The organism is Micromonospora sp. NPDC005215 (assembly GCF_040607915.1).
In the GTDB taxonomy this organism is placed as follows: Bacteria; Actinomycetota; Actinomycetes; order Mycobacteriales; family Micromonosporaceae; genus Micromonospora.
This window is the reverse complement of the sequence record NZ_JBEXHQ010000031.1, coordinates 1-83,119: the sequence shown is the minus strand read 5'-3', so window position 1 is coordinate 83,119 and position 83,119 is coordinate 1. Positions and strand designations below refer to the sequence as shown.

Annotated in this window: 65 protein-coding genes and 1 pseudogene; 29 read left to right on the top strand and 37 right to left on the bottom strand. The window is 70.9% G+C overall.

The window, feature by feature from the left end; all coding sequences use genetic code 11:
• Nucleotides 1–194: 194 nt before the first annotated feature.
• The 4 genes from ABZU25_RS22655 (at nucleotide 195) to ABZU25_RS22640 (ending at nucleotide 4,199) form a co-directional block, all read left to right on the top strand.
• Nucleotides 195–614 (top strand): VOC family protein, encoded by a 420-nt coding sequence (locus tag ABZU25_RS22655; RefSeq protein ID WP_355031353.1) that lies wholly within the window; start codon nucleotides 195–197, stop codon nucleotides 612–614.
• A 333-nt stretch (nucleotides 615–947) separates the two neighbouring features.
• Nucleotides 948–1,562, top strand: coding sequence for a dihydrofolate reductase family protein (locus ABZU25_RS22650; protein WP_355031351.1), 615 nt, complete (start codon nucleotides 948–950; stop codon nucleotides 1,560–1,562).
• 191 nt (nucleotides 1,563–1,753) lie between these two features.
• A complete protein-coding gene (locus ABZU25_RS22645) occupies nucleotides 1,754–2,647 on the top strand; it encodes an SGNH/GDSL hydrolase family protein (RefSeq protein ID WP_355031350.1) in 894 nt (297 codons plus the stop codon).
• 106 nt (nucleotides 2,648–2,753) lie between these two features.
• Nucleotides 2,754–4,199 carry a protein kinase gene (locus tag ABZU25_RS22640; RefSeq protein ID WP_355031349.1) on the top strand — a complete coding sequence of 482 codons (1,446 nt, stop codon included), beginning with the start codon at nucleotides 2,754–2,756 and terminating at the stop codon, nucleotides 4,197–4,199.
• 62 nt (nucleotides 4,200–4,261) lie between these two features.
• Here the strand turns inward: ABZU25_RS22640 and ABZU25_RS22635 are convergent, their stop codons facing one another.
• From ABZU25_RS22635 to ABZU25_RS22625, 3 genes are all read right to left on the bottom strand, one after another.
• Entirely contained in the window at nucleotides 4,262–5,302 is a 1,041-nt protein-coding gene (locus tag ABZU25_RS22635; RefSeq protein WP_355031348.1) for a glycoside hydrolase family 11 protein, read from the bottom strand.
• Between the two features lie 421 nt (nucleotides 5,303–5,723).
• The gene (locus ABZU25_RS22630; RefSeq protein WP_355031347.1) at nucleotides 5,724–6,866 is read right to left on the bottom strand and encodes a sigma-70 family RNA polymerase sigma factor; all 1,143 of its coding nucleotides are present in this window, start codon (nucleotides 6,864–6,866) and stop codon (nucleotides 5,724–5,726) included.
• The gene (locus tag ABZU25_RS22625) at nucleotides 6,863–7,270 is read right to left on the bottom strand and encodes a YciI family protein (RefSeq protein ID WP_355031352.1); all 408 of its coding nucleotides are present in this window, start codon (nucleotides 7,268–7,270) and stop codon (nucleotides 6,863–6,865) included. The genes ABZU25_RS22630 and ABZU25_RS22625 overlap by 4 nt, the downstream gene beginning before the upstream one ends.
• Nucleotides 7,271–7,466: 196 nt before the next feature.
• Here ABZU25_RS22625 and ABZU25_RS22620 point away from each other — a divergent pair, with 196 nt between their 5' ends.
• From ABZU25_RS22620 to ABZU25_RS22575, 10 genes are all read left to right on the top strand, one after another.
• Nucleotides 7,467–7,922, top strand: coding sequence for a Fur family transcriptional regulator (locus ABZU25_RS22620; RefSeq protein WP_355031346.1), 456 nt, complete (start codon nucleotides 7,467–7,469; stop codon nucleotides 7,920–7,922).
• A complete protein-coding gene (katG, locus tag ABZU25_RS22615) occupies nucleotides 7,919–10,195 on the top strand; it encodes a catalase/peroxidase HPI (protein ID WP_355031345.1) in 2,277 nt (758 codons plus the stop codon). The genes ABZU25_RS22620 and katG overlap by 4 nt, the downstream gene beginning before the upstream one ends.
• 156 nt (nucleotides 10,196–10,351) lie before the next feature.
• Nucleotides 10,352–11,029 (top strand): hypothetical protein, encoded by a 678-nt coding sequence (locus ABZU25_RS22610; protein WP_355031344.1) that lies wholly within the window; start codon nucleotides 10,352–10,354, stop codon nucleotides 11,027–11,029.
• Between the two features lie 173 nt (nucleotides 11,030–11,202).
• A complete protein-coding gene (locus ABZU25_RS22605; protein WP_355031343.1) occupies nucleotides 11,203–12,021 on the top strand; it encodes a basic amino acid ABC transporter substrate-binding protein in 819 nt (272 codons plus the stop codon).
• A 76-nt stretch (nucleotides 12,022–12,097) separates the two neighbouring features.
• Nucleotides 12,098–12,892: an amino acid ABC transporter permease gene (locus tag ABZU25_RS22600; RefSeq protein WP_355031342.1), complete on the top strand. Its 795-nt coding sequence runs from the start codon at nucleotides 12,098–12,100 to the stop codon at nucleotides 12,890–12,892.
• Nucleotides 12,893–12,897: 5 nt separating this feature from the next.
• Nucleotides 12,898–13,737, top strand: coding sequence for an amino acid ABC transporter ATP-binding protein (locus tag ABZU25_RS22595; RefSeq protein WP_355031341.1), 840 nt, complete (start codon nucleotides 12,898–12,900; stop codon nucleotides 13,735–13,737).
• Between the two features lie 373 nt (nucleotides 13,738–14,110).
• Entirely contained in the window at nucleotides 14,111–15,115 is a 1,005-nt protein-coding gene (locus ABZU25_RS22590; RefSeq protein WP_355031340.1) for a multicopper oxidase domain-containing protein, read from the top strand.
• 23 nt (nucleotides 15,116–15,138) lie between these two features.
• Nucleotides 15,139–19,092, top strand: coding sequence for a ThuA domain-containing protein (locus tag ABZU25_RS22585; RefSeq protein ID WP_355031339.1), 3,954 nt, complete (start codon nucleotides 15,139–15,141; stop codon nucleotides 19,090–19,092).
• An 8-nt stretch (nucleotides 19,093–19,100) separates the two neighbouring features.
• Entirely contained in the window at nucleotides 19,101–20,630 is a 1,530-nt protein-coding gene (locus ABZU25_RS22580) for a plastocyanin/azurin family copper-binding protein (protein ID WP_355031338.1), read from the top strand.
• A 32-nt stretch (nucleotides 20,631–20,662) separates the two neighbouring features.
• Nucleotides 20,663–21,640 carry a hypothetical protein gene (locus ABZU25_RS22575; protein WP_355031337.1) on the top strand — a complete coding sequence of 326 codons (978 nt, stop codon included), beginning with the start codon at nucleotides 20,663–20,665 and terminating at the stop codon, nucleotides 21,638–21,640.
• A gap of 225 nt (nucleotides 21,641–21,865) precedes the next feature.
• Here the strand turns inward: ABZU25_RS22575 and ABZU25_RS22570 are convergent, their stop codons facing one another.
• On the bottom strand, nucleotides 21,866–22,573 hold the full coding sequence (locus tag ABZU25_RS22570; protein WP_355031336.1) for an SDR family oxidoreductase: 708 nt from the start codon (nucleotides 22,571–22,573) through the stop codon (nucleotides 21,866–21,868).
• A gap of 113 nt (nucleotides 22,574–22,686) precedes the next feature.
• Here ABZU25_RS22570 and ABZU25_RS22565 point away from each other — a divergent pair, with 113 nt between their 5' ends.
• Both ABZU25_RS22565 and ABZU25_RS22560 read left to right on the top strand, forming a co-directional pair.
• Nucleotides 22,687–23,070, top strand: coding sequence for a MerR family transcriptional regulator (locus tag ABZU25_RS22565; protein ID WP_355031335.1), 384 nt, complete (start codon nucleotides 22,687–22,689; stop codon nucleotides 23,068–23,070).
• A 165-nt stretch (nucleotides 23,071–23,235) separates the two neighbouring features.
• A pseudogene (locus ABZU25_RS22560) lies at nucleotides 23,236–23,400 on the top strand (nucleotidyltransferase domain-containing protein); the annotation flags it as partial.
• 106 nt (nucleotides 23,401–23,506) lie between these two features.
• Here the strand turns inward: ABZU25_RS22560 and ABZU25_RS22555 are convergent.
• Complete coding sequence (locus tag ABZU25_RS22555) at nucleotides 23,507–23,989, bottom strand: GNAT family N-acetyltransferase (protein ID WP_355031334.1); 483 nt, start codon at nucleotides 23,987–23,989, stop codon at nucleotides 23,507–23,509.
• 394 nt (nucleotides 23,990–24,383) lie between these two features.
• On the opposite strand from ABZU25_RS22555, the gene ABZU25_RS22550 reads away from it, so the two are divergent.
• A complete protein-coding gene (locus ABZU25_RS22550; RefSeq protein ID WP_355031333.1) occupies nucleotides 24,384–24,896 on the top strand; it encodes an SRPBCC family protein in 513 nt (170 codons plus the stop codon).
• Nucleotides 24,897–24,927: 31 nt separating this feature from the next.
• Here the strand turns inward: ABZU25_RS22550 and ABZU25_RS22545 are convergent, their stop codons facing one another.
• Entirely contained in the window at nucleotides 24,928–26,022 is a 1,095-nt protein-coding gene (locus ABZU25_RS22545; RefSeq protein WP_355031332.1) for an ROK family protein, read from the bottom strand.
• A gap of 41 nt (nucleotides 26,023–26,063) precedes the next feature.
• On the opposite strand from ABZU25_RS22545, the gene ABZU25_RS22540 reads away from it, so the two are divergent.
• Nucleotides 26,064–27,290: an MFS transporter gene (locus ABZU25_RS22540; RefSeq protein WP_355031331.1), complete on the top strand. Its 1,227-nt coding sequence runs from the start codon at nucleotides 26,064–26,066 to the stop codon at nucleotides 27,288–27,290.
• 27 nt (nucleotides 27,291–27,317) lie between these two features.
• Here ABZU25_RS22540 and ABZU25_RS22535 read toward each other — a convergent pair whose 3' ends face one another.
• Together ABZU25_RS22535 and ABZU25_RS22530 are read right to left on the bottom strand one after the other, a co-directional pair.
• On the bottom strand, nucleotides 27,318–28,646 hold the full coding sequence (locus ABZU25_RS22535; RefSeq protein WP_355031330.1) for an alpha/beta hydrolase: 1,329 nt from the start codon (nucleotides 28,644–28,646) through the stop codon (nucleotides 27,318–27,320).
• A 97-nt stretch (nucleotides 28,647–28,743) separates the two neighbouring features.
• Nucleotides 28,744–30,120, bottom strand: coding sequence for a serine hydrolase domain-containing protein (locus tag ABZU25_RS22530; RefSeq protein ID WP_355031329.1), 1,377 nt, complete (start codon nucleotides 30,118–30,120; stop codon nucleotides 28,744–28,746).
• A gap of 180 nt (nucleotides 30,121–30,300) precedes the next feature.
• Here ABZU25_RS22530 and ABZU25_RS22525 point away from each other — a divergent pair, with 180 nt between their 5' ends.
• Nucleotides 30,301–31,677, top strand: a complete 1,377-nt coding sequence (locus ABZU25_RS22525; RefSeq protein WP_355031328.1) for an FAD-dependent oxidoreductase — start codon at nucleotides 30,301–30,303, stop codon at nucleotides 31,675–31,677.
• On the opposite strand, the gene ABZU25_RS22520 is transcribed toward ABZU25_RS22525, so the two are convergent.
• From ABZU25_RS22520 to ABZU25_RS22495, 6 genes are all read right to left on the bottom strand, one after another.
• A complete protein-coding gene (locus ABZU25_RS22520; RefSeq protein ID WP_355031327.1) occupies nucleotides 31,678–32,154 on the bottom strand; it encodes a heme-degrading domain-containing protein in 477 nt (158 codons plus the stop codon).
• A gap of 30 nt (nucleotides 32,155–32,184) precedes the next feature.
• Nucleotides 32,185–33,645, bottom strand: a complete 1,461-nt coding sequence (locus tag ABZU25_RS22515; protein WP_355031326.1) for an SDR family NAD(P)-dependent oxidoreductase — start codon at nucleotides 33,643–33,645, stop codon at nucleotides 32,185–32,187.
• A 129-nt stretch (nucleotides 33,646–33,774) separates the two neighbouring features.
• On the bottom strand, nucleotides 33,775–34,680 hold the full coding sequence (locus ABZU25_RS22510) for a siderophore-interacting protein (RefSeq protein ID WP_355031325.1): 906 nt from the start codon (nucleotides 34,678–34,680) through the stop codon (nucleotides 33,775–33,777).
• A gap of 27 nt (nucleotides 34,681–34,707) precedes the next feature.
• Complete coding sequence (locus ABZU25_RS22505) at nucleotides 34,708–36,813, bottom strand: iron ABC transporter permease (protein ID WP_355031324.1); 2,106 nt, start codon at nucleotides 36,811–36,813, stop codon at nucleotides 34,708–34,710.
• A gap of 2 nt (nucleotides 36,814–36,815) precedes the next feature.
• A complete protein-coding gene (locus tag ABZU25_RS22500; protein ID WP_355031323.1) occupies nucleotides 36,816–37,799 on the bottom strand; it encodes an iron-siderophore ABC transporter substrate-binding protein in 984 nt (327 codons plus the stop codon).
• Between the two features lie 32 nt (nucleotides 37,800–37,831).
• The gene (locus tag ABZU25_RS22495) at nucleotides 37,832–38,665 is read right to left on the bottom strand and encodes an ABC transporter ATP-binding protein (protein ID WP_355031322.1); all 834 of its coding nucleotides are present in this window, start codon (nucleotides 38,663–38,665) and stop codon (nucleotides 37,832–37,834) included.
• A 112-nt stretch (nucleotides 38,666–38,777) separates the two neighbouring features.
• Here ABZU25_RS22495 and ABZU25_RS22490 point away from each other — a divergent pair, with 112 nt between their 5' ends.
• Nucleotides 38,778–41,957, top strand: a complete 3,180-nt coding sequence (locus tag ABZU25_RS22490; RefSeq protein WP_355031321.1) for a BTAD domain-containing putative transcriptional regulator — start codon at nucleotides 38,778–38,780, stop codon at nucleotides 41,955–41,957.
• Between the two features lies 1 nt (nucleotide 41,958).
• On the opposite strand, the gene ABZU25_RS22485 is transcribed toward ABZU25_RS22490, so the two are convergent.
• From ABZU25_RS22485 to ABZU25_RS22475, 3 genes are all read right to left on the bottom strand, one after another.
• Entirely contained in the window at nucleotides 41,959–42,786 is an 828-nt protein-coding gene (locus ABZU25_RS22485; RefSeq protein ID WP_355031320.1) for an ABC transporter permease, read from the bottom strand.
• Nucleotides 42,783–43,763 (bottom strand): ATP-binding cassette domain-containing protein, encoded by a 981-nt coding sequence (locus ABZU25_RS22480; protein WP_355031319.1) that lies wholly within the window; start codon nucleotides 43,761–43,763, stop codon nucleotides 42,783–42,785. The genes ABZU25_RS22485 and ABZU25_RS22480 overlap by 4 nt, the downstream gene beginning before the upstream one ends.
• Nucleotides 43,764–43,956: 193 nt before the next feature.
• Nucleotides 43,957–44,424 carry a MarR family winged helix-turn-helix transcriptional regulator gene (locus tag ABZU25_RS22475; RefSeq protein WP_355031318.1) on the bottom strand — a complete coding sequence of 156 codons (468 nt, stop codon included), beginning with the start codon at nucleotides 44,422–44,424 and terminating at the stop codon, nucleotides 43,957–43,959.
• Between the two features lie 172 nt (nucleotides 44,425–44,596).
• On the opposite strand from ABZU25_RS22475, the gene ABZU25_RS22470 reads away from it, so the two are divergent.
• The 3 genes from ABZU25_RS22470 to ABZU25_RS22460 all read left to right on the top strand — a co-directional run bounded on the left by ABZU25_RS22470 (nucleotide 44,597) and on the right by ABZU25_RS22460 (nucleotide 46,989).
• On the top strand, nucleotides 44,597–45,139 hold the full coding sequence (locus ABZU25_RS22470; protein ID WP_355031317.1) for a DinB family protein: 543 nt from the start codon (nucleotides 44,597–44,599) through the stop codon (nucleotides 45,137–45,139).
• Between the two features lie 39 nt (nucleotides 45,140–45,178).
• Nucleotides 45,179–45,790, top strand: a complete 612-nt coding sequence (locus tag ABZU25_RS22465) for a dihydrofolate reductase family protein (protein WP_355031316.1) — start codon at nucleotides 45,179–45,181, stop codon at nucleotides 45,788–45,790.
• Between the two features lie 257 nt (nucleotides 45,791–46,047).
• Nucleotides 46,048–46,989: a hypothetical protein gene (locus ABZU25_RS22460; RefSeq protein ID WP_355031315.1), complete on the top strand. Its 942-nt coding sequence runs from the start codon at nucleotides 46,048–46,050 to the stop codon at nucleotides 46,987–46,989.
• 21 nt (nucleotides 46,990–47,010) lie between these two features.
• Here the strand turns inward: ABZU25_RS22460 and ABZU25_RS22455 are convergent, their stop codons facing one another.
• Complete coding sequence (locus tag ABZU25_RS22455; RefSeq protein WP_355031314.1) at nucleotides 47,011–47,748, bottom strand: GntR family transcriptional regulator; 738 nt, start codon at nucleotides 47,746–47,748, stop codon at nucleotides 47,011–47,013.
• Nucleotides 47,749–48,291: 543 nt separating this feature from the next.
• Between ABZU25_RS22455 and ABZU25_RS22450 the strand changes: the two genes are divergently transcribed.
• On the top strand, nucleotides 48,292–48,420 hold the full coding sequence (locus ABZU25_RS22450; RefSeq protein WP_355031354.1) for a hypothetical protein: 129 nt from the start codon (nucleotides 48,292–48,294) through the stop codon (nucleotides 48,418–48,420).
• 250 nt (nucleotides 48,421–48,670) lie between these two features.
• On the opposite strand, the gene ABZU25_RS22445 is transcribed toward ABZU25_RS22450, so the two are convergent.
• From ABZU25_RS22445 to ABZU25_RS22395, 11 genes are all read right to left on the bottom strand, one after another.
• Entirely contained in the window at nucleotides 48,671–49,474 is an 804-nt protein-coding gene (locus tag ABZU25_RS22445; RefSeq protein WP_355031313.1) for a methyltransferase domain-containing protein, read from the bottom strand.
• 52 nt (nucleotides 49,475–49,526) lie between these two features.
• Nucleotides 49,527–50,297, bottom strand: a complete 771-nt coding sequence (locus ABZU25_RS22440) for an ABC transporter ATP-binding protein (protein ID WP_355031312.1) — start codon at nucleotides 50,295–50,297, stop codon at nucleotides 49,527–49,529.
• Complete coding sequence (locus ABZU25_RS22435) at nucleotides 50,297–51,040, bottom strand: ABC transporter ATP-binding protein (protein ID WP_355031311.1); 744 nt, start codon at nucleotides 51,038–51,040, stop codon at nucleotides 50,297–50,299. Before ABZU25_RS22435 ends, ABZU25_RS22440 begins: the two co-directional genes overlap by 1 nt.
• Nucleotides 51,037–52,056, bottom strand: a complete 1,020-nt coding sequence (locus tag ABZU25_RS22430) for a branched-chain amino acid ABC transporter permease (protein WP_355031310.1) — start codon at nucleotides 52,054–52,056, stop codon at nucleotides 51,037–51,039. Before ABZU25_RS22430 ends, ABZU25_RS22435 begins: the two co-directional genes overlap by 4 nt.
• On the bottom strand, nucleotides 52,053–52,949 hold the full coding sequence (locus ABZU25_RS22425) for a branched-chain amino acid ABC transporter permease (RefSeq protein ID WP_355031309.1): 897 nt from the start codon (nucleotides 52,947–52,949) through the stop codon (nucleotides 52,053–52,055). Before ABZU25_RS22425 ends, ABZU25_RS22430 begins: the two co-directional genes overlap by 4 nt.
• Complete coding sequence (locus ABZU25_RS22420; protein ID WP_355031308.1) at nucleotides 52,946–54,139, bottom strand: ABC transporter substrate-binding protein; 1,194 nt, start codon at nucleotides 54,137–54,139, stop codon at nucleotides 52,946–52,948. The genes ABZU25_RS22425 and ABZU25_RS22420 overlap by 4 nt, the downstream gene beginning before the upstream one ends.
• 49 nt (nucleotides 54,140–54,188) lie before the next feature.
• Complete coding sequence (locus ABZU25_RS22415; protein WP_203174378.1) at nucleotides 54,189–54,593, bottom strand: roadblock/LC7 domain-containing protein; 405 nt, start codon at nucleotides 54,591–54,593, stop codon at nucleotides 54,189–54,191.
• A 16-nt stretch (nucleotides 54,594–54,609) separates the two neighbouring features.
• The gene (locus ABZU25_RS22410; RefSeq protein WP_355031307.1) at nucleotides 54,610–56,997 is read right to left on the bottom strand and encodes a nitrate- and nitrite sensing domain-containing protein; all 2,388 of its coding nucleotides are present in this window, start codon (nucleotides 56,995–56,997) and stop codon (nucleotides 54,610–54,612) included.
• Nucleotides 56,998–57,250: 253 nt separating this feature from the next.
• Nucleotides 57,251–57,733, bottom strand: coding sequence for a helix-turn-helix transcriptional regulator (locus ABZU25_RS22405; protein WP_355031306.1), 483 nt, complete (start codon nucleotides 57,731–57,733; stop codon nucleotides 57,251–57,253).
• Between the two features lie 251 nt (nucleotides 57,734–57,984).
• Nucleotides 57,985–59,277: a cytochrome P450 gene (locus ABZU25_RS22400; protein ID WP_355031305.1), complete on the bottom strand. Its 1,293-nt coding sequence runs from the start codon at nucleotides 59,275–59,277 to the stop codon at nucleotides 57,985–57,987.
• Nucleotides 59,278–59,759: 482 nt separating this feature from the next.
• Nucleotides 59,760–62,114: an AbfB domain-containing protein gene (locus tag ABZU25_RS22395; protein ID WP_355031304.1), complete on the bottom strand. Its 2,355-nt coding sequence runs from the start codon at nucleotides 62,112–62,114 to the stop codon at nucleotides 59,760–59,762.
• Between the two features lie 344 nt (nucleotides 62,115–62,458).
• Here ABZU25_RS22395 and ABZU25_RS22390 point away from each other — a divergent pair, with 344 nt between their 5' ends.
• Both ABZU25_RS22390 and pdxY read left to right on the top strand, forming a co-directional pair.
• Nucleotides 62,459–63,253 (top strand): serine protease, encoded by a 795-nt coding sequence (locus ABZU25_RS22390; RefSeq protein ID WP_355031303.1) that lies wholly within the window; start codon nucleotides 62,459–62,461, stop codon nucleotides 63,251–63,253.
• A gap of 140 nt (nucleotides 63,254–63,393) precedes the next feature.
• Nucleotides 63,394–64,245 carry a pyridoxal kinase PdxY gene (gene pdxY, locus ABZU25_RS22385; protein ID WP_355031302.1) on the top strand — a complete coding sequence of 284 codons (852 nt, stop codon included), beginning with the start codon at nucleotides 63,394–63,396 and terminating at the stop codon, nucleotides 64,243–64,245.
• A 154-nt stretch (nucleotides 64,246–64,399) separates the two neighbouring features.
• Here the strand turns inward: pdxY and ABZU25_RS22380 are convergent, their stop codons facing one another.
• The 6 genes from ABZU25_RS22380 to ABZU25_RS22355 form a co-directional block, all read right to left on the bottom strand.
• Nucleotides 64,400–64,732, bottom strand: coding sequence for a putative quinol monooxygenase (locus ABZU25_RS22380; RefSeq protein ID WP_355031301.1), 333 nt, complete (start codon nucleotides 64,730–64,732; stop codon nucleotides 64,400–64,402).
• A 9-nt stretch (nucleotides 64,733–64,741) separates the two neighbouring features.
• Complete coding sequence (locus ABZU25_RS22375; RefSeq protein ID WP_355031300.1) at nucleotides 64,742–68,095, bottom strand: DUF87 domain-containing protein; 3,354 nt, start codon at nucleotides 68,093–68,095, stop codon at nucleotides 64,742–64,744.
• Nucleotides 68,092–68,781: a hypothetical protein gene (locus tag ABZU25_RS22370; protein WP_355031299.1), complete on the bottom strand. Its 690-nt coding sequence runs from the start codon at nucleotides 68,779–68,781 to the stop codon at nucleotides 68,092–68,094. Before ABZU25_RS22370 ends, ABZU25_RS22375 begins: the two co-directional genes overlap by 4 nt.
• Complete coding sequence (locus tag ABZU25_RS22365) at nucleotides 68,778–69,881, bottom strand: DUF559 domain-containing protein (protein WP_355031298.1); 1,104 nt, start codon at nucleotides 69,879–69,881, stop codon at nucleotides 68,778–68,780. Before ABZU25_RS22365 ends, ABZU25_RS22370 begins: the two co-directional genes overlap by 4 nt.
• 74 nt (nucleotides 69,882–69,955) lie before the next feature.
• Nucleotides 69,956–71,374 (bottom strand): PQQ-binding-like beta-propeller repeat protein, encoded by a 1,419-nt coding sequence (locus ABZU25_RS22360; protein WP_355031297.1) that lies wholly within the window; start codon nucleotides 71,372–71,374, stop codon nucleotides 69,956–69,958.
• Nucleotides 71,375–71,515: 141 nt separating this feature from the next.
• Complete coding sequence (locus ABZU25_RS22355) at nucleotides 71,516–72,562, bottom strand: polysaccharide deacetylase family protein (protein WP_355031296.1); 1,047 nt, start codon at nucleotides 72,560–72,562, stop codon at nucleotides 71,516–71,518.
• A gap of 444 nt (nucleotides 72,563–73,006) precedes the next feature.
• On the opposite strand from ABZU25_RS22355, the gene ABZU25_RS22350 reads away from it, so the two are divergent.
• Both ABZU25_RS22350 and ABZU25_RS22345 read left to right on the top strand, forming a co-directional pair.
• Complete coding sequence (locus ABZU25_RS22350; protein WP_355031295.1) at nucleotides 73,007–74,086, top strand: glycoside hydrolase family 19 protein; 1,080 nt, start codon at nucleotides 73,007–73,009, stop codon at nucleotides 74,084–74,086.
• Nucleotides 74,087–74,393: 307 nt separating this feature from the next.
• Nucleotides 74,394–80,009, top strand: coding sequence for a GH92 family glycosyl hydrolase (locus ABZU25_RS22345; protein WP_355031294.1), 5,616 nt, complete (start codon nucleotides 74,394–74,396; stop codon nucleotides 80,007–80,009).
• A 67-nt stretch (nucleotides 80,010–80,076) separates the two neighbouring features.
• On the opposite strand, the gene ABZU25_RS22340 is transcribed toward ABZU25_RS22345, so the two are convergent.
• Nucleotides 80,077–80,739, bottom strand: a complete 663-nt coding sequence (locus tag ABZU25_RS22340) for a TetR family transcriptional regulator (RefSeq protein ID WP_355031293.1) — start codon at nucleotides 80,737–80,739, stop codon at nucleotides 80,077–80,079.
• A gap of 234 nt (nucleotides 80,740–80,973) precedes the next feature.
• Between ABZU25_RS22340 and ABZU25_RS22335 the strand changes: the two genes are divergently transcribed.
• On the top strand, nucleotides 80,974–82,476 hold the full coding sequence (locus ABZU25_RS22335; RefSeq protein ID WP_355031292.1) for an MFS transporter: 1,503 nt from the start codon (nucleotides 80,974–80,976) through the stop codon (nucleotides 82,474–82,476).
• A 68-nt stretch (nucleotides 82,477–82,544) separates the two neighbouring features.
• On the opposite strand, the gene ABZU25_RS22330 is transcribed toward ABZU25_RS22335, so the two are convergent.
• A partial coding sequence (locus tag ABZU25_RS22330) for a histidine phosphatase family protein (protein ID WP_355031291.1) occupies nucleotides 82,545–83,119 on the bottom strand: 575 nt, incomplete at its 5' end.

Below are 83,119 nucleotides of genomic sequence, written 5' to 3'. Positions count from 1 at the left end.
CACCCCTCTCCCCCCCCCCCCCCCCCTCCCTTACTCTTTTAAACCCCGGCGTGCGCGCGCGGGGGGGGGGCCGGCCCACCCCCCCCCCCGCCCACACGTGCGCCGGCCTGGCACCGGCTCGGAGGTTTCAGCCCAATGCTGGCGGGAAGCCCGTCGCCGCCCATGCTGTCGACGCAGGCGACGAAGAGGTGACCATGACCTTGGCCAACCCGGCTCCCGACTATTTCGAGCCCGAAGACGGCATGTTTCTCGCCACCCTGCTGATCGTCCGCGACATAGACCGGTCGCGAGAGTATTACGAGCGGGTCTTCGGGGCGACGTGCGTCCACGACGCGAGCCCGCTGATCATGAAATTCTTCAACAGCTACATCATCATCAACGTCGAGGGTGGGCCGACGGACGACAAGCCGATGGTGCAGGCCAAGGCTCCGGTCGACGCCAACACGTTGAGCTGCGCGATGAATATCCGGGTCCGAGACATCCGGAAGCTCTACACGGAGTGGAAATCCCGTGGTGCGGATTTCATCACCGAACCGAAGGACCACGGCACGGAGATCCGTTGCTATCTCCGCGACCCCGACGGCTATCTGGTGGAGATCGGTCAGGGCCTCTAGACCCTCGCCATCCGCGTTGGCTGCCCGCCATCTCGATGTGCTGTTGAGCGGTATACCTCTGAGGTATGAATATGACTCAGAGGTATATCGCTCACCACCGCATCCGCCCCCACGGAGGTGACCGCCGGCCGCCGGCCGCTGGCCGCTGGCCACAGCCGAGCCAGGTTAGGAATTACTCGTCCAGGTCAGGGGTTCTGAGCGCTACGCAGCGGGTGTCCCGCCCGCCACGAGTGCGAAACGCCGAAGTCTTCCTCGGGGCGGACGCTGGCGGGAGAGTTTGGGATGATGCGCCGGTCCACCTGCGACATCACCTGAGCTGAAGGGATTCCCGCGATGGCAAAGGTCATCTCCACGCTGTTCATCTCGGCCGACGGTGTGGCCGAGATCGGCCCCGACTGGCACTTCCCGTACTTCGACGAGGCCATGGGCCGCGCCGTCGCCGAGGACTATGACACCGCCGACGTGCTGCTCATCGGCCGTGCGACCTACGACAGCTTCGCCGGCGCGTGGCCCGACCGGGAGGCCGCCGGCGGGGAGGAGGCGCCGTTCGCCAAGCAGCTCGGGGACGTCCGCAAGGTCGTCGTCTCGCGCCAACCACTGACGTTCTCCTGGCGCAACTCCGAGCTGATCGCCGGTGATCTCGTCGATGCCGTCACGTCACTCAAGGCCGATGACGGGGTGCGCGGCATCCTCATCCCCGGGTCCATCTCCGTCGTGCAGCAGTTGCTGGCCGCGGGGCTGGTCGACGAGCTGCGCCTGCTTGTGCATCCGGTGGCGGCGCGTAAGGGACGCAAGCTCTTCGACGAGGGTGACACGGCGTACCACCTGCGGATGCTGGCCACCGAGGCGTTTCCGACGGGCGTGCTCCGCGTGATCTACGCGCCGGGTGCGGCACCCGGGAAGGTCGGCTACGACGACGTCAAGGACCAGGTGCCGGCCGGGCAGTAGCCAGCTTCGCGGGGAGCGTCGTAGGCCCGTGTGACCGAGCGACGACGGAGAGGTCTACCTCGGCTACGGCGCCTACCGCGCCATCCCACACCTCGGAACACCATTTAGTGAGGTTCATCGATATTGACGTGCGGCGTCGGCGGCGACAGGATCTCGGCACCACCACCCCCGTGATCCCTCTGGGAGGCGTCATGACCCGTCCCCGCCTGCCCCGCCTGCGGGCAGCCACCCGGTTGGCCGCACTCACAGTGGCCGCCGCCGGCGTGCTGCTCACCGTCGCCACACCCGCCAGCGCCGCCGTCCCCGCCGGCCGGTACGTCGCGCTGGGCGACTCGTACACCGCCGGTCCGCTCATCCCCACCCAGGTCGACCTGAACTGCCTGCGCTCCAACCGCAACTATCCCTCGCTGGTGGCCGCCGCCGCGGGCTCGTCGTCGTTGGCCGACGTGAGCTGCTCCGGCGCCACCACCGACGACATCCTCTACGGTGGCAGCGGCGCGTTGGGCAGCACGCTGCCACCGCAGCTCAGCGCGGTCACGTCCACCACGGCCCTGGTGACGGTGCAGATCGGCGGCAACGACATCGGCTTCTCCGGCATCATCGGCGACTGTGCGCAGGCAAGCCTCAGCAGCCCGCTCGGGTCGCCGTGCAAGAACCGCTACACCGCCGGGGGTGTCGACCAGTTGCAGGCGCGGATCGTCGCCGCCACGCCGAAGGTGACCGCCGTGTTGCAGGCGGTCCGCCGGGCCGCGCCGGGCGCGCGGGTCGTGGTCCTCGGGTACCCGGCGATTCTGCCGGACACCGGTTACGGCTGCTGGCCTGTCGTTCCGATCGCCTACCAGGACGTGCCGTACCTGCGCGGCATCGAAAAGTCGCTAAACGCGATGTTGGCGAGCACCGCGACCGCCAACGGCGCCACCTACGCGGACGTCTACGCACCGTCCGTCGGGCGCGACGCGTGCAGGAGCAGCGGCACCCGGTGGATCGAGGGGCTGGTGCCACAGAACTCGGCCGCCCCCTTCCATCCCAACGCCCGGGGTGAGCAGGGCATGGCCACCGCTCTGCTCGCTCGGCTGAACAGCTGACCATATTCGCGATCGGTTGAGCCGGCCCTGTCCCTGGCGGTGGGGCCGGCTCGCGGGCGGATCGCAGGGTGCTTGAGATCGAGTGGTCCGGGGTACCGAGAGTGTCATGCCGATTGTGGGGGAAGTCGTCGGAGGCCGTTATCGCCTGGTCGAGAGCATCGCCAGCGGTGGAATGGGTGACGTCTGGCGGGCGGTCGACGAAACCCTGGACCGCTGCGTGGCGGTCAAGATGCTGCAACATCGGCTGGTCACCGACGCCGGCTTCGGCGAGCGGTTCCGTCGCGAGGCCCGGGCGATGGCGGCCCTGCGTCACCCGGGTGTCGCCCAGGTTTACGACTACGGCGAGGTGTCCGGGCCCGACGCGCCGGCCCTCGCATACATCGTGATGGAGTGTGTGCAGGGACAGCCCCTGTCGGAGCGGATCGCCGAAATCGGCAGGCTGGACGCGGCCGAGACGATGTCGATCGCCGCGCAGACCGCCAGTGCGCTCCAGGCCGCACACGACGCCGGAGTCGTGCACCGCGACGTCAAGCCCAGCAACCTGATCATCGAGCCGGACGGGCATGTCGTGCTCGTCGACTTCGGCGTCGCGGTGACCCAGGAGGCGGCGAGCCTGACCGGTACGAACCAGGTCGTCGGCACGGCCCTCTACATGGCGCCCGAGCAGGTCGTGCGGAACGAGACCACGCCGGCGATCGACATCTACGCGCTGGGGGCCGTCGTCTACCACTGCCTCGCCGGTAGGCCCCCGCATCAGGGCGAGAACGCTGTCGCGGTGGCGCTGCGGCATCTCGAAGAGGAGCCGCCACCACTGCCCGAGGACGTGCCGGCGGAGGTCCAGCGGCTCGTCGCCACAGCGATGGCCAAGGATCCCGCCCGTCGCTTCCCGACGGCGGCGGCGATGGCAACGGCGGCGCAGACGCTCGGGGATCCGTCCGACCAGTTGCTGCGGACCGCCGTCGCAGCGCCGGTCGGGGCACCGGTCGAGCGTACCGAGGTCCTGCGGTCGGTCGTCGGCCGCGCGGCGAAGCGGTCGGGCGGTCCTGGCCCGAAGGTGCTCGCGGTGCTGCTCGGGTCGCTGGCCGCCGGGGCCGCCGTGCTGGTGTTCGCCGATCCCACCGGGATGATGCCGGGCCGGGCCGGGCAACCGTCGACGCCCCCCACGGTGTCACCAACGCAGCCGGGGCAACGCGAGCCCGGCCCCGGCCCCGGCGTCGGCGGCGGTGAACCGGCCACCGTCAGCTCTGCCGGCCTGCCCGTCAGCGCGACCGGGTCGTCGACCCCGACGCCCAGCGGATCGGCCAGCCCGGCGTCGGTGGGGCAGTCGACGCCGTCCGGCGAGAGCACCGGGGGAGCGCCCGAGCCCACGCCGTCCGAGAGCGCGCCGGCGAACCCGACGACAGCGCCGGCGGGTGGACCGACGGCTGCGCCGACCGAGACCTCCTCCGAGGAACCCGAGGAGGAGTCGGAGGAGCCGGCGGCGGATCCGACCAAGGAGCCGTCGGCCGAGGAGTCGGCGGCGCAGGAGACGGCCGCGCCGCAGGTCCAGTAACGCCACGCTGGCATGGCGGCCTCGGCCGCCATGCCAGCGGTGGGGTCAGGAGTTGGTTGGGCTCAGCCGGTGCGGCAGGTGATCGTCGGCCAGTTCCAGTTGCCGTTGGCCATGATCGTGATCCCGAAGTTGTTGCCGCTGCCGTTCGGTCGCGCGGTGACGGTGCCGCTGCTGCCGCTGACGGAGGCGTTCCAGCTGTTCTGGATGCTCTGGCCGCCGCCGAGGCCGAGGCTGACGACCCAGTTGCTGGCGCCGCTGACCGCGACGTTCAGGTTGAACCGGTCGCCCCACTGCTGGCCCGCCGAGATCGTCGCACTGCAGTTGCCGGTGCCCGGGTTGCCGGTGCCCGGGTTGCTGGTGGTGGGTGCGGAGGTCGGGTTGCTGCCGCCGCCGCCCTCCGAGACGGTGACGTCGGAGCTGCCGCTGCTCTGGTAACCCTCGGTGGCCATGATCTGGTAGGCGTGGTTGCTGCCGAGGTTCAGGCCGGCGCGGGCCCAGGCGTCGAAGTGGTTCGCGGTGGTGATGGTGCCACTCGAACGCTTCGACTGGCGGACGCTCCAGTACTGGTAGAACGTCTGATTGCCGTCGATCGACGGCGCGTTGACCCGCTGGCTGCGCAGGATGTCGTAGGTGCCGCCGTCAGTGGTGACAGTGCCCATCCGCTGGGCGCCGCTGCTCGGGTTGTAGCTGCCGAAGTTCTCCACCACGTAGTACTCGATCAGCGGGTTGCGCGTCCATCCGTACAGGGCGAGGTAGGTGTTGTTGTTGCCCGGGTTGTAGTTGGCCGAGTAGCTGACCGTTCGCCGGGAGCCGGTGGCCCAGCCCTTGCCGCCGACCCAGTTGTTGGTGCTGCGGTCCCAGCTGCTGGAGTATCGACCGTTTTCGCGCAGCGTCATGCTGGCGTTGCCGCCGTCCTTCCAGAAGGAGAAGTAGTAGCCGTTGTGCGTGCCGGTCAGGCTCGAGGTCAGCGTGCGATCCGCCTCGGCGTACGCGTTGGTGGCCGTCATCGTGCCGGTGATCGCCAGAACGGCGGCGCATGCGGTACCGAGGAGCAGCCGCATGCGGCCACGCCTCCTCGGTGTGGTGTGGCTGGTGTCGGTCATGTAACTGTGCCTCCTGGTGACGGCTGGCGGGGGCCAGCAGTGCGGTACGGCCCGCGGGCTGTCGGTGGCCTGGGACGACCATCGGCGTACCGCGTGGTGGTGGCCGGTCGTGCTGCGCGACGACCGGAGGAGTGGGTCGCGGTGACTGGTGCTGACGGCGATTGAGCGCCGTCGATGGCGACCGTATTAACCGGGTCGTCAACTTGTCAACAATTTTCGGAAACACGGCCGCAATCCAGCGGTGACCGACGGTCTGCTGCGGGGCGATGTCTATCCAGGTCAGTAGTCGATCAGGAGCCGTGCCGCACGTGGGGGACCCGCGATGATCGAAGAGGCCGTCAGAAGCAGCGGCCGGAAACTTCCGGATACTTTCCGGACCGCCAGCATCCGAGGATCGAGGGTGCGGGGCAGGTGGGCGCCGTCAGCGCAGGAGGGCGTTGAGCCGCGCGGCCTGGCGGGTCAGGTGGTCGCGCTCGGCCAGGTTGGACGCCTTCCGGGCCGCCTCGGCGTACAGCCGTGCGGCCGTCACCACACTGCCGTCGCGCTCGTGCAGGTACGCCGCGACCGCCGTGAAGCGGGGCAGCGCGTCGTCCAGCGCCGCGAGCGCCGCGAGACCGGCGCGCGGGCCGTCGGCCTCGCCGACCGCGACCGAGCGATTGAGCCGGACGATCGGGCTGTCGGTCAGCCGCGCGAGTTCGTCGTACCACTCGACGATCTGCACCCAGTCGGTCTCCTCGGCGGTGGGCGCGTCGGCGTGCAGTGCCGCGATGGCGGCCTGGGCCTGGAACTCGCCCAGTCGGTCGCGGGCGAGGGCCGCCTGAAGGATCTCGACGCCCTCGGCGATCGACGCGGTGTGCCATCGGCCGCGGTCCTGCTCGGCCAGCGGCACCAGGTTGCCGTCGGGCCCCTTGCGGGCGGCGCGCCGGGCGTGGTGCAGCAGCATGAGGGCGAGCAGCCCCGCCACCTCGGGGTGGTCGATGGCGGCCGCGAGTTGCCGGGTGAGCCGGATGGCCTCGGCGGCGAGGTCGACGTCGCCGGAGTAGCCCTCGTTGAAGACCAGATAGAGGACGCGCAGCACGGTGGCGACGTCACCGGGTTGGTCGAACCGCACTCCGGAGACCGTGCGCTTGGCCCGGCTGATGCGCTGCGCCATTGTCGCCTCCGGTACCAGGTAGGCCTGGGCGATCTGGCGGGTGGTCAGCCCGCCGACGGCGCGCAGCGTGAGCGCGACAGCGGACGACGGCGTCAGCGACGGGTGGGCGCACAGGAAGTAGAGCTGGAGCGTGTCGTCCACCGCGGGCGTGGGGCCGGGCGGCGGCTCCTCGTCGACGCGGTCCTCACGTCGGCGGCGGGCCGCGTCTGCCCGGGTCGCGTCGAGGAACCGACGCCAGGCCACGGCGACCAGCCAGCCCTTCGGGTCCCGTGGCGGGTCGGCGGACCAGACGCGGACCGCCTCGACCAGTGCGTCCTGTACGGCGTCCTCGGCCGCCGCGAAGTCGGCTCCGCGGCGGACGAGGACGCCGAGCACGCTCGGCGTGAGGCTCCGGATCAGCGCCTCGTTCACTCCGTGATGGTGGGTGGCTCGGTCAGGAACGGGCGCAGCTCGAGCCACTCGTGGATCGGCTTCCCGCCCTTGCCGGGGGCGGCGGACAACTCCCCGGCAAGCTCGACGGCGCGTTCGTAGCTGTCGACGTCGATCACCATCCAGCCGGCGATGAGGTCCTTGGTCTCGGCGAACGGGCCGTCGGTGACCGGCGGGCGGCCCTCACCGTCGTACCTGACGAACACCCCGTCGGGGGCGAGTGCCTGACCGTCGACGAACTCGCCGGTCTTCTCGAGCCGTGCCGCGAAGTCGTTCATGTACGCGATGTGCGCCGAGATCTCCTGCGGCGTCCACTGGTCCATGGGTACGTCGTTGACCGCGGCCGGGGCGCCGCGGTAGTGCTTGAGCAGCAGGTACTTCGCCATGGTGTTCTCCTCGGTGCGGGTGCGGCCGTTCGTGGCCACGTTCACCCCGGGGACGGAGCTGGTCGCCGGTTCTCGACATGGCCGCCCAGATTATTTTTACTCTCGCTGCGCGGCGCGCAGGAAACCGGTCGACACGGCGGCGCGGAAACCGGCCGAAACTTGATTCGTTCCAGAAAAGTGAGCTAGTGTTCGCCGGGTGATGTCCGACTTCGAGGCGCAACTGCGGGCCGCCTCGCTGCGCGTGACCCGGCCCCGACTGGCGGTGCTCGCGGCGTTGCGCGACCATCCGCACGTCGGCACCGACGCGGTGATCGCGCTGGTCCGGGCGGATCACCCCGCGGTTTCCCACCAAGCGGTGTACGACGTGCTGCGTGTGCTCACCGACGCTGGTCTGGTGCGGCGTATCCAGCCGGCCGGCGCGACCGCCCGCTACGAGTCCCGGGTCGCGGACAACCACCACCATGTCGTGTGCCGCTGCTGCGGCGCGATCGCCGACGTCGAGTGCGCCGTCGGTCACGCCCCCTGTCTCACCGCCTCGGTCGATCACGGTTTCGTGATCGATGAGGCGGAGGTCGTCTACTGGGGCATCTGTCCCGGCTGCGCGACCGAACGCACGCCCCAGAGATCCGCAAGCTCGGAAGGAAGTACATGAGCGACACGCAGGACAACGGCCCCACCAGTGCGCAGGGCGTGGACCAGAAGGCAGCCTCCGGTTGCCCGGTCGCGCACGACTCGGTGACCGCGCACGGCAGCGAGAGCGAGAACCCGGCGATCGACTCGCCGACCCCGAAGACCGGCGGTCGTCCGCGCACCAACCGGGACTGGTGGCCCAACCAGCTCGACCTCTCGGTGTTGCACGCCCACTCGTCCAAGGGCAACCCGTTGGGGGAGAACTTCAGCTACGCCAAGGAGTTCGCCACACTCGACGTCGAGGCCCTCAAGCGGGACATCGTCGAGGTGCTCACCACCTCGCAGGAGTGGTGGCCGGCCGACTTCGGCCACTACGGCGGCCTGATGATCCGGATGAGCTGGCACGCCGCCGGCACGTACCGCATCGAGGACGGTCGCGGTGGGGCCGGCGACGGCGGTCAGCGTTTCGCGCCGCTCAACAGCTGGCCGGACAACGCCAACCTGGACAAGGCCCGGCGGCTGCTGTGGCCGGTCAAGCAGAAGTACGGCCAGAAGATCTCCTGGGCCGACCTGCTCGTGCTCGCCGGCAACGTGTCCCTGGAGTCGATGGGCTTCAAGACCTTCGGCTTCGGCTTCGGTCGCGAGGACGTCTGGGAGCCCGAGGAGATCTTCTGGGGCCCGGAGGACACCTGGCTCGGCGATGAGCGCTACGCCTCCGAGAAGGAGATGGCGGCCGGCGTCGGGTCGACCGAGATGGGTCTCATCTACGTCAACCCGGAGGGCCCGCGCGGCAACGCGGACCCGGCCGCGGCGGCGCACTTCATCCGCGAGACCTTCGGTCGGATGGCGATGAACGACGAGGAGACCGTCGCCCTCATCGCCGGTGGTCACACCTTCGGCAAGACCCACGGTGCCGGTGTCGCCGACAACCACGTGGGCCCGGAGCCCGAGGGGGCCCCGCTGGAGGCGCAGGGTCTGGGCTGGCTGAGCACCCACGGCAGCGGCAAGGGCGCCGACACGATCACCAGTGGTCTCGAGGTGACGTGGACCGACGTGCCGACGCAGTGGAGCAACCGCTTCTTCGAGATCCTGTTCGGCTACGAGTGGGAGCTCACCACCAGCCCGGGTGGCGCGAAGCAGTGGGTCGCCAAGGACGCCGAGGCGATCATCCCGGACCCGTTCGACCCGGCGAAGAAGTACCGGCCGACGATGCTCACGACCGACCTGTCGCTGCGCGTCGACCCGGCGTACGAGAAGATCTCGCGCCGTTTCCTGGAGAACCCCGACCAGTTCGCGTTGGCCTTCGCCAAGGCGTGGTACAAGCTGCTGCACCGGGACATGGGCCCGATCGAGCGTTTCCTCGGGCCGTGGGTGGCGGAACCGCAGTTGTGGCAGGACCCGGTGCCGGCCGTGGACCACGAGCTCGTGGGTGACGCCGACATCGCCGCCCTCAAGGACAAGGTTCTCCAGTCCGGTCTGACGACCGCCCAGCTGGTCTCCACCGCCTGGGCGTCCGCCGCGACCTTCCGGCACACCGACAAGCGTGGCGGTGCCAACGGGGCGCGGATCCGCCTGGAGCCGCAGCGCAGCTGGGAGGTCAACCAGCCCGAGCAGCTGGCGACCGTCCTGACCGCCCTGGAGGGCATCCAGCGGGAGTTCAACTCGGCGGGTGGGGCGCGCATCTCGCTCGCCGACCTGATCGTGCTGGCCGGGTCGGCCGCCGTCGAGAAGGCGGCGCGTGACGCCGGCGTCGAGGTGACAGTGCCGTTCCGGGCGGGCCGCACCGACGCCACCCAGGAGCAGACCGACACCGAGTCGTTCCGGGTCCTGGAGCCGCGGGCCGACGGTTTCCGCAACTACCTGCGTCCGGGTGAGAAGACCCAGCCGGAGGTGCTCCTCATCGACCGCGCCTACATGCTCAACCTGACCGCGCCGGAGATGACGGTCCTCGTCGGCGGTCTGCGGTCGCTCGGCGCCAACACCGGCGGCAGCCAGCACGGCGTCCTCACCGACCGGCCGGGCGTGCTCACCAACGACTTCTTCGCCAACCTGCTCTCGCCGGGCACCCGGTGGAGCACGTCGAAGTCCGACGAGCACGTGTACGAGATCCGCGACCTGGCCACCGACGAGGTGAAGTGGACCGCCACCGCGGTCGACCTCATCTTCGGCTCCAACTCGCAGCTGCGCGCCCTCGCGGAGGTCTACGCCAGCCAGGACGCCCGCGACAAGTTCGTGGCCGACTTCGTGACCGCCTGGACCAAGGTCATGGAGCTGGACCGGTTCGACATCGCCTGATCAGCGCGACACCGACGAGCCCCGGTCGATCCGGCAACGATCGACCGGGGCTCGTCGGGCTCTGCGGAGCCACCGCGATGCCGGCGGCGCTATCGACGGGCGTCACGTGTGGCGGCTAACCTGTGGCCCCACACACCATCGATGTGAGGAGATGCGATGGCGCGTCGCACCGGCCGGCCTTCCTATCTGTCGGACAAGGCCGATGTACGTCGTCGCCGCATCGCGCGCCTGGTGGCGGTCACCGGGGCGATCGCACTGGTCACCGCCCTGGTGGGCGGGCTGATCGGCTATCAGGTGGGCCGACCGGACGCCACCGAGGCGTCCATCGCGTCCATCAAACAGGCCGAGGTGAAGCGGGACGCTCAGCAGATTCTGGAGCTGACGGAGACGGCCCGCCGGGTCAGCGCCCAGATCACTCCCATCCTCACCGCCCTCAAGGCGGACACGTCAGCCGGCCGAGCGCCGGATCCGGAGCAGGCCCGGCGGTGGCAGGAGAGCCTGCGCCAGGCGGCCGAGCCCTTCGCTGATCCGCCCTCGGGGAGCACCGCCACGAACGTGGCGCGAGGCGGGCTGCGCGGAGCGATCCAGCAGGCGGCCCTGGCCGTCGACGCCTACGCTCTGGCCGCCAGCGTGCCGGCGGCACAGCGCGCGGCACTGCTGGACGTCACCGCCCGGCAGGCGGCCGAGGCCGTCACGAGCTGGTCGGTCGCGGCGACCCAGCTCGACCAGGTCAGCGTCGATGCCGGCCACGGCCACCAACACGTGTTTCTCAGCACAGATCCCGAGGGGGCGGCCTTCACACCGGACGGGGCGGCCGAGGGCACCGGCGGCTGACGCCCCATTGCTGCCTGAGTGTCGGATTCTCCAACGGCCGACGCTGGTCCACCGGTCGAGTGACCCGGCGCGATCTGGGACCTGCTCGCTGAATCAGGTACCGTCGCCTGTCTCAAGTCTCAGCACCAACCTGGCTTCCGGTGACCGGTGAGCCGAACCGGAGGGACACAGCCGTGAGGTTCCAGAGCGCTGTTCGGCAGGCCGGACTCGTCGTGGCGATCGCCGCCCTCGCCGTGACGGCGGGATGCGCCAAGAAGGACGACGGCGAGGTCCAGGCGAGCGGGGTCAAGCTGGTCGAGGCGGGCAAGCTGACCGTCTGCACCCACCTGCCGTACCCGCCGTTCCAGTCCAAGGACGCCAGTGGCAAGGTGACCGGCTTCGACGTCGAGATCATGGACCTGGTGGCCAAGGACCTGGGCGTCCAGCAGACGATCATCGACACCCCGTTCGAGGGGATCAAGTCCGGTCAGGACCTGAACACCGGCAAGTGCGACGCGGCAGCCGCCGGCATGACGATCACCGCCGAGCGGCAGAAGGTGATGAACTTCTCCGACCCGTACTTCGACGCCACCCAGGCGATGCTGGTGAAGACCGGCAAGCCGTACAAGTCGCTCGACGACCTCAGGGGCAAGAAGCTCGGCGTCCAGGCGGCCACGACCGGCCGGGACTACGCCCGGAAGTTCGAGGCGGAGAAGGGTCTGCGACTCGTCGAGTTCGAGGACCTCGCCGCCGAACAGCAGGCCGTCGCCAACGGCCAGATCGAGGCCGCCATCAACGACCTGCCGGTCTGGAGCGAGTACCTCAAGAAGAACCCGGGTGGTTTCCAGGTGGCCGCCGAGTTCGACACCGGCGAGCAGTACGGCTTCTCGGTGAAGAAGGACGGCAACCCGGAACTGCTCAAGAGGATCAACGAGGCGCTGGCCAAGGCCAAGCAGGACGGCACCTACGACACGATCTACGAGAAGTGGATCGGCAAGCGGCCGAGCGCGTGATCGAAGCTCCCAACAGCAGGGCGCGCGTCTCGCGCGCCCTGCGCGTCGGTAACCTCCGGGAAGGCAACGAGCGAACGTGAAGCTGCGACGCCGCCAGCGGGAGCGGTTGTCCCTCGGGCTCCAGTACCTGGTCTTCATCGCCATCATCGCCGCGGTGCTCTTCGCCGCGGACTGGGACAGGTTGGCCGACGCGTTCTTCCGCGTCGACATCATCAAGTCGATGTTCCCGACGATCATCACCGTCGCGCTGCGCAACACGATTCTCTACACGCTTGGCGCGTTCGCCTTCGGTCTCGTGTTCGGCACCATCCTCGCGCTGATGCGGCTGTCCCGGGTGGCGCCGTACCGCTGGCTGGCGACGGCGTACATCGAGCTGTTCCGGGGGCTGCCCGCGCTGCTGGTGCTCTTCCTCGTCGGGTACGGAATTCCCATCGCCTTTCCGGAGCGGGAGATTCCGGGCGGGGTGTTCGGCTCGATCGCGATCGGTCTCGGCCTGACCGCCGCGGCGTACATGGCGGAGACCATCCGGGCCGGCATCCAGGCCGTGCCGAAGGGGCAGATGGAGGCGGCCCGCACCCTCGGCATGTCGCACTTCACCGCCATGCGCACGATCGTCATCCCGCAGGCGTTCCGGATCGTGATCCCGCCGCTGACGAACGAACTCATCCTCCTCACCAAGGACTCGTCGCTGGCGTACGTGCTGGGTGTGACGGCGCAGACCATCGAGGTCACCAAGTTCGGTCGGGACATGCTGAACGACCGGGTGAACGCCACCCCGCTGCTGGTGGCCGGTCTCGCCTACCTGATCATCACCCTGCCCCTGTCCCAGGTGGTACGCCGCCTCGAACTCCGCTACGCCAAGGCCCGGTGACCCGCATGACGAGCACTGCACCCCGCCCGGCCGTCGAGATTCGCGACCTGCACAAGTCCTTCGGGTCCCTTGAGGTGCTCAGGGGCATCGACTTCGAGGTCGGCCAGGGCGAGGTGGTCTGCGTGATCGGGCCGTCCGGGTCCGGTAAGTCGACGTTGCTGCGCTGCGTCGACCTGTTGGAGGAGCCGACGGCTGGCAAAATCTGGGTCAACGGGGTCGAGATGACCGACCCGGACGTCGAGATCGACGCGGTGCGCCGTGGCATCGGCATGGTCTTCCAGGCGTTCAACCTCTTCCCGCACCTGACCGTGCTGAACAACCTCACCATCGCCCAGCGCCGGGTGCTGCGGCGCGGCCGGGCCGAGGCCGAGCGCGTCGCTCGGGCCAACCTGGACCGCGTCGGGCTGTCCGACAAGGCCGACGCGTTCCCGGCGCAGCTCTCCGGTGGGCAGCAGCAGCGGGCGGCGATCGCCCGGTCACTGTCGATGGAGCCGAAGCTGATGCTCTTCGACGAGCCGACCTCCGCGCTCGACCCGGAGTTGGTCGGCGACGTGCTCACCGTCATGCGCAAGCTGGCCGAGGACGGCATGACGATGATGGTGGTGACGCACGAGATGGCGTTCGCCCGTGAGGTCGCCGACCGGGTCGTGTTCATGGACGGGGGCGTGGTGGTCGAGCAGGGGCCGCCGCGGGAGGTGCTCGGCAACCCGACGCACGAACGGACCCGCGCGTTCCTCGCCCGGGTCCTCGACCCGACCCGTGTCGCGCAGCTCGGTCAACCCGACCAGTCGCCGGTCCCGCCGCCGGCGCCGGGACTGCCGGCCGACGACCGCCACCAACTCTGACGATCCCTCCCGTACGTCTGTCCGCCGGGCTGCCTCATCGCTGAGGCAGCCCGGCGTCGTCTGTGCGCCCACCCGCCGGATGGGCGGCCTCCCCGGGCGTGAGTCGGCCCGGAAGACCTGGCCGGACCGGCCGACGGACTGTGTGTCAGGATCATGTCAATCGAAGGACGTCGTGATGTCAAGGTAATCTTTTTGCAATCAGACCTGGACTTTTGTCGATGGACTACATAAGTTGCAGACATCCACCGAAAGCTCTGAGTCTTCCGGAGCAAAGTCCGCGACGAGCCTCACCTCAGTCGTGCTGCCGCCCCGTGCTCGGCGGTCGTTGCACCCTGCCCTCGTCGCGTCTTCGCCCGGTCGGGAACGGAGACCCATGGACGATCACGCCGTTGGCTCCCATCGTCACCTGTCCCGCAGATCCCTGATCGCCACCGGGGCGCTCGCCGCCGGTGCGCTGGGCGCGGCCGCCCCCGCGATCGGCACCGCGTTCGGGGGTAGCCCCGCACAGGCCGCCGCCGGCGTCACGAAGAAGGTCACCATCTACGCCGAGCAGTTGCCCGGCGGCCTGTTCGGCTACGGCCTGGCACCCGGCCAGGCCACCGTGCCGGGTCCGCTCCTGGAGATGTACGAGGGCGACACCCTGGAGATCACCCTGGTCAACACCACGAACCAGCGGCTCTCCATCCATCCGCACGGGGTCGACTACAGCACCGACTCGGACGGCAGCCCGTTGAACGCCTCGTTCAACAATCCCGGCGAGACGCGGACGTACGTCTGGCGCTCGCGGGAGATGTTCGCGGCGGCGGGCCGGCGGTTCATGCCGGGCAGCGCCGGCTACTGGCACTACCACGACCACGCCATGGGCACCGACCACGGCACCGCCGGGGTGGCCAAGGGACTGTACGGCGCGCTGATCGTCCGCCGACGGGGCGACATCCTGCCGGAGAAGCAGTTCACCGTCGTGTTCCACGACATGATGATCAACAACCGGATGGCACCGGAGACGCCCATGTTCGAGGCGAACCTGGGCCAGCGGGTGGAGTGGATCGCCATCGGGCACGGCAACCTGTTCCACACCTTCCACCTGCATGCCCACCGCTGGGCGGACAACCGCACCGGGATGCTGGAGGGACCGAGCGACCCGAGCCTGGTCATCGACAACAAGGACCTCAATCCGGGCAGCTCGTTCGGCTTCCAGGTGCTGGCCGGGGAGGGTGTCGGACCCGGGGCGTGGATGTACCACTGCCACGTGCAGACCCACTCCGACGGCGGCATGGCCGGGATCTTCCTGGTGCGCAACGCCGACGGCAGCATGCCGCCGGGCGCCGAGGAGGCAATCCACCGGTTCCAGGGCCACATCCACACGCACGGAAGCTGACCCAACCGAAAGTGGGGACGGGGATGACCAGACAATCACGACGAGTCCTTGCCGCGATAGCGGCCTTCGCGGCACTGATCCCGGCATCGACGGCGGCAGCCGCACCGGGATCGGCCGCCGCGCCACGAACGACAGTCGCCCCGCAGGCGGCACAGCCACAGCAGACAGCGGTTCTCGTGTTCCACGGCCCGGTGGCCGAGCAGCAGGACCCGGTTTCGCGCGCGGTGGACACCATCAAGCAGCTTGGCGCCGTTCATGACATCGATGTCACGGCCACCACGGATCCGGCTGTGTTCACCACGGCCGGGCTGTCGGCGTACCGCAGCGTGGTCTTTCTCTCCGCGACGGGCGCCGCGCTCAACCGCGACCAGGAGTCGGCGCTGCAGAGCTACATGAAGGCCGGCGGCGGCTTCGTCGGCATCGCCGACGCCGCCCGCGCCCAGGTCGACTCGGCCTGGTTCACCGGCCTGATCGGCACCCGCCCGGCGGGTGCCATCCCGGTGGCAGAGCCGGTGGCCGGGGTGACCGCCAGCGGCGAGAACCCGCCGAACGAGACCAAGGAGAAGCTGACCGACGGCGACGCCAACACCAAGTGGCTGGTTCGCACCCCGACCGCGTGGGTGGCCTACCAACTGGCCGCACCCAAGCGGATCACCGGGTACGCGCTCACGTCGGCGAACGACTCCGCCGGCCGGGACCCGAAGGACTGGACCCTGCAGGGTTCCAACGACGGGCAGAACTGGTCCGATCTGGACCGGCGCACCGGCCAGAGCTTCCCGGACCGGTACCAGACCCGCCGGTTCGACATCGCCACGCCGCAGGAGTTCACCCGCTACCGGCTGAACATCACCGCGAACAGCGGCGAACCGCTGGTCCAGCTCGCCGACCTGCGCCTGTTCACCGGCAACACCACCACTCCCGAGCCGCCCGCGGTGAACCGCGCGGTGGTCGACATCCTGGACCGGAAACATCCGGCCACGGCGTCGCTGCCGCTGACCATCACCCGCTCCGACCGCTGGGAGAACTGGGATCCGAACCCGCTCGGCAGCGTGCACACGCTCGCCCAGGTCGAGGAGCGGCACTACAACCCGGGGCCGGCCGCCAACGGCGCCTTCCACCCGGTGTCCTGGTGCCGGGACTACGAGGGTGGCCGCTCGTTCTACACCGGCATGGGCCACACCGAGGGTAGCTACGGTGAGGAGGCGTTCCGCGCGCACCTCGCCGGGGCGCTCAACTGGACCACCGGTCGCGTACGCGGCGACTGCCAGGCCACGATCGCCGCGAACTACAAGGTGGAGCGGCTCACCGCGGCCAACCAGACCGGGCAGCTGGACCAGATGGGCGAGCCGCACGGGCTGACCATCGCGCCGGACGGCACTGTCTTCTACGTCGGCAAGGCGGCCTGTCCGAGTGGCCCGATCGAGGACTGGAACGACCCGAAGGTCGGCCTGGGCTGCGGCACCATCCACTCCTGGGACCCGCGGACCAAGCAGGTGAAGCTGCTCACCACCCTGGAGGTGATGGGCAACCGGGGCAGCGGCTCCGAGTTGGTGAAGAACGAGGAGGGCCTGCTCGGCATCGTGCCCGACCCCGCCTTCGCCGAGAACGGCTGGCTCTACGTCTACTGGATGCCGCACGAGTCGATCGACCGGGTGCAGCGGGTCGGGCAGCGCACCGTCTCGCGTTTCACCTACGACCGTCAGGCGCAGAGCATCGACCAGGCCACCCGCAAGGACCTGCTGAAGTTCCCGGTGCAGATCCACAGTTGCTGCCACGCCGGCGGCGGCATGGCGTTCGACGCCAAGGGCAACCTCTACGTCGGCTCGGGCGACAACAACTCCTCCGAGGGATCGCAGGGCTACTCCGGCAACAACTGGACCCAGGAGTACCAGGGCACCTCCTTCCAGGACGCCCGCCGCACCGCGGGCAACACCAACGACCTCGCCGGTAAGATCATCCGGATTCACCCGGAGTCGGACGGCACGTACACCATCCCGGAGGGCAACCTCTTCCCGCCCGGCACCGAGAAGACCCGCCCGGAGATCTACGTGATGGGCGTGCGCAACATCGCCCGCCTGCAGATCGACCCGGAGCACCAGTGGCTGACCGCCGGCTGGGTCGGTCCGGACGCCGCGTCGCCCAGCCCCACGCTCGGCCCGGCCAAGTACGAGACCGCCACCATCATCACCTCGGCCGGTAACCAGGGCTGGCCCTACTGCATGGGCAACCGGCAGCCGTACCGGGACCGCAGCAGCACCGACGCGACAGTGCTGACCGGCTGGTACGACTGCGACAACCTGAAGAACGAGTCCCCGCGCAACACCGGGCTGGCGGACATCCCGGCGGCCCGGGACAACATGATCTGGTATTCGCCGGACGGCGGCGGGCCGGTCTTCCCGAAGCGCACCGACGGCAGCGGCCTGCCAACCTACGTCGCGGCCGACGCCACCTACACGCAGCCGTACCTGCGCGGCGGCGGGCAGGCCATCATGTCCGGCCCGACCTACCACCGCGACCGGGTCGACCCGAACAGCACCGTGGCGTGGCCGGCGTACTGGGACGAGAAGTGGTTCATCGGCGACCAGTCGAACGCCGCCAACCGGGTCGCTGTCACTGTCGACCCGGCCGGTGTGCCGACGGCGACCCCGCCGGTCTACGCGGAGTCGCTGCGCGCCATCATCCCGAGCGGCAACGGCGACACCCGGCTACAGAGCTGGATGGACGCCAAGTTCGGCCCGGACGGCGCGCTCTACCTGCTGGACTACGGAGGCGGCTTCTTCAGCCTGCACCCCAACCAGAAGCTCATCCGAATCACCTACACCGGTGGCGCGCCCACCCCGGCACCGGCGGCGAACTCCGTCGCCGTACAGAACAAGCCCCTGACCATCGCCTTCGACGGCGCGCGCTCCGGCGGCGTCAGCCACCGGTGGGAGTTCGGCGACGGCGCCACGTCGACCGAGGCGAACCCCCGGCACACGTACGCCAAGGTCGGCACCTACACCGCGAAACTGACAGTCACGTACGCCGACGGTGAGACGGCGACGGTGCAGACCACCGTCACGGTGGGCTGCGCGGTGCCGGACGACCGGCAGAACGTGTGGCTCGGCGACACGGACACCGGCGTGCCCAGCCGCACTGTCGGGCAGGGCTGCACGGTCAACGACCTGATCGACGACGAGAGCACCTGGGCCGACCACAACAGTTTCGTCCGCCACGTCACCGCGGTGACCCGCGCGCTCCAGGACGACGGTCTGCTCAACGCCCGCGAGAGCGGCACCCTGACCCGGCTGGCCGCCGCGTCCGAGATCGGGCGCAACGGCCACACCGGGTACGAGCCCCTCTTCGACGGCACCGCCGAGTCACTGCTCGGCTGGCAGCAGGCCCCGGCGGGGTCGTTCAGCATCCAGCCGGACGGGGCACTGCGTTCCAGCGGCGGCCTGGGCATGCTCTGGCACACCAAGGAGCTCGCCGACTTCTCGCTGCGGCTCCAGTTCAAGGACATCGCCCCCGGCACCGGGCGGGCCAACACCGGCGTCTTCATCCGATTCCCGGACCTGCGAACCCCCCTGGAGCAGCGACCACCGGACAGCTGCGGCACCGTCGGGTCGGCCCGGACCTCGGCGGCCTGGATGGCGATCTACTGCGGACACGAGATCCAGATCTACGACGGCGAGACCGGTGAGCCGCAGAAGACCGGTTCGGTCTACAACTTCGACCCGGTGCCGCTCGCCCAGGCCGGCGTCACTCCGAAGAACGAGTGGAACGACTACGAGATCCGCGTGGTCGGCCAGCACTACACGATGATCCGCAACGGCGTGGTGATCAACGAGTTCGACAACACGCCGGGCAAACAGTCCTCCCGTGCCGGCGATCCGCCGACCGACCTGCGGCAGTTCCTCCGCGGCTTCATCGGTCTGCAGAACCACGGTGACAACGACCTGGCCGAGTTCCGCAACATCCGCGTGCGGGAACTCTAGGAGAAACGATGACCCGACGACTCACGGCCGCGCTGTCGGCGCTCCTGCTCACGGTGATCCCGTTGGCCGCGAAGCCCGCCTCCGCAGCCCCGCGCGTCGCCGCCGACCAGGTCTTGACCTGGACCGCCGACGACAACATCACCCGCTACAAGTCCGCCCCCGCCCAGGCGGTGGCCGGCGCGGCCACGATCATCTGGGAGAACAGCGCGGCCACCGGCAACACCACCGGGATGCCGCACACGCTCACCTTCGACACCAGCAGCGAGGGTTACAACCACGACGTCACGATCAACATCCTGGCCAGCCCGTTCGACGCCACCGACGGACGCCACCAGGCGACAGTGACCCTGACCCCGGGTCGGTACCGCTACTTCTGCTCGATCCCGGGCCACAGCCAGATGGTCGGCGAACTGGTGGTCACCGACGGCGGAGGTGGCGGCGACACCACGGCGCCGACCGTCGACGCCACCGTCTCGGGTGACCGCGACGGCGACGGCAACTACCTCGGCGCGGCCACTGTGACAGTGACCGCGACCGACGCCGACTCGGGCGTGCAGAGCATCGAGTACCAGGTCGACGACACCAGCTTCCAGCCGTACAGCGAACCGGTGCGGGTGACCGCGATCGGCGACCACTCGGTGCAGTTCCGCGCCACCGACCAGGCCGGCAACACCAGCGCGGTCGGCTCGGTGTCGTTCCGGATCGTCGAGCCGGGGGAGGAGGACACCACCGCGCCGGAGGTCACGGCCGCGCTGGCCGGCGACCGCGACGGCGACGGCAACTACGTCGGTACGGCCACCGCCACGCTGACCGCCACCGACACCGGGTCCGGCGTCGCCACCATCGAGTACGCGCTGGACGGGGGAGCCTTCACCGCCTACGCGAACCCGATCGTCGTGACCACTGTGGGCATGCACATGCTGCACTACCGGGCGACCGACGTCGCCGGGAACACGTCGGCCGAGCAGATGGCCCACTTCACCGTCGTGGAGCCACCGGCCGAGGACACCACCCCACCCACTGTCGCCGCCACGGTGGCGGGTGACCAGAACGACGACGGCGCGTACGTCGGCGGTGCGACCGTCACCGTCACCGCGACCGATGACGGCTCGGGTGTGGCATCGATCGAGTACGCGCTCGACACCGGCGCCTGGACCGCGTACGCCGGCCCGGTCACCGTCCGGACCGTCGGCGCGCACACCCTGCGCTACCGGGCGACCGACACCGCGGGGAACGCCGCCACCGAGCAGTCCACAACGTTCACTGTGGTGGCCGACGGCACCGACGGCTGCCCCGGATCGGACACCCGGGCCACGGTGGTCATCGACGGTGACGACACCGGAGTGGCAAACGTCGACACCGGCGACGGCTGCACCATCAACGATCTGATCGACGAACACGCCGGCTACCCCGGCCACGCCGACTTCGTCCGGCACGTCGAAGCGGTCACCGCCGCGCTCGTGACCGGCGGCACGCTCAACCGGCGGCAGCAGGGCGCCATCGTCCGGGCCGCGGCCCGATCGGACGTCGGCGCATGAGTCCTCGAACCTCATCGACAGGGAGTACAACGATGCCCGGACGTACCGTCGCCAAGCTGGCCACCGTGAGCGCCGTCGTCGCCGCCTCGGTGCTGGCGGTGGCGCCCACCGCACACGCCGACCTGGTCACCCACTGCATCGGCACCGGCGGTGCCGTGACCGTGCCCAACGATTTGCTTGTGCCGGCCGGCGAGTCCTGCGCCCTGACCGGCACCACGATCACGGGCAACGTCACAGTCGCGGCCGGCGCCAACCTGGTGGTTGCCGGTGGCCGGGTCAGCGGTGAGGTACGCGTCGCAGCGGACGGCTACCTCGACGCCACCGAGACGACCATCGACGGTCAGGTGGTGTTGGCCGCAGGCGGGTACGGCGTCTTCCTCAAGGACGCCAGCAGCGGCAACGTGACGGTGCGGCCGAAGGGCACCGCGACCATCGACAGCTTCCTGTTCGTGGAGGAGTCGACGATCGTCGGGACGGTCAACGCGGGCGCGGGTGAGGTCCGGCTCGACCGGGGCACCCAGGTGCAACGCAACCTCAGCAGCACCGGCACCTACTACACCGACGTGCACGACTCGTTCGTCGACGGCACCCTGTCGGTGCTGAACAGCGCCACCGGCAGCGTGGTGTGCGGCAGCGCGGTGCGCGGCAAGGCCACCTTCGCCGGCAACCTGGGTGGAGTGCAGCTCGGCCCGAACGGCGCCCTCGACAGCTGCGCCTCCGGCGGTTACTGGGGCACTGACGTCAGCGTCACCAACACCACCGGCGGTGTCAGCGTCGACGACAACATCATCAACGGTCAGTTGACGGTGACGGGCAACGATCCGGCCGCCCAGGTGGCCGCGAACAACCGGATCCGCGGTGGCGTGACCGGTGACCAGGCGGCGGCGACCACCAACCGGGCCGCCCGGATGGCCGCTCCGGACCGGGAGGACGCCGGCGACCAGCGGGCCGAGACCCGTCGTACCTCGGCGGTGCAGGAGGCCACCGAGGCGGGCGCGGCAAAGCTCTAGACGAGTAGGTGCTGACAGTGGCTGGGGCTGTGGACACGGCCGGTGGTGACCGTCAGTCACCTCCCTCGCGGCGGACGCGGTAGCGAGCGGTATACCTCAGAGTCATATTCATACCTCTGAGGTATACCGCTCAACAGCGATTCGACACGGCGGGCCATCGGGCAGCGGGCGCGTTTCGTCGGCGCCGCGGTCGATGTCGCCGCCGATGCCGGCCACCAGAAGTGGTCACGCGGCTTGTCCGGGCGTGTAGAAGGCGCTCGGGTCGTTGGCCAGGGACGCCTTGGCGTACGCGCTCCACTTGTCGGCGAGGACTTCGATCCGATCGGCCTCGATGCCGTCCAGGGCGGCGCGCACCACGTCGGCGGGGTCCATCTTGTCGCCGTCGTAGCCGGCCGTCATGTCGGTGTCCGCGCTGCCCAGGTGCAGGCCGGTCACGAGAGTCCCCTGGCCGGCCAGCTCCAGCCGTACCCCGTTGGTCAGGCTCCATTCGGCTGCCTTCGCCGCGGCGTAGGCGTTGGCCCCGTCGTAGGAGAACCAGGACAGCGCCGACAGGACGTTGAGGATGCCTCCGCCGCCGTTGGCGCCGAGCACCGGCGCGAACGCCCGCACCATGCCCAGGGTGCCGTAGAAGTGGGTGTCCATCTCGGACCGGATCTTGTTCAGGTCACCGGTGACCAGGTTCGTGTAGGTGGCGATGCCCGCGTTGTTGATCAATAGAGTGACATCGGAGGCGATGGTCGCCGCCTCCTCGACGGATCGCGGGTCGGTGATGTCCAACCGGAGCGTCTCGACCCCGGGGATGTCGATCCGTTCCGGGTCGCGGGCCGTGGCGTACACCTTGGCGGCCCCGCGCTCCAGCAACTGTCCGGCGAAGTGTCGGCCGATGCCACGGTTGGCGCCGGTGACCAGCGCGACGGAATCGGTGATCCGCATGATTGGTTGCCTCCTGGCAGGTCAGGGACGGGCGGTACGCGAGCTACGCTAAAACCTGACGTTGACGTGAGAGACAAGTTTGTGTGACTGGTGTCACCGACGGGGGAGCTGCCATGCGCATCGGTGAACTGGCCACGGGGGCCGGGGTGTCAGTGCGATCCCTGCGCTACTACGAGGAGCAGGGGCTCCTGAAGGCCGCCCGGAGCAGCGGCGGCCAGCGCCATTACCCGGACAGCGCGGTCGACCGGGTGCACCTGATCCAGATGCTGTACGCCGCGGGCCTGACCAGCCGGACGATCCTGGACCTGCTGCCCTGCGTCGACGCGAACGTCAACACCCCGGAGTCGCGAGCCCTGCTGAGAGCCGAACGCTCCCGCATCGATCAGCAGATCGTCCAGCTCCGGCAGGCGAGAGATCGGCTCGACGCGGTCATCGCCCACAGCGAGAGCCCGGGGAGTGGCTGTACCCGGACGGAAGCCGAAGCCCTCGCGTCCTAAGCGTTGTCTCGTGTCCCGTGTCGGTCGCTCTCCGAGAGTGGCTGCGTTCAGGCCGTGAGTGCGATGTTGTAAAGGTGTGCGATGCCAGCGGCGGTGTCGGCCACCGCCGAGAGACCAAGCCGGCCGATTCTGCCCCTTGTCCCTCCTGGGGGGCGGACCTACTGGGTGAGCTCGCCGACGCGGCGGCCACCACCGCGGGCCGCCGTGGCAGCCCGCGCCCTGCCCCGTCCGCTGCTGTTCGCCACCGTCAGCGGCGCGCATCTGTGCGGATTCGCGTCCATGCACTCTGATCTGGATGCGCGGGCGGTGTACCTGCCCGGTAGTCAGCTCGATGCTGCGGGCACGAGTCACGCTCTGACGGAACGCACATGATGCCTATGCGAGCATCCCGGACTTGCTGAGCAGAGGCGTCTGCGTAACGGTTGCTTGATCCGTTCTACGTCACGGCGGTAGTGGCGGGCCTCGAGTAGTTGTACACGATGTAGCCCCGGTAGACGGCGAGCTTGTCGTACAACGCGCGGGCGTCGGCGTCGATCTCGGTGTTCCAGTACAGGCGCGGGGCACCATGCTCATCGCCATCCTTGGCCACCCGCTCGATCATCGCCGTGGCGATACCTCGACGTCGTGCCTGCGGGTCTACGAACAACTCCGCAAGGTAGCACCTCCCGGCACCCCAGACGCTGGCGTGGAACAGGTAATGCGCGATGCCAACCATCTTGCCGTCGAGCCGTGCACAGATGCCACGGACCTGCTGTCCGTTGACCAGACGCTGCCACGTCCGTTTGTAGCCGCCGTCGTCAACGTCAGTCGCGGGCCGACCCGGCCGGCCGGCCCAGTGGGCGTGGAAGCTCCGGGTCAGCCCTTCCCACTCGTCGTGGTCGAGTTCGGTCAATGAGTCAATGGTCAGCACGGTTGCCATCCTCGCATCACCACCAGCGCCCGACGTGCCTAGACCGTTCTGCCGTCACTGCAACCGACGGTGGGTCGGGTATCGATCGAGCTGCTGTCCCGCGGCTAGACGAATATGTCCTCATCCTGGGCGGGGTTGGGGTCGCGGCGAAGGGCGCTGGCCATCTGCTGTGGCTGCCCGCCATGTCGATGTGCTGCTGAGCGGTATACCGCTCACTCCCGCATCGGTCCCCACGGAGGGGACCGACGGTCACCGCCGGCCGTCGGTGGCGCCCCCCGCCCAGCCAGGTCAGGAATTACTCGTCTAGACCGTCTCCGCAGAGGTTCGCAAGCCCACGGGCCGGCCGGGGTGAAGCAGCGGGAGCAGGCTGGGTGGCGCCGGAAGCGGGTGGGCCAGCCGGCCGATGTGCCGTCGGCGACGCGCGGTTTACGGTGTCTGGGTGATCGTGCGGACAGAATGGACAATGCCCCACTCGCCCGACGTGTTGTGGCCGGCGCTTTGTGACTCCCGCCTTGAGCTACAGCCGCGGTGCCCGGTGTTCTACCTGGGCACGCCCCGACCAACGTCGTGCCGCCTGCCCGACGGCCCCGGCGAGGTCGGCGCCACCCGGCAGTGCGTCTCGGAGCAGGGCGTGGTGCGGCAGCGGATCACGCTGTGGGAGCCGCCGACCCGACTGGCGTTCCACATGGAGTCGACGGACCTCCACTTCCACCGTTTCGTCGACCACCTCGGAGACCTGTTCGAGTTGGCGCCGGTGAGCGGCGGCACCCGGGTCATCCGGACCACGACGGTGACGGTCCGAGGGTGGGGTCGCGCCGCGCTGGAGCCGGCGCTCTGGGTCGGGCTGAAGTCGGTACACCGCTTCGTGTTCCGCAACTGGCAGAAGATGGCGTTGTCGCCACCGGCAGCCGTGTGATGCTCCGTCGCCCCGGGGGAGCGGTCGGCCCTCAGTTCGGGGCAAGCTCCGGGATGCCGTAGTGCCTGTCGAGGACCTGCATGGCGGCGCCCGCGGCGATGGCGTCCGCGCCCAGGCTGGACAGGGTCACCCGCGTGGTGAGCCAGTGCGCGCGTCGCGCGTCCGCCTGGACGGCCTCGGTGACGGCCGCGAGATAGGTCTGCGGGTGCCGCAGGAGATCCGCGCCCGCCAGCACCACGTGGGCGAGGTCGAGGGTCTGGAGCAGGTTGACGACGCCCACCGCCACGACGCGGGCGGCTCGTGCCAGGTCGCCGGCCTCGGTGGCGTGCTGGTGCACGATCTCCAGACATCCGTGCCGGCCGCAGACGCAGCGGGGGCCGTCCAGGTCGACGACCGTGTGGCCGAACTCTCCCGCGTTGGTGTGCGCGCCACGGTGGGCCGCGCCGCCCAGCCAGAAACCCCCGCCGATCCCGGACTCGATCATGATGAGCGCCGCGTCGCCGAACGTCGCGCCGTGTCGCCAGGCTTCGGCGGTGATCCCGGCGGTGACGTCCTTGTCGAGGTGGACGGGCAGCCCCAGGTGTTTCTCGGCGATCTCGCGCAGCGGTACGTCGTGCCAGTGCCGCAGGCCGTGGGCACCGCGAACCAGCCCGTGGGCGTGGTCCAGTGGGCCGATCATGCCGATGCCCAGGCCGGTGAGCCGCCCCCGTAGGTCGGTGCTGCTGGTCATCGTGTCGATGCCGGCGCGCAGCGCGTCGAGGAGTTGCTGTGGGGTGAAGTCGCTGGGCAACGGGCTGACCGCCGAGTACCGCACGGTGCCGGCGAGGTCGACAAGGACCAGGCGCAGCGTGCGCCGGGCGACGTGGGCGCCGATCGCGTACCGGCTGTCGGGGACGAGTTCGTAGACGATCGCGGGCTTGCCGACGCCGGGGCGGCGGACGCCTGTGGAACGGATCAGGCCGTCGGCGCTGAGACGGGCGATGACCTTGGAAACCGCCTGTGGGGTCAGGCCGGTGGCCCGGACCACTGTCGCCCGCTCGAACCGTCGAGCGGTACGCCCCACGGCCAGGACCAGTGCCTGGTTGTAGCCGCGGAGGAAGGTGACGTCCGCAGTGACGCGAGTCATCTCACCACCCTATTACGCAACGCTGTTGCTAAATTTTCTCGGTGATCGAGTTGAGCAGCGGACGACGGGTGGCGGCGCTGGTCGCCCTGGCACTGGGTGGCGTCGCGATCGGCCTGACCGAGTTCGTGGCGATGGGCCTGCTGCCCGACATCGCGCGCGATCTGCTCTCCCAGGAGTACGCCCGGTCGTCGTCGGGAGGGGTCGCCCGCGCGGGCTGGATGATCACCGCGTACGCGCTCGGCGTGGTCGTGGGCGCGCCCCTGATCGCCGCGCTGAGCGCGCGCCTGCCCCGCAAGAAGCTCGTCCTCGGACTGCTCGTGCTCTTCGCCGCCGGCACTGTCGCGTCCGCGCTCGCCCCCACCTTCGACCTGGTGCTGGTGGCGCGGTTCGCGGCGGCGCTGCCGCACGGCGCGTACTTCGGAGCGGCCGGCCTGCTCGCGGCGACGCTGATGGGCCCCGGTAACGAGGCACGTGGTTTCGCCATCGTGCTCAGCGGCCTGACCGTGAGCAACGTGGTCGGCGTACCCCTCATCACGCGGCTCGGGCAGACGGCCGGCTGGCGCGCCGCCTACCTGGTCATCGCCGGCGTCTTCGTGCTCACCCTGCTGGCGGTGCTGGCGGTCGTCCCGGAGGTCGCCGCGGCGGTCGACGGCTCGCCGGCCGCCGAGTTGCGGTCGCTGCGAACCTCGCAGGTCTGGCTCGTCGCCGCGACGGGTGCGGTCGGGTTCGCCGGGTTCTTCGCGGTGAACACCTACATCGCGCCGGTCACCACCGACGTGGCCGGGTTCTCCGCCGCGACGGTGCCGTGGGCACTGGTCGCGGTCGGTCTCGGCATGACCGTGGGGAATGCCCTGGGCGGCTGGTTCGCGGACCGCGACCTGCGGCGCAGCATGATCATCGGGTTCGTCGCGATGATCGTGAGCATCGGCGCGTTCAGTCTCGTCGCGTCGTCCCGGGTCGGCCTGTTCGTGGGCGCTTTCCTGGTCGGCGCGACAAGCCTCTACCTCGGCCCGGTCCTACAGGCACGTCTGATCACCGTCGCACCGGGAGCGCAGTTGATGGGGGCGGCGGTCAACCAGTCGGCCATGAACATCGCGAACAGCCTGGGTGCGGCCCTGGGCAGCGTCGCCATTGCCGCCGGGTTCGGTTACCTCGCGCCGGCCCGGGTGGGCATCGCCCTGGGTGTTCTCGGGCTGGCCCTGGGAGTGGTCAGCTTCACCGTCGGGCGACACGTGCCGGAGCGGGTTCCGGCCACCGTCGCGAGGTGAGGTGGCCGGACCGCTCTGGGCAGGCGATCAGAAGTCGTCGACGTTGACAGTCACCCGGTGGGCGCTCGACCTCCAGTTGGGCACGTTGACCACCTCGTAACCGCCGCCGCGTTGACCCACGGTGATCCCGACGAGGCCGAGGTGCGCCGGGGCGGCCGGGATGAACAGGTCCACGCCGGTGATGAAGGTCTGGCTGAAGAACTCCGGCAGCGGTGCGGTCAGTTCGGTCACGCCGTCGCTGCCGTCGTCGAAGGCGAAGATGGCGATCGTCCTCTTGACGCGTGGCGTGTTCGCCGCGTTCAGGACATCCCTGCCGTTGATCCAGAGATGGTCGCCGGCGTCGCCCTGGTCACCCCACCACTCCTTCTGGCGCTGGATCGTCAGCGCCGTGTGCCGGTCGCTGGTGTCGACCAGCCCGCTGAGGCCCTCGCCCGGCACGCTGGTCGTCAGGCGCAGGAACGAGTCCGAGCGGCGGAACGGCTGGAAGTAGAAGTGGTGCGTCGCCGCGCCCGCGCGCACGATCGCGAACTCGTAGCGGGCCGTGGCGAGAACCGGGAAGGGGCCGAACGCGCCGTCGCCGCTCAGCGGCGCCCGGTGCGCGGGCCGCTGCGACAGCCGCCCGCCGGTCAACGGGTCGACCGGGTAGACCTCCAGTGTCGCGTCGGTGACGCCCACGTTGCTCGGGAAGAGCACCGCGCGGCCGGACACCCGGGCGGTGCCGAAGAGTTGGGGCACGATCTGCGTCGTGTGGGGTGCGCGACCCCGCAAGAATCGGAAGATCTCCTCGAACGACTCCGGCGACGACACGGTCTGGGTGTGCGACTGGTCGGGGAGGTGCACGTTCGTCGCGCCGACGATGGCGCGAGCCGGGTCGCCCTCACCCCAGATCGCGAGGGTGGGCACCCCGCCCGGCGGGGTCGTCGCGGTGCGTCCGTCCAGGTTGACGTAGTGCGCCACCCGGGCCGCGCGCGCCGGTGAGCTGTTGAGATAGCCCTGCATGACGAAGGTGCCCAGGGAGTGCGCGAGCAGGTCGACCCGGTCCGCGCCGGTCGCCGCCAGCAGGCGGGAGATCCGTGCGTCGAGCCCCGCGTACACCTGGGGCAGGATCGTGGCGATGTTCGGCGAGTCGTACTCGTGGGCCTCGATGATGTCGATCGGGTAGCCGTTGCTGGTGAGACGTTTGGCCTGGGACTGGAACTGCGCGGCGGATCCCGCGCTGCCGTGCACGAAGACCACCGGACGGTACGCCGGCGAGGCCGCGGCCTCGGCGGCATGTGCACCGGGGGCGGCGGACAGGCTGGCGGCGAGCGCGACCCCGGCCACCGTGGAGAGCAATCTCCGGCGAGACGTGTGCATCGATCCTCCACCGTGCGAGACGAAGTATTTGCACTGCTAGCGCAAGTATCGTGTCACTGTGGGGTTCGGTGGTCCACACCTTCCGGCCGGCGTTCGGTCAGCTGACCTCTTTGGCGAGCAGGTCGCCGACGGCGGCCCGGACCGGATCGGGATTCGCCCAGCTCCAGTTGGGGTGCGCGCGGTTGGTGAGCAGGGCGAGGACGAGTTTGCGGTCGGGGTCGACAAGGAACGACGGGCCGGCGAAACCGGTGTGGCCGAAGGTCCGGGCCGAGGCGAGCCGGCCCATGAACCAGCTCTGGTTGAGGACGACTCCGAGACCGTGGGCGGCGGTCCGGTTGGGCCGCTCCGGGTCGACGGCGGGTTTCCCGGCGTTGTGGTTGGTGAGCATCCGGCGCACTGTCGCCGCGGCGAGGATTCGCCTGCCCTGGTGGGTGCCCCCGTTCAGGAGCAGCTGACCGATGGCCGCGAGATCGGTGGCGGTCGCGAAGATGCCGGCGTGGCCGGCGATGCCGCCGAGGTGGTTGGCGACATCGTCGTGGACGGTGCCGCGGAGCAGGCCCCGGGACGACCGGGCGTCGGTGGCGACGAGCCGGCTGGCCTTCGCGGTGCCCGACAACCAGGTGCGGGGATTGAAGCCGGTGTCACGCAGGCCCAGCGGGCCGGTGAGGTTGCTCTTGAGCGCCTGGTCGAGCGGCTGGCCGGTGACCTTCTCGACGATCCTGCCGGCGACCATGAGCCCGACGCTGGAATAGCGGAACGTGTCCCCGGGCACGGCGCCGGAGACCAGTCCGGTGCTGAGCACGGCGTTCCAGCGGGCCGCACTGTCGCTGCGGCCGGTGACCTTGGCGCCGACGGGGAGACCGCTGGTGTGGGTGAGCAGCATCTCGACGGTGACGCGTTCCTTGCCGGCTCCGGTGAAGGCCGGCAGGTAGTCGCGGACCGGGGCGCCCAGGTCGACGCGACCCTTGTCGACCTGCTGGAGCAGCAGGATGGCCGTGTAGACCTTCGTCACCGAGGCCAGGTCGAAGATGGAGTCGGGGCGCATCGCGACGCGCTGGCTCGCGGTGAGGAGTTTCGGGCCCGCCCCGTAGCGCAGCGCCTCCCCGACCGCGGTGTGCACCGTCGTCCTGCCGTCGACGAGGACGACGGCGACAGCACCGGGGAAGCCCTTGTGCGCAACCGTCTGCGGGGTGGCGGGGAGGTGCTTGCGGAGCAGTGCTGTCACGTCCTGCGCGTACCGGGCCTGGCCGGCTGGCACGCCACCACCGCTCGGTGCCGCGGTGGCGCTCGGCGAGCCGGACGGGGTCGTGCTGTCACCGGCCGAGCCGAAGCCCACCCGGTTTCCGGCGGCGTCGGTCGCGGTCACCGCGTCGCCGGGACCGGACCTCGGCGCGCCGTCGTCACCGCAGCCGGCGAGGGCGGAGGTCGCGACGGCCAGACCGGCCCCGAGCAGAGTACGACGCGCAACGGGCATGCCGGGAATCGTGACAGTTGACATCGACGCGCGCCAACCAACCCGCCCGAGCGTCGTCCGCGCCCACCCGTCGGGCAACAGATGGTCACCTTGCGGACACGTAGGGTCACTGTGCGGGTGGTTGTGCGACGATCTGCGGGCGTCACGCCGACCGACCTTCCATACCCCTTGGAGAGCACGATGTCCCTCTCCCGCGCCCGGATCTTCGCCGAGCTGAACGCGGTGCGGCCCCCCGATCAGCCGTCCCCGGTGCTGGGCACGGCAGTCGTGGTCGGCGGCAGTGTCGCCGGCCTGCTGGCAGCTCGCGTGCTGTCCGACTACGCCGACAGCGTCGTCATCATCGACCGGGACGACCCGCAGGTGACCGGCGCGCGTCCCGGCGTACCCCAGGGAACGCAGCTGCACGCGCTGCTGCCCGGCGGCTTCCTCCAGTTCGAGCGGCTGTTCCCGGGGTTCCGCGAGGAGGCCCTGGCGCGCGGCGCGGTCGAGGCGCCGCCCGCGGCCCGGCGCAACTACCTCGACGGGCGCCTGCGGGTCGTCGTCCCCGACGACGCCGACAGCCTGGCCGGCAGCCGGCCGCTCCTGGAGGGGCTGATCCGCCAACAGGTGCTGCGACTGCCCAACGTCAAGACGGTCACCGCCCGTGCCACGGGTCTCGTGTTCGACGGCACAGTGGTCACCGGTGTGCGCTGCGACGTCGCAGGGGTGCCCGGCATGGAGAGCGGTGACCTCGTGGTGGACGCCATGGGACGGTCGAGCAAACTGTCGTCCTGGCTGGAGCAGGCCGGCTGGGACCGGCCGGTCACCCGGCGGATGACAGTGCACCTGAACTACGCGACGGCCCTGTTCCGCCGCCCGGACACGGCCGCGGCCTCGACTGTCGCCCTGGCGCTGAACACCCCGAAGATGGCCTCCGACGTGGCCGGCGCCGCGTTCTTCGCCATCGAGGACGGCCGGTGGATGGCCATGATGGCAGGCTACGGGGACAACCGTCCCGGCCGCACGGCGCAGGATTTCGTCCGCCGCCTACGGGAGCAGTTTCCACCCGAGTTCGGCGACGTCGCCAACCAGGAGATGCTCGGCGACGTCGAGACCTACCACCACGCCGACAGCCGACGGCGGGACTTCCACGCGCTGCGGCGGTTCCCGGCCGGGCTCGTCAGCGTGGGCGACGCCGTCGCGTCGTTCAACCCGGTGTACGGGCAGGGAATGACGGCGGCGGCCCTGCACGCGGCCTGCCTGTCGACGTACCTGCGCGGCGGCCCGGATCTGACCGCCCCCGCACGCGAGTACCTCGCGTTGCAGAAGATCGTGGTCGACGCCGCGTGGTCGACGTCGACCTCGGCCGACCTGGCGCTGCCCCACGTCGACGGGCCCTACCCGCGCGGACACCGGATCACCAGCTGGGCCAGCCAGCAGATCATCGCCGCGACCGTCACCGACGTGGCGATCGCGCGACGGTTCAACGAGGTCGTCTCCATGCGGCAACACCCACTCACGCTGGCCAGGCCCGGCGTGCTCCTCGGCGCCCTGCGGGCCAACCAGCGCGCACGCTGACTAGCGGGGCAGCTTGCGCAGGACGTCGACGACGAAACGGTGGTCGTCCAGCTGCGGAAGCCCGGACACGCCGACCCAGCCCACCACGCCGGTGCCGCGTACGCGCAGCGGCACCGCACCGCCGGCCGCCGCGTAGCGGGAGGCCGGCAGACCGTACCTCTCGGTCAGCGTCACCTGCTTGTCCTGGCACAACCGGGCCATGTAGAGCGACGAGTGCTCGAACCGCATCACCACCCGCCCCTTGCGGCGCAACCACCCGTCGTTGTCCGCCGTCGATCCCGGCAGGCCACAGTGGAACAGCTGACGACCGGCCCGCCACACCCCCACCGAGACCGGCAACCGCTGTTCCCGGGCGGCGGCGACGGCGAGTTGCCCCAGCTCGTACGCGTCGGTCTCGGACAGGCCCGCGAGCTCCAGCTCAATCTCCTCGCGCAGCAGCTCGTCCAGCGTCGGCCACGGTTCACGATCAGCTGACATGACTCTTCTTCTCCTCGTCGTACCGAATGATCACCATGCGCAGGGCGCGTAGTCCTTCAGGAAACAGCCGTACAGGTCCTCGCCCAACTCGCCGCGGACGATCGGGTCGTACACCCGGGCCGCACCGTCCACCAGGTCCAACGGGGCGTGGAAGCCCTCGTCCGCCAGCCGCATCTTCGTCGGGTGGGGGCGTTCGTCGGTGATCCAGCCGGTGTCGACGCTGGTCATCAGGATGCCGTCGGTCAGCATCTCCTGTGCGCTGGTGCGGGTCAGCATGTTCAGCGCGGCCTTCGCCATGTTGGTGTGCGGGTGCCCCGGCCCCTTGTAGCCGCGGCCGAACTGGCCCTCCATCGCCGACACGTTCACCACGTACTTGCGGCGGGCCGACGAGGCCGCCATCGCCGGTCGCAGCCGGCTGACCAGCACGAACGGCGCGGTGACGTTGCACAGTTGCACTTCGAGCAGCTCCACCGGGTCCACCTCCTGCACCCGCTGGACCCAGCTGTTCACCGAGTCGAGGTCGGGCACGAGACCCCCGGCGTCGATGGCCGTGGACGCGGCGATCCGCTCCGGCGAGGCGGAGCCGCTGGTGAGTGCCAGCGCGGTGAGCGCGTGCGGGGTGAGCGCCGTCGACTGTGGCCCCGCGGTCAGGCTGCCCACCGGGCCGCCCTGGCCGTCCGGCTTGGCGAACGTGATCAGCTCCGGCAGCGGGCCGTCCGGCAGGGCCGCTGCCTCGGCGGCGATGAGCTGCGCGTACGCCCCGGGGGAGCGGCGGACGGTCTGCGCCGCGTTGTTGATCAGGATGTCCAGGGGCCCCTGGCTGCCTACCGAGTCGGCGAGGGCGATCACCTGGGCGGGGTCGCGCAGGTCGATGCCGACGATGCGCAGACGGTGCAGCCAGTCCCCACTGTCGGGCATGGCGGCGAACCGACGGACCGCGTCGTGCGGGAACCGGGTGGTCACCGTCGTGTGCGCGCCGTCGCGGAGCAGCCGCAGCGCGATGTACATGCCGATCTTCGCCCGGCCGCCGGTGAGTAGCGCGCGCCGGCCGGTCAGGTCGGTACGGGCGTCGCGGCGCTCCCGGTTGAGCGCGGCGCAGGATGGGCAGAGCTGGTGGTAGAAGGCGTCCACCTCGTGGTAGCGCTGCTTGCACACGTAGCAGCCGCGAGGGTTGTGCAGGAAGCCCGCCGTCTCGCCCGCGGTGGAGGACGCGAGCGGGATGCCCTGGGTCTCGTCGTCGATCCGCCCCGGGGCGCCGGTGGCGGTGGCCTCCGTCACGGCGCGGTCGGCGGCGAGGATGGCGTCCCGCCGTTCCTCCCGCCGCCGCTGCTTGATCACCTTGTAGAGCCGGGCGGTGGCCCGCTGCACCCGCACCACGTCGGGGTGGTCGGAGGGCAGTTCCTCCAACGCCTCGAAGACGCTGAGGCAGGCCTCCAGCCGGCTTCGGTCAATGCCCTCTTGACCGTTTTCGCGAATGTTGTCCACCGTCATGCGTCTGTGTCTCGTCCCGTATCCCATGCCGGATCCAGCCGGCCCGCCCCACGTCCGACCCGAAACTGTACGCACCATGTGGTGGGCGCTGCACCCCGCGTTCGCAGCTCGCCTCCGTGGCGGCGGGCCTCAGGCGGCGTCGGCGCGGCCGAGACGCCAGTAACCCATGAAGGCCACCGCCCGCCGGTCCAGCCCCCGCTCGGTCACCAGGTGCCGGCGCAGGTGTCGGATGACGCCGGCCTCCCCGGCCAGCCACGCGTACAGCGGCGCCGCGGCCACCTTCTCGGGAACCTCCCACAGGATCTCCGTGTCCACGTCCACGTCCGCGACCGGCTGGGTGGCTCCGATCGCGCCGGGGACCAGCAGTTGCCCCGCCGCCACGGCGACGGCGGGCACCAGGCGACTGCCGCAGGCCCCGACGCCCCGGGGCAGCCAGCGCACCTCGACGCCAGGGGGCGCCGCCAACGGCAGCACGTCGTCGGCGTCGGGCACCTCCAGCAGGACCACGCCCCGGGCATCGCGGGGCAGTCGCTCGCAGATGCAGGCGATCGCCGGCACGGCGGTCTCGTCTCCGGCCAACAGCAGGGCGCTCCCGGCCGACGGTCGGAACTCGACCCCGCCGTGGTCCCCGTCGTAGCTGGCGTCCGGGCCGACGAGGGCGATCTCGTCACCGGCGCGCACCCGGCGAGCCCAGCGCGTGGCCGGCCCGCCGTCACCGTGCAGCACCAGGTCCACGTCGACCTCGGCCAGGTGCGGTCGGACCGCCCGCACGGTGTAGGTACGGATCGGCGGGCGCCGGTGCTCGGGCAGGGCTCGCCACGTCGCGTACCAGTCCGCCCCCTCCGGAAGATCCACCCCGCGCTCGCCGGGCAGCGGCAGCGCCAGCTTGATCCGCTGGTCGTAACCGTTGTCGGCGAACCGGTCGAGGTCCGCCCCGGTGAAGGTCACCCGGGTGAAGGACGGGCTGAGTCGGCGTACCGCGTGGACGGTGACGGTGAACACGCGCCACGGTGCGATGGGCAGGGTCTCGGTCATGGTGCCTCTCCGGGCTCGGGCCGGCATCTACCGGGGGTTGTTCGCCACGGCGCGGGAGCGCCACAGCAGCCAGACGAAGTACGGGGCGCCGATCATGGCGGTGACCAGGCCGGCGGGGATCTGGGCCGGAGCGATGACCGTCCGTCCGAGGGTGTCGGCGATGCTGACCAGCGCCGCGCCGAGCAGGGCGGCCACCGGAAGCACCCGGGAGTGCCGCCCGCCGACGAGCGCCCGTGCGGCGTGCGGGGCGACCAGACCGACGAAGCCGATGACCCCGACGGCCGAGACCGCGGTGGAGGTGAGCAGCGCCGCGGCGCCGAGCGCGACCAGTCGGGTGCGTTCCAGCCGGACGCCCAGCACCCGGGGGGTGTCGTCGTCCAGTGCCAGCAGGTCGAGTTCGCGACGGGCGGCGACCACGGCCGGGGTGAGCATCAGCAGGGCGATCAGCACCGGCAGCACCTGGGCGGGCGTGCGGCCGTAGGTGGAGCCGGACAGCCAGGTCAACGCCTTGCCGGTGTTCCACGGGTCGAAGGCGACGACCAGGTACGTGATGACCGCCATCCCGCCCTGCCAGGCGCCGAAGCCGATCAGCACCAGCCGGTCGGAACTCAGCCCGCCGCGCCAGGCCAGGCCGTAGACCAGGGCGAAGGCCAGCATCGCGCCGAGCCCGGCGACGCCGGAGACGGCCCACACCCCGGCCAGCGGCACGAAGGTGAGCAGGGAGACGGCCCCGAGCCCGGCGCCGGCGGTGATGCCGAGGATGCCCGGTTCGGCCAGCGGATTGCGGCAGACCGCCTGCACTGTGGTGCCGGCGACCGCGAGCGCCGCGCCGGCCAGGACCGCCGCGGCGACGCGCGGCCACCGCTGGTCCAGCACGAAGGTGTACGCGGGCCCGGTGCTGCCGTTCACCCAGTTGACGACGTCGCCCAGCAGCACCCAGGTGTCGCCGGCCAGCATGCCGACCGCCACGGCGCAGACGGTCACCACGGCGGTGACGGCGACGACGCCGCGGTGGAACGCGGCGGAGCGGATGGCCGCGTGCCCGCCGGGCGGGCGACGGGTGGGGCCCGCGTCGCGGTGCCGGCGGGCCAGCCAGATGAGGATCGCCGCGCCGAACAGGGTGGTGACCACGCCCGTGGGGATGTCGACGCCGGCCTGACCACCCAGCACCGCGCGCAGCAGCACGTCGGAGCCGAGCACGATGATGACGCCGACGATGCCGGACAACGGCAGCAGGATGCGGTGCCGGTGCACCCCCGGCGCCACGGGGGCGAGCAGCCGGACGATCACCGGGGCGCACAGGCCGACGAAACCGACCGGGCCGGTGAGGGTGACGGCCGCGGCGGACAGCAGCACGGCCAGCACCATGACGGTGAGCCGGGTACGCCGCACGTCGAGGCCGAGCACGGTGGCGGTGTCATCGCCGAGGGCGAGGATGTCGAGCCGGTGCCCCAGCAGGAGCAGTACGACGATGGCGCCGACGATCACCGGGGCCAGTTGGGTCAGCGCGGTCAGGTCGCTCTGCACCAGCGAGCCGTTCCCCCAGGCGAACAGGCCGATGGTGGCCTGCTCGAACAGGAGCAGCAGCAGGGTGGTCACCGACCCGAGCGCCAGGGCGGTCGCCGATCCGGCGAGGATGAGCCGGGTGGTGCCGGCCTGCCCACCGGAGGACATCGCCATCACCAGGCCGGCGGCGGCCAACCCTCCGCAGAAGGCGAGGCCGCCGGCGGGCAGCGCGGGCAGCGAGACGCCGAACGCGGCCACCGAGACGATCGCCAGGTGGGCGCCCGCGTTGACGGCGAGGGTGTCGGGCGAGGCGAGTGGATTGCGGGCGATCGACTGCAACGCGGCTCCGGCGAACCCGAGCGCGACGCCGATGGCCAGCCCCGCGAGCAGTCGGGGCAGCCGGGCGGCGATCAGGACGCGGGCCGCCTCGTCGTCGGCGCCGGTCGCGAGCCGCAGCAGGTCCAGGGCGCCGACGTGGGAGGTGCCCTGGGTGAGGTGGACCGCGCCGACCACGAGCAGCAGCACTGTCGCGGCGCCGAAGACAACGGCGACGCGGGGCGCGGCCGGGCGTCCGCCCGGAGCCGGCCGGATGGTGGCCGGCTCCGGGCGTGGGGGTGCGCTCAGCACGCTCACACCGCGTACGTCTTGACGAGTTCGTCGATGTACTGCTTGCCGGACAGCGGTCCGCCGAAGGTCCAGATGCCGTTGGGCATCTTGTGCAGGTTGCCCTGCCGGACGAAGGGCAGCGCCTTCCAGATGGCGTTGCGGGCGAGACCGTCGGCGAAGACGTCGTCGCCGTCGGAGGCGCTGTAGAAGAGGTGCAGGTTCGGATCCTTGAGGACCGTCATGCCCTCGACGTCGGTCTGGCCGAGGCCCCACACCTCGTCGGTCTTGCCGGTCCAGGCGTTGGTGAGACCGAGCTGGATGCCGATCTGGGAGACGAGCGCGCCCTTGCCGAACATCCGGATGCTGACGGTGCTGCCCTCCTTCCAGCCGTCGGCGATGGCGAACGGCCGGCCGGCGGCCCCCGCGTCGGCGATCTTCTTCCTGCCGTCGGCGATGGCCGCGTCGAAGTCGGCGAGCAGCTTCTCCGCCGCGGTGGTCCTGCCGACGGCCTTCGCGATCATGGTGAGGTCCGCGCGCATCCGGCCGAGGTTGTCGGTGGCGTCACTGCCCTTGGCGACCACGACGGGGACGTACTTCTCCAGCTGACTGACCAGGGTGGCGCCCCGGTCGTCCTCCATCACGACGAGGTCGGGTTGGAGGGCGACGATCGAGTCGACGCTGGGCTCGCCGCGAGTGCCGACGTCCTTGACACTCGGGTCGAGCTTCGCGGCGGTGACCCAGGTGCCGTATCCCTTCGGGTCGGCGACGCCAACGGGCATGACGCCGAGGCTGACAAGCATCTCGACCTCGCCCCACTCCAGCCCCACGACCTTGGTCGCCGGGGCCTTGAGGGTGACCTCCTTGCCCCGGCTGTCGGTGAGGGTGACCGGGCCGCCGGCCGCCGAGGCGGTGGTCGCCGGGGCCGCGGCGTTCTCGGTGGTGCCGCAGGCGCCGAGCGTCAGCGCGGCCACGACGGCGATGAGGGCGGTGAAACGGGTACGGGTCATGACGGTCTTTCTCTGCTGAGGATGAGGGGTGTTCAGACCAGGGCGCGGATCGGGTGCCGCCCGACGGGGCGGGTGGTGACCAGTCCGCTGACCGGATCGGTGGTCACCTCGATGCGGATCCCGTAGGTCTCGGTGAGGGCGTCCTCGGTGAAGACCGCGGCCGGGGTGCCGGTGGCGCGGACCCGGCCCTGGTGCAACAGGACGACCTCGTCCGCCACGGCGGCTGCCTGGTTGAGGTCGTGCAGCACGACGCCGACGGCGACGTCGTGATCGTTCGCGAGGTCCCGGACCAGGTCGAGGATCTCCACCTGGTAGCGCAGGTCGAGGAACGTGGTGGGCTCGTCGAGAAGCAGCACCGGGGTGTCCTGGGCCAGGCAGGTGGCCAGCCACACGCGCTGCAACTCGCCTCCGGAGAGTTCGTCGACGGGGCGATTGGCCATCGTCGCGACGCCTGTGACGTCCATGGCGCGGGCGATCGCGGCGGGACCGTGCGGGTCCTCCGCGCGCCAGCGCCCCCGGTAGGGGTGGCGGCCGTACCCCACGACGTCATGGACGGTGACCCCGCTGGGCACCGGCCTGCTCTGGGCGAGCAGGGTGACCCGACGGGCGAAGTCCCTGGACGGGAGGCGGGCGGCTTCGACGCCGTCGGCGAGGTGAACCAGCCCGGCCTCGATGGGGTGCAGCCGAGCCAGCGCCCGCAGCAGGGTGGACTTGCCGCTGCCATTGGGTCCGACGAGCGCGGTCACGGCGCCCGAGCGAAGGGCGATCACGGCACCGTGCACCACCGGCACACCGTGGTAGCCCAGACGGAGATCGACGCCGGACAGGCTCTGCTCCCCGTTGACCGACGCCAACTCGTTCTGCATGAGGTTAGGCTAACCTAACCAAATGGCGGCCTGTCAAGCCGGCTCAGCGCCGTCACCAGCGTGGTGGGCCGGCGGTCGTCGGGTGCCCGTCCGCGTAGGGGATGCTGGGTCCGTGCAGATCGCGACCCTCGGCCCACTCGCCGTCGACGGCCGCCCCGTTCGGGGCGAACGGCTCGCGACGGTGGTCCGCGCCCTCGCCGACGCGCGGGGGCGGGCCGTCTCCACGAGCCTGCTCGTGGACGCCGTGTGGGACGGCACGCCCCCCGACGACGCGACAGGCGCCGTCCAGGCACTCGTGTCCCGGGTGCGTCGCCTCGGGCTGCCCGTGGTCGCGGTGCCGGGCGGATACCGGTTGCCCGCCGAGGAGGTCACCGTCGACGCAGTCGAGGCGCGGGCGCTCGTCGATCAGGCCCGGACCTCGTTCCACAGTGGCGACGTCCGGGCCGCCCGCAGCCTGGCCGATCAGGCGCGCGCGCTGTTCCCCGCGGTTCCGGAGCTGCTGAGCAGCGAGGACACCCGCCTGTTCGCGGATGTCACGGCGCTGCGCGCGCAGGCGGCACTCGCCGGCGTGGGCCCGTTCGACGAGGTCGACCTGGGCCGGCTCGTCGCGCGTACGCCCCCGGACGAGCCGTCGGCCGCCCTGCTCGTCCGGGTGCTCGCCGCCCAGGGGCGCGAGGCGGAGGCGCTGGAGCTGGTCGAGAGACTGCGCGCCGAGCTGGCCGACCGGTACGGCACCGACCCGTCTCCCGTCATCACCCAGGTCCACCTGGCGTTGCTGCGCGGCGAGCTGACCACCCCGGCCACCGTGGCGCCGCCCCGGCAGCCGCAGCGGATCGCCCTGCCCGCCGCGTGGCGCCGGCCGATGACCGGCCTCGTCGGCAGGGGGCAGGACGTCGCGACCGTGACCGGGGCCCTCACCGACGCGGCCCTGGTGACGATCGTGGCGACCGGCGGCGCGGGTAAGACCCGGCTCGCCGTCGAGGTGGCGCAGCGGTCGGCGGCAGCCGGGCGGGCGGTCCGGGTGGTCGAACTCGCCGGCCTGCGCTCGCCCGACGAGGTGCTGCCCACGGTGCTCGCGGCGCTCGGTGGCGCGGACACCTCGGCGACCGGCGGCAACCTGGGCCTCGAACGGCGGGTCCTCAGCCCCGAGGAACGGCTGCGTGCCGTCGCGCCGGACCTCGACGGACTGGTCGTGCTGGACAACTGCGAACATGTCCTCGACGCGGTGGCCACCGTCGTCGCCCACCTGCTCGCGGTGACCTCACCGGAGGTCGCGGTGCTCGCGACGAGTCGGGCCCCGCTGGGTCTGGCCGGTGAGCGGGTCCACCGGCTGACCGTGTTGCCGGACTCCGACGCGCTCGGGCTGATCGAGTCCCGGGCGCGGGCCGGCGGCGCGGTGCCGACCTGGGACACCATTCGGGCGCTCGCGCTGTGCCACCGGCTCGACAACCTGCCGCTGGCCCTCGAACTGGCCGCCGCGCGACTGCGGCACATGCCGATCGACGACGTGCTCGCCGGGCTGAGCGACCGGTTCGCGCTGCTCGACGACGCCCTGCGCGGCCTGCCGGAGCGGCACGCGAGCCTGTGGGCGATGGTCGACTGGAGCAGGGAACTGCTCGCCGAGGACGACCGCGACCTGCTCCAGCGGGTCGCGGTCATCCCCGCGCCGTTCACCGCGGACCTCGCCGCCGCGGTCGCCCAGACCCCGGACGTCCGTCGCGGCCTGGCGACACTCGTGGAGCAGTCCCTGTTGACCCTGGTCGAGGGGGACGGTCCGCCGCGATACCGGATGCTCGAAACGGTCCGCGAGTACGGCGAAGCCCGCCTCGACGCGACCGGCGCCCGGGGGTCGGCCATGAGCGGGCTTGTCGAGTGGGCCCGGGAGCAGGCCGTCGCGCTCGCCGACCAGTTCGTCGGCCCGAGTCAGATCGACGCGCTCGCCCAGTGTGCCGACGAACAGGACAACCTGGTCGCGGGTCTGCGCTGGGCACTCGGGCAGGACGACGAGCCGGCCGCCGTCGAGATCGCCACCGCGCTGTTCCACCTCTGGGCGGTTCGTGGACTGCATCTGGAAGTGACCGGGTGGGCAGCGGGTCTGCTGCACGTCGAGGACCCGAAGCGGCGGCTGCGCTCCGCGATCCTGCACGGCCGTCGCAGCGGCAGACCGCTGCCCGACGCCGACCGGTTGGCCTGGCTGTGCCTGCTGATCGGGGTCAACTCCGGCATCGGCGGCGATCTCCGGCTCGCCGTGCTCGCTCGGAGGGCACTTCGGACACTGCTCGCCGAACGGCCCGCCGAGGTGTCGTCCCGGGTGACAGTGCTCGCCTCGGCGTTACCCGCGTTCGACGCGTCCGACCCGGAGAAGAGCATGAAGGGCACCGTCGCAATGGTCGGGCACCCCGACCCGTACGTGCAGGGGCTCGGCCTGTTCGCCCGCGCCGCGGTTCGGGAGAACAGCGGCATGCACGCGGCGTCGGTCGAGGACGCCGAGCAGGCCTACCGTCGTTTCGAGATGGCCGGTGACCACTGGGGCATGGCGATGGCGGCGGGAGCCGTCGGGCAGTTCCTGGTGCCGGGTGAGGCTTCCCGGTCGGCCGAGTGGCTGGCGCGCAGCGTCCGGCACATGGAGTTGATCGGTGCCACCCAGGACGCCCGGTCGATCCGGGTCCGGTTGGACGTGCAACTGGCCCTGGCCGGCGACCGGGATGCCGAGCGGCGACTGGTCGAGACGGCGGCGCCGGGCGAGGCCGAGGCGGTGGACGCCGCCGTCGCGTGCCTCGGGCTGGCCCACCTCGCGTGGCAGCGAGAGCGGTACGACGAGGCCGAGGCGTACGGCGACGTGGTGGTGCGGATCCTGGCCGGCTGGACCGGCCCGCCGCCGCAGCCACGCGCCATGCTGCGGGTCGCGGCGGCGGTGCTGCACCTGCGGGTGGCGCAGGTGCGGCCGGTGCTGGCGGAGAACGCCGACGCGCGCGTGGTCGCCGCGCTGGTCCTCGCCCGCGACGAGGCGCTCTCCTCCAACGACCTGCCGGTGATCGGGGCGTGGGCCCAGGGCGGCGCCGAACTGGCGGCGCACCGCGGCGACGTGGAGGCCGCCCGCGAACTGTTCGCGCTCGCGACGCGGGCCGGCACCCACGCGGGGACGTTCTTTCCACCCGGGGACGCCGAACGGCTCGACGCCGCCCTCGGAGACGAGGAGCAGCGTGAGCCGTTGCTGGCGGTGTGGCGCGAGCGGTCGGTCGCCGCTGCCGTCGCCCGGATCCGCGAGGTGATGAACGACCTGCTGGCCTGAGCTAGATCTTCTTGCGGTAGGCGCGCAACGCCAGCGGCATGAACAACACCACGAAGCCGGCGCACCAGGCCAGCGTCCACCACACGTGGGATCCGAGCGGGGCGCCGAGGAACAGGCCGCGTACCGACGCCACCAGGTGGGTCATCGGGTTGACGTCCACGAACGCCTGCATCCAGCCGGGCAGGGTGTCGGCGCCGACGAACACGTTGGACGCGAAGCTCAGCGGCATGATCAACGCGAACATCACCCCCTGCACGGCACCCGCGGTACGCACCTTCATCGACACGAGTACCGGCAGCCAGCTCAGGCAGAGCGCGAACAACACCGCGAGCAGACACCCGGCGATCGCCCGGAACGGGTCGGTTTCGATCCGGAAGCCCATCACGTAGCCGATCGCGAGGGTCGACACCGTGACGATCACGTACCGGACGACGTCGCCGAGGACCGCGCCGACCAGAGGTGCGGAGCGGGGGATCGGCAACGACCGGAACCGGTCGAAGATGCCCTTGGCGATGTCGGTGTTCAGGTTGACGCCGATCGCGATGGCACCGGTGGCGATGGTCTGCGCCAGGATGCCGGGCAGCAGGAACTGCAGGTAGTCGTGGGTTGATCCGGCGACCGCGCCGCCGAAGACGTACACGAAGATGATGAGGAACAGCACCGGTTGCAGGGTGACGTCGATGAGCGCCTCGGGCGTACGCCAGGTCTTGATGAGGCTGCGCCTGGCGAGCGCCAACGAGTGCCGGACCAGCCGGAACGGTCGCGGGTTCGGGGTGGTCGTCGAGAGCACCCGGTTCCTGGTGGGTGGTGCGTCGATCAGAGTGCTCATGCCGCGACCTCCGTGGGGCGGGTGGTGTCGTCTTCGGACGCCGTACGCCCGGTGAGGGTGAAGAACACCTCGTCGAGGCTCGGCAGGTGCAGGGAGAGTTCGGTGACCGCGATGCCGGCGGAGGCGAACCGCGCCACGCTCTCGGTCAGCGCCGCGTCGTCGGTGACCGGCACCGCGAGCACGCCCTTGCGGACCTCGTCGGCCTGCGCGCCGGAGCCGACCTGGGTCAGGATCGCGGCGGTCCGGGGCAGGTGCGCCACATCGGCCGGGCGCACCTCCAGGGTCTGCCCGCCGACGACCCGCTTGAGCCCTTCGGGCGTGTCGTGCGCGATGACCCGACCGTGGTCGATCACCGTGATCGCGTCGGCGAGCGCGTCGGCCTCCTCCAGGTACTGCGTGGTGAGCAGCACCGTCGAGCCGTTGCCGACAAGCGAGCGGACCACGTCCCACATGTCCTCGCGCTTGGCCGGGTCGAGGCCGGTCGTCGGCTCGTCCAGGAAGATCACGTCGGGGGAGCCGACGAGGCTGGCGGCCAGGTCCAACCGTCGCCGCATGCCGCCGGAGTACGTCTTGGCCGGCCGGTTCGCGGCGTCGGTCAGGTCGAACCACTCGAGCAGCTCGGCGGCGCGCTTGCGGGCGCCGGTGCGCCCCAACTCCAGCAGGGTGCCGAACAGCTCCAGGTTCTGCCGCCCGGTCAGATCCTCGTCGACCGAGGCGTACTGGCCGGTGAGGCCGATGCTCTGCCGAACGCGCTCGGCGTCCCGGACCACGTCGAAACCGCCGATCCGCGCGGTTCCGCCGTCCGGGGCCAGCAGGGTGGAGAGGATGCGTACGGCGGTGGTCTTGCCGGCGCCGTTGGGGCCGAGCACCCCGAGCACCGTCCCGCGGGGTACGGCGAGGTCCACGCCCTGCAGCGCCCTCGTCTTCCCGAAGTTCTTCACGAGGCCCTCGGCCTCGATCACCAGATCAGCTGTCATGCGCCCAGCCTGCACGGGCCAGCTGACACCGCCCCGACACGCCACCGACACCGGCTGACACCGGCAGCAGGTGGGTCCGTGGCCCGCGCGCGATGATCGACTCGACTTTCGCGAGGTCGCGGTATCCACCCGCCCACGACACCCCGACATCAAGAAAACCGAGTCGATCAAGCTGCGTGGGCACGGACCAGGGTCAGGCCGCCGGACCGTCCGTGTTCCGGATCATCTGCCGGAGCACCTTCAGGGCCGTCACGTAGTCGGCGTCGTCGATCCCGTGGTGGATTCGAGCGCGGATCGCCGGAGCGTGCTGCTTCATGGTGAGGCGAGCCGCCTCGCCCGCCTCGGTGATCCACAGTCGCTCCTGACCGTCCCGGGTGAGCCAACCCCGATCCAGCAGAACGCCGGCCTCGGCCTCCAGATCGTCCTCGGACCTCAGGTAGGTGCTCATCGCCATCTCGAGCTCCCGAATGGTCATGCCGTGACCGTCGGGTGAGATGTCGTTGCCCGACAGGTTGCGAAGCAACCAGAACTGGGGCTGGGTGAAGCCGAACTCGGCGTGCCGGGCCCGCGTGAAGGCGATGAGTGCCTCGTAGGCCACGCCGGTCCAGTACGCGGCAGGCTGGGTCGCGAGTTCGACGTCGGACAGGCGCTGGGTTGCCACGGGTGCCTCCTGGGAGTGTTCGACTGAGCGTGACCCTAGAAGCTCACGTCAGGTTGAGGTCAATGAGTGACCCGGCTGTCCCCGTCCCGGCGCAGGCCGTTCTCGCGGCCCACGGCCGGCGACGGCGTCGCGAGGGTCGTAGTCAGGTTTGCGTTGTGTGTAGGTTGCGGACGTGACAAGAAGCGAGCGAATCGCGGACCAGCTGGACCGGCACTGGCAGAACAACCTGCGGCCGCGGCTGCACGGTCTTGCCGATGAGGAGTACTTCTGGGAGCCGGTGCGTGGCTGCTGGAGCATCCGTCCACGTGGCACGTCGGCCGCACCGATGTCGGCAGGTTCGGGGGAATGGATGATGGACTCCGCGTCCCCTGACCCGATGCCGGCGCCGGTGACCACGATTGCCTGGCGGCTGGCGCACATCATCGTCTCCTGCCTGGGTTATCGGGTCGAATGGCACTTCGGCGGCCAGGAGGCCGACTCTCTCGCCTACGCGGGGACCGCTGACGAGGCGCTGAAACAGCTCGACGAGATGTATGGGCGATGGGACGCGGGGGTCCGCGAGCTCTCGGACGCCGACCTGGAGAATCCGCCCACGGTGGGTCCCGAGCGGTTTCCCCTGGAGGGCATCGTCCTGCACGTCAACAGGGAGCTGATCCATCACGGCGCCGAGATTTCCCTGCTGCGCGACCTCTACCGCTGGCAGGACGGAGCGTGACGCTCCGTTGGGCGATTGTCTACAGGTAAGGAGGGCCCGATGGGCCGCACGGTGTTGAGCATGAGCGTGTCGTTGGACGGCTTCGCCGCCGGCCCCGACGTCAGCGCCGAACAACCGATGGGCAGAGGCGGCGAGCGGCTGCACGGGTGGCTGTTCCAGGCTGACGGGGATCGCGCGGTGGCGGCTGACGGCGTCACCCCGGTCGGGGTCGATGCCGCCCAGGTACGAGAGCGTCATGCCACGACCGGTGCCGTGGTGATCGGCAAACGGACGTTCGATGTCGGTGTGGACCTGTGGCAGGACACCCCGTTCCCGGTGCCGTGCTTCGTGGTCACTCGCGAGTCGCGCGACCCGTTGCGGATGAACAGCGACGTCTTCACGTTCGTGAACGACGGGCTCCACAGCACGATCCGCCAGGCTCGGCATGCCGCAGGCGACCGGAATGTCCTCATCATGGGCGGGCCCACCACCGGACGACAGTTCGTCAAGGCCGGGCTGGTGGACGAGATCCACGTCCAACTCGTACCGGTGTTGCTCGGTACCGGCACGCGCCTGTTCGACCGCCTCGGCACCGACCACATCGAACTCGAACGCACCGCGGTGATCGAGTCACCACACGTCACGCACCTGCGCTTCCACGTCCCGAGGTGACCGCTCGGCGTCGGCCGGCCCGCAGTGCGGACTCGACTTCCGCCCGTACAGCCCGGCCGCGCTTGCACGGCCGCACCGATGGTCGAAGTCGCGATATGCTGGCGGCGGCAGAGCGCCTGCCCGTGCCCGATGTGGTGGCCCACGCCCGACCGCATGCTGGGGCCAAGAGTCTCCGACTCCGCGCCGCTGTGTCGACTCCCGGCGTGCCAGCCACGCCGCCTGCTCGGTGGAGTGCGTGGGGCTGCACCGGAGGCGTCATGTCTGATCACCAACCACGGCGGACCCCAACCCCGGGCCGTGCCCGCAAGCGCGCCATCCGGGAGCACGCCGCCCAGACCGGTGTCGCCTACTCGGTGGCTGCCCGCCACCTTGAGACGGTGGGTCTGCGACCCGGTGAAACCCTCGCCACGTACGGGCGGACGATCTATCCGATCGGGTTCGACCCGCATCGCCAACTGCTCGTCGAACGCCGTGAGCGGCGGTCGTTCGAGGAGCGGGTGTCCGACACTCGGCGGGCCGCGACCCTGCCGTACGGTCGCGCGCAGCACCTCGTCGAGCGGTTCCCGCCCAGCCGTGGGCGTACCGGCAGCGGGGTGGGGCCGCTCTATCACGGCGAGGGCCGCGGGGAACTGTTCGCGATGCTGTACCTCGTGATCGCGACCGAGTCGCCGGGGCTGCTACCCGAGGTGGGGGACCTGGCCTGGATCGCGGAGTTGGGCGAGGACACCGCGCTCGACACGGCCTGCGCCGAGGTCGACCGCGAGGCCCGCCGGCTGCTCGATCGGGAGTCCCTGGCGCTCTGGCCGGTCATCGAGACGGCGCTGGCCGTCGCCGAGCACACCGCGGACTGGCAGATCCGCCAGGAAGCGATCCGGCAGGGCGCGCTCCTCCGCACGATGATGACGCCGCGGCTCGGGTACGCCGGCGAGCCGTACGTGCCGGGGCTGCCCGTCGCCGGTGTCCGGCAGATCCTCGACGCGCTGCTCATCGTCGCCGACGACGGACATGCGCCGGGCACCCGGGTACGTCTGCGCAGGCTGCCGGACGACGCGGGGTTGGCCACGATCATCGGGGCCACGTGGGGGTCGTCGGGGCCTCCGGTGGGTTATCTCGTGTGGGCCGACGCGGGGACGGCGCCCCTGTCGGCCCGCGCCGACGACCTGATTGTCCTGGCCGACCAGGAGTCGCTTCCCCGGTGAGCGCGGGCCTGGCTGGGTCGGCTAGCTGAGGTGGATCAGGTAGTCCAGCTCAACTCGGTCAGCCCGCATCACGATGTGCGCCACCTCGGCTACCCAGTCGTCGACGTAGGTCTGTCTGATGATGACGATTACGGGCACTCCACCAGGGATGCGCAGCGCCTCGATTTCGTCCGGGGTTGGCATCCTCCAGGAGGGGCGTTCGCGAATGCTCGTGATCGTGTGCCCCAGGCTGTAGAGCTGCGACGTGTTGCCGCCGGGCCAAGGCTCGTTCTGCGGATCGGCAACCGGGGTGCCAGCGACCATGTCCATCAGCAGGCGTGAGACGGACATCTGCTGCGGCACGCCGTGGGTACGGAAGAGGAGGTGACGTTCGAGGAGCATGGTTCCTCGCTCCACCTTGAACAGATCGGCTACCGCTTCACTGGCTGGCACCTCCCGAAAGTCCGCATCCACGCTGTAGGCCGACCACGTCACCTGCTGGTCAGCCGTGAACGACGTGCCGAGTTCTCCGCTTCGGACCTGCTCCAGCTCCTTGCGGTACCGCTCTGAGGCCACTCGGCGCACCGGCACGATCGGACGTGCGTAGGTGCCACGTCCCACCTCCGTCAGCACCAGGCCTTCAGAACGCAGCAATGCCAAAGCCTCACGAACGGTTCCGCGGGCGACTGAGAAGTCAGCCATCAATGTCGACTCACTGGGTAGCAATGAGCCAGGTGGGATGAGGCCATCCTCGATGCGGCGGCGCAGCTCGTCGGCCACCTGACGGTATCGACGGGGCTGCTGGCGCGGGGTAGGCACGTTCGTCACCGTACTCCCGATCTTCCTGTGACTGGCTCCGTGCACACGACACGATGACAATCTGTCTAGACAGGGTGCACAGACAGGTTTTAAGATGGCAATGAGGCCGGCACGGAGAGTGACCTAGGGGTAGGCGCCCGTGCCGGTTTCTCAAGAGCCAGGGAAGGCCTCCGTGCGCCGATGGAAATGGTTCCAGAGACCTGATGAGCCGATCGATGTGGTCGCACGCGCCGCTGACCAGGCCGTAGCGTGCGGCCCTCCCGCGCCGCCCCGGGAACCGGAGAAGGCGACCACCCGGAGGCGGTTACTCAAGCGCCGCAACCAGCAGAGCGGCCGGCATGGTGCTTGAGCAGCCTCGCCCGGAACCCCCGTTCACCGTGATCATGGCCGGCTTTGTTGTCGACCTCCACAATCGCGGCACGTGCCCGCGCTGCCAGCCCGATGGCTGCCCGAAGCTGAGGGCTGCCGGGCTGGCGCTGGAGGTGTGGCGTGCAAGGAAGCCGCATGAAGACAGGTGACATGCTGCGGCTGGACCGAGCCGTCAGCGTTCAGTTCATGCGCCCCATCACCGTACGAGTCATCAGGGTGCTTGACTGGATCACCTACGACGGATGGGCCTGGATCGACTGCTAGCAGCTGGGTTTGAGCGGCGAGGCCGTCGCGCGACGCTCGCTGTTCATTCAGCCGGCGCGAGTCCAGTACGTATCGCCGGCACTGTTCCAGGGCCGCCAGGCACCACGGGCGCGGGCCGGCCGGGCTCCCACTCGGGGAGCCCGGCCGGTGCGGTCGGCGCCGGCGTAGTGCTGTCCGGAGCGCAGCGGGGGCGTGCTGCGGCAGGACAGCGACGGACGATGCGACCGCTCTCCGCGCGGTGGTCACCTGCTCAGCTCGGCAGGCGACCCCGCGTGGAGACGAAGTGATACGACATGACGGCGAACCCGGGGTCGCGCAGCAGCCGCCGGAAGGCGTGCAGTTGCTGGGGTGACAGCCCCGCGGCCAGCAGGTCGGGCTCCAACTGGCGGGAGTTGGTCTCGTAGAGCGACGTGCCGGTCGACCCGCCGGCCCAGCTCTGCGAGTGGGTGATGGTGTCCACGTCGGTCAGCCCGGCGAGGGCCATCTCGGTGTGCACGTCCTGCGCCCATCCGAGGTCGGCGCCGTGGTCCTCCAGGACACCCATCATGGCGTCCATGACCTGTGCGAAGAGCTTCGCGCCGTCGTCGGTCGGCGCGGTGAGCACCTGCTGCGGCGCGGTGCAGTCGAACTCCTCGACCACCAGCCACCCGCCGGGCGCGAGCGCGCCGGTGAGCGTGCGCAGGACCCGCCGCCGATCGGGGAGGTGCAGCAGGACAAGCCGGGCGTGGATCAGGTCGTACGCGTCCCCGGGTGGTGGTTCCGTGCGTACGTCGTGCCGGCGTACGTGCAGGTTGCCCTCCGCCGTGAGGTGCGTGGGGTCGATGTCGGTGGCCAGCACGTGGCCCTGGTCGCCTGTCGCGCGGGCGATCCGCCGGGCCATCGAGCCGCCGCCCGCCCCGACCTCCCAGCAGGTCGCGCCCGGTCGCAGCACCGGGCTGGCCAGGCGACGCGTCGTGATCGGGTCCAGGAAGGACTCCAGCGCGTGCATCTGGGGAACGGCGTCGGGTGCGCCGTTGTCGAACGTGTACGCGCCATCGCTCGTGGCGGTTGTCATTCGGTGTCTACCTCTCCGAGAAGGGTCGGGTGACTCGAGCGGGGTCGGGTGACTACGGGGTGTCGGCCCAGAGCCGAGGTGCCGCTCGGTTGGGTGGGGGTGCCGGGGCGGCGGCGACGCTCAACATCGCCGCGAGCGGCGCCGGATCGACGCGGGCCTCGGCCGTCGGTCGGTCGTAGACCACCCGGCCGTACTCCAGCACCGCCACCCGGTCCGCGATCTCGATCGCGTGCTGAAGTTGCTGCTCCACGAGCAGCACGGTCAGGCCGTCGGCGGCGAGACCGTTGACGAGTTCACGGACCCGCGCCGCCAGATCGGGCGAGAGGCCCTCACACGGTTCGTCGAGCAGCAGCACCCGTGGCTGGCCGAGGAGCGCACGGGCTATCGCCAGCATCTGTTGCTCGCCGCCGGATAGTTCGCAGCCGCGGTGTCGCAGCCGCGCCGCCAACCTCGGCAGCAGTTCGAGGGTGCGGGCCACCGTCCAGCCCTCGCCGCCGGGGGCGGCGGCCCGCCACGGCGCGGCCGCCAGGTGCAGGTGCTCGGCCACGGTCAGCCGGGAGAACACCCGTCGGCCCTGTGGGACGAGACCAACCCCGGACTGGGCGATGCGGTGTGGTTGCCGGCCGGCCACGTGCACACCGCCGATCTCGATGCGACCGCTGGAGGCTCGCACCAGCCCGGCGATCGTGTGCACGAGCGTGCTCTTGCCCGCCCCGTTGCGGCCCACCACGGCCTGGATGCTGCCCGGACGCACCCGCAGGCTGACCTCGTGCAGCACGATCCCTCCGCCGTAGCCGGCGCACAGCCGATCCACCGACAACATCAGGCCACCCCGTCGGCGTAGGCCTGCCGTACCAGCGGCGAGGAACGGATCTCGTCCGGCGTCCCGGCGGCCAACGTCCGACCGTCGCGCAGCACTGTCACCGTGTCGGAGAGGGCGTACACCAGGTCCAGTCGATGTTCGACAAGTAACACGGCGACCGCCCGGGGCAGCGCCTGGAGCAGTTCGACGAGCCGGCCGACCTCGACGGCGGACAACCCGGCCGCCGGTTCGTCGAGGAGCAGCAGGCGGGGGCGACCGGCAAGGGCCATCGCGATCTCCAACTGGCGTCGTTGCCCGTGTGCGAGGTGCCCGGCGGGCACCGCCGCGACGTCGGCGAGGCCCATCTGGTCCAGCAGCGGGCCCGCCCGGTGGTGCGCGCCGCGCCGGCGTGTGCCCGGCCACCAGCTGCGCTCAGGAATGACCCGCGGCAGCGCGGCCACCACGACGTTCTCCGTCGCGGTGAGCGTCGCGAAGACCGCAGGTCGTTGGTGTATGCGGTTGATACCCCGCCGGGCCCGGGCCGCCGGCCCGAGCCGACCGACGTCCCGTCCGGCGAAGCGCACAGTGCCGCGCTGTGGTCTCGTGGACCCGCCGATCACGTTGAGCAGGGTCGTCTTGCCGGCGCCGTTCGGGCCGATCAGCGCGTGCCGCTGGCCGTCGTGAACGCACAGGTCCACGCCGGCCAGCGCGGCGAGCGACCCGTACCGCACGCTGACGCCCTCGGCGCTGAGCAGGCAGGTCATCGGCGCAGCTCCGGGATCGTGGCCCGGTCCCGGGCGGGTGGCGCGTCCGACTGGTTCGACCTGGCACGCGGCGGGCGTAACCTGCCCCGGGCCCGGTTGACGCCGCCGGGCAGCAGGTAGACCGTCGCCACGAACAGCAACCCGAGCACCAGCGGCGCGTGGCCGGGCAGCACCCCGAACAACCAGTCCCGGACGGCGATGACCAGCGCGGCGCCCACCAGGGCGCCACCGACCGAGGCGGTGCCACCGATGACGACACCGAGCAGCAGCAGCGCTGACGTGTCGAAGCCGAAGTCGGCGGGGGAGATGTACTGCTGGGCGACGACCAGGAGCGAGCCGGCCGCACCGGCGATCGCCCCGGCGGCAACGTGCGCGCCGGAGACGTAGAGCGGCACCCGGTGACCGCTGGCCCGCAGCCGCGTCTCGTCGTCCCGGCCGGCGCGCAGCAGCAGCCCGGCCCGGGTACGCAGCAGCACCAGCACCGCGCCGACCAGCGTGGCCACGACGATTAGGGCGTACAGGTAACGCGCCTGGTCGCTGGCGAGCGGCGGGAGCCCCCAGAACGGGCGGACCGCGGGGATGCCGGCCAACCCGTCCGTGCCACCGGTCACCGACCGCCACCGGCCGAGGACGGTGACGACGAGTTCACCGATGGCCAGCGTGATCATCAGGACGATCACCCCCCGGGCGTGCACGACGAGGGGCACGGTGAGCGCGGCCAGCACCGCCCCGGCGGCCGCCGCGACGGCGAGCTGTACGACGCCGACGTCGGAGATCCGGCTGCCGACCACGGCGCACGCGTAGGCGCCGGCCGCGTACGGCGCGGTCTGGCCGAGGGTGGGCAGGCCGGCGACACCGGTGAGCAGGGCCACGCTCACCCCGACCAGGGCCAGCGCCAACGTCCGGGCGAGGATCGCCGTGGTGTAGTCGTCGACCACCCAGGGCGCCACGACCAGGCCGGCCAGGACGAGCGCCGCGACGGCGCCTCGCGCCCGCCGAATCACCTCGTCCCTCATGCCGCCCTCCAGCTGCCGGCCAGGCCCTGGGCCCGCACGGCCAGCACCGCCGCCATGGCGGCGAACAGCAGGAACGGCGCGGCGGACGGCAGCAGCGCCACTCCCAGCGTCTGGATCTCGCCGATCGCGAGCGCCGCCAGCAGGGTGCCCCCCATCGACCCGAGACCGCCGAGGACGACGACCACCAGGGACAGCAACAGGACGGTGTCGGCGGTGTCCGTGCCGGGGCCGATGATGGGCGCGCCCAGGACCCCGGCCGCACCCGCCAGCGCGCCGGCGCCGGCGAGCACGCCGGCGCGGATCCGCGCGGGACTCACGCCCAGACAGGCGACCATCTCCGGATCGTCGACGGCCGCCCGGACCAGCATCCCGGCCCTGGTGCGCCGCACCACGAGGTAGAGCGCGGCGGCGAGCACCGCCGCGACGACGATGAAGACCAACCGGTACGCGGCGTAGCGGTGCCCGGCGACCACCACCGACCCCTCCAGGGCGGCGGGCACCTGGACCTGCGGATCGTCGGGACCGAAGCCCGCGACGAGCAGGCTGCCGCCGGCCAGTGCCACCCCGAACGTCAACAGCGCCTGACTCAGGTGGTTACCGGCGGCGACCGGTGTGAGCAGGCCGGCCAGGAGCACACCCGCGGCGGCGGCGGCCAGCACACCGACGACCAGCGCCAACGCCAGGCTGGCCCAGCCACCGTCGAGCACCGCCGCGGCGGTGTACCCGCCGATCGCGTAGAGCAGGCCGTGCGCCAGGTTGAGGATGTTGGCGACGCCGAAGCAGAAGACCAGGCCCGACGCGGCGACGAACACGAGCAGCCCGTAGGCGACCCCGTCCAACGCTGGGATCAGGTACGGGTCGATCCGGTTCAGGCCGGCCGCCACCTCGGTCACCGGCCGACGGTCGCGAGGTCACCCACGACGGTGTTGGACAGCGCCCGGCCGTCCTGGCGGACCTGCCGCAGGTACCACTTCTGCACGGGGGAGTGCGTGGTGGTGGAGAACTGCCAGGTGCCGCGCGGGCTGGCGATCTGGCCGAGCTGACCGATGGCCGTGTTGATGGCCTCCGGAGTCGGGTTGCTCCCGGCCGCGCCGATCGCCCGGTCCAGCACGGACGCCGCGTCGTACGAGGCGAGCGCGTAGGTCGTCGGTGAACCGTCGTGCTTGGCCTTCCACGCCGCCACGAAGGCGCGGTTCTCCGCGTTGTCCAGGTCGGGCGAGTAGTTGAGCACCGAGAAGATGTCCCGGGCCGCCTCGCCCTGCGCGTTGAGCACGCCGCCCTCGGTGAGGAACCCGGCCGCGTACAGCGGGACGTCCTTGATCTCGGACTGTGCGTACTGCTTGACGAAGTCGACGGCGGCGCCGCCGGCGTAGAAGGTGTAGACGGCCGCCGCGCCGGAGGCCTTGATGCGGGCGAAGTACGGGGTGAAGTTGGTGGTGGCCGGGAACGGGGTGAAGGTGGTCTTGCCGTCGGCGTTGGCGAGCTTCCCGCCGATCTTCCCGAACGCGTCGGTGAAGCCCCGCAGCTCGTCCCAACCGCCCTGGTAGTCCGGGCCGATCGCGTACACCGAGCCCTGCACGTTGTCGCGGACGTGTTGGGCGATCGCCGCCCCGGGCTCGTCGGAGAGGTACGAGGTGTGCCAGACCCGGGAGACGTCCTTGAGTTCCGGTCGCCCGTTGGAACCGACAAGCGGCACCTTGGTCTCCTCGAGCAGGGGGGTGACTCCGGCGACCGAGCCGCCACCGACGATGCCGGTGAGCGCGGACACCCGGTCCTGCTTGAGTAGTTTGGTCGCCGCCGGGACCGCGGTCTGGGCGCCGTTGCCCTCGTCGGCGACGACGAGGTCAACCTGTCGACCGCCGAGTTTGCCGTCGTGGGTGTCCAGGTAGAGCTGGAAACCGTCGCGGATCTCCGTACCGACCGCCTGGTACGTCCCGGACAGCGACGCGAGCAGGCCGATCTTTATCGAGCCGCCGGCACTCGTGCCCGGCGCGTCGTCGCCGCAGGCCGTGCTGGCGGTGAGGACGACCGCCAGCAGCGCGGCGGTGAGGGCATGGCTACGCCGAAAGGTGATGTGAGGCATGTCTGAACTCCAGGGGAAGAGGGTCTCCGGCGTGGGGGCGCCGGGATGGTCAGCGGCTGCGGGCGAGTGCCGCCCGGGCCGCGGGGGTGAGAGCGTCCCCGATGCGGTTGGCCAGCTCGGTCATCTCGTAGGAGACCTTGCCCACGTCGCACTCCGGTGCGGCGAGCACCAGCAGCGAGGCGCCGTCGTTGAAGGCCATCGAGAACATGAAACCGCCCTCGAGCTGCGTGACGTTGGAGATCACCGCGCCGGCGTCGAAGAAAGCCGCCGCCCCGCGCAGCAGGCTGACCAGTCCGCTACCCGTCGCGGCCAACTGGTCGGCCCGGTCCGGGGGCAGGTCACGGGTGGCGGCCACCATCAGGCCGTCGCTGGAGATGGCGATCGCATGGCTGACCTCGGTCGCCCGCGCGGCGAAGCTGTCCAGCAGCCAGCCGAGGTCCTGTTGGTCGCTCACGTGCTCTCCTGTCGCGTCATTTGTTGCCGAGGTTGATCGGGGTGCGCCTGCGGTTCGCCACACCCCGCGCGTACGCGGCCATCGCCGTCGCCACCTGGGCCGGGTCGCGGTACTCGGACCGCTGTTGCTGTTGGGGCACGCTCACGCCGCCGGGCACGAGATGCCGTTGCGGCTCGCGTTTCGGCAGGCCGGACGTGGTGGTGACGGCGACTTCGGGGGCGTGCGCCTGGGCGGCGGTGTGCCAGGCGTCGTCGGCGGGGCTGGACCACTCTCGGTTGTCGTCGCCGTCGGCGGCATCCGTCTGGAACCAGTGGTTGACCTGTTCGAAGATGAGCAACTCCTCGGTGGGCGCGTCACCCCGGTCCGGGGGCGCGGGAGTCGGTCGGAACACCGGCGCCGCCGGCAGGGTCCGCTCGGCCGGAGGGCGTCCGGCGGTGGGCTCGGGACGCGGCTGGTACGGCGGCGGGCTGGCCGTCCGCGCCGCCCGTCGCGAGAGGCGGCCGGGCGCGAGCAGGTACTCCTCCGGTGGCAGCGACCGGATGATCGCCGCGGGGAGCGTCGCCTCGGCGAGGGTGCCGCGTCGGGGGCCACGTCGCAGTTGGACGGTGGCGCCCAGCCGGGCCGCGAGCTGACCCACGACGACCAGCCCCATCGCCCGTACGGCCGCCACGTCGATGGCCGGCGGGCGGGCCAGGAGTTCGTTGAGCTGCTGCATCCGCTGTGGGGACAACCCCATGCCCTCGTCGCTGATCTGGACGATGACGCGGTCACCCAGGCTCCGACCGCTCACCCACGTCTCGCTGCCCGGTGGCGAGTACGTCGTGGCGTTGTCCATGAGTTCGGCGAGCAGGTGCACGACCTCGTCGACGGTCTTCGCCGCCACGGCGACGTCCCCGTCGATCATGCCGAGCCGGATCCGCGCGTAGTGCTCGATCTGGGACAGCGCCGCCTGGAGCACCTGTTGCAGCGGGACGTCGCGCTGGCGTACGCGACCGACACCGACGCCGCCGAGCACGAGCAGGCTGGCGTTGATCCGTCCCATCCGGGTCGCCAGGTTGTCCAACGTGTACAGCTGGTGGAGCCGGTCGGGATCGGTCTCGTCCCGTTCGACAAGGTCGACCTGGGCCAGCACGGCGTCGACGAGTCGCTGTTCGCGGCGGCTCAGGTGGATGAAGATGTCGGCGGTGTTGGCGCGCATGACGGCCTGCTCGGCGGCGGTTTGCACGGCGGCCTGGTGCACCGCGCTGAACGCCTGGCCCAGCTCGCCGATCTCGTCGTCGCTCGACGGTTCGAGGGCGGCCGAGGCCTGTTGGCGGGCCAGCTTGTGCGGGTCGACGGCGGCGCTGCCCGGCTGCTGGAGCTGCGCCACCACGGCGGGGAGCTGTTCGAATGCCACGGCGTTTGCCGCGTCCCGTAGGCGACGTAGCCGCCGGGTGATCTGCCGGGCGACGGCCCAGGTCACCAGCGCGGTGAGGAGCAGTGCCAGCAGGACGCCGACCGCCTCGGCCACGGCCCGGCGGCGCTGGTCGGCGTGTGCGGCCCGGACGTCGTCGCGGACCGCGGCGTCGACCCGTCCGCGCAGGTCGGCCAGGCGGGCGGCACGCGCCTGGGTGGTGGACACCCACCCGGCGGTCTCCAGTTGCAGTCGTGACCCCGGCTGGGCCCGCGACACCTCGTCCTGCATCCGTTGCAGGGCGAGCGCCTCCTTGCCGGTGCCGGCCTGCTCCCACCAGACGCTCCACTCGGGCGGGGCGAGGGCCAGGAACGACAGGCTCGACTCGGTGTAGCTGGTCCGGGCCGCGGTGATGTCCTGTTGCATGGCGGGGGTGAGTTCGCCGCCCGCGACCGCGCGCAGCACGGCAACCTGCTGTTGGCCGATCGCCTCCGCCGTCTTCGACAGGGCCGCCGAGGCGCGGATCCCGTCGGCGAGCGTGGCGTTGACCACGCCGTGCGAGATGTTCTCCCGAAAGCTGATCAGGTCGGCGATCGCGATCCGGTAGCTGAAGGTCATCGCCGACACCGAGGCGTGCGCCGCCGTGCGTACCTGGGTGCGCAGCGGGGCGAGGCTGTCCAGGGCCGCGTCGATGCGGCGCAGGAGCGCGCGGTTGGTGTCGGTATCGGCGGACAGCCGGTCCCGCTGTGCGCGATAGCGCGCGACGGCGTCGTCGGTGGCGGCCAGTTCCACGCCGAAGGTGTCCTGCTGCTCCGGCGTGGGGTAGGTGAGCAGGTCGGCGGCGGCGATGCGTTCGCGTTGCAGCCGGTAGGCCAGGTCACCGGCCTCCGCGCCGACCTGTGCCAGGATCTGCAGGTCGCCGGCACGCACGGTCTGGCGTGCGCTCTCGGTCAGCGCGAGACCGGCGAAGCCGATCACGGCGACGAGTGGTGCCGCGACGATGAGGCGCATCCGCCCGGCTATCTTCCAGCCGCGTCGGCGGGTCGGGTAGGGTCTGGCCGCGTGGGACCGGGTGCTCGACGCCAAGATTGACTCCCACGACTCGTCGATGACGGTCTATCCGCACGTTGCCGAATGCAAGTCCCATTCGGCCGGAAGCCGCGCTCGTAGACCAGACCTGGCCGTGGTACAAACTGCCCGTACCAGCATCTGTACCCAACGTCAGCGGCCGGTGACACCGCGAGACCGATCCGGATCGGTACGGTCAGCGCTGGTCGTCGAGGGGGTCCACCCGGGAGGGTCGCCGCTCCGCGTCGTCCGGGCCGGATGGGCCGTTGAGCACCTGACCGATCAGCTCACGCAGCTCGTCGATCGCGTCCACCACGGCGCCCGGGTCGCGCGCGTCGCGCCGGGCGCGCTGGCGCGGCACCGGCTGATCCCGCCGCACTGGTTCCGGGGCGCGGGGGCCGCGGCGGCCGTCGGCCGCCAACTGCTCGGCGGCCACCTGTGGCCACAGCACCGCGAGTCGGCCGCCGGTGCCGAGCACGTCGTCGCAGCGCAGCGCGAACTCGTGACTGCCGAACCGGCGACCCGACTCGACCGCCGCCACCGTCTCCCGGCTGAACCGCACCAGATCCGCCAGGGCCCGTTGGGTCAGCCCCCGTCGAACCCGGCAGTTGCGCAGTTCCCAGCGGAACCGTTCGCTGGCCGCAGAGGGAGCAGAACTCGACGGGGACGTGTGCTCCATGCGCTCACCTTCGTGGCTACGGGAAATCAGCAGCGGACGCCAGATCGAGATTCGCCGATGAGCTGAACATTCATAGAGGGCAATTCTTAACCCAGGACGCGATGGGTGTGAAGACGTTCACCGACATGGATCGTCCAGCAAAGCGGAAAGGTGCGTGTCGGGGCCGAGCTGCGCCGGGTGGTGGGGCAGGCGTCGCCGCCCTGCCCGCACTCGGTTCGCCAGCAGGCGAGCCTGCTGGCGCACCCGCACGGTCAGGCGGCGGCCACTTCGGTGGTCGCCGCACCGCGCGTCGCCGGAACGTCGGCGGGTGCCATGATATCGATTACCGCGAGCAGTGTGTGGTGGGCGCGAAACGCGACATTGGCCTTGTACGAGCGCTGTTGCGCAGTCGCCAGGCGGAGGCCGGGAATGGCTTCGGTGAGTCTGGTGACGACGATCTCTGCCTCCAGCCGTGCCAATCCCGCGCCGATGCAGAAATGCGGGCCGTGGCCGAACGAGAGATGATTGCCCGCGTCCGTCCGGTCTGGATCGAACCGGTCCGGGTGGGTGAAGACCGCGGGGTCGCGGTTCGCCGCCCCGATCAGCAGCAGGCAGCGTGCCCCAGCGGGAATCGTCACCGTGCCCACTGTGACGTCTCGGCTGGTCACCCGCAGCCAGCCGTCGATGGCGGGCGCGAACCGCAGGGTCTCGGCCACGAACGCGGGGACAGCCCTCCGGCCGGCGGTGAGGTCCGACCAGTGCCGAGGATTGGACAGCGCCTGGTCGAGGGTGTGAGCGAGCAGGCCGGCGGTGGTCTCGTGGCCGGCGACCAGGAGGTTGAACGCGAGGCTCGCCACCTCCGGCACGGTCAGCACCGCGTCATCGTCGTCCCGGTAGGCCAGGGCGCGGCCGATGAAGTCGTCGCCCTGCTGCCCACCGTCCATGCGCTGGCGGACCAGATCCTCGCAGTAGTGCCAGAAGTCCAGCAGACCCTGCGCCAGGCGTACCTGCTCGGCCGGGTCCGGTTGCCCCCAGACGAGAGCGATCTGACCGTCCGCCCAACTCCGGATCCGCGCGATGTCGACGTCGGGCACCCCGAGGATGTCCAGGACCACCAGCAGGGGAAGCTCGGTGGCGAGCTCCGGGATCAGGTCGACCCGGTCGCCCTGGCGGGCGGCGAGCCGGGAGACCAGCTGGTCGACCCGTCGCCGGACGATCGCGCCGTACTCGGCCTCGACCCGCTCGGCGGTGTTCGCGAAGGTGGCCCGTAGGGCCCGGCGGGTACGGGGATGCACCGGTGGGTCGGCGGCGGCGGTGGTGGGTGGCGCGTCGAGTTGCATGAGCACGTTCATCGCCTCGGGGCAGACCTGGTACACCGGGGCGAGGGTGAGGGCGTTGGCGAACGTCGTGGCGTCGGCGAGGGCACGCCGGACGTCGGCGTGCCTGCTGATCAACCACAGGCCCAGATCCTCGGCGTAGTGCACGCCGGCGGGGTCGTCGAGAATTCGCCTCCACATGCTTGCCGGATCGGTGAGATAAACTCCGGCGAACGGATTCAACCGCATGGAACGCCTCCTGGTGAACGCGGCGCGAAAACCGGCAGCGCCTCCATTCGGCGATCCACTTCAGTCGGGCCGATAATGGCGCTCATCTGCCTCTGGCTCTTTACGGTGCGCTGAGCGGCTGCGCAAGTCAAGATTGGCCGGCATCTATTTATTGCCGGGCATAATTGCGTGTTGCAATGGACGGCTGAGTTCGGCCGGATGCAAGTTGCGGCTCGGTCCTTGCCGCCGGTCAGGTCTGCTCGGCAGGCCGCCCCGGGGTCGGCGACAACGAGACGATCAGGGACGGCTGCCGCGGACAACCGACCAGGACCGATTGTCGAACCGATCCGCCGCTCTCCCTCATGACCGGAGAAACGACCTCCCGGTCGGCAGGTGACGCCCGTGTCCGGTGGTCTGCCCGTACCGGTGCCAGCGGCCCGCGCGTCGCGGGAGGCTTCCAGCCAGGCCGGAACCTCCCGCGACGTCCTACCGTGACGAGGTGGTCAGGGCGCCCACGGAGTGGCGATGGCCCAGGTGCTGTCCGCGGTCCACAACGTCGGTGTGTTGTACGCGTCGCCGCCGGTGCCGTTGCTGAGCCAGATCTCCGAGTTGTAGTGCCGCAGATACCTGCCCCGGAAGTTGTAGGACTCGAGCGACACACCCGTGCCGGTCAGTCCGACACGCGCGCACCAGGTGGCGTCGGCCCGCAGGAGCGCCGAGCCGTCGTCCGGTGAGTTGCGGACCCGGGAGTTCTGGTGCCGCAGGTACTGCCCGGGGAAGTTGACCGATTCGAACGAGTAGCAGCCGGCATCGGCCAGTCCGGCCCGGATCGTGTACGTGGCGTCGGCCTTGAGCGGCCCGGGGCTCGCGGCGTCGACCACGTCGGTGTAGGCCAGGCTGTCCCGGTGGCGCAGGTAGCGGTTGGTGAAGCCGGGCGTGGTCACCTGCAACGACCGTCGGGTGTTGACCGGCAGGGCGACCGGCGCCGAGCTGCCGATGGTCTTCGAGGCGTTGATCAGGGCGGTGTTGGCGGCGCGGACGCGCGCCTGGTCCATCTTGACGACCTGCCGGTCGTAGGTGAGGAAACCGTTCAGCTCGCCCTCCAGATCGGTGATCTCGGTGTAGATCGAGGCGCTGAGCCCCTTGCCGATCATCAGGTTCTGGCTGCCCTGCACCAGGCCCACGTACCGGTCCGTGAGCGCGCTCGAACTGGTCTGCCACTCGTAGGCGAAGAAGCCGCCGCTCGGGCTGTACTCGTGGCCCGGGGTGTGCAGGCCCAGGCCGCCGAACTCACCGAGCACGGCGATCCGGTTGCTCGACGGCACGGGGGAGTCCGGCCCGAGGTAGACGTGCCAGTCGTCGATGTCACCGTTGCCGGGGTTGCCGAGGGACTGGCAGCAGTTGTGGCCGCTGTGCGGGTTCACCAGGCGGGTCGGGTCCTGGTTCTTGATGTTCTGCGCGACCCGCCGGGTGTCGGCGAGCGATCGCTCGCCCCAGCCCTCGTTGTAGGGCGTGTACGCGATCACGGCGGGCGAGCTGCGGTGCTCGTCAACGATCTCGCGTGCCTCGGTCTCGAACTGCGCCTGCTGGGCGTCGGTGGGGTCGATGTCCTGCGCGGTCAGCGACGGGATGTCCTGCCAGACAAGCAGACCGAGGCGGTCCGCGTGGTAGAACCAGCGCTGCGGTTCGACCTTGATGTGCTTGCGCACCATGTTGAAGCCGAGATCCTTGTGCTTCTGCAGGTCGAAGGCGAGGGCGGCGTCGGTCGGGGCGGTGTAGAGCCCGTCCGGCCAGAAGCCCTGGTCGAGGGTGCCGACCTGGAACACGAACTGGCCGTTGAGCTTGGGGCGCAGCACCCCGTTGACCAGACCGGTGGTGATCTCCCGCATGCCGAAGTAGTGCGTCGTGCGGTCCACTGTGGCGCCAGCGGCGGTGCGCAGGGTCACCCGGAGGTTGTAGAGGAACGGGTCGTCGGGTGACCAGCGGCGCGCGTTCGGCACCGGAACGCTGAACTCGGTGAAGCCGCCGGTGGCCGAACCGACCACGGTGCTCCCGCTCAGCGCCTCGGCGAGCACGCTGTGCCCGCTCACGTCGCCCCGCGTGAAGACCCGCACCCGCAACGTGTTGTTGCCCAGGTTCGGGTAGACGTCCACGCTGCTGATGGAGGCGGTGGGCACCGGCTCCATCCACACCGTCTGCCAGATGCCCGAGCTGGGGGTGTAGAAGATCCCGCTGGGCTGCTTCGTCTGCTTGCCGATGGCCGGCAGGCTGCCGTTCTGTCGGGTGTCGGTGGGGTCCCAGACCTTGACGACGATCTCGTTCGTGCCGGCGGTGAGCTGGGGCGTCACGTCGAAGGTGAAGGCGTCGTAGCCGCCGGTGTGCGCGCCGACCCGGACGCCGTTGACCCAGACGGTGCTCTGCCAGTCGACGGCGCCGAAGTGCAGCAGGGTTCGCCGACCCGACCAGTTCGCCGGGATGGTGACGGTGCGCCGGTAGAACAGGTAGTTGCGGTTGTCGTTTGCGGCCCGCTGGATGCCGGAGAGGGCGCTCTCCACCGGAAAGGGCACGTTGACCCGCTCGGGCAGGTTGGTGCCGAACTGCGGGGCGTCGTCGGTGGCCGACTGGCGTAGCTGCCACTCGCCGTTGAGGTTGAGCCAGTCCGGTCGGGTCATCTGGGGGCGCGGGTACTCGGGCAGTGGTGTGCCGGCCAGGGCCTGGCTGGTCCAGGGGGTGGTCAGTGGCGGCGTCTTGGCCGGTGCGGCGTGCGCCGGCCGGGTTGGCGCGGCGAGAACGCCGACGACCAGGGCGAGGATGAGCAGCAGCGGCAGGGCGGGGCGGATGGGGACCTGACGAGTCATGCCGTCTCCGAGGGGCGAGTCGCCGCGGGCGGTGCAGCCAGGCCCGAAGCGCGTGGGTGGTGGGCATCGGGTGGTCACTGACGAGGGACGGGCGTCACCGACGGATGCCGGTGGGATCTCCACGCGCCGCCGCCGACAGGCGCATCGACATCCGTCATTGCTTGTACAACGTTATAGAGCCGCGACGGTCCTGCCGTCAACGCCTCCGCGGCAATGTGAGATCCATAGCCTCGGTGGTACGACCCAGAGAGGATGGCCCGCTAGATCCATATCTCTCAATATGATGACCGCTATCTCGAATGGGGTGCGCTCACGAGGCGTGCCATCCTGATGCGGAGGAATGCATGGTTCGCTGGCGTACCCTCACTGGCCTGTTGGCCACCGCGTTGGCCGCGGTGACCGCGGCCAGCCTCACTCTCACCGCGCCGGCCGCGGCGGCCGACAACCCCATGACGCCGAACGTCGTCGGCGGCACCCGCGCCGCTCAGGGTGAGTTCCCGTTCATGGTGCGGCTCTCGATGGGTTGCGGCGGGGCGCTGTACAGCGCCCGGCTGGTGCTCACCGCGGCACACTGCGTGGGCTCGACCGGCACCAACACCAGCATCACCGCGACGCTCGGGACGGTCGACCTCCAGTCGTCCAGCCGGATCACCGTCCGGTCCAACTACGTCTACCGTGCTCCCGGCTACAACGGCGCCGGCCGGGACTGGGCGCTCATCCGGCTGGCCACCCCGGTCACCGGGCTGAGCACGCTGCCGGTCGCCGGCACGACCGCCTACGACAGCGGCACCTTCACCATCTCCGGCTGGGGCGCCGCGCGTGAGGGCGGCGGGCAGCAGCGGTACCTGCTCAAGGCAACCGTCCCGTTCGTCAGCGACTCCACCTGCAACGCCAACTACGGCGGTGACCTCATCCCCGCGCAGGAGATCTGCGCCGGCTACGCCAGCGGCGGCACTGACACCTGCCAGGGCGACTCGGGCGGCCCGATGTTCCGCCGCGACGCCGCCAACGCCTGGATCCAGGTCGGGATCGTCAGTTGGGGCAACGGCTGCGCCCGGCCCAACTACCCGGGCGTCTACACCCAGGTGAGCTACTTCGCCTCGTCGATCGCCTCCGCCGCGGCGAGCCTCGGCGGCTGACCGTACGACCGCTCGGGCGGCCCGGACGACGGTGTCCGGGCCGCCCGTCGTGCCGTCACCGGGGTGGGCGGCGAGTGGGCCGCCCGACAGATTCGGCGGGCCGTGCGTGCGGCACCGGCCGCGACGGCGATGATGGGCCGGTGAAGATCCTGTCCATCCAGTCGTCGGTAGCCTACGGTCACGTCGGCAACTCGGCGGCGGCCTTTCCCCTGCAACGGCTCGGGCACGAGGTCTGGCCGGTCGTGACTGTGCACTTCTCCAACCACACCGGGTACGGCGCGTGGCGTGGGCCCATGCTGCCGGCGGCGGACGTGGCCGAGGTGATCGCGGGCATCGCGGACCGTGGGGTCCTCGGCAGCGCCGACGCGGTGCTGTCCGGCTACCAGGGCGACCCCGCCGTGGGCGCGGTGATCCTGGACGCGGTGGAGAAGGTGAAAGCGGCGAACCCGACGGCGGTGTACTGCTGCGACCCGGTGATGGGCGACGTCGGACGGGGGATGTTCGTCCGGCCGGGCATCCCGGAGTACCTGCGCGACACCGTCGTGCCGCGCGCGGACATCATCACTCCGAACCAGTTCGAGCTGGACTTCCTCGCCGGCCGCGCGACGAACTCGCTGGCGGAGGTGCTCGACGCGGTCGACGTGGTGCGCGCGACCGGGCCGCGCCACGTCCTGGTGACCAGCGTGCTGCACGGCGATCTGCCGCCGGGCTCGCTGGAGGTGGTGGCCGTCTCGGACGAGGGCGCCTGGGCGGTGACCACCCCGCTGCTGCCGATCAACCCGAACGGCGGCGGCGACGTCACCGCGGCGTTGTACCTGGCGCACCTGTGCACGACCGGTTCACCCGCAGCCGCGCTGGAACGCACCATCGGCTCCGTCTTCGCCGTCCTTGAGGCGACCCTCGCGGCGGGCACCCGGGAGATCCAGCTGATCGCCGCACAGGACGTGATCGCCGATCCGCCGGCCCGGTTCACCGCCCGCCGGCTCCGCTGACGGCAGATCGGGAGATTCCGTACCGGCGGACGGAGCACTGCCGGCGGACGGAGCGCTGCCGGCGGACGGGGCACTGCCGGCGGACGGAGCAGAGCCGGCCGGCGGACGGGGCACCGCCTGTCGGCGGGTCGAGCGGACCGCCCGCCAGCGACGGTCAGCGGCTCTCGGGGACGGCCATCTCGCCCAGGAGTGACCAGTCCGACTGGGGCAGCGTGGCATTCACGATGCGCGGCGTCTCGGCCAGGTGCGGCGGCAGGGTCTCCTGCGCCGCGCGGAAGTGGGCGGACTGCACGTGGGCGGCACCGGCCTGGTCGTCGCGGAACGCCTCGACCAGCACGTACTCGGTCGGGTCGTCCACGCTGCGGGACCAGTCGAACCACAGGCAGCCCGGCTCGGCCCGGGTCGCCTCGGTGAACTCGGCGGCGATCTGCGGCCACCGGTCGGCGTGCTCGGCCAGGACCCGGAACTTGGCGGTAATGAAGATCATGGCCCAAGGCTACCCAGGCGGGCCGGCGCGGGCGACGACCTCCTCCGGAGTCAACGGCGCCTTCGGATGGTGGGTCAGGCACAACGGGGTACGGACCTTGACGAACGAGAACCCCTCCCCGGCGGCGTAGAACTCGCCGCTGTTGAGCAGGCCGATGTCCGGAAGTCGCCCGCCCTTGGCCTCGGCGAGTTGCCGGGCCGCGTCGATCTGCGCGGGAGCGTTGAGCAGTCCGAAGAACTGTGTCGTCGCGTTGCCGGAGATCTGGTTGTGCAGACCCTTCGGCGCCTGGGTGGCGAAGACCAACCCGAGCCCGTACTTGCGGGCCTGCGAGGCGAGCGCGATCGAGCTGGCGCTGCAGGCCGTGGTGCCGGTCGACGGCGCGAGCGTCTGCGCCTCGTCCATCACGAACAGCCCACCCAGCGGTCGGTCACCGGCGGGGTGCCGTTTGATCCAGGCGAAGAGCGCCATCTGCAACTGGTTGACGAAACTCTGCCGCTCCTGGTCGGAGGTGAGGCCGACGAAGCTGATCACCGACACCCGGGCCCGCCGCCCCGGCGACGGCGTCAGCAGCAGCCCCGGGTCGGCCGGTGCACCGACACCACCGAAGAGCGGATCGGTGACCATCGCCGCCTTGAGCGCCTCGGCCAACTCCTCGGCGAGCTTCCCGGCGCGGGCCAGCCGGCTGACCCCCTCGGGCAGCTCGCTGAGGAACTCGGTGAAGCCGGGCAGGCCCACCATCCCGCTTCGCGCGTACGCCTGGAGGGCCTCGGTGAGGACGGCCTTGCCCTGCTGGGCGAGCCGGCTCGTCCGGTCGACGCCGGCCCGTGGGGCGAGCGCCTCCACGGCGGAGCGGACCGCCTGGTCGAACTCGTCGGGCCAGTCCCGCAGTGAGGTGAAGTCGGGCAACGGTTGGAAGCTCAGCGGCCGACCCGCGGTGACCCGCGGCGTCCACACCACCACCTCGGTGTGGGTGAGATAGTCGGTGGCTCGTTCGGCGTCGCCGGGACCCCAGCCGCTCGGCGGTTCGGGCCACGCGTCACCGAGCCGGGCGAGGTCGTTGTTGGGGTCGAGCACGATCGCGGAGACACCCTCGCGGGCGCACTCCTCGACCAGTCGACGGATGAGCACCGTCTTGCCCGAGCCGGACCCGGCGAACACGACGGCGTGCCGACGCAGCGACTCCAGGGGCACAGTGAACGGGTGGCCACCGTCGGCGGTCCGCCCCAGCCCGATGGTCCGGCCGCCGGCACCGGCCACGAGGCCGACCGGGTCGGCGGGCACGGCCACGGAGACCGAGCCGGTCGACGGCCCGCCGATCACGGTCGCGACCGGCCCGCTGGTCGGGTCGGCCTCGGCACCACCCGGCAGAGCCTCGGCACCACCCGAGGGAGCCCCGGCACCACCCGAGCAAGCCTCGGCGCCACCCGGCTGAGCCTCGGTGTCGTCCGGCGGAGTCCCGGCGTCGCCCGGCGGCGGCACCCCGTCGTCGGGAGCTGTTGGCGGCGCACCGTCGCGGGGCCGCTCGGGCCCGGGCAGGACCGCCCGGAACAGCTCGGTGCCGCTGGCCGGACGGCGGGCCACCAGCCACTCCTGCAGGGCCGTGGACGGCTCGGCCGCCAGCACCCGCAGGGCCGCGAAGACCCGCAGGTCCGCCTCCGGCACCGCGCGCCGGATGCCGCCGGCGGCATCGAAACCACTCAACACCTCGGTCGTCCGCTTACCGGTCGGCCACGGGCCGTTGCGCAGCAGGATCAGCCGCCGTTGGGGGAGGTCCCGATCCAGTCCGGCCAGCGTGCACGCGGCCTTGACCCGGGCGGTCACGGCAACGGCGTTGGGGTGCGCGACGGCCCGGAAGCACCAGTGCGCCTCGTTCTCGGTGGCCTCGTCGAGCACCTCGATCAGCCGCCCGTGCAGGGCCGGCTTGCGCCCGGGCGGCGGATCGTACTTGTAGGTGGCGCCGGTCGGCGCCTGCTCGGCGATCCAGGCGGCCAGGCCGGCGGCGAGCAGCGGTGGCACGTGCTCGTCCTCGCCCGCCGGGTCGACGGCTGCCGACACGTCCGCGGCCTCGACCAGTTCGGCGAACCGTTCGTCAAGCTCGCGCAGGCGGCGTTCGCTTGTCGTCGGGTTCGCCGCCGCACCGCGCACGGTGCCGGCCGTCGGCGTCGAGTCGGTGCCGTCGATGAGTCGGTCGAGTTCGACCACCTCGTCGCGATCACGGCACCAGGCGATGTGGCGGTCCACCCGGCGGAGCAGGGCGCGTGGCGTCAGGGTGGGCGCGTCGGCGAAGGCGGCGGGGGCGATCGGCCAGGTCGGGTGCGGTGGCCCGAAGAACATACCCGCGAACGCGGTGGAGAGGCGCTTCGCCACGATCGCCTGCCCGATCTCCGGGGTGGGGATCCGGTCCGGCAGGGTCGACGTACGGAAGCGGTCGGCGACCGGAGTGGGCGCCGCGCGGGTCATCAGCACCCAGGTGTCCGGCAGGCACGAGACGACGACAAGCGTGCGGCGGGTGATGTCGCGGAGCTTGAGCAGGCCGTCGGCGATCGGGCCGAGCACCTTTGCCTGGGCGTCCTCCAGCCCCTGATGCTGGTTGAGCAGTGAGGTGCTGGTCTGGGCGAACAGCGTGTCGAGCTGGTCCACGGCGATGACAGTGGGGTCCAGGGCCAGCGCCATCAGCCGGGAGATGTCCTGCACGATCTGCTGCGGGGTGCGGATGGCGCCGCTCAACCCCCACGCCGCCCGCGCGGCCGGGTCACCCGGTTCGGAGATCAGGTGGGCGTACCCGACGTCCTGTGCCTCGAAGTCGATGGCACCGTGCAGGACGAGCGCCCGAGCGGTGTCCTGGGCGTCCCGTCCGACCTCCCGGTCACGGGCGCGCAGTGCCCAGATGAAGGCGTCGAGCTGCGCACGGGTCACCGGTCGGGCGCCGGCGACCGCGTCGCGGACCTCCACCGGCAGGCCGAGCTGGGGGGTGAGTCGGCGCAGGAAGGTCTTCAGCTGGGTGCCCCAGCCGACGTGGGTGCGGCCCATGCCCTCCACCAGGGCCAGGGCGACGCTCTCCCAGAACGTCTTGCCGCTGACCATGTCGACAAGGAAGAAGTAGCCGCCGTCGCGCTGGATCCGTTCGCGTACCGCCCCGAGCAGGTGCGTCTTCCCGGCACCCGCGCGGCCCTGCATGGCCACGCCGAGCGGCATGCTCGTGTCGTCGGTGCGGGCCCGCGCCACCCCGCGCAGGATTTCCGCGACCACCTGCTCGTGCAGCTCCGGCACATTGTGCGGGCTGGGTCGCCAGACGTCGTCCGGGGTGACCGCCGGGTTGAGACTCACCGCCTCCAGCGCGGCCCGCTGGTCGTCGGAGATCATGCCGCGCCGATCGCCAGGGCGTGGTTGTCCTCGTTCCCGATGCGGACGGCCGCGGCGCGGTCCCGGGTGGTCAGCGACTTGGTGTTCGCCACCGGGATGATGCGGACGTCCTCCCGGCCGACCATCGCCCGCAACGCCGCGTCCAGGGACGCCCGGTCGGTGTCGGCGAGCCGGTCCCGAACGTCGGCGAGGCCGACCCAGGCGCCCGGTGCGGCGGCCAACTCCCGGTACGCCGCCCGGACCAGCGTCTCCACCTCCGTCGGCGTCGCGGAGACCGTGGCCGGTGCTTCCTGCCGAGGCGCGCCGGCCGGCGGGGCGGTGGCGTCGGTCTGCTTGAAGAAGTCACCGTGGCTGATTCGGAGCCGGTCCAGCGAACGGTGCACGTTGGACAGGACGACGAACAGCGACCGGGTCGTGGAGCCGCCCTGCTTGGGTGGGGTGGAGGTGTGCAGGTGACGGACCACCCGCCAGCCCTCCTCGGTCAGCTCGTGGGCGAACGGCCGGTGCGTCCGATCGGTCTCCACCAGACCCAGGTCGACGAGCTTCCTGTTGTCCTGGCCGGTCAGCGTGAAGCCGGCCAGCTCCTTCAGCTCGACGTTGCTGACTCGGCGCGCCTCGACCATCAGCACCACGAGGGCGTTGATCTGGTTCGGCGTCAGGTGCGGGACTTCCGCCGGGCTGGTCATGATCTCTCATCTCCATCGGTGTGCGTGCCGTCCGCGCGTCGCCGGGTCAGCAGCCGACGGATCCCGTCGACCACCACCGGCGCGTCGGTGAGCACCTGCTCGTTGGTGAAGCGGAGCACGTCCAGCCCGAGGAGTTGCAGCTGCACGTCCCTCCGCCGATCGTTGGCGAAAGCGATTCGCCCACGATGCTCCGGGCCGTCCACCTCGACCGCAAGACCCTCGGCGGGCCAAAAGAGATCCAGTCGGTAGGACGCACCCAGCACGTGCCACTCGTAGGTGTGGTTCCACCGCCGGCCCCGCGCCCAGTCGTGCGGTGCGAGCGCGCGTTCCAGTGCCTGCTCGGCCGCGCTGTCACCACGCGGCACCCCGGCGATCGGCGGCCAGGCCAACACCGTCGGACCCGCCGGTGCGGACGTGGCCGGAGGCCGGTCGGTCGAGCTGACCAGCTCGGCGAACCGCACCGGCACCTGCATCGGCACCGACCGCACCCGGTCGGCATGGCGCAGTGGCCCGCCGGCCAGCCACACAGTGAAGCCGCCGTGCCGCACGAGCCACTCGGCGGCGGCCACGAGCGTCCGCTCGGCATCCGCGCCCAGGTCGGGCAGGGCGATGACGAGGACGCAGCCCTCCCGGTCGTAGGCCTCGGCGAGCACCCGGGCGAGCCCGGCGGCGCGTACCCCAGGGGCGAAGCGGGACCGGCCGGCGGGCCGACGCGGACCGCGCAGCCCACGCTCGGCGAGGTCCGCGAGAAACGGGCCGAAGTGCCGGGATCGGGCTGCGGCACGGGCCGCGAGGGCGCGTACCGCCGCCACGCCGAGCGTGCCCTCGCACTCGAAACGGTCCGCGCCGGCCAACCACCGGGGGAACATCGCGAGCGCCGCGGTGTCCAACTGGTCGAGGAGGTCGTCCACGAGGTCGCCGAGCGGACCCACCACCGTGGGCCGGTAGTGCACGACCGCCGGCGCCGCCGGCGGCAACGGGTCGAGTGCCACCCGCAGCACCTCGGGGTCGACGGCCGGCAGGTGACTCACCCGCCGCGTGGGCGGAGCGGCCCACCAGGCCCCGGTGGCCTCGCCGTCGGCCCGGACGGGGTGCGCCATGCCGGCACCCTACGACAGGGGAGAGGTCGATCGGTGTCCCGTCGGTGTGCCGGCCCGGCTGCGGCGATCGTCGCTCAGCGCAGGCGGCGGATGTCGCCGAACGCCCGGTAGAACCCGCCCCGGCCGGACTCGCGGACCTCGGTCACCAGATAGCGGGCGCCCGGCTCGCGAATGCCCTTGGGAAACTGCACGGACCAGTCGTGTCGGTAGCCGTCGGACAGCACCTGGACCCGCAGCCGGCCCCGATCGTCCAGGCACTGCACGACCACGCCCGCACCCGAGTCGCTTGTCACCTCGACGATCGTCGGCTTCACCGGCCGTGGCGCCTGGCGGGGGGCCTTGACGTCGCGAACCTGGGGCACGTCCCCGGCCTGGGCCGCCCGGATCGCCGGCTCGCTCGCGTCGATGCAGGCCAGATGGCCGCCGGTGGTGACGACGTAGAGCCGGTCGTCGTGGTACTGCATCGAGTACGCCGAGCCGCAGCCGGTGCCGAGCTTCCACAGCCGGGTGCCGGCCGCGTCGAAGCAGTAGATCGAGGACTGGCTGTCACCGGCGAAGACGTACCGGCCGCCCTCGGCGGTGGCGCAGGAGAAGACCGGGGCGTCGCACCGGTAGCTGCCTTCGAGTCGACCGGCCTTGGACAGCCGCGCCACCTCGCGGGTGCTGGTCCCGGCGAACACGCTGCCCTGCTCCTGCCAGCCGAAGAGCACCGAACCGGTGCTGGTGTGCCACAGTTCCTGGCCGGTACGCCACTCGTAGCCGGTCACGCCCCGCGAATGACCGTGGTAGATGGCGTCGTCGTCGCACCGCACCATCCAGGCCGCACGCCCCCGCCCGGGCCGGCGCCACAGGAACTCGTCCTCGTGGTCGACGGCGGTGATCCCGCCGTCGGCGTCCGAGACGCCCAGGACACCGTCGTGGATGTCCAGCCAGTAGATGTCGATCTCCGGGGCGATCGCGTACGCCACGCGAGGCACCTTGCCGGAGAGGTCGTAGACGTTGCCGTCGTCGCAGCCGGCGTAGATCCAGGCGTCGTCGGCGACGATGCACTTCACCCCGTCGGGAAGGCGGACCTGGCCGCGCACCCGGGCGTCGTGGTCGAGCATGGTGATCACGCCGTGCTCGTTGCCGACCATGCAGTGCTGCCCGTCGACGAAGATGCCGAAGGCGGGGGCGCCGGAGTCGTAGCGCCAGAGCACCGGGGCGGTGTGGGCGGTGGAGCGGGTGCTGACGATCTGTCGCCGGGAGACGGTGCGCTTCTGTCGGACGCCCGGGACCGCCGGCGCGTAGCCCTTGCGGACCTTCTCCCCGATCTTCTTCGCCGCGGCCGCCCGAGCTCGGGTGTTGTCCGGGTAGGCGCTGGCCTTGACCTGCCCCTGGTCGCCGATCCGGCCGTAGCGCACGGTCAGCGTGGCGTTGTCGACGATGACCTCGTAGAACTTGTGCGCACCGTCCACTTCGGACAGTTCGAGGTAGGTCGTCTCCTGGGACATGAGGGCCTCCGGGGGTCAGCGACCGGCCTGAACGGGCCGGCGCGGCGACAGTGCCCACACGCTAACGACCGCCACCGACACAATCGGCGGGTGCCCGGAGAACGCCGGGCACCCGCCGACACCGGATCGGCCCGGGTGCGCTCAGCCCGCGGTGCAGGAGCGGATCTGCGGGCGGGCGCTGCTGTTGCCGTTGGTCATCGTGGTGAAGCCGAAGGTGTTGCCGCTGCCGTTGGACCGCATGGTCATGACGGTGCCGCTGCTGTCCCAGGTGGCGGTGCCGTTCCAGATGGTGGAGACGCGCTGCGGCGAGGTGATCGCCACCACCACCGCCCACGTGCTGGCGCCGCTGACCGTCACCGACGTGTTGTACCGGTCGCCCCAGACGTTGGGGGTCGTCGCCGTCGCGGTGCAGCTACCGGTGCCGGGCGGCGGAGTCCCCGTGCTGGGCGGCGGGGTGCCGGTGCTGGGCGGCGGGGTCGTGCCGTCGGGTGCGACGGCGCGGCCGGTGGACGGCGAGATCATGCCGGGGCACAGGTTACGGCTTGTCAGGTTGGCCATGATCTGGGGAATCGCGTCGCGGGTGTTCTGGATTCCGTCGTGCATGAGGATGACCTGACCGGCCTGGAGGCGGCTCGCGTTGGACACGATCTGGCTGACACTCGCCCCGTTCCAGTCCTGTGAGTCCACGTCCCAGATCACCTGGCGCATGCCGAGCGACGACGCGACGGACTGGAGGGTGCCGTTGGTCTCCCCGTACGGCGGCCGGAACAACTGCGGTCGGACGCCGGTCGCCGACTGGATCGCCGAGCTGGTCTGGGACAGGTCGGACTGCATCTGGGACTGGCTCATTGAGGTCATGTGGGAGTGGTTCCAGCTGTGGTTGCCGACCCACATGCCGGCGGACACCTGCGCCTGCGCCGCGGACCGGTTGTTCTGGACGTTCTGCCCGATGTTGAACATCGTGGCCCGTACGCCGTTGTTGCGCAGCACGTTGAGCAGCGCGCTGGTGCTGCCCGTCGGGCCGTCGTCGAAGGTGAGGCCGACGTAGCCGTTGCAGGCGGCGGCGCTCGACGGGGCCGAGGTGGCGGCGAGAACGACGCCGCACATCGCGGCGGCGGTGGTGAGGGCGGCCAGCGCCGCGCGCAACCGCCTCGACCTCGGGGCCGTGCTGGGGGAGATCCTGGTCATCTGGTGCCCCTTTCCGGGGGCCCGGACGTGCGCCAGGGTGCGGGCAGCACAGGTCCGGGCAGGTGTGGACAAGTGGGGCGGCCGAACCGACCATCGCGATGTCGACCGCATCGACCTCGATGGATCGGAGTATTGCAGCGGGATTTCCGGAGCGTCAACAACTTCCGGAACTATCCGGAAGCGGCCGGGATGATGTCTGACGTCCTATGTCAAGCCCCTGGGGGTGGGCGACCAGTGGGTCGTTCAGTTGATCGCCGCCACTGCCCCGGTTCCTGGTGGCGTCATCCGGAAAGGCGTCGGAACTATCGGCGGCGATGGAGGGCTTCAGGGGCGGGTTGCCGCACGGCCAATAGTAAAGTTTGTGAACAAAAGATGTTACAGTCACTTCCATCAATGGTTGTCCCGGGTCGTCGGCCCGGGATGTCCCAGGAATGGAGTGATCACATGGCACGACTGCGCGCGCTGGTCGCGCTGGCGGCACTGATCGTCGCCGGTGGGCTGGTCGCGATCATCCCGTCCACCGCCGCGTCGGCGGCGGCCTGCTCCGCATCGTGGCAGGCCTCGGCCGTCTACTGGGGAGACGCCCAGGTGTCGCACAACGGTCGTAACTACCGGGCGAAGTGGTGGACCCAGAACGAGGCGCCGCCGGGCACGACCGGGGTCTGGGAGGACCTCGGTACGTGCGGAGGAGGCAGCACACCGCCCACCACGGGAAGCTGCAACTACCCGAACTGGGCCGGCGGGGCCTGGTACACCGCCGGGACGATCGTGCGATACACCAATGGCCTGTACTACGTCGCCGAGCACGACAATCCCGGCTACGACCCGGTCGTCAGCACCTGGTACTGGGAGCCGTACACCTGCGGCGGACAACCACCCACCAGCCAGCCGCCCACCAACCCCGGTGGCTTCGTGGTGACCGAAGCCCAGTTCAACCAGATGTTCCCGGGCCGCAACTCCTTCTACACGTACTCCGGGCTCGTCGCGGCCCTCAGCGCCTACCCGGCGTTCGCGAGGACCGGCAACGCCACCGTCCAGCGCCAGGAAGCCGCGGCCTTCCTGGCGAACGTGTACCACGAGACCGGCGGCCTGGTGCACGTCGTCGAGCAGAACACCGCGAACTACCCGCACTACTGCGATCCCGGCCAGCCCTACGGCTGTCCGGCGGGGCAGGCCGCCTACTACGGGCGGGGGCCGATCCAGCTCAGCTGGAACTTCAACTACAACGCCGCCGGGATCGCTCTCCAGCTGCCGCTGCTGACCAACCCGTGGTTGGTGCAGAACGACGCCGCGGTGGCCTGGAAGACCGGTATCTGGTACTGGATGACCCAGAACGGACCGGGCACCATGACCGCGCACAACGCGATGGTCACCGGGGCCGGGTTCGGCCAGACGATCCGCAGCATCAACGGCTCGATCGAGTGCAACGGGGGAAACCCCGCCCAGGTGCAGAGCCGGGTCACCAGATACCAGCAGTTCGTCGGCATCCTCGGCGTGCCCGCGGGAGCCAATCTCTCCTGCTGACCCGCGATCCGGGCCTCGGCGCACGTCGCCGCGCGGCGTCGAGGCCCGGGAGGCGGTAGACAGTGGTGCGGAGGTGGCGTGCCCGACGCTCCTCGGTGGGCGGAGGTCACAGCCCGGGCGCCGGTCTCGCGGTGATCACCCCGTTGACAGGGTCGTGGTCTGCCCGGAACTATCAGCGGCAGTCCACCGCCCCGACCATCGTCGTTCACGAACTCGTATGACAACGATGTCAAAGGGCCTGACCCCGTCCACTCTGCCCAGACCTTCGACGTACTCGACTGGTTCGAGTCGAAAGGCACCGTCCCTCATGTCGCATACCCCCCATGCGCGTCACCCGTCCCCCCGCCTGCTCGCCGCGACCACAGCCTTCCTGCTACCGCTGGGACTGCTCGTCGCCCCGCCCCTGGCCAACGCCGCCGCCGCACCGGCAACCCCGGGCAGCTTCGGCTCCTCGTTCGAGTCCGCCGACCCGCAACCCGCCGCCAGCACCGTGGAGGTCGGCGCGAACGGAAAGCCGGTCCAGGCGAACCTGAGCGGTAAGGTCACCACGCTGCCCGGCAGCCTGCTCGGCCAGGTCGACACCGTGACCGCGAGCGCGGAACACCCGCCGAACGAGATCGCCGCGAACCTCACCGACGACGACCCGTCGACCAAGTGGCTCGTGTTCGCGTCCAACGGCTGGGTGACCTACCAGCTCACCAAGCCCGCGACGGTGGTGCGTTACTCGCTGACCGCCGCCAACGACGCACCCACCCGGGACCCCCGGGACTTCGTCGTGCAGGGGTCGAACGACGGCCGCACGTGGACCGACCTGGACAAGCGCGCCGGCGAGACGTTCAGCGGGCGCTACGCCACCAAGACGTACAGCTTCACCAACCCGAGCGCCTACGGCTACTACCGGTTGAACGTCACAGCGAACTCCGGCGACTCGCTCGTGCAGCTCGCCGACTGGAACATCAGCGACGGCTCGAACGTCCGCCCGCCGGCCACCCCCATGGTCAGCGAGGCCACCACCGGCCCGAACGGCGGCTACACCACCAAGCCGGACGCCGGGTTCACCGGACTGGCCGCGCTGCGCTACGCAGGCGGGGCCGAGGGCAACGGCCGCTCGTACGCGAGCAACAAACTGTTCGACGTCACCATCCCGGTCGGGCCGAAGACCCGGCTGTCGTACAAGCTCTTCCCGGAGTTCACCGGTGGGGACGCCCGGTACCCGTCCACCTACACCGCCGTCGACCTGCACTTCACCGACGGCAGCTACCTGAGCGGGCGCTCACCCGTCGACCAGCACGGCTACCCGCTGACCGCCGCCGGTCAGGGCGCGTCCAAGGTGCTCTACGCCGACCAGTGGAACCTGGTGCAGGCCGACCTCGGCACCGTCGCACGGGGCAAGACGATCGACCGCATCCTGCTCGCGTACGACAACCCGCAGGCCACCGGCGAGACCCGGTTCCAGGGCTGGCTCGACGACATCGAGCTGACCGCCGTACCGGCGTCGATCGACGGCTCGAAGCTGACCAACTACGTCGACACCCGGCGCGGCACCAACTCGACGGCCGGCTTCTCGCGCGGCAACAACCTGCCGATCACCGCGGTGCCGAACGGTTTCAACTTCTTCACGCCGGTGACCGACGCGACCTCCGACTCGTGGGCGTACGAGTACCACCGGATCAACAACGAGGCCAACCTGCCCCTGTTGCAGGGCCTCGCGATCTCCCACGAGCCCAGCCCGTGGATGGGTGACCGCAACCAGATGTCGGTCATGCCGGTCGCCGGCGACCGGCCGCTCACCGGTGAGCCCGCCAGCCGCGCGCTCGCCTTCAGCCACGACGACGAGACGGCCCAACCGGACCTCTACCGGGTCACGCTGCAGAACGGCCTGATCGCGGAGACGTCGCCCACCGACCACGGCGGCGTCATGCGGTTCACCTTCCCCGCCGGGCAGGCGACCGGGAGCCTCGTCTTCCACAACGGCACGTTCAGCATCGGTGCCGACGGCACCGTCACCGGCTGGGTCGACAACGGAAGCGGCCTGTCCGCCGGACGGAGCCGGATGTTCGTGTCCGGCGTCGTCGACCGGGCACCTACGGCATCCACCGCCACGTCGGCGACCTTCGACGTCTCCACGACCCGGGAGGTGACGATGCGCCTCGCGACGTCGTTCCTCTCCGTCGACCAGGCGCGTCGCAACCTCGACCTGGAGGTCACCGGCAGGAGCTTCGACCAGATCCACGCCGCCGCGACGGCCGCGTGGAAGGACCGTCTCGGCCGCGTCGAGGTACGCGGTGCCACCGAGGCGCAGCTGGTCACCATGTACTCGAACCTGTACCGGCTGAACCTCTACCCGAACTCGCAGTCCGAGAACACCGGCACCGCCGCCGCACCGCGCTGGCAGTACGCGAGCCCGGTCTCGGCCCCGACCGGCGCGTCGACCGCCACCCAGACCGGCGCGAAGATCGTCGACGGGCAGATCTACGTCAACAACGGCTTCTGGGACACCTACCGCACCGTGTGGCCCGCCTACGCGCTGCTCTACCCGGACGTCGCGGCCAGGATCTCCGACGGGTTCGTCCAGCACTACCGCGACGGCGGCTGGATCGCCCGCTGGTCGTCGCCCGGCTACGCGGACCTGATGACCGGCACCAGCGCGAACGTGGCCCTGGCCCAGGCGTACCTCACCGGGGTCAAGCTGCCCGACCCGCTCGCGGCGTACGACGCGGCGGTCAAGGACGCGACAGTCGCGTCCGGGCGCAGCGCGGTCGGGCGCAAGGGCATCGAGACCTCGCTGTTCCTCGGCTACACGCCGACGTCCACCGGGGAGTCGGTGTCGTGGGCGCTTGAGGGTTTCATCAACGACTACGGCATCGGCAACATGGGTGCCGCCCTCGCCAAGGACCCGGCCACGCCGAAGTCCGAGCGCGCCCGGCTCACCGAGGAGTCGCGCTACTTCCTGGAGCGCGCCCGCAACTACGTCCACCTGTTCGACCCGACGTCGAAGCTCTTCCAGGGCCGCGACGCCGCCGGCAACTTCCTGGCCGGTGACCCGCTGGACTGGGGCGGTGTCTACACCGAGACCAACGGGTGGAACTTCGCGTTCACCGCACAGCAGGACGGCCAGGGCCTCGCCAACCTGTACGGCGGGCAGCAGGCGCTGCGGAACAAGCTCGACACGTTCTTCGCCACCCCGGAGAACGCCGACCGTCCCGGCGGGTACGGCGGGGTCATCCACGAGATGCTGGAGGCCCGCGCGGTGCGGATGGGTCAGCTCGGCATGAGCAACCAGCCGTCGCACCACATCCCGTACATGTACAACGTCGCCGGCGCACCGGCGAAGACCCAGGCGACGGTACGGGAGATCCTGCGCCGCCTCTACGTCGGCAGCGAGATCGGCCAGGGCTATCTGGGCGACGAGGACAACGGCGAGATGTCGTCGTGGTACATCCTCAGTTCGTTGGGCATCTACCCGTTGCAGGCCGGGTCGTCGCAGTGGGCCATCGGCTCACCGCAGTTCACCAGGATGACAGTGCGCCGCAGCACCGGCGACATCGTCGTCAACGCGCCGAACAACAGCAACCGCAACGTCTACGTGCAGGACGTGCGGGTCAACGGCAAGAAGCAGCGCGGTCTGTCAGTGGACGTGGCCGCGCTCGCCAAGGGCGGCACCATCGACTTCCAGATGGGCCCCAACCCGTCGTCGTGGGGCAGCGGCCGCAACGACGCGCCGCCGTCGCTGACCACTGGCGACGAGGCGCCGAAGCCGTTGCAGGACACCACAGGCCCCGGTCTCGGCACCGCGACCGCGACCGGCGGTCAGGACGCGGCGAAGCTGTTCGACGACTCGTCCACCACCCAGCTGACCTTCACCTCGGCGACCCCGCAGATCAACTGGGCGTTCCGTGGTGGCAAGCAGAAGCCGAAGTACTACACCGTCACGTCCGGAGCCGGTGCGGGCGATCCGGCCGACTGGCGACTGCAGGGCTCCAACGACGGCATCACCTGGACCACAGTGGACTCCCGCCAGGACCAGGCGTTCCGGTGGCGCAACCAGACCCGCCCGTACGAGATCGACCGGCCGGGACGCTTCGCCCAGTTCCGGCTCGCCGTGTCGAGGACCGTCGGCGCCCCGCAGACCAACCTCGCCGAGATCGAGCTGCTCGCCGGGGGCGATCTGGACCTCGGTGGCGGCGACATCACGGTGACCGCCACCGACGGTGTGCACGCGACGTCCGGCGTACCGGTCTCGGTGCCGCTGGCCACCGTCACGGGCGGCACCGCCAGCGGCTACCAGGCCACGATCGACTGGGGTGACGGCACGCCGGTCACCGCGGGCACCGTGACGCTGAACTCGCGGGCCGTCTACCGCATCGGTGGATCGCACACCTACGCCACGCCGGGCTACCACCAGGCCACTGTCACGGTCACCGACGGCGAGAGCCAGAACTCCGCGACGGTCGGCGTCGACGTGGGGTACGTCCCGGCCTCCGGCCTCACCGCCGCGTTCGACAGCGTCTGTGTCGGCGACGAGGGGGTCCTCGCGGCGGACTGCGACGCCAAGTCGTGGGCGTACTCGCGGGCCGCCCTGGTGGCGGGCGGCGCGACCCAGGGCCAACGGCAACAGGTCCCCGGGACCGCGTTGCGGTACACCCTGCCGGCGATTCCGGCCGGGCAGCCGGACAACGCCACAGGTAACGGTGCGACGGTCGTGCTCGACCTGCCGGACGACGCGACGAGCATCTCGTTCGTGGGCGCCGGAACGCAGGGCAACCAGAGCACCACCGGCACGGCGACGTTCAGCGACGGCAGCACGGCCAGCATCCCGATCCAGCTGAGCGACTGGACGCTGGGCGGCAACGCCAACGGCACCCCGTCCTACGGCAACATCATCGTCGCGAAGACGGCGTACCGGTTGCAGGGCACGAGCCGGGACGGCGCCCAGCCGTTCCTGTTCGCCACCGCGCCGTACCAGCTCCCGGCGGGCAAGACGCTGGTGTCGGTGACCCTGCCGGCGCAGACCGGCGATCCCCGCTCGGCGGGCCGGATCCACGTGTTCGCCGTGGCCAACGACGGCACGCCGGCCCCCGCGCTGACCACCGTCGCCCCGAAGGACCAGACGGCGAACGCCGGGCAGACCCTCGCGGCGAACCTCGGTGCGGTGACCGCCGGCGCTCCCGGTCCGACCGGTTACCGGGCCCGCGTCCAGTGGGGTGACGGCACGACTCCGGACGACGTCACCATCGGCGCGTCCGGTGCGATGAGCGGCAAGCACACCTACGCGCGGGAGGGCACCTACCCGGTGCGCGTCACCACGTGGGACACGCTGACGAGCAGCACCCACTCCTTCACCGTGACAGTGGCCCGGGGCGGATCGCAGCCGGCGATCGCGCTGTCCGCGTCCGGCACCGTCACCACCGGTGGCGCGATCACCGTCGACGGCAGCGGGTTCGCCGCCGGTGAGCAGGTGACCGTCCGCGTCGGCACCGACCCGGGCCGGACCATGAAGGTCGCGGCCTCCGCGACGGGAACGGTCCGCGCCTCGGTCCCGACGTCCGGGGACGCAGAACCCGGCCGGTACGCGGTCACCGCGACGGGCGCGTCCTCGCGTACCCCGGCCACGGCCACCGTCCAGGTGAGCGGGCCGGCCGAGGCACCGACCTACCAGCCGCGGGTGGCGCTGACGACCAGGTCGGGGCCGCGCGGCACGTCGATCACGGTCGACGGTTCCGGGTTCGCGCCGAACGAGACGGTCACCATCGCCTTCGGTGACGACCTCGCGGTCAGCACCGTGCGCGCGAATGGTGACGGTGTCCTCTCCGGCGCGACGGTAAGCGTTCCGGGTGCGGCGAAGGCGGGCGCGACAAGCGTCACGCTGAGCGGTGCCAGGTCGGCGACGAGGGTGTCCCGGCCGTTCACTGTCACCGGCTAGCACGAGCCGGTGCGGGAAACGGGTGGGCGGGCCGTGGTCACGGCCCGCCCACGCCGTTCCGCAGTGATCAACTCTCGCGCGGTGGCAGCAGCGCATCGACCAGGTCGCGCAGCGGGCCGACCAGGTCCTGTTCGGTGGCGGAACTCAGCGGGTCCAGCCGGATCGACGACCGCAGCACCGCGACCCCGATGCCGGCGGCGAGAGCCATCTGGGCGCGGAGCAGGATCTGTTCACTACCCGGTTCGCCGGGACGCCACCCGCGAGCCGCCGCCAGTTGTTCGCTGGAACGGACCAGGACACCGCGCCGGATCTCGTCCGCCGCCGCGTCCCCGGACGACCGCAGCAGCAGTGAGAGCTGGCTCGACAGGCCCGCCGCGCCGGGGTCGGCGATGTGCCGGGCGATGGTTTCGGGCACCCGGTCGGCCGGCGTCTGGACGGTCGTCCGGCGCAGCTCGTCGCCCGCGGCTCGCAGGCACGCCTCGAACAGCCCCTCCTTCGACGTGAAGTAGCGACTGATGAGCGCCACGTTGACGCCCGCGTCGTCGGCGATGTCCCGGACGGTCGTGGCCGCGTAGCCGTCCCGCGCGAAGCGCTGGCGGGCGGCGTCGAGCAGGAGCTGCCGGGTTTCGGCCGCGTCCCGGCGGCGACGCTGGGCCGGCTCGCCGGCGGTGTCGCTGGCCGGCTCGCCGGCGGTGTCGCTGGTCGGGGGGACAGGCGGTTCTGCTGTCACGACGCGTCCTTCCCTTCGCTCAGGCCCGGTGCTGTCGGCACTCGGGCCGCCCGGCGGCGAGGACGTTGTGGGCTCTCCGTCGCGCCGCCCGTCCGCAAGTAAACATATGTTGACTTAATCGCCGGCGCAAGCTCCCCACGCGGACGTGGGGTGACGTAAACGACTGTTGACATGAGCCACCGGCTGAGCATACTGGGTAAGTCAGCAAACGTTTACATCTAGTTCGGGGATGTCATGACCCACACCATCGAGGAGTCGACCCACCTCGACTCCGCGCCCAGCGCGGCCCCGCGCGCCAACAGCACCCTCCTGGTGCTGTACCTGTCGCTGGGCGGCCTGGCGTTCGCGGTGCTCCAGTCGCTGGTGGCGCCCGCGCTGTCGACCATCGGAAGGGACCTGGGCGTCTCTACCGGAGACATCAGCTGGGTGCTCACGGCGTACCTGTTGGCTGCCTCGGTGCTGACGCCCATTCTCGGACGTCTCGGTGACATGGTCGGCAAGCGTCGGGTCCTCATCGGCGTCCTCGCGGCCCTCGCCGCGGGCACCCTGCTCGCCGCCCTGGCGCCCAACCTGACAGTGCTGATCGTCGCGCGGGCGCTGCAGGGGGCCGCCGGAGCGATCCTGCCGCTGTCGATCGGCATCGTCCGTGACCAACTGCCTCGGGAGAAGGTCGGCGTCACCGTCGGCCTGCTGTCGGCGATCTTCGGGGTCGGCGCCGGTGTCGGCATCGTGGCCGCGGGCCCGATCGTGGAGCACCTGTCGTGGCACTGGCTGTTCTGGCTGCCGCTGGTCCTCGTCGTCGTCGCGTTGCTCGGCGCCATCTTCGGGATGCCCGAATCGCGGGTCCGCACGCCCGGACGGCTCGACATGCTCGGCGCGGCCATCCTGTCGGTGTCGCTGGTCTCGCTGCTGCTGGCCGTGAGCAAGGGGCAGGGCTGGGGCTGGACCGAGCCGAAGACCATCGGCCTTTTCGTGCTCGGTGTGATCGCGATGATCGTGTTCGTTCGGGTCGAGCTTCGGGTACGCGAGCCGCTCATCGACATGCGCCTGATGCGGATTCGCGGTGTCTGGGCCACCGACCTCGTCGCCCTGATCCTCGGTTTCGCGATGTTCGGGACGTTCGTGCTCGTACCGACCCTGCTTCAACTCCCCGCGGCCACCGGGTACGGGTTCGGCAAGACGGTGTCCCAGGCGGGCCTGTTCCTGCTGCCTACCGTCCTGATGATGGTGGTCTTCGGTCCCCTCGCGGGTCTGCTGGACCGACGCTTCGGTCCCAAGGTTCCGATGTTCCTCGGCACGGTCGCGGTCGTCGTCGCATTCGTGCTGCCGGCAGTCGCGCACGGCGCCACCTGGCAGGTTCTGCTCTCCGGGGTGCTCACCGGCGCCGGCATCGGCCTGGCGTTCGCGGCGATGTCCAACGCCATCATCGAGAGCGTCCCGGCCGGACAGACCGGCGAGGCGAGCGGCGTCAACACCATCGCGCGGACCATCGGCAGCAGCATCGGCGCGGCGGTCGTGGCGGCCGTCATCACCTCGAACAGCACCCCTCAGGGTCTGCCCACCGACACGGCGTTCACCGCCGGCTTCTGGGTGTGCGCGGGCGTCGCGGTCCTGGCCGTCTTCGCGGCACTCGCCCTGCCCTCGGCGCGTCGCCGTCACGAACAGGCCGTCGCTGTCGGCGTCGACGACCTTCCGTCCGAGCCGGTCGAGCTGCACCTGCCCCACCGGCACCACTGAGCAGTCGGCTGACCCGCGCGGGCCGTGTCCACTCCTGGTGGGCACGGCCCGCGCCATTCGGCGTGACCTCAAGCTGTTCGCTGCGCGCCCAGTCGAAGCTGCCAGCGCGTGCCCGGACTGGTGAGCCGGATGACCGCCAACGGCTCCACGTCAAGATGCCGGTACGTCGCTGTCGGCAGACCGAGGGCGTGCACGACCGCGACCCGGATCACCAGCGGGTGGGTGACCGCGATGATGCGTCGACCCGCGCCGCGCTGCTCGTCCAGCCAGCCCCCGACCCGATCCCGCACTGCCGTCACCGATTCACCACCGTGCGGCGCCGAGTCCGGCGCGGCCAGCCATTCCCGCAGTGCCTGTGGGTGCGTGCCAGTGATCTCCTCAAGCGACCGTCCGGACCAGTCGCCGTAGTCACAATCGGCCAAGGCCGTCTCGATTGTCGGCACCAGGCCGAAGGTTTCGGCGGTCTGCCGGGCCGCGGCCGCTGGGCTGGACAGGCAGGTGTCGTGCACGCCGAGGTGCCCACGCCGGCCCGGATCTAGGTGGGCCTGGGCAAGAGCGGCGCGCTGGCCGCCCTCGTCCAGGCCGTCGTGGGGGCCCCCCCCACCCGCCCCCCCGCCGCCGGCGGGGGGGACCGGGGGCGCCC

Excerpts from the sequence above, each read along its gene's own strand:
- ABZU25_RS22655 (WP_355031353.1), top strand. The coding sequence starts at position 195 with ATGACCTTGGCCAACCCGGCTCCCGACTATTTCGAGCCCGAAGACGGC.
- ABZU25_RS22650 (WP_355031351.1), top strand. The coding sequence starts at position 948 with ATGGCAAAGGTCATCTCCACGCTGTTCATCTCGGCCGACGGTGTGGCC.
- ABZU25_RS22645 (WP_355031350.1), top strand. The coding sequence starts at position 1,754 with ATGACCCGTCCCCGCCTGCCCCGCCTGCGGGCAGCCACCCGGTTGGCC.
- ABZU25_RS22640 (WP_355031349.1), top strand. The coding sequence starts at position 2,754 with ATGCCGATTGTGGGGGAAGTCGTCGGAGGCCGTTATCGCCTGGTCGAG.
- ABZU25_RS22635 (WP_355031348.1), bottom strand. The coding sequence starts at position 5,302 with ATGACCGACACCAGCCACACCACACCGAGGAGGCGTGGCCGCATGCGG.
- ABZU25_RS22625 (WP_355031352.1), bottom strand. The coding sequence starts at position 7,270 with ATGGCGAAGTACCTGCTGCTCAAGCACTACCGCGGCGCCCCGGCCGCG.
- katG (WP_355031345.1), top strand. The coding sequence starts at position 7,919 with ATGAGCGACACGCAGGACAACGGCCCCACCAGTGCGCAGGGCGTGGAC.
- ABZU25_RS22610 (WP_355031344.1), top strand. The coding sequence starts at position 10,352 with ATGGCGCGTCGCACCGGCCGGCCTTCCTATCTGTCGGACAAGGCCGAT.
- ABZU25_RS22595 (WP_355031341.1), top strand. The coding sequence starts at position 12,898 with ATGACGAGCACTGCACCCCGCCCGGCCGTCGAGATTCGCGACCTGCAC.
- ABZU25_RS22590 (WP_355031340.1), top strand. The coding sequence starts at position 14,111 with ATGGACGATCACGCCGTTGGCTCCCATCGTCACCTGTCCCGCAGATCC.
- ABZU25_RS22585 (WP_355031339.1), top strand. The coding sequence starts at position 15,139 with ATGACCAGACAATCACGACGAGTCCTTGCCGCGATAGCGGCCTTCGCG.
- ABZU25_RS22580 (WP_355031338.1), top strand. The coding sequence starts at position 19,101 with ATGACCCGACGACTCACGGCCGCGCTGTCGGCGCTCCTGCTCACGGTG.
- ABZU25_RS22575 (WP_355031337.1), top strand. The coding sequence starts at position 20,663 with ATGCCCGGACGTACCGTCGCCAAGCTGGCCACCGTGAGCGCCGTCGTC.
- ABZU25_RS22570 (WP_355031336.1), bottom strand. The coding sequence starts at position 22,573 with ATGCGGATCACCGATTCCGTCGCGCTGGTCACCGGCGCCAACCGTGGC.
- ABZU25_RS22565 (WP_355031335.1), top strand. The coding sequence starts at position 22,687 with ATGCGCATCGGTGAACTGGCCACGGGGGCCGGGGTGTCAGTGCGATCC.
- ABZU25_RS22555 (WP_355031334.1), bottom strand. The coding sequence starts at position 23,989 with ATGGCAACCGTGCTGACCATTGACTCATTGACCGAACTCGACCACGAC.
- ABZU25_RS22550 (WP_355031333.1), top strand. The coding sequence starts at position 24,384 with ATGTGCCGTCGGCGACGCGCGGTTTACGGTGTCTGGGTGATCGTGCGG.
- ABZU25_RS22545 (WP_355031332.1), bottom strand. The coding sequence starts at position 26,022 with ATGACTCGCGTCACTGCGGACGTCACCTTCCTCCGCGGCTACAACCAG.
- ABZU25_RS22535 (WP_355031330.1), bottom strand. The coding sequence starts at position 28,646 with ATGCACACGTCTCGCCGGAGATTGCTCTCCACGGTGGCCGGGGTCGCG.
- ABZU25_RS22530 (WP_355031329.1), bottom strand. The coding sequence starts at position 30,120 with ATGCCCGTTGCGCGTCGTACTCTGCTCGGGGCCGGTCTGGCCGTCGCG.
- ABZU25_RS22525 (WP_355031328.1), top strand. The coding sequence starts at position 30,301 with ATGTCCCTCTCCCGCGCCCGGATCTTCGCCGAGCTGAACGCGGTGCGG.
- ABZU25_RS22520 (WP_355031327.1), bottom strand. The coding sequence starts at position 32,154 with ATGTCAGCTGATCGTGAACCGTGGCCGACGCTGGACGAGCTGCTGCGC.
- ABZU25_RS22515 (WP_355031326.1), bottom strand. The coding sequence starts at position 33,645 with ATGACGGTGGACAACATTCGCGAAAACGGTCAAGAGGGCATTGACCGA.
- ABZU25_RS22510 (WP_355031325.1), bottom strand. The coding sequence starts at position 34,680 with ATGACCGAGACCCTGCCCATCGCACCGTGGCGCGTGTTCACCGTCACC.
- ABZU25_RS22500 (WP_355031323.1), bottom strand. The coding sequence starts at position 37,799 with ATGACCCGTACCCGTTTCACCGCCCTCATCGCCGTCGTGGCCGCGCTG.
- ABZU25_RS22495 (WP_355031322.1), bottom strand. The coding sequence starts at position 38,665 with ATGCAGAACGAGTTGGCGTCGGTCAACGGGGAGCAGAGCCTGTCCGGC.
- ABZU25_RS22485 (WP_355031320.1), bottom strand. The coding sequence starts at position 42,786 with ATGAGCACTCTGATCGACGCACCACCCACCAGGAACCGGGTGCTCTCG.
- ABZU25_RS22480 (WP_355031319.1), bottom strand. The coding sequence starts at position 43,763 with ATGACAGCTGATCTGGTGATCGAGGCCGAGGGCCTCGTGAAGAACTTC.
- ABZU25_RS22465 (WP_355031316.1), top strand. The coding sequence starts at position 45,179 with ATGGGCCGCACGGTGTTGAGCATGAGCGTGTCGTTGGACGGCTTCGCC.
- ABZU25_RS22460 (WP_355031315.1), top strand. The coding sequence starts at position 46,048 with ATGTCTGATCACCAACCACGGCGGACCCCAACCCCGGGCCGTGCCCGC.
- ABZU25_RS22450 (WP_355031354.1), top strand. The coding sequence starts at position 48,292 with ATGAAGACAGGTGACATGCTGCGGCTGGACCGAGCCGTCAGCGTTCAG.
- ABZU25_RS22445 (WP_355031313.1), bottom strand. The coding sequence starts at position 49,474 with ATGACAACCGCCACGAGCGATGGCGCGTACACGTTCGACAACGGCGCA.
- ABZU25_RS22440 (WP_355031312.1), bottom strand. The coding sequence starts at position 50,297 with ATGTTGTCGGTGGATCGGCTGTGCGCCGGCTACGGCGGAGGGATCGTG.
- ABZU25_RS22435 (WP_355031311.1), bottom strand. The coding sequence starts at position 51,040 with ATGACCTGCCTGCTCAGCGCCGAGGGCGTCAGCGTGCGGTACGGGTCG.
- ABZU25_RS22430 (WP_355031310.1), bottom strand. The coding sequence starts at position 52,056 with ATGAGGGACGAGGTGATTCGGCGGGCGCGAGGCGCCGTCGCGGCGCTC.
- ABZU25_RS22420 (WP_355031308.1), bottom strand. The coding sequence starts at position 54,139 with ATGCCTCACATCACCTTTCGGCGTAGCCATGCCCTCACCGCCGCGCTG.
- ABZU25_RS22410 (WP_355031307.1), bottom strand. The coding sequence starts at position 56,997 with ATGCGCCTCATCGTCGCGGCACCACTCGTCGCCGTGATCGGCTTCGCC.
- ABZU25_RS22405 (WP_355031306.1), bottom strand. The coding sequence starts at position 57,733 with ATGGAGCACACGTCCCCGTCGAGTTCTGCTCCCTCTGCGGCCAGCGAA.
- ABZU25_RS22400 (WP_355031305.1), bottom strand. The coding sequence starts at position 59,277 with ATGCGGTTGAATCCGTTCGCCGGAGTTTATCTCACCGATCCGGCAAGC.
- ABZU25_RS22395 (WP_355031304.1), bottom strand. The coding sequence starts at position 62,114 with ATGACTCGTCAGGTCCCCATCCGCCCCGCCCTGCCGCTGCTGCTCATC.
- ABZU25_RS22390 (WP_355031303.1), top strand. The coding sequence starts at position 62,459 with ATGGTTCGCTGGCGTACCCTCACTGGCCTGTTGGCCACCGCGTTGGCC.
- ABZU25_RS22380 (WP_355031301.1), bottom strand. The coding sequence starts at position 64,732 with ATGATCTTCATTACCGCCAAGTTCCGGGTCCTGGCCGAGCACGCCGAC.
- ABZU25_RS22375 (WP_355031300.1), bottom strand. The coding sequence starts at position 68,095 with ATGATCTCCGACGACCAGCGGGCCGCGCTGGAGGCGGTGAGTCTCAAC.
- ABZU25_RS22370 (WP_355031299.1), bottom strand. The coding sequence starts at position 68,781 with ATGACCAGCCCGGCGGAAGTCCCGCACCTGACGCCGAACCAGATCAAC.
- ABZU25_RS22365 (WP_355031298.1), bottom strand. The coding sequence starts at position 69,881 with ATGGCGCACCCCGTCCGGGCCGACGGCGAGGCCACCGGGGCCTGGTGG.
- ABZU25_RS22360 (WP_355031297.1), bottom strand. The coding sequence starts at position 71,374 with ATGTCCCAGGAGACGACCTACCTCGAACTGTCCGAAGTGGACGGTGCG.
- ABZU25_RS22355 (WP_355031296.1), bottom strand. The coding sequence starts at position 72,562 with ATGACCAGGATCTCCCCCAGCACGGCCCCGAGGTCGAGGCGGTTGCGC.
- ABZU25_RS22350 (WP_355031295.1), top strand. The coding sequence starts at position 73,007 with ATGGCACGACTGCGCGCGCTGGTCGCGCTGGCGGCACTGATCGTCGCC.
- ABZU25_RS22345 (WP_355031294.1), top strand. The coding sequence starts at position 74,394 with ATGTCGCATACCCCCCATGCGCGTCACCCGTCCCCCCGCCTGCTCGCC.
- ABZU25_RS22335 (WP_355031292.1), top strand. The coding sequence starts at position 80,974 with ATGACCCACACCATCGAGGAGTCGACCCACCTCGACTCCGCGCCCAGC.